Origin of the sequence: Chitinophaga hostae, from assembly GCF_018224885.1 — a bacterium.
Taxonomy (GTDB): Bacteria; Bacteroidota; Bacteroidia; order Chitinophagales; family Chitinophagaceae; genus Chitinophaga; species Chitinophaga hostae.
Genome location: NZ_JAGTXB010000004.1, coordinates 1 through 115,343, shown reverse-complemented (window position 1 = coordinate 115,343; position 115,343 = coordinate 1). Strand labels below are relative to the sequence as shown.

General features: G+C 44.8%; 87 protein-coding genes (1 of these 87 running past the window's edge). 29 read left to right on the top strand and 58 right to left on the bottom strand.

Going from position 1 to position 115,343, the window contains the following annotated elements; all coding sequences use genetic code 11:
* Both KE626_RS10145 and KE626_RS10140 read left to right on the top strand, forming a co-directional pair.
* Positions 1-1,852, top strand: the 3' portion of a protein-coding gene (locus KE626_RS10145; protein ID WP_211972773.1) for a DUF262 domain-containing protein. It extends 47 nt beyond the left edge of the window; 1,852 of the gene's 1,899 nt are visible here — the last part of the coding sequence; its start codon lies beyond the left edge, outside the window; it ends in the stop codon at positions 1,850-1,852.
* Positions 1,818-4,118 (top strand): DUF262 domain-containing protein, encoded by a 2,301-nt coding sequence (locus tag KE626_RS10140; protein ID WP_211972772.1) that lies wholly within the window; start codon positions 1,818-1,820, stop codon positions 4,116-4,118. Before KE626_RS10145 ends, KE626_RS10140 begins: the two co-directional genes overlap by 35 nt.
* 1,137 nt (positions 4,119-5,255) lie before the next feature.
* On the opposite strand, the gene KE626_RS10135 is transcribed toward KE626_RS10140, so the two are convergent.
* The 4 genes from KE626_RS10135 to KE626_RS10120 all read right to left on the bottom strand — a co-directional run bounded on the left by KE626_RS10135 (position 5,256) and on the right by KE626_RS10120 (position 6,665).
* On the bottom strand, positions 5,256-5,417 hold the full coding sequence (locus KE626_RS10135) for a hypothetical protein (protein WP_211972771.1): 162 nt from the start codon (positions 5,415-5,417) through the stop codon (positions 5,256-5,258).
* A complete protein-coding gene (locus KE626_RS10130) occupies positions 5,404-5,874 on the bottom strand; it encodes a PIN domain-containing protein (RefSeq protein WP_211972770.1) in 471 nt (156 codons plus the stop codon). The genes KE626_RS10135 and KE626_RS10130 overlap by 14 nt, the downstream gene beginning before the upstream one ends.
* Before the next feature lie 52 nt (positions 5,875-5,926).
* Complete coding sequence (locus KE626_RS10125; protein WP_211972769.1) at positions 5,927-6,289, bottom strand: hypothetical protein; 363 nt, start codon at positions 6,287-6,289, stop codon at positions 5,927-5,929.
* Between the two features lie 109 nt (positions 6,290-6,398).
* On the bottom strand, positions 6,399-6,665 hold the full coding sequence (locus KE626_RS10120; RefSeq protein WP_211972768.1) for a SymE family type I addiction module toxin: 267 nt from the start codon (positions 6,663-6,665) through the stop codon (positions 6,399-6,401).
* 247 nt (positions 6,666-6,912) lie between these two features.
* Between KE626_RS10120 and KE626_RS10115 the strand changes: the two genes are divergently transcribed.
* The gene (locus KE626_RS10115) at positions 6,913-7,251 is read left to right on the top strand and encodes a helix-turn-helix domain-containing protein (RefSeq protein WP_211972767.1); all 339 of its coding nucleotides are present in this window, start codon (positions 6,913-6,915) and stop codon (positions 7,249-7,251) included.
* Between the two features lie 88 nt (positions 7,252-7,339).
* On the opposite strand, the gene KE626_RS10110 is transcribed toward KE626_RS10115, so the two are convergent.
* The 6 genes from KE626_RS10110 to KE626_RS10090 all read right to left on the bottom strand — a co-directional run bounded on the left by KE626_RS10110 (position 7,340) and on the right by KE626_RS10090 (position 12,907).
* On the bottom strand, positions 7,340-7,549 hold the full coding sequence (locus KE626_RS10110) for a hypothetical protein (RefSeq protein ID WP_211972766.1): 210 nt from the start codon (positions 7,547-7,549) through the stop codon (positions 7,340-7,342).
* 49 nt (positions 7,550-7,598) lie between these two features.
* Positions 7,599-8,375: a hypothetical protein gene (locus tag KE626_RS10105; protein ID WP_211972765.1), complete on the bottom strand. Its 777-nt coding sequence runs from the start codon at positions 8,373-8,375 to the stop codon at positions 7,599-7,601.
* 433 nt (positions 8,376-8,808) lie between these two features.
* Entirely contained in the window at positions 8,809-9,003 is a 195-nt protein-coding gene (locus tag KE626_RS35030) for a YegP family protein (RefSeq protein ID WP_346344375.1), read from the bottom strand.
* Positions 8,978-9,037, bottom strand: coding sequence for a DUF1508 domain-containing protein (locus KE626_RS34655; protein WP_249207417.1), 60 nt, complete (start codon positions 9,035-9,037; stop codon positions 8,978-8,980). Before KE626_RS34655 ends, KE626_RS35030 begins: the two co-directional genes overlap by 26 nt.
* Before the next feature lie 217 nt (positions 9,038-9,254).
* Complete coding sequence (locus tag KE626_RS10095; RefSeq protein WP_211972764.1) at positions 9,255-10,469, bottom strand: DUF3825 domain-containing protein; 1,215 nt, start codon at positions 10,467-10,469, stop codon at positions 9,255-9,257.
* A gap of 971 nt (positions 10,470-11,440) precedes the next feature.
* A complete protein-coding gene (locus KE626_RS10090) occupies positions 11,441-12,907 on the bottom strand; it encodes a recombinase family protein (protein ID WP_211972763.1) in 1,467 nt (488 codons plus the stop codon).
* Between the two features lie 423 nt (positions 12,908-13,330).
* Here KE626_RS10090 and KE626_RS10085 point away from each other — a divergent pair, with 423 nt between their 5' ends.
* The 7 genes from KE626_RS10085 (at position 13,331) to KE626_RS10055 (ending at position 23,450) form a co-directional block, all read left to right on the top strand.
* Positions 13,331-13,948 (top strand): TetR/AcrR family transcriptional regulator, encoded by a 618-nt coding sequence (locus KE626_RS10085; RefSeq protein ID WP_211972762.1) that lies wholly within the window; start codon positions 13,331-13,333, stop codon positions 13,946-13,948.
* A 63-nt stretch (positions 13,949-14,011) separates the two neighbouring features.
* Positions 14,012-15,349 (top strand): TolC family protein, encoded by a 1,338-nt coding sequence (locus tag KE626_RS10080; RefSeq protein WP_211972761.1) that lies wholly within the window; start codon positions 14,012-14,014, stop codon positions 15,347-15,349.
* Positions 15,350-15,366: 17 nt separating this feature from the next.
* Positions 15,367-16,416, top strand: a complete 1,050-nt coding sequence (locus KE626_RS10075; protein WP_211972760.1) for an efflux RND transporter periplasmic adaptor subunit — start codon at positions 15,367-15,369, stop codon at positions 16,414-16,416.
* A gap of 11 nt (positions 16,417-16,427) precedes the next feature.
* Positions 16,428-19,478 (top strand): efflux RND transporter permease subunit, encoded by a 3,051-nt coding sequence (locus KE626_RS10070; RefSeq protein ID WP_211972759.1) that lies wholly within the window; start codon positions 16,428-16,430, stop codon positions 19,476-19,478.
* Positions 19,479-19,496: 18 nt separating this feature from the next.
* The gene (locus KE626_RS10065) at positions 19,497-20,300 is read left to right on the top strand and encodes an SDR family oxidoreductase (RefSeq protein WP_211972758.1); all 804 of its coding nucleotides are present in this window, start codon (positions 19,497-19,499) and stop codon (positions 20,298-20,300) included.
* A gap of 63 nt (positions 20,301-20,363) precedes the next feature.
* Positions 20,364-21,380 (top strand): NAD(P)/FAD-dependent oxidoreductase, encoded by a 1,017-nt coding sequence (locus KE626_RS10060; protein WP_346344374.1) that lies wholly within the window; start codon positions 20,364-20,366, stop codon positions 21,378-21,380.
* Positions 21,381-22,490: 1,110 nt separating this feature from the next.
* On the top strand, positions 22,491-23,450 hold the full coding sequence (locus tag KE626_RS10055; protein WP_211972757.1) for an alpha/beta hydrolase: 960 nt from the start codon (positions 22,491-22,493) through the stop codon (positions 23,448-23,450).
* An 8-nt stretch (positions 23,451-23,458) separates the two neighbouring features.
* Here the strand turns inward: KE626_RS10055 and KE626_RS10050 are convergent, their stop codons facing one another.
* The 4 genes from KE626_RS10050 to KE626_RS10035 all read right to left on the bottom strand — a co-directional run bounded on the left by KE626_RS10050 (position 23,459) and on the right by KE626_RS10035 (position 27,999).
* The gene (locus KE626_RS10050; protein WP_211972756.1) at positions 23,459-24,436 is read right to left on the bottom strand and encodes a phytanoyl-CoA dioxygenase family protein; all 978 of its coding nucleotides are present in this window, start codon (positions 24,434-24,436) and stop codon (positions 23,459-23,461) included.
* 337 nt (positions 24,437-24,773) lie between these two features.
* Positions 24,774-25,946, bottom strand: a complete 1,173-nt coding sequence (locus KE626_RS10045) for a XylR family transcriptional regulator (RefSeq protein WP_211972755.1) — start codon at positions 25,944-25,946, stop codon at positions 24,774-24,776.
* A 98-nt stretch (positions 25,947-26,044) separates the two neighbouring features.
* A complete protein-coding gene (locus tag KE626_RS10040) occupies positions 26,045-27,244 on the bottom strand; it encodes a glycoside hydrolase family 27 protein (protein WP_211972754.1) in 1,200 nt (399 codons plus the stop codon).
* A 26-nt stretch (positions 27,245-27,270) separates the two neighbouring features.
* Positions 27,271-27,999 carry an SH3 domain-containing protein gene (locus KE626_RS10035; RefSeq protein WP_211972753.1) on the bottom strand — a complete coding sequence of 243 codons (729 nt, stop codon included), beginning with the start codon at positions 27,997-27,999 and terminating at the stop codon, positions 27,271-27,273.
* A 600-nt stretch (positions 28,000-28,599) separates the two neighbouring features.
* On the opposite strand from KE626_RS10035, the gene KE626_RS10030 reads away from it, so the two are divergent.
* Positions 28,600-29,892 carry an EndoS/ChiA family endoglycosidase gene (locus KE626_RS10030; RefSeq protein WP_211972752.1) on the top strand — a complete coding sequence of 431 codons (1,293 nt, stop codon included), beginning with the start codon at positions 28,600-28,602 and terminating at the stop codon, positions 29,890-29,892.
* Positions 29,893-29,899: 7 nt separating this feature from the next.
* Here KE626_RS10030 and KE626_RS10025 read toward each other — a convergent pair whose 3' ends face one another.
* Together KE626_RS10025 and KE626_RS10020 are read right to left on the bottom strand one after the other, a co-directional pair.
* Positions 29,900-30,133 (bottom strand): hypothetical protein, encoded by a 234-nt coding sequence (locus KE626_RS10025; RefSeq protein ID WP_211972751.1) that lies wholly within the window; start codon positions 30,131-30,133, stop codon positions 29,900-29,902.
* 8 nt (positions 30,134-30,141) lie between these two features.
* Positions 30,142-31,167: a DUF6268 family outer membrane beta-barrel protein gene (locus KE626_RS10020; RefSeq protein ID WP_211972750.1), complete on the bottom strand. Its 1,026-nt coding sequence runs from the start codon at positions 31,165-31,167 to the stop codon at positions 30,142-30,144.
* 253 nt (positions 31,168-31,420) lie between these two features.
* On the opposite strand from KE626_RS10020, the gene KE626_RS10015 reads away from it, so the two are divergent.
* Both KE626_RS10015 and KE626_RS10010 read left to right on the top strand, forming a co-directional pair.
* Positions 31,421-32,500: a sensor histidine kinase gene (locus KE626_RS10015; RefSeq protein WP_211972749.1), complete on the top strand. Its 1,080-nt coding sequence runs from the start codon at positions 31,421-31,423 to the stop codon at positions 32,498-32,500.
* Positions 32,497-33,222 (top strand): LytR/AlgR family response regulator transcription factor, encoded by a 726-nt coding sequence (locus KE626_RS10010; RefSeq protein WP_211972748.1) that lies wholly within the window; start codon positions 32,497-32,499, stop codon positions 33,220-33,222. The genes KE626_RS10015 and KE626_RS10010 overlap by 4 nt, the downstream gene beginning before the upstream one ends.
* A 65-nt stretch (positions 33,223-33,287) precedes the next feature.
* Here KE626_RS10010 and KE626_RS10005 read toward each other — a convergent pair whose 3' ends face one another.
* From KE626_RS10005 to KE626_RS09990, 4 genes are all read right to left on the bottom strand, one after another.
* Complete coding sequence (locus KE626_RS10005; RefSeq protein ID WP_211972747.1) at positions 33,288-33,836, bottom strand: cysteine hydrolase family protein; 549 nt, start codon at positions 33,834-33,836, stop codon at positions 33,288-33,290.
* Between the two features lie 103 nt (positions 33,837-33,939).
* The gene (locus KE626_RS10000) at positions 33,940-34,521 is read right to left on the bottom strand and encodes a Crp/Fnr family transcriptional regulator (protein ID WP_211972746.1); all 582 of its coding nucleotides are present in this window, start codon (positions 34,519-34,521) and stop codon (positions 33,940-33,942) included.
* 108 nt (positions 34,522-34,629) lie between these two features.
* Positions 34,630-36,279, bottom strand: coding sequence for a RagB/SusD family nutrient uptake outer membrane protein (locus KE626_RS09995; protein ID WP_211972745.1), 1,650 nt, complete (start codon positions 36,277-36,279; stop codon positions 34,630-34,632).
* A 27-nt stretch (positions 36,280-36,306) separates the two neighbouring features.
* Positions 36,307-39,276 carry a SusC/RagA family TonB-linked outer membrane protein gene (locus KE626_RS09990; protein ID WP_211972744.1) on the bottom strand — a complete coding sequence of 990 codons (2,970 nt, stop codon included), beginning with the start codon at positions 39,274-39,276 and terminating at the stop codon, positions 36,307-36,309.
* A gap of 484 nt (positions 39,277-39,760) precedes the next feature.
* On the opposite strand from KE626_RS09990, the gene KE626_RS09985 reads away from it, so the two are divergent.
* The gene (locus KE626_RS09985; RefSeq protein ID WP_211972743.1) at positions 39,761-40,225 is read left to right on the top strand and encodes a pyrophosphohydrolase domain-containing protein; all 465 of its coding nucleotides are present in this window, start codon (positions 39,761-39,763) and stop codon (positions 40,223-40,225) included.
* Positions 40,226-40,326: 101 nt separating this feature from the next.
* Here KE626_RS09985 and KE626_RS09980 read toward each other — a convergent pair whose 3' ends face one another.
* The 13 genes from KE626_RS09980 to KE626_RS09920 all read right to left on the bottom strand — a co-directional run bounded on the left by KE626_RS09980 (position 40,327) and on the right by KE626_RS09920 (position 60,837).
* A complete protein-coding gene (locus KE626_RS09980; protein WP_211972742.1) occupies positions 40,327-41,643 on the bottom strand; it encodes a MutS-related protein in 1,317 nt (438 codons plus the stop codon).
* On the bottom strand, positions 41,640-42,989 hold the full coding sequence (locus tag KE626_RS09975; protein ID WP_211972741.1) for a MutS-related protein: 1,350 nt from the start codon (positions 42,987-42,989) through the stop codon (positions 41,640-41,642). Before KE626_RS09975 ends, KE626_RS09980 begins: the two co-directional genes overlap by 4 nt.
* 10 nt (positions 42,990-42,999) lie before the next feature.
* On the bottom strand, positions 43,000-45,333 hold the full coding sequence (locus KE626_RS09970) for an ABC transporter permease subunit (RefSeq protein ID WP_211972740.1): 2,334 nt from the start codon (positions 45,331-45,333) through the stop codon (positions 43,000-43,002).
* A 9-nt stretch (positions 45,334-45,342) separates the two neighbouring features.
* The gene (locus tag KE626_RS09965) at positions 45,343-46,269 is read right to left on the bottom strand and encodes an ABC transporter ATP-binding protein (protein ID WP_211972739.1); all 927 of its coding nucleotides are present in this window, start codon (positions 46,267-46,269) and stop codon (positions 45,343-45,345) included.
* A 37-nt stretch (positions 46,270-46,306) separates the two neighbouring features.
* Entirely contained in the window at positions 46,307-47,293 is a 987-nt protein-coding gene (locus KE626_RS09960; protein ID WP_211972738.1) for a TlpA disulfide reductase family protein, read from the bottom strand.
* Positions 47,294-47,373: 80 nt separating this feature from the next.
* Positions 47,374-48,555: a TlpA disulfide reductase family protein gene (locus KE626_RS09955; RefSeq protein ID WP_211972737.1), complete on the bottom strand. Its 1,182-nt coding sequence runs from the start codon at positions 48,553-48,555 to the stop codon at positions 47,374-47,376.
* A gap of 65 nt (positions 48,556-48,620) precedes the next feature.
* Positions 48,621-50,741 (bottom strand): carboxy terminal-processing peptidase, encoded by a 2,121-nt coding sequence (locus KE626_RS09950; RefSeq protein WP_211972736.1) that lies wholly within the window; start codon positions 50,739-50,741, stop codon positions 48,621-48,623.
* A 184-nt stretch (positions 50,742-50,925) separates the two neighbouring features.
* The gene (locus KE626_RS09945; RefSeq protein ID WP_211972735.1) at positions 50,926-52,890 is read right to left on the bottom strand and encodes a M1 family aminopeptidase; all 1,965 of its coding nucleotides are present in this window, start codon (positions 52,888-52,890) and stop codon (positions 50,926-50,928) included.
* Positions 52,891-52,931: 41 nt separating this feature from the next.
* A complete protein-coding gene (locus tag KE626_RS09940) occupies positions 52,932-53,813 on the bottom strand; it encodes a hypothetical protein (protein ID WP_211972734.1) in 882 nt (293 codons plus the stop codon).
* A 33-nt stretch (positions 53,814-53,846) separates the two neighbouring features.
* On the bottom strand, positions 53,847-55,340 hold the full coding sequence (locus KE626_RS09935) for a RagB/SusD family nutrient uptake outer membrane protein (protein ID WP_211972733.1): 1,494 nt from the start codon (positions 55,338-55,340) through the stop codon (positions 53,847-53,849).
* 24 nt (positions 55,341-55,364) lie between these two features.
* The gene (locus tag KE626_RS09930; RefSeq protein WP_211972732.1) at positions 55,365-58,976 is read right to left on the bottom strand and encodes a SusC/RagA family TonB-linked outer membrane protein; all 3,612 of its coding nucleotides are present in this window, start codon (positions 58,974-58,976) and stop codon (positions 55,365-55,367) included.
* 125 nt (positions 58,977-59,101) lie between these two features.
* A complete protein-coding gene (locus KE626_RS09925) occupies positions 59,102-60,229 on the bottom strand; it encodes a FecR family protein (protein ID WP_211972731.1) in 1,128 nt (375 codons plus the stop codon).
* A 53-nt stretch (positions 60,230-60,282) separates the two neighbouring features.
* Positions 60,283-60,837 (bottom strand): RNA polymerase sigma factor, encoded by a 555-nt coding sequence (locus KE626_RS09920; protein ID WP_211972730.1) that lies wholly within the window; start codon positions 60,835-60,837, stop codon positions 60,283-60,285.
* A gap of 245 nt (positions 60,838-61,082) precedes the next feature.
* On the opposite strand from KE626_RS09920, the gene KE626_RS09915 reads away from it, so the two are divergent.
* The 9 genes from KE626_RS09915 (at position 61,083) to KE626_RS09875 (ending at position 78,794) form a co-directional block, all read left to right on the top strand.
* Entirely contained in the window at positions 61,083-61,652 is a 570-nt protein-coding gene (locus KE626_RS09915; protein WP_211972729.1) for an RNA polymerase sigma factor, read from the top strand.
* A 75-nt stretch (positions 61,653-61,727) separates the two neighbouring features.
* Entirely contained in the window at positions 61,728-62,918 is a 1,191-nt protein-coding gene (locus tag KE626_RS09910) for a FecR family protein (protein WP_211972728.1), read from the top strand.
* A gap of 190 nt (positions 62,919-63,108) precedes the next feature.
* The gene (locus tag KE626_RS09905; protein WP_211972727.1) at positions 63,109-66,528 is read left to right on the top strand and encodes a SusC/RagA family TonB-linked outer membrane protein; all 3,420 of its coding nucleotides are present in this window, start codon (positions 63,109-63,111) and stop codon (positions 66,526-66,528) included.
* A 17-nt stretch (positions 66,529-66,545) separates the two neighbouring features.
* On the top strand, positions 66,546-68,423 hold the full coding sequence (locus tag KE626_RS09900) for a RagB/SusD family nutrient uptake outer membrane protein (protein ID WP_211972726.1): 1,878 nt from the start codon (positions 66,546-66,548) through the stop codon (positions 68,421-68,423).
* A gap of 228 nt (positions 68,424-68,651) precedes the next feature.
* Entirely contained in the window at positions 68,652-69,251 is a 600-nt protein-coding gene (locus KE626_RS09895; protein WP_211972725.1) for an RNA polymerase sigma factor, read from the top strand.
* 123 nt (positions 69,252-69,374) lie between these two features.
* Positions 69,375-70,580 (top strand): FecR family protein, encoded by a 1,206-nt coding sequence (locus tag KE626_RS09890; RefSeq protein ID WP_211972724.1) that lies wholly within the window; start codon positions 69,375-69,377, stop codon positions 70,578-70,580.
* Between the two features lie 272 nt (positions 70,581-70,852).
* Positions 70,853-74,182: a TonB-dependent receptor gene (locus tag KE626_RS09885; RefSeq protein WP_211972723.1), complete on the top strand. Its 3,330-nt coding sequence runs from the start codon at positions 70,853-70,855 to the stop codon at positions 74,180-74,182.
* 18 nt (positions 74,183-74,200) lie between these two features.
* Complete coding sequence (locus KE626_RS09880; protein WP_211972722.1) at positions 74,201-75,778, top strand: RagB/SusD family nutrient uptake outer membrane protein; 1,578 nt, start codon at positions 74,201-74,203, stop codon at positions 75,776-75,778.
* A gap of 85 nt (positions 75,779-75,863) precedes the next feature.
* Positions 75,864-78,794, top strand: coding sequence for a glycoside hydrolase family 2 TIM barrel-domain containing protein (locus KE626_RS09875; protein ID WP_211972721.1), 2,931 nt, complete (start codon positions 75,864-75,866; stop codon positions 78,792-78,794).
* A 116-nt stretch (positions 78,795-78,910) separates the two neighbouring features.
* Here KE626_RS09875 and KE626_RS09870 read toward each other — a convergent pair whose 3' ends face one another.
* From KE626_RS09870 to KE626_RS09840, 7 genes are all read right to left on the bottom strand, one after another.
* Positions 78,911-79,834: a hypothetical protein gene (locus KE626_RS09870; RefSeq protein WP_211972720.1), complete on the bottom strand. Its 924-nt coding sequence runs from the start codon at positions 79,832-79,834 to the stop codon at positions 78,911-78,913.
* A 149-nt stretch (positions 79,835-79,983) separates the two neighbouring features.
* Positions 79,984-80,430: a hypothetical protein gene (locus KE626_RS09865; protein ID WP_211972719.1), complete on the bottom strand. Its 447-nt coding sequence runs from the start codon at positions 80,428-80,430 to the stop codon at positions 79,984-79,986.
* Between the two features lie 62 nt (positions 80,431-80,492).
* Positions 80,493-81,152, bottom strand: a complete 660-nt coding sequence (locus KE626_RS09860) for a suppressor of fused domain protein (protein ID WP_249207388.1) — start codon at positions 81,150-81,152, stop codon at positions 80,493-80,495.
* Between the two features lie 14 nt (positions 81,153-81,166).
* Positions 81,167-83,182 (bottom strand): amidohydrolase family protein, encoded by a 2,016-nt coding sequence (locus tag KE626_RS09855; protein WP_211972718.1) that lies wholly within the window; start codon positions 83,180-83,182, stop codon positions 81,167-81,169.
* Positions 83,183-83,247: 65 nt separating this feature from the next.
* The gene (locus KE626_RS09850) at positions 83,248-83,973 is read right to left on the bottom strand and encodes a DUF6882 domain-containing protein (protein WP_211972717.1); all 726 of its coding nucleotides are present in this window, start codon (positions 83,971-83,973) and stop codon (positions 83,248-83,250) included.
* Positions 83,974-84,006: 33 nt separating this feature from the next.
* Positions 84,007-84,798, bottom strand: a complete 792-nt coding sequence (locus KE626_RS09845) for a carbon-nitrogen hydrolase family protein (RefSeq protein WP_211972716.1) — start codon at positions 84,796-84,798, stop codon at positions 84,007-84,009.
* Between the two features lie 62 nt (positions 84,799-84,860).
* Complete coding sequence (locus tag KE626_RS09840; protein ID WP_211972715.1) at positions 84,861-85,451, bottom strand: TetR/AcrR family transcriptional regulator; 591 nt, start codon at positions 85,449-85,451, stop codon at positions 84,861-84,863.
* A gap of 90 nt (positions 85,452-85,541) precedes the next feature.
* On the opposite strand from KE626_RS09840, the gene KE626_RS09835 reads away from it, so the two are divergent.
* Both KE626_RS09835 and KE626_RS09830 read left to right on the top strand, forming a co-directional pair.
* Positions 85,542-85,736 carry a hypothetical protein gene (locus KE626_RS09835; protein WP_211972714.1) on the top strand — a complete coding sequence of 65 codons (195 nt, stop codon included), beginning with the start codon at positions 85,542-85,544 and terminating at the stop codon, positions 85,734-85,736.
* Positions 85,733-86,137 (top strand): hypothetical protein, encoded by a 405-nt coding sequence (locus KE626_RS09830; protein WP_211972713.1) that lies wholly within the window; start codon positions 85,733-85,735, stop codon positions 86,135-86,137. Before KE626_RS09835 ends, KE626_RS09830 begins: the two co-directional genes overlap by 4 nt.
* Before the next feature lie 113 nt (positions 86,138-86,250).
* Here KE626_RS09830 and KE626_RS09825 read toward each other — a convergent pair whose 3' ends face one another.
* The 4 genes from KE626_RS09825 to KE626_RS09810 are packed head-to-tail and all read right to left on the bottom strand — an operon-like array spanning position 86,251 to position 93,988.
* Entirely contained in the window at positions 86,251-87,480 is a 1,230-nt protein-coding gene (locus tag KE626_RS09825) for a DUF4998 domain-containing protein (RefSeq protein WP_211972712.1), read from the bottom strand.
* Positions 87,481-87,530: 50 nt separating this feature from the next.
* The gene (locus tag KE626_RS09820) at positions 87,531-88,784 is read right to left on the bottom strand and encodes a DUF4959 domain-containing protein (protein ID WP_211972711.1); all 1,254 of its coding nucleotides are present in this window, start codon (positions 88,782-88,784) and stop codon (positions 87,531-87,533) included.
* 49 nt (positions 88,785-88,833) lie between these two features.
* Positions 88,834-90,744, bottom strand: coding sequence for a RagB/SusD family nutrient uptake outer membrane protein (locus tag KE626_RS09815; RefSeq protein ID WP_211972710.1), 1,911 nt, complete (start codon positions 90,742-90,744; stop codon positions 88,834-88,836).
* Positions 90,745-90,763: 19 nt separating this feature from the next.
* On the bottom strand, positions 90,764-93,988 hold the full coding sequence (locus KE626_RS09810; protein WP_249207386.1) for a SusC/RagA family TonB-linked outer membrane protein: 3,225 nt from the start codon (positions 93,986-93,988) through the stop codon (positions 90,764-90,766).
* 593 nt (positions 93,989-94,581) lie between these two features.
* Between KE626_RS09810 and KE626_RS09805 the strand changes: the two genes are divergently transcribed.
* Both KE626_RS09805 and KE626_RS09800 read left to right on the top strand, forming a co-directional pair.
* Entirely contained in the window at positions 94,582-96,747 is a 2,166-nt protein-coding gene (locus KE626_RS09805) for a GH92 family glycosyl hydrolase (RefSeq protein ID WP_249207383.1), read from the top strand.
* 273 nt (positions 96,748-97,020) lie between these two features.
* Positions 97,021-97,575, top strand: a complete 555-nt coding sequence (locus KE626_RS09800) for a carboxymuconolactone decarboxylase family protein (RefSeq protein ID WP_211972709.1) — start codon at positions 97,021-97,023, stop codon at positions 97,573-97,575.
* Between the two features lie 221 nt (positions 97,576-97,796).
* Here the strand turns inward: KE626_RS09800 and KE626_RS09795 are convergent, their stop codons facing one another.
* The 11 genes from KE626_RS09795 to KE626_RS09745 all read right to left on the bottom strand — a co-directional run bounded on the left by KE626_RS09795 (position 97,797) and on the right by KE626_RS09745 (position 109,345).
* Positions 97,797-99,080 (bottom strand): HAD-IB family phosphatase, encoded by a 1,284-nt coding sequence (locus KE626_RS09795; protein WP_346344373.1) that lies wholly within the window; start codon positions 99,078-99,080, stop codon positions 97,797-97,799.
* A gap of 136 nt (positions 99,081-99,216) precedes the next feature.
* The gene (locus tag KE626_RS09790; protein ID WP_211972707.1) at positions 99,217-99,777 is read right to left on the bottom strand and encodes a hypothetical protein; all 561 of its coding nucleotides are present in this window, start codon (positions 99,775-99,777) and stop codon (positions 99,217-99,219) included.
* Between the two features lie 171 nt (positions 99,778-99,948).
* A complete protein-coding gene (locus KE626_RS09785) occupies positions 99,949-100,365 on the bottom strand; it encodes a c-type cytochrome (protein WP_211972706.1) in 417 nt (138 codons plus the stop codon).
* Between the two features lie 9 nt (positions 100,366-100,374).
* Positions 100,375-101,643 (bottom strand): PQQ-dependent sugar dehydrogenase, encoded by a 1,269-nt coding sequence (locus KE626_RS09780; RefSeq protein WP_211972705.1) that lies wholly within the window; start codon positions 101,641-101,643, stop codon positions 100,375-100,377.
* Between the two features lie 97 nt (positions 101,644-101,740).
* Positions 101,741-104,893 carry a lantibiotic dehydratase gene (locus KE626_RS09775; RefSeq protein WP_211972704.1) on the bottom strand — a complete coding sequence of 1,051 codons (3,153 nt, stop codon included), beginning with the start codon at positions 104,891-104,893 and terminating at the stop codon, positions 101,741-101,743.
* An 82-nt stretch (positions 104,894-104,975) separates the two neighbouring features.
* Positions 104,976-105,350: a response regulator gene (locus KE626_RS09770; RefSeq protein ID WP_211972703.1), complete on the bottom strand. Its 375-nt coding sequence runs from the start codon at positions 105,348-105,350 to the stop codon at positions 104,976-104,978.
* 46 nt (positions 105,351-105,396) lie between these two features.
* Positions 105,397-105,579: a hypothetical protein gene (locus tag KE626_RS09765; protein ID WP_211972702.1), complete on the bottom strand. Its 183-nt coding sequence runs from the start codon at positions 105,577-105,579 to the stop codon at positions 105,397-105,399.
* 129 nt (positions 105,580-105,708) lie between these two features.
* Entirely contained in the window at positions 105,709-106,461 is a 753-nt protein-coding gene (locus KE626_RS09760) for a LytR/AlgR family response regulator transcription factor (protein WP_211972701.1), read from the bottom strand.
* 5 nt (positions 106,462-106,466) lie between these two features.
* Entirely contained in the window at positions 106,467-107,630 is a 1,164-nt protein-coding gene (locus tag KE626_RS09755) for a sensor histidine kinase (RefSeq protein WP_211972700.1), read from the bottom strand.
* A gap of 565 nt (positions 107,631-108,195) precedes the next feature.
* Positions 108,196-108,579: a hypothetical protein gene (locus KE626_RS09750; RefSeq protein WP_211972699.1), complete on the bottom strand. Its 384-nt coding sequence runs from the start codon at positions 108,577-108,579 to the stop codon at positions 108,196-108,198.
* A 16-nt stretch (positions 108,580-108,595) separates the two neighbouring features.
* The gene (locus KE626_RS09745) at positions 108,596-109,345 is read right to left on the bottom strand and encodes a glycine-rich domain-containing protein (protein WP_211972698.1); all 750 of its coding nucleotides are present in this window, start codon (positions 109,343-109,345) and stop codon (positions 108,596-108,598) included.
* Positions 109,346-109,450: 105 nt separating this feature from the next.
* Between KE626_RS09745 and KE626_RS09740 the strand changes: the two genes are divergently transcribed.
* Positions 109,451-110,347, top strand: coding sequence for a hypothetical protein (locus tag KE626_RS09740; RefSeq protein ID WP_211972697.1), 897 nt, complete (start codon positions 109,451-109,453; stop codon positions 110,345-110,347).
* Here KE626_RS09740 and KE626_RS09735 read toward each other — a convergent pair.
* Positions 110,334-111,263, bottom strand: a complete 930-nt coding sequence (locus KE626_RS09735; RefSeq protein WP_211972696.1) for a DUF1266 domain-containing protein — start codon at positions 111,261-111,263, stop codon at positions 110,334-110,336. The two genes, KE626_RS09740 and KE626_RS09735, sit on opposite strands and share 14 nt — an antisense overlap.
* A 278-nt stretch (positions 111,264-111,541) precedes the next feature.
* Here KE626_RS09735 and KE626_RS09730 point away from each other — a divergent pair, with 278 nt between their 5' ends.
* A complete protein-coding gene (locus KE626_RS09730) occupies positions 111,542-112,876 on the top strand; it encodes a DUF2252 domain-containing protein (protein ID WP_211972695.1) in 1,335 nt (444 codons plus the stop codon).
* A gap of 225 nt (positions 112,877-113,101) precedes the next feature.
* Here the strand turns inward: KE626_RS09730 and KE626_RS09725 are convergent, their stop codons facing one another.
* Both KE626_RS09725 and KE626_RS09720 read right to left on the bottom strand, forming a co-directional pair.
* A complete protein-coding gene (locus KE626_RS09725) occupies positions 113,102-114,346 on the bottom strand; it encodes a DEAD/DEAH box helicase (RefSeq protein WP_211972694.1) in 1,245 nt (414 codons plus the stop codon).
* 308 nt (positions 114,347-114,654) lie between these two features.
* On the bottom strand, positions 114,655-115,068 hold the full coding sequence (locus KE626_RS09720; RefSeq protein ID WP_249207381.1) for a c-type cytochrome: 414 nt from the start codon (positions 115,066-115,068) through the stop codon (positions 114,655-114,657).
* Between the last annotated feature and the right edge of the window lie 275 nt (positions 115,069-115,343).

The window sequence follows — 115,343 nt, the reverse complement described above, 5'->3', positions numbered from 1 at the left end:
GGATAACGGCGAGGCCGTGTATCGTTTTTTTATACCCAATTATCAGCGCGGATACCGATGGGATAAAGATCAGGTAGAAGATCTATTGGATGATTTTTTTGAGTTTATTAACAAACAAAACAATAACAGGGAAAAGTATTGTTTACAGCCTATTGTGGTGAAACAATTACCGGATGGCAGGTATGAAGTGTTAGACGGACAACAGCGACTAACGACCATCTTCACATTATTATCGCGGTTAAAGGAATCCAATAGCGAAATAGACATGTTTTCATTGACCTATGAAACCCGGCCCGATAGCGAAGAATTCCTCCGGAACCTTAGTCCTATTATAAATGATAAAAACCCTGATTATTATTATATCAGTCATGCTTACGTCACTATCAGCGACTGGCTGAAAAAGAAAAAAAACGAGATGCCACATATTGGTGGCAGTTTGTTTAATACCATCGCCGGATCGGTTGAATTTATCTGGTACGAGATCAAGAAAGATATTGATGCTATTGATGTGTTTACACGCATTAATATTGGAAAAATACCGTTAACCAATGCGGAGTTGGTAAAGGCTGTATGCCTGAGTAAACATAATTTGATACCCAGGAATACTGATGGAGACAAACCGCAGCAGGATTTAAGTAAAATTATTTTATTAAGACAAAATATTATTGCTCTGGAATGGGATAGAATGGAAAAGATCCTGCAAGACCCGAAGGTATGGGGCTTTGTTTACGGAGGAGACGCCGAATATGAAACCCGGATTGATTATTTATTAGACCTGTGTGCAGAAAAAAAAGCATCAGACAGGAATAAATATCATTCCTTTAAATATTTTTACGAACAGGTTAAAAATTGCCGTACAAGCCAGACAACAAACTATTCAGGTCAGAGTCAATATCCTATGGAGCAGGAATGGAATCGCCTGAGGGATATTTTTGATATTTTGTTAGAATGGTATCAGGAAAAGAAATTCAATCACCTAGTTGGTTTCCTGATTAAACGTAAGTATCCTGTTTTATTGCTGATAAAATTTTTTAAAGAAAATAACAGAAAGGAATTCAGGGAATATCTCAAAGGTGCCATAAAAAAGACGATTAATTGTGACGATATTTCTTCGCTACGGTACGGGAACCACAGCGAAAAAATCATGAGTATCCTCTTGTTGCACAATGTCACTAACAGCTTGCTCGTGAGTGACAACAATATCAATTTCCCTTTTGAAAAACTGGACGGAAAGATATGGTCGCTGGAGCACATTTTTGCACAAAATTCTGATGAGTTAAAGGAAAAAGACTATGAGAGCTGGTTATATGACCATTTGCAATTTTTCGAAAATGATGCCGGGGAAGAAGCGGCATCCATAGTCGACCAAATAAAAACCTTGCTGGATGCCAGTGATAAGAAAATAGACAGAAGCAAGTTCGAAGGTTGCTTCAAGAATATTTCCGACTACATTCAGCGTATTATCCAGGATATTAACAGGCATTCGCTTAGTGTCAACACTGTTAACGAAACGCTGGAAATGAATGGGCAAGCTGTTCCAGATATTAATTGGATCAATGACGATGATTCTATTGCCAACCTGGCATTATTGGATCTTAACATGAATTCATCCTTAAAAAATGCGCTGTTTGATATTAAGCGGCGACTGATATTACAAAAGGATAAAGATGGTTTATTTGTCCCGGGAGAGACCAAAAAGGTATTTTTGAAATATTACACAGCTCATCCCAATCATCTCGCCTATTGGACATTTGAAGATAGAAAAGCATATGTTGATAGCATCAGACAATCCTTAAACTACTATAATTTAGATAGCAATGAACAACATAACTCTTTGGGATATACTAAGTAATAATGTAGAGGATCTAAACATACCAGGTGGTATTCATATCCCAATGATACAGCGGGACTACGCACAGGGTAGAAATAACCGTAAGGCAACGGAGATCCGTAAGTCATTTTTAAACAAGATATTGTCAGGAATCAGATCGGTGCTGGACAATAAACATTCACCGTTGGAACTGGACTTTATATATGGGTATGTGGAAGCGGGGATGTTTATCCCTTTGGACGGGCAACAACGCTTAACTACTTTATACCTGCTGCATTGGTACTTAGCCTTCAGAGATCATCAGCTATCCAGATATCAGGAACAGTTCTCGAAATTTACCTATCAAACGAGGCAGTCCTCTGATTCTTTTATCAGAAATTTAGTATCAGGTTTTTCTGCTGATGATCATAGTCAGGTGTTCGATCATCACAAGTCCTTTGAGGCTATAATTACCGATAAGAATTGGTATTACATGACATGGGGACATGATTTAACGATCCGGTCAGCTATCACTATGCTTGATGAAATTGATATGGCGTTCCGTGATGCAAGTAGTTTATTCACCGATTTAATACAGCCCGGACGACCGCTGGTAGTATTCCATTTTTTGAATATCGACAACTTCGGACTTTCTGATGATCTATACGTTAAGATGAACTCAAGAGGAAAACCGCTGACAAATTTTGAGAATTTAAAAGCGGAATTGGGCAGATTTATTGAAACATCCGATTTCAATAAAAAGCATCAATATAAGTTGTCTCATAGCGGAGGAGATAAATCAGTAGATCTGGAGACTTATTTTATGACCAGAATTGATACGGTCTGGTCAGATTATTTTTGGAATCTGAAAAACCCGGAAACAAAAGAATTCGATGATAAATTACTGAACCTATTAGCCTTTGTAGCGCTCAATGAAACGGCCCAGCATGATTTACTAAAGTACGATGATAGCCTGGAGCAGTTTAATGATAAAACAGATTTAACGTATTATAAGTTTAATAATTTAGCATTGCTGGGAGAAAATGTTATCATTTCATATATCGATTGTCTTGATTTATTGGTGTCGTTGAATGGTGATATTCAGGCTTATTTTAATGAGAATATTTATCTTAATAAAAAAGGTATTATAAAATCTTCCTTTGAAGGCGATTTTGGCGCACGATATATAGAAAGAATCTTGCATTACGCCGTATTTAAGTTTTTAAATGCTAATAAAAACAATCTGGATAGCTTCGAACTTAAAAAATGGGATCGGCTTATGCGAAATCTGGTGCTGCACACAACTTATAATTCTTCAAGGGATTATCATGATACTATTACTTCAATCGATAGAATTGTGATAGCTTATACTGGTGATATTTATAAAGACTTTTTAGATTTGAATATACGTGGATTCGATGTTCAGCAAATAAAAGAAGAACGGCTGAAGATTGAATTAATGAATAGATCGGCCGATTGGGCGAATCTTATAAATGAAGCAGAATCACACCTGTATTTAGAAGGGCAGATCATTTTTCTATTGGCGTTTTCGGGTATCTACAAACGATATTTGGCAGAAGATTTTGATTGGATAAAGATATCAGTTAACGACTATCTCGATGATGCGGTATTATACTTTGAAAAATTCAAGCAACTGTTTACAGACTTAGGACTGAAAAAATTTGAAGATGAGATTTTTAGAAGAGCCTTGTTAACCAAAGGAGATTACCTGTTGTATTCTACTAACTACTCGCTGCTGATAGATAACCATAGGGATATTAGTTGGAGTAGATTGCTCAGGGAAACAGGGAATACCTCTAATAAAGGATTTATTGAACGATCTGCATGCTTGAAGCATTTATTTGATGATATTCAGGTCGATGATGTTGAAGGATCTCTGAAACGTATTATCCGCGAGCATATCTGTATTGATTGGCGTAAGGACTTCATTGATCATCCTATATTAATGAATACCTCGCAGGAGAAATATATTAAGTTTTTTGATGAAAACTACATCTACATACTTAAAAAGTCAAAATACAATAAAAATGTTGATCCCGAGGTTAAATCTATTTTGCTAAAAGAATTACTATTGGGACAAGGTATACAAGACCATGAAGTAGAAATGGGCTATGTAGAGGCGCTTGAACAATATGGGATAACGAAACTGAAAGATCAGAAGCTAGATATTGTCTATAATCATGATGGCAATAAAAAATACTTTATTAAACCACAAGATATGGAGGGTATTCAATATGATACTGCCACGGATGTATTAACGCATGTATTGCATCATATTTTGAAATAATTATGCGATGAAGATCTATACTGGTCGACAGGTTGCGCAGACGTTGAGTCGGGATATTACATTTCTGTGGCAGGTAGCCACAGAAATGTCCGGAGCTGTTTAAAGAAATTATTATAATCATTTTCCCTTATAGATCTGAGCGAATTTTCCTACCCCTGATAATTTTGGCCCCAGCGACAGAACTTCTATTAAACAGCCTTGCGTCGCACTCTTCAACTGTATTATTACTGTCAGCCAAAAAATGCCTGTACCAAAGCGGTTTTGAGATTAGCTGATCGAAGCAAAGATCCAAGCGGGTTTAAAGGTCTCACTCCGTCGTCAGTCGGCAAAAAGGGCGCCAGGCCCTCGCTTGCCCCTTCCGCTGCGCTTCAGGGGCTGCACTCGGCCCTGTCACCCTTTTTGCGCTCCTTCCGCCTCCGTTCGGGCAGCTCCCGGTCTAGCTAAGGGCTGTTTTTACAATTGGTCGCTTTTATGCCCGCTATCCCTCCGCTGCCCATTTTGTCCGCCGCCCGCCACCCCCGGGCCTTCCATTTTTGATTTGCCGTCCGCTGGCGCTCCCGGCGAGACAGAGGTCGAAGGCGCGGCCTGCTGCGGCTCGCCCTCGCTTGGCCCTTCCGCTGCGCTCCAGGGCCTGCGCTCTGGCTGCCGCCGCAGCGGCCGGGGGTGGAAGGGCGGTGGGGGCGGCAGAACTCCGATTAAGCGGGAGATTATAGCACTGATCGACAGTACCCTGATTAAGCGACCAACGGGAGAATCAGGCGCGCGAACACCAGCATTTGTACTCTGATCGACATTGTACTATCGCGCGTCGTCCGTGAGAACAGATGATGGGGTCAGCTGTATAACATAGTTTCAACGATATCACTTTGACCAACGGAAGAACACGGGCCCGGCAGCAGTACCCCATCATCTGTTCTCCCGGACGTTAGCACGTTTGATCCAACGATAATTTTTACTTGTTCTGACCGATAGCCCTATAACTGGCCGCCTCCTGGTAGCTGGTTGCCTCCCGGCGACAGTCCCACCAAATAATAGTCAATGCGTTATCCGCCTGGATAAAACAGGCAGATAACGCCGACAACAATGTTATAAAAATGATTAGCTAATTATTAGGCTGTAGTATGCCTATAAAGGATTTTATCCGTGAGCAGCACGGGCTTGTGCCTCACTGTGGTAGCTGTCACTTGCAGCCTTCAGGTCACGAAATAGTAGTTCAGGGTGTTTCCAATATTTAACGCTCAACTTTTCCCGAATCTTACGGACCTCAGCAACCGCATCATATTTTTTAGCTTTTTTCATGGTCGTTAGGCTTTAAAATTTCTCTTGGTGTTCTGATTTCAATAATTGGATAACCCATTTGTAAGTTAATGGAATTATACAATTTTATACGATTTAAGTTAACAATATGCTTAAAATTCCAACTGGCCAAAACTTCCGCTTTGCTTAGTGTGGCAATGGCAATATGTAGGGCATCATTGAAACTTTTATTACTTAGGGCCCCACCCGAAATATATGCCTCTGCCAATTCTACGGCTTCTGGCGTGTTTTTGTGTTCTGCTTTAAATCTGTCTGGTACTTCATCCAGTTTCAAGGTCACTTCCTCGCGGGCCTGTTTCAGTTCCAGTATTACCAGATCTGATATAACCAGATGCTTTATTCCACTTTTAAACTCTTCAAATAATGCGTTGCTGAATTCTTTGAATTCAATATCGAAACAGCCTCCAATCACGGAGGTGTCAGTATAAACATTCAACATGAATAACAATTAAAAAATGAAAGGAAGGGGTTAACAACTAAGCAGGAGGTACTTAGTGATTGAATGCCTGTACTTCAGTGCTACTGTCATTATTCAGTGCATGTACAAGGCTAGGGGAAATGTCCAGGTATCGCAGCAGGTAGGACAACTGCGTCTTTATAATTATACGGGCCTTCTGCATTTCTTCTTCAGTTGGCGCCATATTCCTGCCGCCGAGGTTAGGCAGTACTAGTTGTGAAAATTGGGATTCTGTCCAGCCCAGTTCCCGGCGTAGATGTTCTTTAATGTATAATGGAAAATTGCATAGCCTGGTATAGGTATCATGCAGTTCATTATCTGATAAAGGTGCCGGAGGAAATAATTTTGCAAGGTTTTTAGCGAACATCTTTTGTTCGTTGGTGCGGAATTTTCTCATTAAAACATGGTTTGGTTAACAACCCGATCCCCGCGGGCGGAAAGATCACAGATGCGGCCCGCCCGCAGGCGTCCGGTTGTCAGGGTTAACAATAAAAGAGGGAGACTAATTACTCGCTGTATTGCCGTGCTATTTCTCGCATTGCAGCTTTTCCTTTTCGTGCTTCTGGTTGATGCACAGGATTTTCTTGTTTTAGCTTGCTTATTACTATGCGGTTACTCTCTACCTGCACAGTCACTTTGTCGCCAACGATAAAGCCAGCATTTTCCAGCCAAACGCCAGCCAGAGAAATACAAGAAATCAGTTTCGAATCATAAGTTCGTTCCTGATGAATGTAGTTTACTGTTAAGTGTCTTGTTTTGTGTTGGTTTTCCATATGATTTGTAATTATTAATACATAAATGTACTGATAATTACAACACAAAACAAGTATTAAAGATACTTTTTTGTACATTTAAGTCTAAATACTGTCATTTGTTTGCACGATTTTTTACCTATCAGTACAATATTGGTATTATTATTAGTTATAATGTAATTGTAATATTCCGGCTTCTTCATAGATTTAGGTTAGTTTAAGATTTTACTTCAATTGATTTGAATTAACCCAATAAAAAAAAGAAAATATGACATTCGGACAGCGCGTAACAATAATGCGTAAACAGAAAAGTATTAATCAGTCAGAACTGGGGGCTTTAATCGGTACCAGTGGAAATATTGTAAGCAAGTATGAGAGAGATTTTATAACGCCATCAATCGACGTGGCGGCCAAAATAGCGAAAGCGTTGAACGTATCCATTGACTACCTGGTTAATGGAATTGCTACAGAGAAGGGGCCAATAACTGACGAGGAAGCAAGTCAATTGCAGCATTTTGACCAGTTATTACCGGAAGACAAAGTACACGTGTTGGCAGTTGTTGAAGCCTTTCTAACAAAATCAAAATTGCAATCCCTGATTGGATAAAAAAAGGCTCCCGCGAGTAGCGAGAGCCTTTACACCAAACAATCCGTAAGGTAACCACACCTTTGGCCGGAAACTATTTAACAGCAGACTAACTGCCTTCTTTTTGAACTGCTGCCTGACTCACTCCACTCATAACGGTGCCGGCGACAGCCAGGTAACCGGCTACTTTGATAATGATGACAGGAATAGCCGGAATCCCCATTAGAGCGCCACTTATCGCGGTCAGGATCAAACCTATGTTGCGCACCTTACTAAAAAAAGGTGGTGTTGACGCAGAGAGACGTTGTATAAGTTTCATATACGCTTTTTAGAAGTTAAGAGATCAGGCCATGACGGGCCAAGTACCATTACACGCCGCCAGGTGTCGCCGGCATTCCGGAAATATTCACCAACGCCAAGGCATTATAAGCCCCATTTTTAAGGCTATACAGCGCCCCATTGACCTGCTGATAAAATTCTACACCCAGAGCAAGAAACAGCGGTTTTGTGCTATTTGCTGTTACATTGACAGCCAGATTCATCACAGCGGTTGCCGTGGCATCGATGGCCAGTTCTGCACTTGCAGTGTTACCATTAACGAAGGTTTCAGCCTCAAAATCAATTTCAGCCCCAGCTGCCTGAATTTTAAAATGCGTAGCACCAGCAGGGCTGGCCAGCATATTAATCGGGAGGAAAGCCGGAATATCGACTTTAAGCGCACCTGCAGCGCGATCAATGGCAGTTGTAAACGGAGCGTACAACGTGCCGCCTAAGCGCCCATTGATATTGAATTCGAAGCCTTTCAGCAGCTCCGCTTCGCCATCAATGGCGTTACGCTTTCCTCTAACATTGGTGGCATCCGCCTGAATTACCTTTACCATTTCACGGGTCAGGCGGGAAGTCATGTAGCTGTCGCCAATGTTTAGTAACATGGCGCGAAATGCTGTGCGTAGGAGTTTACCGGCTTTACCAGCCCGGCCAAACTCCGCTCCATTCTCACGGGTGCGGACAAACGCCGGATCTGTAGCGATACGGTTAGCATCAATACCGCCCTTCTCGCGCGCCAAGTGTCCGGCCTTTGTTTTGTAAAAGGTGATGTTGCCTATGGTACCTTTCAGGGGGAGGATTCCGCTTTGTCTTGCCATAAAAAAACAATTTAGGATAACAAAAAAGGGCTTTCACATAGCCAAGCCCGTATAGCTCACATCTGCGCAGGATGCAGTAAATTGCATATAACCACACCAAACCTAAGCCGGCATTTTAACCCAAAAAAATTTCCATTCCGAATATGCCGAATTCGGACAGATTAATACCTCATCGCATAGTGATTTATGCAAAGGACATCAGAAATATTACAGGAAGAAGTGAACGTACAGCCAGAAAAATGCTGCAGCAAATCCGAATTGCAACCGGGAAGAAAAAGGGAGATTTTATAACGGTGGCAGAATTTTGCGGATATACTGGGCTACAAGAGGAGACCATTTCTAAATTCTTAGCTTATTGAAAGCTATAAAGTAAAATCGGTTAACCTTCTCTATTTAGAGAACGCTAACCGTTTTAAACATAAAATTAAGTTGCTCAGTCCTCTACAGTAGCTTTGGGAGCATTTGTTTTAACAGAAGCAATACCATTGTCACAACCGAACGTACTTTCGTACATCTCACAGGTGTCAATGATTTGTCCATTGGTTGCTTTCAAATTAAAAAAATGCTTCCCATTCGTTGAGGTTTTCTTCTCAAAACGTTCATCATGACCTGGAGGTGTAACCTTCACTTACTAAGATAACTTCTCCATTACCAGCTTTCAATTTAAAACGGTGTTCCCCGTTAGTACTCTTGGTGATAACAAATTTTCCCTTAGGAATTGTTTTAGTATACCGGAAGTTACCAAAATCTTCAATTTTAGCCAACGAGGTCTGTTAACTCTCGAAAATTATTGCCCTGATTTAATACCTAAAAACTACTACACACGAATGTCCGCTCTATTAGAGAGCAATGACGCAATACAATCCTCAAAACAGACACTCATGGATTTAACCATTCTCTGTCTGGTTTAGCTAATAGCCTTGCATTGTTATATGCCCAATCCAAGGGGAGAACAGTATTTGCCCTATAAACCTCGCCCTCTTTTGCAACTACTAATGCCACATCTGCCATTTCAGCCGTAGTGATACAAAGAGGAAGCAATAGCTGAATAGAGTCACCATAAAATTGCGGAATTGCAGTTTTATAATTTCTCTTGATTCTGGTTAATGCCGATTCAATCGCGCTTTTAACTCTTTCAACTTGCTGCGGCTTACTTAATTCTCTAAACTCTTTGGAGAATCGCTTCTCTCTATCATCCAAAATGTGCTCATAATCAGGAATCAATCTCTTAGATGATTCATAGATTAGCTCCGCAGCATTTTGAAAGTAATTAGTTAGCTCTGGTTTTTCAGCAAAGTGATTCATTATCCTATTACTTTCGCGATCAAATGCTTTAAAAATCCAAACAGGCTGTTTCAGATAACCTTCATTCTGTCTATAATTTGGTGAATTATCTTTATGCTCAAAATATGCGAATACATCCTCTTGCTTAGATGTTGCCAATCCGGTATTAAAGCAGGCAAATTTAAGTTCTTTACCATTCTCTATCCTTGACGCATATTTTATTTTGTTCTCCTTTTGCAATCTTAAAAAAGTATAAGTTATATAGCTTTCAAGAACTGGATATTTGCCGGTCTTCTTATTTATATAATCCCAGCTCCCATCTTCTCTCTGCGCGTGCACTGTTGCCAAGTCAGAAATTGCCGTATCCCAATCTGAAAAAGTAGCAAATTTTTCCAAAGAAGATCTTGTATCACGAAGGACAATGTTTTTTGCCTGTAATCCCTTCTCAGAAATACTCGGTGTAAACTCAACCTCGTAACCAATTTCAATTTTCTTAAACCCTGTTCCGATCACCTCTGAATGGTGAATAAAATATTTCTCGTCATTAATATTGGTTCGAATAAATCCGTATCCCATGTCAAATTGATCGATGACACCTACATATCTGTCTGACAATCTCTTCAAGTTCTTTGCTGAAAGCCCCTTGGTAGTACTTTCAAGATCAAATTCAACTTCCTCGTTTTCAATCAAAATCTTAGCCTCATCTTGAATTTGCGAAAAATGTACAAAGACCTCTTGCTTGGGATTTTCAGTTGTGGTGATTTTTCCGAATCCTTTTGAGGTTGAGAAGAAAATAACTGTTCCTTTCATCTTTAATGATTATTTATTGGTTGATTAACAATAGGTTAATGAGGTATTTCCATTCACACATGACGCTTAAAGAAACAATTTAACAAAACTTCAATAAGTTACAAAATATGAATAAGCATTAGAATAGATTTTTGTATTTAAGACCTTGGCATACGAAAACCAGTATGCAGGGATATCAGTGTCTCATCACTTCACTTTCTCAAAGGATTAAAAAAAGCCAATTATTTTCTAAACGTTGATGAACGTAAAATGCAGCTATTTTTGAATTCGACACCTATTCAATCATCTTATTATTGCAAGTCAAATCCTTGTATACGGCATGTATATAGTATAACAACACTATGCTATGGCATCATAAAATATAGCTCGAATTACATCATTACAAGCTTTATTTTTCGTATAATTGTGACGGTTAAAAGCTCTTTCAAACACAGTCAATATAAGTTATACTGCGAGGTAACAAATTCGGATACACTAACCGAAAACCTGCTGTAAAACTGCGATTTATAAGGCATTATTGCAGTCCCGTCCGGTCCGCTAAAGGAAACAACAAATTTCAGTTGTTTCCTTTTTTTATGCTTATAAGGGCCTGATTCACAAATTATTAATTTTCAAATCTCTAAGATGGAAAAGTGTTCGAGATTTTTACATCTGATTTTGTCTTTCAATTTTTCTACTAAAAAAGTCGCCTAAAAACCTTCTGAGCGTGGCTCTTGATGTTCGATATCTTCTTTAGGCTCGAGCTTTGCGCATTCTTCATTGTTTTCAGGATTTCTGTAGGTCCTTGCGACGAGATAAAGAAATTCTAAAATAATTTCGGCGTTCTCGCTGTTTACGCTTATACCGTTACGCCTCAATATTGTTATGGCTTGCTCCGTGGAAACTTTTCTGGTTGAAAAGGCTTTTCCGTTCCTGTAAAATGATTGTAGCATATTCTTTAAGTTAGTTTTAAGATGGTTGACAATAGTGTCCTATTCACAATATTCTGTGATCAGGGACAGCACTTTGTCCACATGTATTACATCGAAGTCTTTTGTAAATGGGTTTATTGATGCTGGAGTAAACAAGCTTATAATATCACGCTTGCCTCTTAAGTCTTGCTCTTTATACGATCGAAGAATATTAAGATCGGCATAGGGCCATACGTTATTATTCTGTTTGCAGTCCTCCAGCTTAGTGGTCACATTGCACAACTGGATATTCAACTGGATCAATATCTCGTTGGATTCCTGTTTCAGCTTAACAAAGTCGTCATAGTCGATTTTTCCATTCAAAAAGAATTTTCTTGCCTTTGAAATTTCCAGTTCCTGTGTCGAGATTTGTGATAAAATCTCCTTACGATGGTCCGAGTATTCTCTTTGTCGAGTAAAGATGTTCTCATCTTCTAGTATAAGGTTGAACAATTCATGTGCTGCTGGCCGCAAACGTATATGCTTTAGCTTTTCTTCATAGTTATTATTTAATACTTCCGCGCGGAATCTACCCTTGCATCTATTTCCTAAGCAGTGATAGTAAGCATATTTTGAGTGTTTCCCCTGTGATATGCTTCCCGTAAGTTTACCACCGCACCACGGACAGGATAAAAGTCCCCTTAAAGGAAATACTGATTTTAAAGCTTCTTTACTTTCTAGTTTGTTGTTCTTTTTATTTGTGAGACTTTGAACCTGAAAAAATAGGGCTTCTGAAATGAGCGGCTCATGAATCCCTTTGACATATTGTTCTTCCTCATTACGACCGGCAGGAATCTTAATAATCCCACAGTAGATAGGGTTGCGTACAATTCTCCAAAAATGGCTGCGTCCACATTGAAGGCCTTTAATGTGGGCAATTTTCATTACTTGACTTATAGTACAGGTACCAGTTGCCAGCTGTTCAAACGACCATTTTATATATTCTGCCTCGGGATGCTTGGGCATAATAAACTTTTTACCATCGGGTGCCGTTCGATTCGTATATCCGACAGGTGCCTTAGTCGGCCATTTACCCATTTTCTTTGCTCTTCTGATGCCATCTGATGTAGTTAACCCTCGCCTGCAGTTTTCTGCTTCTGGTATGGATAAATAGACAGCGAGCATTACAATACTTTCTGGTATATCAAAATCAATGGGTTGATCAATTGCCATAGCCTGAACATTTAAATCTCTTAATGTCCTGATCATTTGGTAGGCATATTCGATGCTTCTACTAAATCGATCCCACTTTATAAAGAGTATGTTTTCAGATGGCCGATGCTTGTTTTTTCGAATAATTTTAATGAGTTTCTTCCATTCGGGACGATTGAAATCCTTGGCAGAGAAATCTTCCCGGAATATTCCTTTGATTTTAATATCGTTAAACTCGCAGTGCTTTAAAAGGCGGTCTTCCTGTTCTACAAGAGAATAACCTTTTTTCTTTTGTTCGTCCGTACTTACCCGAACGTATAAATAGGCTGATTTCATAATAGTAGATTTGCTTTACCAATATTAAACCAACACCGTTGTATATAAGTCTAGCAGCCAATGCAATTGCATGCTGAAAGTCAATGAAGTCGCAAGCGCGAAGGGATATTTTTTCTATCAAATCAGAAATAAGGAAATCTAGGTCAAATTATGTATCAATCTGACATCATTGATTTGCCATTCAGGATTTATCAAGGATAGTTTGTGTATTACGCTTAAAGTAACCCCCATTATTTCGGTTCAAATATGCCGCTTATACGGTTGCCGAATGTTGCGAAAAAATTAACTGAACTAATACAAATTTAACAAATGAGCTAGTCGTCACTCGACATGTCGTTAAAAACAGATATAATTTTGAAAATAATGTTCAGTTTATTTGGAAAAATGAACAATGTTCATTTATTTTGTATCGAAATTGATTTTATGAGCACCAAAGAAAGAAAAACAAGAGAGAAGGAAGAACTAAAGGCACTTATTTTAAAAGCTGCCCGTAAGTTGTTTGTGGAAAAGGGCATCGGGCAAACCACTATCAGAAATATTGCTGATTCCATAGACTACAGCATTGGTACTGTATATGTTTATTTCAGGGATAAGAATGAAATACTCCATGCGTTGCACACACAAGGTTTTGTTGACCTTGGCGGCCAGTTGAAAATATTATTTAATGTAACAGACCCGATGGAGCGGCTAAAGGCAATGGGCAAAGTGTATATCAATTATGGCCTGGATTACCCGGAGATGTACGATCTGATGTTTACGCTTAAAGCACCTATAGAGTTCCTGGAAACAGTCCAAAAAGATGAGTGGGATGAAGGAAAAGCAAGCTTTGATTTGTTAAGAACTACGGCAAAACAGTGCATGGATGCCGGGCATTTTAAAGGCCATAACCTGGACCCGCTGTGTTTTCTGATATGGAGCTGTCTGCATGGCATGTGTAGCCTGGAAATTGGTTCCCGAACAAAAAACGCGAATATTAAAAACGCGGAAAACATTGTAGCAGATGCATATGATGAGTTTTTGAAAATACTAAATAATTTATAATTTTTTTTACCTTTTATTTGAACATAGTTCATTAAAAATATAACGTTCATTTAATTAAATCAGATGAAAAAGATATTCTCATTTCTTTTATTGCTAAGTGCAGGAAGCGCGTATGCTCAAACACACTTAGAGCAGTATATAAACTCGGCTTTGAGCAGTAATGAAACAATCCGTCAGCAACAATTTCTCCTTGATAAAAGCCTTTGGGCCCTGAAAGAGGCTAAGTCTTTATTCCTGCCTAATGTTGCCTTTAATGGAACTTATACCCTTGCAGGCCGCGGACGCACCGTAGACATTCCGGTAGGAGATTTAATGAATCCCGTTTACAAATCGCTTAACCAACTGACAGGCACTAATAATTTTCCACAAATACAAAACCAAAGTGTGCTGCTGAACCCAAATAATTTTTATGATGTAAAACTGCATGCCACTTACCCTATCATTAATGCGGAACTGGTTTACAATAAGAAAATAAGAAGCCAGCAGTATGACATGCAAAAGGTAGAAATAGATATCTACAAACGGGAGCTAGTCAAAGAAATCAAGATTGCTTATTACAATTATTTACAGGCTACAGCAGCCATCAGGATTTATGAAAATGTCCTTGCGCTCGTAAAGGAAAATGAAAGGATAAACACTTCGCTCTTTAATAATCAAAAAGTAAACCGCACGGCAGTAGTAAGGAGCAATAATGAAGTAACAAAGATCACTGCACAACTGAACACTTCCATGTTACACCAGGATAATGCCCGGTCCTATTTTAATTTTTTGATCAACCAACCACTGACATCTCCTTTGCTTATTGATTCAATAGAGGGTGTTCCTGACCCACATATTGTAAATGATACTGCTATAAATAAAAGGGAAGAATTAGTAAAATTACATACTGCATCCGCCATTAATAAGAATCTTATTGGCCTTGCCAATTCCTACAAAATACCAAAACTTAATTCCTTTCTTGATGTAGGGTCACAGGCTTTTGACTTCAAAGTAAATGATAAATCCCCTTATTATTTTTTCGGGGTCTCACTTGGCTTCGATATTTTTTCAGGAGGCAAAAATAGATACAAGGTAAAGCAGGCGAAGGCAGATGGTAAAGTGATTGAATCGCAAATAAGCAATACTGAGCAGCAACTGAAATTACAGGTTAGCATTGCTGCCAATTCATTTAACGCCGCTCTTGTCAATTATAATGCAGCTGTTTCACAAGTGGCTTCTTCTGAAAAAAGTTATAAAGACCAATTGCGGATGTACAAAGAAGGCATTGCTCTTTACATAGAACTGTTGGATGCACAAAACCAACTGGTATCTGCACAACTACAGGAGAATATTTCACTTTACGACACATTGATAAAGCAGGCCGAAATAGAAAGGGCCAATGCAAGTTTCATCATTCAATAAACAAACAAAAAAATATTATGAAAAAAATACAATTGTTCAGCGTTATTGCGGTATTATCCGTTTTGTATTCTTGTACGACAGAAGACAAGAAAAAAAATCCTTTGGGCGGGACAGATGTTATCCCTGTAAAGATTTCTTCTGTATCTGCATTGGGATTATCCCAAACAATAAGTGCTACGGGCCTGGTAAGCACAGAAAACGAAGCCAAATATTCTTTTAAAATAGGTGGCGTCATTAGCCGCGTTTTTGTAGAGGAAGGTCAGTTCTTTCGAAAAGGCCAGTTGCTCGCTACACTCAATTCAACGGAAATTGATGCAGGCTTAATGCAATCCAACTTAGGTATTGAAAAGGCACAACGTGATTATCAACGGGCCGTCAATCTTTACAAAGACAGTGTGTATACCTTAGAGCAGCTGCAAAACACAAAGACCGCCCTTGATATTGCTCACAAAGGAAAAGACGCTGTTGCGTTTAACGCACATTATTCAAAAATATATGCTGCCTCTGATGGCTTTGTAGCAAAGAAAATTGCCAGTGAAGGAGAAGTAATCGGGCCTGGTATGCCAGTACTTCTCATTAACGAAACAAAGCAAAACAATAACTACTTACTTAAAGTTGGCGTAACTGACCGCGAATGGGCAGTGACCAATCCTGGGCAAACGGCAACAGTAACACTGGACGGATATGCGGATAAAAAATTTGATGCTTTGGTATTTCGTAAGTCACAAGCGGCAGATCCTACGCTTGGTTCCTTTCAGGTAGAATTGAAATTGAAGTTAAACGACATCAAACCGGCTGTTGGAATGTTTGGCAAGGCGGAGATATCTACAAGCCAGGATGAAAATGTAAATGTCATTCCGTATGCTTCTTTGGTAGAGGCGGACGGTGATAAGGCATTCGTATTCACACCCGACGGGGCCAATAAGGTTAGAAAAATTCCTGTAACGATTTCAAGGTTCGACAATCAACAGGTTTATCTAAAAGATGGGCTTGATGGAGTGAAAGAAATCGTGATATCGAATAGCGCCTATCTCAACGAAAAATCTACAATAAAAATCATCAGGTAATAATAACAGATATGAAAATTACAAACTTCGCCGTTAAGAACTACCAGTTCACACTTATCATATTCCTGCTGTTTGCAGTAGTTGGTGTACTCGCCTTATTTACAATGCCCCGTTCGGAAGACCCAACGATACATCCACCCGAATATCTTATAACTGTGATATATCCGGGCACAAGTCCTAAAGACATGGAGGAGCAGGTGGTAAAACCAATTGAGAATAAAATTTATGGTCTGGAAAACATTGACAAAATCCTTACTACAATTGAGGATGGTGTAGCGGCAATCCAGGTGAAATTCAAATATGGAGTTGATATAGACAATAAATACCAGGAGATATCAACAGAAATAAATGCTTTAAAAAACAGTGAACTTCCTAAGGATATCTATCAAATCAAAACAGAAAAGATTTCTTCTTCGGATGTGAAAATTTTACAGGTGGCATTGGTTTCAGATAACGCCTCTGATAAATTATTGAGAGATGAAGCGGATAAACTAAAAACCCGTCTGGAGAAAATAACAAACCTCAAAGAGGTAAAGTATTCCGGCATGCCGGAACAGGAAATCCGTGTTGATGTGCAACTGGATAAACTTGCGCAACTGAAAATTCCGCTTAACATAGTTGCAGGCAGTTTGCAAAGTGAAGCGGCAGATATTCCCGGAGGAAGCGTCAATCTTGACAGCAAGGTTTTTAATGTAAAGACCAGCGGCAAGCTTAAGAACGTTGAGGATGTTGCCAATACCGTTATCTACAACGCCAATGGAAAGATTGTTTACTTGAAGGATGTGGCTGATGTAAGTTATAAAAGCGAAATGGTCAACCATATTACACGGGTGAATAGACATCGCTCTGTACTGGTTACAGCAGCAATGAAAGACAATGTTAACATAACGAAAGTGCAGGAAGAGTTTCTTCCGATACTGGAAGAGTTTCCTAAAAGTTTGCCTTCTAATATTCAGCTTGTCAAAACCTTTGATCAAGCTACCATGGTTTCTCAACGTTTGGGACATCTTGGATTTGATTTTGCCTTAGCCATTGTTTTAGTAGTCATTACCTTATTGCCTTTAGGATTTAGAGCATCACTAATCGTAATGGTTTCTATTCCGCTTTCTTTAGCGTTAGGGCTTATTGCATTGAATTTATTGGGCTTTTCATTAAACCAGCTCAGTATTGTTGGACTCGTAGTGGCTTTGGGATTGTTGGTGGATGACAGTATAGTAGTTGTAGAGAATATAGAGCGATGGCTTCGGGAAGGGCACTCACGAATGGATGCCATTCTGAAAGGCACAAAACAAATAGGGATAGCAGTTGTAGGATGTACAGCCACTTTAGTCATTGCGTTTTTGCCTCTTGCCTTCCTGCCAGATGCAGCCGGTGAATTTATGCGCAGCCTGCCTATGGCTGTTATCACCAGTGTGCTGGCATCAATGATCGTGGCTTTAACGCTGGTTCCTTTCCTGGGAAGCCGGATATTGAAAACGCATACGCATGGAGAAGGCAATTTTTTCCTGAAGCAACTGCAAAAATTTCTCACCTACAGTTATCGCGGTATTATGCCACGAGCTTTAAAATATCCAAAAACAACCATTGGAATGTCATTAATACTCAGCGCACTGGCTTTTTTCTTATTTACAAAAACAGGATTTAAACTTTTTCCGACTTCCGAAAAGCCAATGTTCCTGATCAATATCAAAATGCCCCTGCAGGCTGATATACCTGAAAGTGATCGTGTAACTAAACTTGTGGAAAATGAATTGAAGCAACATAAAGAGATTGTATATTATACAAGTAATGTAGGTAAAGGAAATCCGCAGATATATTATAACATACATCAACAGGATATTAAGCCTGACTTTGCACAGGTTTTTGTACAGATGGATGATGAGGCTAATCCTGACGCTAAAGTAACATTGATTAAGCAGCTAAGAGAAAAGTTTAAAGATTTTCCTTATGCCAAAATTGAAGTGAAGGATTTTGAACAGGGACCGCCGATAGAAGCCAACATAGTTGTAAGGGTTTTTGGTGAAGACCCAGACACGCTGCGTAAGCTTTCCTTTAAAGTGGAGGATATTTTACGCAACACCCCAGGTACTGTTTACATCAATAACGAATTAAACACCTACAAGTCTGACGTTAAAATAGCAATAAATAAAGAAAAAGCCCGCACATTAGGTGTGCTTACAAGCGATGTTGATAAGGTAATTCGAATGGCAATAGCAGGATTAACCGTTGGTGATTATATTGATGACAGAGGCGATGCCCGCAATGTTGTCCTGACACTTCCCAAAGATAAATTCTCAAATTTAGACGCATTCAAAAATCTCTATGTAAACAATATACAAGGTATTCCTGTGTTGGTTAGCCAAATTGCAACCATTACATTCGAAACCTCACCTACGGCCATCAATCATTTTAATAAATCCCGTTTCGCAAAAATTACCTCCTTAACCAAAGAAGGTGTATATGCTAATGATTTATTAAAGGACATTGTTCCGCAGCTGAACCAACTTAAAATGCCGCCGGGTTACTATTACAAGTTATCCGGGGAAGCTGAATCGGAAGGCGATACCCTCGGTGGAAATTTTCTCTCTGTTATCCTGTTAAGTACATTCCTTTTCATTGGTGTTCTGTTGCTGCAATTCAAAACGTTTAAAGGTATCATCATTGTGCTCTCTATTATTCCATTAGGGATTCTGGGTGGCGTGATCATGCTATTGATCACCGGCCATCCCATGTCAATGGTTTCTATTATTGGCTTCATAGGTTTGTCGGGCATACAAGTCAAAAATTCACTGTTACTTGTTGATTTTACAAATCAGTTGCGGGCTGAAGGATACAGCATAGACGATGCAATTAATAAAGCAGGAGAAACCCGCTTTTTACCCGTTGTGCTTACATCCATAACTGCTATCTGCGGATTAATTCCTCTTGCCTGGAACCCCAATCCGCTTGTTGCTCCATTAGCAATTGTATTGATTGGCGGACTAATCAGTTCAACTATTCTTTCCAGAGTTGTAACGCCGGTAATGTATAAGTTAATTCCTCCTAGTATACAAAACGATTAATCTTTAAAATTAAGTAAGATGAAAAAAACAATTTTAATAACAGGTGCATCTTCAGGCTTTGGCTTGATGCTAGCGAAGAATTTACATCAACAAGGTTATAATGTAATTGGTACAAGCCGTAATCCGGAAAAACTGCAAGCTACTGTTCCCTTTAAAGTATTGGCTTTGGATATTACTAATGAGAATTCAATAACAGAATTTACAAAGCAGCTTTTTGAAACCGTAAATCAATTAGATGTTTTGGTTAATAATGCGGGTTATATGCTCACTGGATTAGCCGAGGAAACTTCAACAGAAGCAGGGAAACTTCAATTTGAAACTAACTTTTGGGGAACAGTAAATGTAACAAAAGCAATATTGCCTTATTTCAGAAAACAAAAGTTTGGGCAAATTATTACAGTTAGCTCAATGATGGGGCTTATATCTTTACCTATGCACCCAATGTATGCTGCATCCAAACATGCCTTAGAAGGCTTCTTTAAATCGTTACGTTTTGAGGTAAGTCAATTTAATATAAAGGTTAGTATGGTACAGCCTATGTGGGCAAAAACAAATATTGGCACAAACATGATTTCTGCTGATGGAAAAATAGCAGAATACAAGAACTATAAAGAGCAAGTGAATAAGTATATCAAAAATGGTTTGGCAGAGGGAGATGAGCCCTCTGTAATAGTGAACCAAATTATTAAGGTAATAAATGCCAAGAATCCAAAATTCCGAAACATTGTAGGAAAAATGGCAGGAATGGTGTTATTCCTTAATAATTACGCCTATCCACAGTTTGAAGGTGCAGTACATAAAAGTGTAAAATCAGCAAAATGAAATAACTAAATTTAATCTGCTCATCAAATTTATTTGCGCTCCTCTAAAAAACAAATAATTGAAATGAAAAAAATATCAAGACGAGATCTGATTAAACAAGGGGGGCTTGCTTTATCGGTTTTAGCTTTACCTTTTCCATTAACAACATTTTCAAATTTTAACGACATGACAGATAACAAAAATTTTGACGTAATCATAGTTGGCGGCAGCTATGCAGGACTTTCGGCAGCAATGTCTTTGGGACGAGCATTAAGAAGTGTTTTAATCATTGACAGCGGTTTACCTTGTAACCGACAAACACCTCATTCCCATAACTTCATTACGCAAGACGGAGAAAAACCAATCGTTATTGCGGAAAAAGCAAAAAAACAAGTGTTGAAATACGACACAGTAAAATTCTTAACTGACCTTGCCGTTAATGGAACGAAAACCGATAAAGGCTTCGAGATCACAACTCAATCAGGAAAAATATTTTCGGCTAAAAAACTCATTTTTGCAACAGGATTAAAAGATAAAATGCTAAACATTAAGGGGTTTTCTGAATGTTGGGGAATTACAGTACTTCATTGTCCCTATTGCCACGGATATGAAGTAAGAAATCAAAAAACAGGGATTTTTGCAAATGGATATGGGGCATTTCATTTGGCTCGACTCATTCGTAACTGGACAAAGGATTTGACTATATTTACCAATGGAAAATCGGAATTGACAAAGGAGCAAACCGATGAAATCAAAAGGCATAATATTTCAATTGTTGAAAAGGAAGTTACCTCATTGAAACACAAAGACGGAGTAGTTGAAGAAATAATTTTTGCAGACAATTCAACTTTTAAATTAGAAGTTATCTATTCAAGGCCACCTTTTGAACAACACTGTAAAATCCCCGAATTATTGGGCTGTGAATTGACAGAACAAGGACTTATCAAAGTAGATGCGTTACAGAAAACAACGGTGGATAATATATTCGCTTGCGGAGACAATACCAATCCCTTACGTTCTGTACCATATGCTGTATCAGCAGGGAGTATTGCAGGAGTAGCAATAAATAACGCAATGACAGAAGAAGAATTTTTAAAATAACATAAAAGCCGCACGTAACATGCGGTTTGGGCCCTATGGCTATGTTGTGAAGGATGCATCCAACAAGCTAACGCTTCAAGCGGGCGATATCTTTATTAGCTGTAGCCTGCAAAGCCTTCTAGGCCATAGCTCTGACTACCAGCACATCTTTTACTTTGTTTGTATCTCGCTTTTTTTACGAGGTTTATCCAGAGCATACTTGCAAAAACTATTACCTACTAGGAGATATATACATTTCCATCATCAAGGCATTGACCTTTGGCGGTAATGTAGAGGAATGGAAAATGCCCTTCTTAAAAAGGATCAATCTCTGTCTTGAAATCACTAGCCAACGGTCAGTAACTAGAAAAGTATAAGTAGTGAAAACAGCTATCAAAAATAGGTGGGCATTATAGATGACGGCCTTTTACTCTCTTTTTTTCTGGTTTTTCAATAATTGTCTTATTATTTGTCCTATGGTTTTCAATCGATTTGTCGAGTTCAATACTACCAATAAAGGTCAAAAGCGGCACAAGGGGTTCGATTGCAGCCCCGCCCAGCCCGCGGAAATCTCGAAAAAGCCTGCGCAATGCGCGGGCTTTTCTTTTTAGCTTATTTTTTCAGTCTATGGCATTGTTGAATTAACATCGCTTTGCTTCCCCTAAGAAAGGGCGGCTGATATATCGCCTTTCTCTAAGCTCGCCGGGATGCTTATTATTATTTTTACCCCTGGTTTGACCAGCATTCGAACCGAATCCAATTTCAATTTATGAGAAGACCTGAACTATGAAATAACTATTTATCTAATTTTTCCTGTAAACTTTGCGCTAAGTTATCCTCTCCGCTAAATTGCTGAGCGCGGGCATCTTGAAGCAGTTCAGAACTTTCAAGCCTGTCTTAACGCGATATCTGGCGTGTTTAATAGTATCAGACACCGTTGCAAAAAATATTCTATAAGACTAAAAAATCCAATTTTATAATTGTAATTTATACAATTAATTCACGAAATTTAATACTATCAAATCCTTTATGATGAAATTTCTGATCTGCTATATCATTGCAATTTCCTGCATAATACCTGCTTTACCGTCAAAAATTTTTGCACAGCAAAACCATATTACAAAAGGAACTGTGCAGCGAATAAAAGTGCACAGCAAATTACTGGAAGGCAATCTCAGTGGAGATAGCGTGGATCGTTATGTATCCGTCTACTTGCCGGCCAGTTATAAATCCGGTAATAAAAAAAAGTATCCCGTTGTTTATTTCCTTCATGGCTATACAGACAACGATGCCAAATTCTATGGTTTCGAAAAACACTGGATGACGTTGCCTCCTATACTGGATACCCTGTTTTCAAAGAATCCTGCTCATGAAATGATCATTGTTACACCGGATGCATACACTCTTTTCCAGGGCAGCATGTATTCTAATTCAATTACAACGGGTAATTGGGAAGACTTTGTGGCAAAGGAACTGGTTAATTATATTGATGGCCACTATCGTACGCTTGCGCAAAAAGATAGCCGGGGTTTATGTGGCCATTCTATGGGAGGTTACGGAGCGCTGCGGATTGGAGAAAAAAATCCTGATGTATTTTCAAGCGTTTACCTGTTAAGCCCATGTTGCCTGAACTCAACACCCATGGCAACAGAAAGCATACCACCACAGTTTCAGCGGGCAGAGAATATTAAAACAATTGAAGAACTGCAGCAATCTGACTTCTTTACCAAAGCACTTTTTGCCTCGGCTGCAGCCTGGTCACCTAACCCGGGAAACCCGCCCTTTTACCTGGACCTTCCGGTAAAAAACGGGATCATACAGCCCGAGGTAATGCTTAAATGGGACGCCAATCGCCCACTGAATAACTTAGACCAATATATCTTTAATATTAAAAAGCTGAAAGCCCTTGGCTTTGACGCAGGAGATAAAGATGCAGGAATTGCGGAAAGCATCAGGACTTTGGATAAGGAGTTAAACAAGTATAGTATTCCGCATGAATTTGAAATCTATACAGGGGATCATATTAATCGTGTCAGCCAGAGAATTGAAGACAAGATGCTGCAGTTTTTCTCGAAAAATCTGGCATTCTGAAATGGCTTTTACACATTTGCCTCATATAAATCCCTACTATTGACTTTTGGCACTTTTGATACCAATGATTCCAGCTCCCTGTCGCCCTCGAACAATAGCGGAAAAAACTTGCTGTCGAGCACCTGGTCCTGTTCCATTTTGGGAAAACTATGAAGGGCAGCTATACGCTCGTAGTTCGCCGTATTGCCAAGTGTTTGATCTGCCATTGCATTCAACACAACAGCTCTCCGTGGCCTGTCGGAATAGTTAGCATAGGAACCATGCATCATCAGCGGATGATGAAAGCTCGCATAGCCTTTCGGCAGTTCATTTGCCACTTTACCATCGAAAACAGCCATCTGCTCTTCGGTCAATACGTGTCTTACGGCCTCCATATCTCCGGCAAGACCAGTGATGGGAAGCAGCCCCCATTTATGGCTGCCAGGCACATAGTACAAACATCCGTTTTCAGCCGTGGCGTCATCCAGCCCTATCCAGCAGGTGAGATGATGCATTGGCTTTGTAAAAGTCCAGTAAGAAAAATCCTGGTGCCATGCCACCACACCTCCATGTTTGGATGGTTTACAAAACAGTTGGTCATGGAAAAGCCGAAATGATGTTCCCAACAGCTGGTAGGTAGCCATCCGGTAAGCGGGCGACCATACCAGGTCATGAAATCCCGGCGTAACCCGCCAGGCGCCGATAGCATGAAAGAGCACTTTATCCCGGTCTTCAGATTCATTACTTTCATAATGGTAAAAGAGTTGCTTTTCTTCTGCTGTGACCGACTGCAATTTCAACAACTCTTCGTTTAGCCGGTCTACGTGATGCTCATTCAATATCTTAATACCGGAAATGTATCCGTTTTCATGGAAAAACCGCACCTGTGCTTCGGTAAGCATGTACTGTTCCCATTCAGCAGCATTGGCCGGTTGATCAAACATACCGGCGATGGGACTATTGAAGTTTGCCAGATCAAAAATTGTTTCGGGTTCATTTTTTTTCATGTTACTCCTTTTTGGTTTTAATTCATTGGGACCGCTTCATAACCGGCACGATCCTCAAAACACATTTTCCGTGCTGCGCTGATGTAAGTTAATTCAATGCTATCGCCACGGCTGTCCAGTTTGCGAATAAAAACTGTCTATTTGCGAATTTTTTCCGGCTGTTTCATTAATGACTGTTCGTGGCCCATTGCCAACAACAAAGCAGTCTACCTTCTTTAAAAATTTTAAAATCGGTTTATGGACGTCAGGGAAAACGTGTTCCAGGCTTTATAATAGCGGAAGGGAGAATACGTGCAGACTTAAAACCGGCAATGAGGAGGAAATGCTGCTATTAACTTTAGTGCTGGCCAGCGCCAGCAGCGTTTTTGCTCCGGTATTCCAATGGGGTAAGACCCGTGTATTGCTTAAAATACCGGGTGATGTTATCAAAATTTCTGAAGTTCAGCTCACAGGCTATTTGTTGTACAGTAAGGTCCGATTGTTCCAGGAGCAGTTTAATCCGGTTAATTCTTACCTTTTTTATTTCTTCCATAATAGAGCTCCTGATTGCCTGTTGGAAGCGTTTTTCCAGGATGCGGCGGGATATCGTGGTAGACCTGACCACATCATCCACCGAAATATCTTCCGAGACTGCAGTACCGGCGATATAATATAAGGCGTTGCGCACTTGTTCATCTTCGATGGCCAGTGCATTGGTGGAGTTTCTCGTAATTATTCCTGCTGTATTCACCACTATATTAGCCAACGGCTTCTCTCCGTCCCGGATCCATTTGCTGAGTGCCAACGCGGCATCATACCCGGCGCGTGCCGCATTGTGTTCAACACTCGATAAGGTAGGACTGGCCATCTCGCATATCATCACATCATTATCAACGCCCATGATGGAGAAATCATCAGGTACCTTTGATGTCGTTTGCCTGATTGTTTCCAGTAAAACAAGACTTAATTCGTCGGTAGCTGAAAACACCGCGCAAGGCTTTTGGAGTGTGGGCAGCCATTCCAGCAGTTTCGACGGAAGATGCTCCAGCAACAATCCGGTATTATCAAAAATAAAAGCCTTCACTTCAAAACCAGCTTCACCGATCCGGTCAACGTAACCTTTCTGTCTTTCCAAAGACCACTGGAAATGCTTAAATCCTAAAAATGCGAAATGGCTATACCCTTTTGAAATAAAATGCCCGGCCACCATCTCGCCAACACGATAATCATCTCCCCAAATATTTATTTTATCCGGGTACAAATGCGTATGAGGTGCTACAATGATCGGGATATTCAAAGCAAACAAACCTTGTAAATTGATCACCTCTCTCGCCAGAATACCATCCGGCTGCCATTCTGATATTCGCTGAACCAGTTGTTCTTCGCTATCGGTGTGTATATATTTAGGAGAATAGAAAAAGAAAACAAAATTGTCGTGCAGACGGTTATAGTTGGTGATACCCATCAACAATCCCCTGTCATAGGCTCTCGAAACGTCAAGCAATATGGCAATCTTCAATTTCTTTTTCATTCAGCGGAACATTTATGGATAAACAGCAAGCTTCCCCGGAAATGATCAAGCCGTTCTGAATCACCTTCTTTATTTGTGCGGTTCTTCCTACCAGGCATCTATACTTTTTTCAGCCTGAAAAGCCGGGTTTCATGTGATAATATTTTCCCCTTCCATTTGTTGCCGGACGTTACTACCTGGTGCTGCCACAAATCCCTGATTTCATACTTTCCGGATAGTCCTATTTCCTGCAACAACAGGGAATAGATGGCCGCTTCGGTACCACGGTTCAAAACAGCTACGGCGTAATCGCCATTAGCCAGCGGTTTTACCAGCACATTCCATTGATCGCCCTTGATTTTCCTGATGGCCTGTTTACCCAATGGGTCCTGGTTAACGGCAATCACTTCTTCATTCAGGAGGATACGCTTTGTGATGTCGTTCATATGTCTCACGTCGCAGGTCACCACCAGGGGTGCGTTCATCATGCACCATAAACTCATGTTGGAAGCGTATTCTATGTCATTACAGCCAATCCCTCCGAGGTCGCCGGAGGGTCCCTTTTTGCCATATAAGCCAACGATCAGCATATCAGGATCGTTCCATCTGCCAGGTCCTGCATAGTCACTCAGCTCCGCGTTTACGTCGAGTATTTCCATCAAACCTTCCCCACTTTTCTCTCCCGGCGCCCGCTGCCATTTATCCCGTACATCGCCGGTAGTACGCCATAGTTGTCCGCCGGCATTAGCGGCCCACAACCATGGTTTACGATCGCCCCATTCGCAGATGCTGAAAACGATGTATCTTCCGCTCTTCCTCAGTGCGTTGGCCATTGCTTTGTATCGCAGCTTCGCCGTATTGGAATCTGTAGGAGCATTACAATAATCATACTTCAGATAATCAACACCCCAGGAAGCAAAAGTGGCGGCATCCTGCTCTTCAAAATGAAGACTGGCGGTATAGCCGGCGCAGGTAAGTGGCGCAGCATCAGAGTAAATGCCCAGCTTAATACCTTTCTGATGCAGGTAATCGGCCAGGGCTTTAATACCGGAAGGAAATTTAGCCGGGTCCGGAATAATAGCATTCCTGTTATCCCGACCACCCTGCCAGCCATCATCAATCATCAGGAAACGATAACCAGCTTTCACCATTCCGGATTGCTCCATTGCATCTGCCATCTCCCGCAGATCTTTTTCATTAATTTTATCAGCAAAATAGTTCCAGCTCATCCAACCCATAGGAGGTACCGGCGCCAGTTGCTGCGCATGAACATAGCAGGAGGACACAAAGAAAACAAGAGAAAACAGCCATTTTTTCATATCGGAATTTATTAGAAAATTTATTGTCAGCAACCTCGTATATAACTCCAAAGGTTAGGCTCTCCGTTATCATCAATCACTTTTAACCAACCTTCGGTTTTGTACGCTATGTTCTCCTTCTCACTTAATGATGTATTACAGGGATGCTCTTTATACTTTGTGATTTTTACTTTACCCCATTGTCCTTCGATCTCACCGGTAAGCTTAATTTCAAATAAATCGCCCCGGACTGACCCAATCACTTCGCTATTTAAGTCAGGCGCTTTTCGTAATCTTAACCCAGGTTCATTAGCATAATACCCCAGCTCATTCCCGCTTTGCTTCATCAGATGATCAAGCCAGCAAACTGTCTTAAAACCTTGTCTTTTAATTTCAGCAACACTCAGCCAATAGCTTTTCAGCGTGTCGAGTACTTTTACAAATCCTCCAACTGAGTCAGTATAATTTATTGCGTATAGCTCGTAGCCAATTTCCCTGTAGTTGTCCACTTTCTCTTTTCTATCTCCCGACACCAAATAAATTTTGTATGGAACCTGGTCGTCTTTTTTGGGATTGCCTGATCTTTTAAGCGTTCCAATAACTTTTCCTGCGGGTTTGTCATAAACAGAAAAGCCCTGTTCAGGTGAAAGGATGCAACAATATTTTGCGGAGTTTTGCAGGCTATCAATCGCCGGGATAATAATTCCCCGTTTGAATGCTTGCCCAAAAACAGCTATCGGGATTAAGAAAAGAAGTATTGCAATTGCTTTTTTCATAGTTTACTGTTTCAAGGAGGCCCTGCACAAGGACGCCTTTGTTTGCCGCTGCCGGCGCTTGTCCTGTAGTTACAGGCAACTCATAAATATACACAACATTTAATAGTTCCCATATTTTCTTATAAAACATATCCAAATGCAGCGCATCACCTCGTAGTGAATACCACCGCTACAAAAACAAATAATAATTCCGCCGGCAGTGCTTGCGGAATTATTATTTGTTTTGCAGGAAAAAGAAATCTCCCCAAAAACAACATCAACAATTTCCAATTTTAATGTATCTTAATAGTATCTGTCGATTCCATTGATCCATCTTAAAGAGAGCTGTTAAATTTAATTTCATGAATAATGAAGAATAAGTGAACCCGAGGCATTATCATGCTTTAACTATGTTAGCCCATTAGTAAAGTACAATAATGCACCCAAGTAATTGATAGCTGCGCGTTTAACAACGCCGGCAAAGGCGTTGCTGACCACATGTTACATGTGCCGGCCGGCCTGCCCCTTGCTGTTCCGGATTATTATATCATCCGGTTAAACCCGTCCTTATGCCCTGATCTACTGCAGGCATTGTTATTATTCACCATAAAATCCATCCAAATGAAACACAATTTTTTATCACTCAGATTGTTAACCGCTTTGATCATGCTGATAACAGGCGTCAGCTGCACCAAAGAATTTCGTTCCCCGGAAACCTTGACAGGTAATGCCACCCTGGCTACAGGCGCTAATTCAACGGCGCTTAACGCGTCACTGGATAGCCTGATCGCCTATAAGAGTCGCCCTCATGAAATCTATGCGGCGTTTTATCGCCTGGAAGGACCCTGTTACGGTCCGGCTCCATTTAACACTAATTTCTCCCAGGTACCAGATAGCCTGGATATATTGATACTCTTCTGTTTTTCACCCAGCTCGCCGGTAGCAAGCCAGGTGCCGGGCTGGATCAGTTCATTACATACCAAAGGCACCAAAGTAATTCTCACAGGAGGACTGGACCTCGTTGCAGGCGCCACACATGACTCCGTGGGTTATGCGTTGACAGCCAAACATATCATGGACAGTGTGGTAAATAAATATGGCTTTGATGGTTATGATATTGATATAGAAAGCACGCCCAGCGGTCAAACGCTCACAGATATGGCGGGGGTATACAAAGCACTTTCCAGGTACCTGGGGCCTAAATCCGGCACAGGGAAACTGCTTACTTTCGATACCAATCAAAGTGGCAGCAACAGTCTTTTCCAGAAAGTATATACCATGGTCGACTATGTATGGCTGCAGGCCTATGGACGCGGCGCCAGTACATTACAATCCACCTGGAATACCTTTTCTCCTTATATCCGGTCATCACAATTTATTCCCGGCTTTTCCTTCTATGAAGAAAGAGGATATCCCTCAAATGTATGGTACGATGTAACCTATCCTGTAAACGGCACCGGCCGGGCCTATGACTATGCCCGTTGGGAACCCTCCACAGGTAAGAAAGGCGGCGTATTCAGCTATGCAATAGACCGCGATGCGCCGTTGACTTCTTCTACTGACAATACCGCCTATGCGCCTACTTACATCGTCAGCAGGCAACTGATACAGATCATGAATCCTGGCGGCGGCAGCGGCGGATCAACCGGTGTGGTGTTTTACCAGGACTCCAACTATGGAGGCGCAGCCTCCCAGCTGCTCGCAAAAGGCAATTATACCTTATCGCAGCTGCAGGCAAAAGGTGTTGTGAATGACTGGGCATCTTCCGTAAAAATTCCTTCCGGCTGGACAGTGATCATGTATGCAGATGATAACTTTTCGGGCACATCCTGGACGCTTACCGCCGACAACAGCTGGTTTGGAGGTCTCTCTCCTACCGCGAATGACAAAATAAGCTCGGTAAAAATCCAGTAATAGCGGGTTACAAAACGCCAAAATCCATTGGCAGAAAAACACCACAATATCCATTTTCTTTAAGACAGCTGATCACGTCAGCTGTCTTAAAGAAAATCCCTTCCACCCGCATGATATTATCTTCATCTTCCAAATCAAAAGTTATTTCCAGGAACGGATATATCTGCAGAAGATCATGGATGACCTCTTTGGCTCCTTCTTCCGATCGTACATCTGTTTTGAAAACACTTATCATATTCATAAGACAGATTATTTTTTCTTTCCTATAAGAGAAAAAGGATTAAATGATATCCCTGCATTGACATAAAAAGCCGGGTCAGGAGTAGTCTGAAATACCGGTGATCCGAATGAATCTTCCTTCCGAAATACTCTGCCTGAAGGCGTTATCCTCATCCCCGTTTTTGCAGTCAGCACAAAATATTTTGCGATGAGATGCTCATAAGTCAACCCGGAACTAATGTCTACCTGCCTGTATTCATACCTTTGAGGAGTACCATCTATATCATACAAATAAAATGAGGTTCTGTCCAGCTCCGCCCCCAGCGATACCCTGCCGTTGGTCAACACATTTTTTCTGAGATAGATACTTTTGGGGAGATTAATATCCGCCATCCATCCATTGCTAAATTTATGCTCATAGGAGAAAGTCGGCATGAAAGGGCTTTGTACACTCGGGTCAATATTGAAAAGTAGCCCGGCAGTCATTTTCGTACGTTGATTGGCTTTTAATATCAGGGTTCCGGTCACCATACCTTTCACCCTTTCTACATGTTTATCACTTCCATCCAACAGGATACTGGAAGAATAAATCACCCGTTTATTAAACAACGTGGAGAAATAAGAGAAATTCACCGATGAAAAAAAATAATGAAAATCTCCATCCAGCACCTTAACACCTCCGGAAACGGGTATGGTGATATCCGCTTCCGTATTGGTATACCTGTAACCGGCTGTAGCCCCCAAAAGCCAGTTTTTCTTTTTTATAAAATTGATATTGGCACTCACTTTTACCTGCGAGAAACTGTTGACCTTACTTTCCGGCAGCAATTTCCCTCCTTTTTCCGAGGAAAAATTATACGGTGCTACATGGGTAAATTCAATATTGAAAGGGCGTGCTATGGCAAATTTGTCGGCCGCATAAACCACTACCCGCTTAGGAATATTTATACTATCCTTTGCACTCCGGTGTATACTATCGCTGCGTTGTGAAAAACAGGTCAATGACAAGATCAATAAACCTGCTGCTAATGATGCTACTTTTTTTATGATATCCATATATAATTTTAATTATAGTCCCGGGCAGCCCCGACCGCTCTTTAACAAATCCTTAGGCATTTATTAATGTACCTCGCAAAGGAAAAGATAATACCATGGCCAATTTTCCTTTTTATACAAACCCGGCTACATTTTATACCAAAGTTTCTGAGCCGGTATTTGGTATAACAAAAGCGGGTGTTTGTATAATTTCCGGCAGCCATCGGAGATATCGTTTTATCTTTGTCCGGGACTCAAGCATTGTTGGAATATCATGAAACACGATTATCCTGAGTTAAAGGAAACGAAGATGATAAGGCTGATCGTTGACGATCGTTACAAACTATGGCGTCATATCATATTAATATTCGGAACCCTTATCGTTATTTCCTTTTCCAGTGAGATATTGCAATACACAGGAGCCTACAGGTATTACAGGCTGATATGCGTGTATGTTTCTTTAATAGCCATGTGTTATATCAACATCAATGTGCTGGTGCCCCGGTTTTTCTTCAAGGGACATTACGTACGTTACCTGCTGCTCCTGTTTTTATGGGTAGCAATATTTATAGTACTCATGTCTATTTTACTAAATGGACTCTTTACACACGGACAGATAATTTTGCGCCAGCATAGAACCGGGAATGATATGGGCATTTACGAGGGAATGATCATGTTAACCCCCATCATCCTGGTTACCACCATGATAAAGCTGTTCCAGCGATGGATGCGGGACAATGAAAGAATGGCGGAGCTGCGCAACATCACGCTGACCATGGAACTGAATGAACTAAAGAACCAGATCAACCCTCATTTTCTCTTTAACATGCTCAATGGCATCAAGGCATTGGTACACAGCGATCCGGGGAAAGCAGATATGGTCATCATGAAACTATCTGAATTCCTCCGCTACCAGCTTTATGAAAACAACGAGGCAAAAACACCATTGCGATCCGAAATAAATTTCCTATCGAATTTTCTTGACCTGGAAAAGCTCAGAAGAGACAACCTCACGGTAAGCATCGAAAGTGACACCGACGCATCCCTCCTCAACCGGATTTTTTTGCCGCCCAACCTTTTCACTACCTTTGTTGAAAATGCCGTTAAACACAGTGTGAATATAAGCGGGGAAGCAGCATATATCAGGATCAGCATCACCATTACCGATAACAGGCTTTACTTCGTTTGCATTAATTCAACAGACCCCGCATATACACCTTCTAATGGAAAAAACAGTGGCCTGGGATTAGCAAACATAAAAAGACGGCTTGAGCTGCTGTATCGCGACAACTACGTTCTTTCAATTAACTCCGGAGAAAATGAATATAATGTGACCTTAACAATTCCCTTATGAACTGTATTATTGTAGATGATGAGCCATTGGCCAGAGAACAAATGCACACACTGATCAAAGAAGTATCCCGGTTGGAGATATTGGGAAAATTCTCCAATGCCCCCACCGCCCTTGAGTTTTTAAAGGAGAATGAGGTAGACCTTATTTTCCTCGATATTGAAATGCCAATGGTAACAGGCTTGCAGTTTGCCGCGCAACTGCCCAGGCAAACCCTTACCATTTTCACCACCGCCTACCCGCAGTACGCGTTAAAGAGCTATGAGCTCGACGCTATCGACTACCTGCTTAAGCCCATAGAAAAAACACGGCTGGAAAAAGCGATCAATAAAGCAGAAGTATACCGGAAGCTGTTGTCTGATGATACGGAAAAAAGCATCGTTGAATCCAATACAGTCGACTTTCTCCTGGTTAAATCCGAGCGGAAATTTCACCGGATCAACTTCGCCGACATCAGGTTTATAGAAGGGTTAAAAGACTATGTGGTGATGTATGTGGGTAACCAGAAACTCATCACCGCTATGAATTTAAAAACCGTTCACCAGAAGCTTCCGCAGCATCTTTTTCTCCGGGTCAGCAAATCTTATGTGGTGAATACGAAGTATATCGATTCATTTGACCACCGCACCATCTTTCTTGGCGATTTTGAAATCCCATTGGGGGAAGTGTATAAAAAAGATTTCTTCTCGATCTTTTCAGGTGGTTCACTTAACCCGGAAGAATAAGCAGTATGCATATGATGATTGAGTGATGCTGGTTAGCCGGCATCACTCAACAAATAAACATTTTTTCAATTTCCCAGAAAACGCTCCGCCGTTTGAACATCCGCATAATAAAACGCCAGCGATCCCATGAATGCCTGCTGCACCTGTGAAGCTTCCACTGTTTCTCCATCTGCCTCCAGCGCCCTGGTGGCACAGGCATCGGAAATCACGGTACAACTATATCCCAGGTCCTTTGCAGCCCTGGTAGTGGCATCCACGCATACATGCGTCATCATGCCGGTGATCACCAGGTGGGTGATGCCTTTCTCTTGCAGGTATGCGTGCAGTGCTGTTTCCCGGAAGCTATTGGGATATTGTTTTACAATCACCTGTTCCCCTGCAATGGGAGCCACTGCGGCGTTAATCTCTATGCCCGGCGTGTTAACCACCAGGAACCCGGCACCCGGATCCATAGCAATATGTTGTATGTAAATCACGGGGATTCCTTCCCGCCTGCTCTGTTCCAATACCTTGCTGATATTCGCTGCCGCCGCTTCCGGGTTCACCAGCTCCATCCTGCCGCCTTTGAAATAATCATGCTGCACATCGATAATAACTAACGCCTGTTTTTTCATGAGCTTTTGTTTAACTAAAAAATTGATTTACACAAAGGTTGTCAGAATACCAGGTATTCCGATTGACCTAGGTCAATCGGAATGTTAAATAAGATCATCCGGGTTATTTGCGTTTTGCTTTCAGCATCCGGCTGAAAAAGGCAGGCGTAACACCTATGAAAGAGGCGATCTGCTGATGGGTGAGCGATGCTGCGATATGCGCGTAGCGTTGCTGAAACTTTTCAAACCTTTCGGCTGCACTAAGACTTAAAATATCTGTGACACGTTGTTGGCTTACCGCAAAAGCCCTTTCCGTAAGGATCCTGAAGTACTGCTCAAACAGGGGAATTTTTCTGAACAGCTCCGTTCGTTTTTCTTTGGTGAGTATCAGCGTGCTGGTATTTTCAATCGCCTCAATAAAAAGACTTCCCGGCGTTTCAAAAACAAAGCTCATATAGTCCACCACCCACCAATCTGCCGGGGCTATCGTCAATATATGCTCGTCTCCTTTCTGATCCAGCAGGTAACTTTTTACACATCCCTGCGTGATGAAGGTAAAACTGTTGCAGTGGTTGCCCTCCCGCTGCAGGAATTCTTTGCGGTGATAATCCCTCGGTTGCAGCAGCGAAAGAAAGCCGGCCTTTTCTTCATCAGAAATGGAAATATACTTACTAACGTTTTGAAGAATTAATGCCTGCCCATTCATTGCTTTAATTTGAATCCGTGCTGAAAGGTACACAATCGCCACAAAAAAAGCCGCATTGACCCTGCGATCAATGCGGCTTGTAGATTGTTTATTTTTACAGGCGGTCCCTTAGTATCCCGGGTTAGGCACCAGGTTCGGGTTCAGCGCCAGCTCTATTGCAGGAATAGGGAACACACGACGGAAAACATCATTATCTGCCGGTTTGAAACCCCATTTACCTTCAAATTTACCAAAGCGGATCAGGTCATTTCTTCTCCAGGCCTCCCAGGCAAATTCGCGGGCGCGCTCTTCCAGGATCATTGGCAGCGTAATACCTGCCACCGGCGTAGTACCTGCACGACTGCGGATCTTGTTTACCAGCACATCAGCAGTTTGCAGTTCTCCTTTTACCACCGTAGGAGTAGCGCCACGGAGAATGGCTTCTGCCTTCATCATGATCACATCTGCCAAACGGAATACCGGAAGATCGGTATTCTGGAAACGGGTGGCGGTGTTAACATTTTTGTCAGGATAGAATTTGATGGAACGTACACCTTTCAGTTGTCCTTTCAGGTCGTTTCCTACATCCAGTTTGGCCTCACCACCGGCTTTCAGCGTTAACTCAGGAAAAATTTCCACCCACCAGTCGATCGGTGTATCTGCACCGGTTGAAGAAGCATCCAGCGTTTTGGTAGTGGTGTGAACGATATTCTTGCTGTTATCCTTATTATACTGCTTACCGGATAACCAGGTATTGTTACGAACGTCGTTCGGCTGGTTAAAATAAGCGTAGAAGTCAGGAATAGTGCTCAGCGCCACGCTGGGACCAAATGCAGCAGGCAGGTCAAAGCGCTCCTTCAGAAAAGGGTGCAAACAGAAACGGGTAAAGTGACAACCGGGGATCAGGTTGGCATCATAAGGAATGGCAAAGATGGTTTCCTTGATCTGCGGACCGTTATCCGGCTTGAAGATCGAGGTATAATCAGCATCCAGTGAATAAGGCGCATTCGTGAGAATACTATCTGCCATCGCTACGGCATCAGTATAACGCGGCGTGCCGGTATAATACTCCGCATTGAGATACATTTTTTCCAGCAACGCAAAGGCCAGCCATTTGGTAGCACGTCCATAGGTACTACCATCCACTTTGGTGGTTAAATTAGGCAATGCCGATTTCAATGTGCTTTCGATAAAGGCAAATACTTCCTTACGCTGCTTCGTAGCCGGTGGAGTGTTTACCGGGAAGGTATCCAGCACAGGAATGTTGCCATACAGGTCCATCATAAAAAAACTGAACAACGAACGCATGGTTTTCAGCTCCGCAAGAGAAGTGGTTTTATAGTCTCCGGCAGGTAATCCGTTTACCAGGTTAATGGCATTGTTGGCAATATTGATGCCCCCAAATCCCCATTGCCAGGCGCTGATCACGTACGGGTGACTGCTGCCCCAGGTATGCAGGTGCATAAAACGGTATTTACCGCCATCATCGTAGTTACCATCGCGAGCCGGGATAATCGCCTCATCGGTAGAAAACTCCTGTAACATCCAATAGTCCACTCCATAGCTAAAACCGGTACCATTCATCCAATAGGTAGCATCACCTGATTTGGTATTGGCCAGCTGTGAATATACCGCGCCAATAGCAGCAGCATAAGAAGCACTGTTGGAAGGAAAGTTGGAAGGCGTATATTTTGACTCCACATCTACATCCAGCTTGCTACAGGCGGTAAACCCCGTTACGGCAAGCAGGAAAATGCCAAGGACTTTTTTATAGCTCATATCTTTATTTTTAAACAATCAGGTTGATTAGAAAATAGCATTCAGACCAAAGATGAATGACCGGGTTTTAGGATAATAGTTCCTGGCATCGATACCCGGCGTAAGGCCACCAAGATCAATTTCAGGGTCTATACCTGTATAGTTGGTGATGATAAACACGTTGTTAACGTTACCATATACACGCAGTTTGCTGATATACGTATTTTTGATGTTGAAAGTGTACCCCAACGTCAGGTTATCCAAACGCAGGTAAGAACCATTTTCCAGGAACCGGTCGGAGATCAGGAAAGAGTTCTTATCGTTATAGGATTCGCCCGTCGTAAATTTCAGGATGTTGGTCATTTTAGCATCTGTTGGCGTATTCAGCGCAGCAGTAGTGGCGTTGAGTATCTTGTTGCCGGATACCCCGCGGATAAAGATATTCAGGTCAAAACCCTTATAGGTGAAGGTATTACTCCATCCATAGGTAATACTGGGCTGCGCGTTACCTGCCTGCATCAGGTCACCGATGCTGGGAGAAGTGGTAACAGTGCCGTCTGCTTTCTGATAGGTAGACACGCCGTCTTTATCTTTCCCCAGGTAATGGAACAGGGTAAATGTACCAATGGGTTGTCCTTCCAGGATTTTCTGACTCCAGTTACCGGACTGCCCTTTACCACCCAGGATAGCAGTAGGAATGTCCTTCAGCGTAAACCGTCCGCTGGACAGCGCGCTGATGCTGTTGGTATTGTGTGATACGTTGGCAGAAGTTTTCCAGTTAAAGTTTTTGGTACTTACCGGTTCAGCATTCAACACTACTTCCACCCCTTTGTTACTTACTTTACCCACATTCGCCAACAGGGTGGTGGTAATGTATTGGGTGGTAGATACCGGGTAGTTCCAGATAAGATCTGATGTTTGTTTATCGTAGTAGTCTATGGCGCCGCTCAGCCTTCCTTTAAAGATAGCAAAGTCGATACCTGCATTGAACATGCCGGTGCGTTCCCACTTCAGGTCCGGGTTAGGGTTCTGCACCGGGGCAATGGCATTGATCAGGTTACCGTTGTCATAATAACGGCCTGTGTTGCTGTATTGCAGCTGCGCCGCCAGCGGATCAAAGCCCAGCGAGTTACCGGAAACACCATAACTTACCCTCAGTTTCAGATCATCAAAGAAGTCGGTCGTTTTCATGAATGATTCCTGGCTGATACGCCATCCCACTGATACTGCCGGGAAATAACCCCAACGGTTGTTTTTACCAAAAGCAGAAGAACCATCATTACGCAACGATGCCTGTAAATAGTATTTATCGGCATACTGGTAATTGATCCTGCCATAGTAAGAGATCAAACGCAGGGTGGTGAGCGTACTGGTAGCGGAGTTATCGAATACCACGGTGCCGGGAGGCGGGTTGCTCAGGCTGAGATTATTCCAGGAAAGGGCGTCGCTGCCAAAGCCCTGTGTGGTTACGCCAAAGCCGTCGCCGTTGTGGTCTTCCTGCCAGGAGTAACCGGCCAATACTTTAAAATTGTGTTTGCCAACGGTTTTATCATAGTTAAAATAAGACTCAATGATATTGCGCGCGTTAGTCCAGGCCAGGCGGTTAGCCTTACCATTAAGCCCTTTCGCAAGTACGGACAAGCTGTTGTTATACACATTTCTTGTTACCTGCTCACGCTGGGTGGAAAGACTCAGCGTATAGGTAAGACCAGGGAGTATTTTTACTTCTGCAAGACCATTACCCAGGAACTTATTGATCTTGGTTTCATCGCTGTTGTTGTCGATGAGTGATACGGGGTTGTTACTGCCACGGACATTACCGGCATAGTCTTCCGTATAACTGCCGTCGGCGCGCTTCACCAATACGGTAGGCAGGTAGTTGAGCATATTTCCAAATACTGCATCGGGCACATTGTTTTGTGTGGTAGACGAGTTGAAAATATTCACTCCCAGCCGCAGACGGTCGTCAAACGCGCGCTGATCAATGTTAGCACGGATCCCCATTCTCTTCAGCGATGAACCCACGATGATACCGGGGTTGTTGAGGTAGTTGACACTGAAGCCATAGGTGGTATTTTTTGATCCGCCCATGAGTGACAGGTTATGATTATGGGAAACGGCATCACGTTGTACTTCCTTTTGCCAATCGGTATTTACCGGCGTGGTAGTGCCGGGATATACATCGTTATTAGCTGCTGCCAGTACCTGACCGTTATCTGCGAGGTATTTACGCAACTCATCACCGGTAAGCACTTCGAGCCGTTTGGATACTTTTTCGATACCGAAATAAGCGTTATAAGCTATGCGCAACTGGTCTACTTTGGGCCGGCGGGTAGTCACCATGATTACACCATTGGCAGCCCTGGCGCCATAGATAGCGGTAGAAGCGCCATCTTTGAGAACGTCGATGCTCGCGATATCATCGGGTGCTACCATATCGATAGGTGCGCCCGGCACACCGTCGATCACGTAAAATGGTTCCTGGGCGCCACTGCGTAAAGTAGAGGGTCCTCTCAGTATTACGCTGGGATTCTGGTTAGGGTTTCCGCTTTTGGTGATCGTTAAACCAGGCACCTTACCCTGCAGCAACATGGAAGGAGAGGCAATTACCCCCTGCGTAAACTCCCCTGAAGCCACAGAACTGATGGCGCCGATCACATTCTTTTTACTGGTTTTACCATAACCGGTAATCACCACATCATTGAGTTGTTTGAGCTGCGCCGCCAACGATACATTGAGGCTATGCGCGCCGTTTACAACAACATCCTTGCTCTCGTATCCTACAAAGGCAATATGCAGGGTACCGTTACCATTGCTGATCTCTAAACGATAGTTTCCTTCCACGTCCGACACTACGCCATTACGTGTGCCTGCCTCAGAAATACTTACACCCGGGAGGGGTTGATTTTTGTCGTCTGTAATCCTGCCCTGAACCCTGAACTTGTCCTGTGCCAGCGCCGGTAAACAGGCAAAGCACAGGCATACTATCCAGCATGGGATAGCTGTCAGTAGTTTCACAGGAAATTGTAATGAAAACCTACAGTAATAGATTTTTTTCATAAAGCAATCTTTAAGTGACTTGTTTGTTTAAATAGTGATAATTGGTCGTTGCTGTTGATTAAAAGATGGGCTAGCCTAGAGCCAACGGCATAAGCATTCGTTAAAGTGGTGTTTTAAAATAAGTTCATGGCAGATCCTAAAAGCAAATCAGGCCGTAAAACTAAAACTGTTGTTATTGAATTAATAGCAGATCATGTTATCAGATTGTTACATTCGATTTTGGTTGCTTACTACTTCATTTAGTAGTGGTTTTCAGATAATCGTGGATCGAGTCTTCAGGAGTTCCGGGCAAAAGTTGCTGAACCAGCCGCAATTAATATACATTAAATATATAAAAAAAAGGATACAAAGTTATCTTTCGAGGGTTAACCGGGTCCACTGCCCCCTGTCCAAAATAATGCTTACTTTCGGGCATTCGTGTATAATTAAATCTTACTTGATCATGGAAGACGTAAAGGCGCTGAACAGCGTTGCTGAATTTCATAGTACATTCAAACATCCAATTGAACCATCACCTACCATTCCCAGCCAGCAAAGATGTGACTTGAGAGTATCCCTGATCCAGGAAGAACTGAATGAACTGAAAGAAGCTATCGCCGGGAACAACCTGGTGGAAGTAGCAGACGCTCTTTGCGACCTGCAATATGTATTGTCCGGCGCCATACTGGAATTCGGACTGGGCGAAAAATTCAGTACCCTCTTCAACGAGGTACACAGGTCTAATATGAGTAAGGCTTGTAAATCGCTCGAAGAAGCAGAAAAAACAATCGAGCATTATAGCAAAAACGAAAACACTGAGTGCTACTATACTAAGGTGGAGGATCTGTACCTGGTGTACCGGAAGTCAGACAATAAAACACTGAAGTCAGTGAACTACTCGGCAGCGGGGTTAAATCAGTTGTTGTAAGAAGATGGTAGCAGCAGCCACGCTAAAATAAAAATGCCATTCAGCATTTATCCTTCCGGTAAAGGAATAAATACTGAATGGCGACCGGAGCTAAGTGTTGGTTAGTCCCCGATCATTTCCAGGATGCCTTCATTCCGGATGATCATCATGCCCTGCCGGTCTTCTGTGATTCCTTCCGCTAACTTGTAAGTATATCGCGGACGGGATCCCTCCATCACCGTAGGCAAAAAGGCAAACTGAATATTGTCGTATTTCCGCAGCGCCTCACCCACTTCAATGATATGGGTGGAAACAATAAACAGGCAATCAGTATATGCTGCAAACGCCGCGGTTACCGCCAGCGTGCCATCATAGGCGTCTTTTACGTTGGTTCCTTTAAACAGTTCATCAAACATGAGCAGCAGGCGTTTTCCGGTAGCTGCAGCCAGGGCTGCCTGCTTCACGCGGACTACCTCTCCGTAAAAATGGCTGTAACCAAGATGAATATTGTCCGACACGTTGATGGAAGAATAAAGTCCTTCACGCACGGAAAACTGCATCCGCTCTGCGGCAACAGGGAAGCCCATATGCGCCAGGTACATCCCGATACCGATGGATTTCATCAGCGTGGATTTACCCGCCATATTTGCCCCTGTGAGAAAAAGTACGTTATTATGCCCGTGCAGGGATACATCGTTACCCACCGCCTTTTCAATACAGGGGTGACCGAGGCCTGCTACGGCAAATGTATTTTTTTCCGGCGCCAGCGCCTGGGCATAGGTAAAGCCCCTGGAACGGGCCACATTACTCACGGCAATATTTACATCCAGCTCATAAATAAATGTGAGGATATCCTCCATCTCTTTACTAAAACGGCCTTTCAACAGGTGGTCATACTGCGCCAGCATTTTAACCGGTAAGGCCTGATAAATATCCGTGTTCAGCAGGCGCTCCAATCCCTTATCGGATAATACCTGCCGCAATGCTGCTACCCGGCCGGCAAAAGGCCCGGGATCTGCCGCCATTCCTTCCAGCACAGCATAACATTTTTTCAGGATAACAATGGCTGCCTGTAAACCCTGTACAATTTTACGATAACGTTCATCACGGGTTAAGCCGGAAAGCAGCTTCTTCACAAAAATATCTCCCAGCATCACCGCCGCACTTTTTCCGGTACTGGTATCCAGGTACTCTCTTACCATCGTCACCTGGGCTACGTCAAAAGGAAAACTCATTCCCAGCTCCTGGAAGTAGCGGAAGGTGCTGCTTCTTTCATTGATGGCAGCAGCCTTCTCCAGCGGATGCAGGAACATCTCGTCTAATAACCGCTCGCCACCACGTGTTTTTACCTGGTTGAACAAATGATATACAGAACCGTTGCGGTACTTGCCCAACAGGTTCAGTTCATCCATTGTTTGCCTGTCTATACTAAAGCTCATGGTTGTTGTATCTGTTTTTTAGCAATGTTGTTTTTTACTTCTGCCACGTTACCAGGCTTACGGCCGTTTTTCAATATGTCCAGTATACCTTCGTTACGAATAATCAGCATACCATGGCGGTCGTCTGTAATTCCTTCTTCCAGTGTATAAGTATATTCCGGTACATGTCCTTTCATGCGGGTGGGCAGGTACAGGAAACCTATCCCAGGTTCCTGCTGCAGGTCCTCTCCCGCTTCTACGATGTGCGACGAGATCACAAACATGCTGTTTTTCTTCCTGGCAAAAGCTGCGGTAACGGCTACTGTTGCTTCGTGCGCATCCTTTACGTTGGTACCGCGGAAAAGCTCATCGAATATTACCAGCAGGGATTTACCACTCTTCAGTTCTGCAGCCATTTTTTTCACACGCAATACTTCTGCATAAAAATGGCTGGCGCCGATACCCAGGTTATCAGGAAGATTAATAGTAGTATAGATGCCATCCAATACGGTAAATTCCATAGCCTTTGCCGCCACCGGGAATCCCATATGCGCAATATATAACGCGGTACTCATAGCGCGCAGGAAAGTAGATTTCCCCGCCATATTGGCGCCGGTGAGGAAAATCACGTTGCGGCTAACCGTCATGGTCACGTTATTACCCACAGGATTGGCCAACGCCGGATGATATACGCCTTCCAGTTTCAGCTGGCAGGGGCCTTTGTCCAATGCGTTTGGAAATATCAAATGCTTGTCTGTTGCTACTTTTGCTACCGATAAATATACATCGAGATAATAAAGGTATCCCAGCAGCTGCGTGATTTTATGACGCTCCCGGATCCTGAAAAGCTGGTCGTAGGCAGTAATGGCGCCATAAGACAACTTGTTCTTTTGTTTTTCATTCAACGCAGGCTCCAGCGCGGAAGCGGCCAGCAACAATTCAATGGCCGCCCGCTCCGGTGCATAGGCAGCAATGGCGGTAATAGCGCTGCCCTGAATAAGTTGCCGGGTTTGTTGTAACAATGTTATCACCGCACTTACCCCGTTGCTGATATCTTTTTCACTGAGCACATACTGTGCACCGGGGTGTTGCGTATGTGCGTCACCGTGCGACAAATACTTTTCGGCCATATCAAATAATGGCGCTTCAAAAGGAAATGGGGTATTTAAACGGGCAAAATGCCCGATGATACTGCTCCGCTGGTTGATCTGGTCTTTATCGGAAAGCGGATGACGAAACATTTCCTCCAGTATCTTTTCTCCCCCCCGGGTATGGGTATGATTATAGATATCATAGATACCTGCGACATCCCGCTTACCAAATATCCGGAGATCATCAATTGTTTGCTCGTCTGTATGCAAGATCATATTTTCCTTTTTATTGTCTTTTACGACGGATCAGTAATATGGTTCCTACTAAGGCAATCAGGGCCGGCAGCACCCATACAAACAGTATATAAGTGGTATTGGCGCCCGCATAGGAGGTGCGGAGCAAGCCATCTTCCGGCATAGCCAATGGTCCATAGATTGGAAAGGCTTCGTAATTGAGCCAGCAGAACATTTCCCGGCAAACAAAAGTAAGGCTGGTTTTCTGACGGATTGTACTCATAAAGTCGGCGTCCCCGCAAACAATAATACGTTGCTCTTTGTTGCCCACCTTACGTGAAAGCGCCATCGCTGTAGCGTAAGACGGCCTCCTCGTATCACCCTCCAGCGCATTGAACACCGGGGCCGCAGAATCAGCTACCAGGGCGCCTTTCTTTAACCAATCCTTTCCGGGCCTGGTGGCCAGCAATACCTTGGATGTAAACCCACTGGTATCGGCAGCTGCAACAGACGCTGTTCCGGACATGTCTACCGTCAGCAACGTATCGCCATCCGCCATTTTACTGTAAAACGCTTTGGACACGCCATCCCTGGCCATTTCAGCCATACCAGGCGTCAACATAGGTTTTATCATATCGGGCATTTCATACCCGGTTACTTCCACCAGTTTACCATCTTCCAGCTGTGTTCCCATCGGTTGCAAAACCGGGTTCAGTACCTGTTGTTTACCAGGTTCACCCAATATCATCATATTGCCTCCCTTATTGACATACTCACTGATCCTGTCCCGGCTGGACTGATCCAGCGCCGTTTTCGGATCGGCCAGTACCAGCATGGAGATATCTGTAGGTATTTCCCTCCCGGCAGAAAGCGTGTCTGAATCAAATCCCAGGTTCATCAACGACTGACGGTAATCTTTTGCATACACCAGTAACTGGTAATCCCGTTCTCCCTTTTTATAAATATCCCGTTCAAGGTGCCCCGTCAGGAAAGTGATTCTTGGTAATTTAGCCTGCATCACTCTTTTTAATGCAGCGGCTATATGCTCGTCTTCCGGCCAAAAAGTAGCGTCATCGAAAGTACGGAGGAACGTCCGCTGCCCGTTATACTTCAACTCCATTACCACCCGGTAATTTTCCGGCTGCAGGTCAATCATTTTCCGTATTTCAGCCGGTGGCTTAAATAAAGATAAAGGCTGATCAAAGCCATTTGCTACCTGTTGCGCGATTTCCGGCAAGCTTTTTCCCGGCATGGTTTTGTATACCATACTGTCTTTATCATCTGTATCGTAGTAGTATACATACTTAAATTCAATATCCGGTTTGAAACGTTGATAACGCTCCCACACACTCGTCAAATAGTCGTTCCTGCCCTGAGGAAACCCTTTAGGAGCACCGCCGCCAAGCAAATTGGTGTACAGCGTCACTTCCAGCTTTCCGGGTCCCATCTCTTTTATCACCTTCTGCACATTCGGATGCAGGGTATTATAATCACCCGCCGTGGTGTCCCAATACGCGATATATGCCGGGCGGGAACTGAAATAACCAACGCTTAGCACAAGAACTACTACACCTGCATACTTCGATGCACTCACCAACCATGATTTTGATTCACGACCCGATTTCAGCTTAATCAGCGTAAAAGAAATAAACATGAAAATGACCAGCAGGAAATAAATAACATCTTTAGAAGTAATCAGCCCCTTCAACATTTTCACGGTACGGCCGGAGATGGAAAGAAAATAGGTAAGGTCTCTCACAACATCATACTTCTGCCATAAGCCACCGATACGGCTCAATATCAGGATCACTATAAAGCTGCCAATAGCCGCTACTATCTGGTAGTTGGTCAGGCTGCTCATAAACAATCCAATCGCAGTATAGGTACATACCAGCAGGTAAAAGCCCAGCAAGGCAGATAATAACAGGCCATAGTCGGCGTGCTGGATCTGGAAAATGCCCAGTAGCATAAAAATGCCAATCACCGATACCAGCAACATGTTGTACAACATGATAGCGAGGTATTTTCCCAATACTATTTCCCTGGTTTTTACCGGGGAAGAATACAATAACTTAATAGTACCATTGTTCACCTCGCGGCTGATCAGTCCCATGGTCAGCAGCGGGATAAACAGGTACAGGTTCTCCAATGCATTCTTGAAAATACTATCCCCTGCCAAAAATAACTGAACAGTTAATGATGAACCCCAGTCCTTAAATTTAGGCATACTCTTCATGGTTATATCCTGCCACCTGGCAGAAGTAACCAAGGGTGCGCAATAATAAACCCCGCACTGCACCATAAATGCGACTGTTAAAAACCAGGCCACCGGCGAATAAAACAGGTTCCTCAGTTCCGTTTTCGCAATTTTAAATATCATCTTCATGTATATAAGTTATTGGTGCGATTGATTTGAAAGTTGCTTGAAAATATCGTCGAGCAGGCTTTTGTCGAGTGCGATTTCCTGCAAACGCCATCCATTTTGTACACTGCTGGCAATGATACGCTCCGTGATGTCGCGGCTGCCATCAAAATAGATGCGGATCTGACGGTCGCTCAGCAGCTCCACCCGGGTAACCCCTGCAATGGCCTTCAGTTCGGCCTCCGGTGGCGGGTTCTCCATCCGGAGCAGCACACTGTGCGGCTGTACATAATTATTGAAAGCGTCCATAGAGTCGGAGAAAATCATACGCCCTCCTTCTATCATCACCACTTCGCGGCATAAGAGATGTACTTCCGACAGCACGTGCGAAGACAGGAGTACCGTATGTTCTTTCGCAATTTCCCGGATCAGTTTTCTCACTTCGATCAACTGGTTAGGATCAAGTCCATTGGTAGGCTCGTCCATCACTACCAGTTTGGGCTTATGAATGATCGCCTGGGCAATACCCACACGCTGCCGGTAGCCACCGGAAAGATTACCAATCAAACGGGAACTAAAGTGCGAAATACCACAACGCTCTTTTGCTTCCGCTACGGCCTTCTGCCTGACCGATTTTTCAATCAGCCGGAGCTCCGCGGTGTACGTGAGGTATTCATCTACCGTAAGATCTGTGTATACCGGGGGATTCTGTGGCAGAAACCCGATGTTCTTTTTAGCCTGTTCCGGATGTTCACGCACATCCACGCCATCAATATATACATGCCCTTCTGTTTGATTTAATACCCCGCACATGATATTCATAGTGGTTGATTTACCAGCGCCATTAGAGCCAAGCAATCCCACTACTCCTGTCTGGTTTATTTCCATATTGATATCACGTATGGCCCAGGAAGCGCCATACCTGTGAGAAAGGCGGTCAATTTTTAGTATACTGCTCATAATACATTTTCAAAAATAAACAGGCGCCATAAAGGCGTTATTTCAACAGTTCATCCAGTTTTTTATCCAGTTGATCTTTCGTGGAATAGTCCAGCGAAGCAGCAATCTTTCCATCTTTCCCTACTATAATAACATGAGGTATGTAGTAGATATGCAATAGCTCCTTTACTCCTTTACCATCTTCAAAAGCACCATCAGCCAATGTTTGCGTCCACTCCATTTTAAGTTCATCCATGGCGTCTTTCCATTTCTGTTTATTTTCATCTACCGACACACTCATGAACTGCACCCCTTTTGGCTGATACTTGTTATAATGCTCCCGCATGGTGGGAATATAGGCGCGACATGGGCTGCACCAGGATGCCCAGAAATCGAGCACCACTATTTTGCCCTTCAGCTGTTTAATTGAAATCGCTTTTTCGTTGGCATCTGTAAGTTTCAGGTTAGGGAAGACAGCCCCCGCTGCGCCTCTTTTAAACGCCGCTATGGTGGCCGTTAATTCTTTTCCTGCCCAAGTGTTCCGCGCAGCAGGTCCCAGTAAATCGTAGGCGGCCAATGCCTTTTCATAGGTGCCGGTAGATTGCTTCAGCGCCAGGTAAGCAGATACCCCGCTATTGGGATTTTCTTTGATATACGCTATTTCGGACTTACCACTGGCCAGGAAACGCTGGAATTCGTCGTTTAATGGTCCTCCCTGGAAAGAGGCGGCTGATAATGAGTCCAGCCGGCCGGTAACCGTGTAGGAGGTATTCTCCAGGTAAACAAAAAATTCACGGGTACTTACTTTCAGTCTTACCATCACAGGATGCTCCAGCTTACCTGCATAGGTGAACTCGCCATTCTCAATACGTACTCTTGGCGGCGCGGCCTCTTCTTTACCTGTTTCCCGCAGGTGTATATATTCCGTTATGGATACGTAACCGCTCACAATACCACGCACATTTCCTTTGATCACAAATCCTTCGCCTGCCCTGCAAATAACCGGCAGGGCCAGGAGCATCGCTATTTTTAACAGATGTTTCATAACAGTTGATAACAGGCGAAGCCGTGCAGCAATTTTGAACCGCTGCACGGCCAGCTATTTACAAGATTAACAGAAGATGTTTATGGCAGGAGTTCAGCAAGCTTCTTATCCAGCGCTTCGCCACCCAGGTTCAGGGCTACTACCTTTCCATCAGGTCCGATCAGCAGACTGGCAGGGATAGCAGAAATACCATATGCTTTGGCAGCTTCATTTCCCCATCCTTTCAGGTCAGACACATGACGCCAGTTCAACTGATGTTTCTCAATACCTTTCACCCAGCCTTCCTTCTTTGAATCGAGGGATACACCCAGGATCACAAAATTTTTATCCTTGAATTTTTCGTGCGTTGCCTTCAGCGCCGGCATAGCATCTATACAAGGTGAACACCAGCTTGCCCAGAAATCCACCAATACATACTTACCTTTAAAGTCTTCCAGGCTCACCATTTTGCCGTCTACATCCGGCAGGTTAATGGCAGGTGCTGCTACTCCTGTTTTAGGAGCGCCGGCCAAGGCTCCGCGCGCATCCTGGCTATCATCGGTATGGAGGGCCAATGGTGAGGGATCTACTTTACCCGGATTTTTCCAGCGCATCAGTATACGCGATTGTTTGGCATGCTCTCCAAGGGAAGCATAGAGTTCTTCTTTTTCACTTTCCTTCTGGAAAAATACCGTGAGCAAATAACCGGTTACACCTGAATTCGGGTGTTTCTTTATCCATTCCCGGTACATTGCCTTTTGACCTTCCTGCACAGTGCCTGCTTCTTTTTCATATTTCTCCGTTGCATCTTCATCTCCTATCAGTTTTGCATCCCAGTATTTCTTCTCCAGTGCCGCAAATTTTTTGTTGTCAGGATTTTCCGGAGAAGTCATCGTCATCACCTCCTGCCATTCGTTTACCCAGGAAGAACCTGAGTAGGTAATATTCCTCAGATCAGCGCCTTTACCGGTAATATGCATTTTGCCTTCTTCCAGGTATACGATAGCTGCGTTATTTTCATCCATCGCGGAACCGAATTTTATGATATACACACTTCCGCCTTTTGGCATCGCGTGTTTAATCTGGAAACTGTGATTTTTAACGATCGCCGAATCCCACTCACCGGTATATGGTTCCACTATTATCATCATGGAATCGTTCGGCAGGTTATCGATCTTACCGGTAATCACTACCTCTTTGGTTTCATTAGAAGTAGCCGGTTGTTGCGCCAGCGCTCCCAGGCTGCTGGTAGTCAGAAAAAACAGCAAAAATTTTCTTATCATAATCAGATGCTTTTAGCGTTAAGTTTAAACGGTTTGTTTTTTCAAAATATCAGGAATACGATATCTTATTTCGTGTTGGCCAGTATATCTTCCAGTACAGCAACTGTTTCTTTTAAATAAATATCCTTACCCATTTTCTGTACCCATTCCTGGTTATGCGCCGCTTCTACAGGATCTGTTTTTAAAGCGGCAGGATTTGCGCTTCTTACTTCTGCCGGCTGCATATGCAGGTACTGTCCTTCTTTCAGCTCCCTGGATTGCTGCAGTTTTTTTTCCAGCTGCGCGGTTGCCAGGTACGACTCACGGAACACCGCTATGTTCAGCTGCACCGGTGCTTCGCGCAGTTGTTTCAGCCGGCGCATATCGGCAACGATATCTTTCAATGCGGGATTGTTGCGTATCCGATCGTTGGCATGCTTCACCACCACATCAAAGTTGAATGCAAACGGGGTCCGGTTATAAGTAGTTGGCGCAATGGAATCATACGCCAGCGCGGAAGGATAGTCTTTTTCCATGATCGATTCCAGCGACATCCTGTCCTGCAGGATAATATCCGGTGTTACGCCCCTCAGCTGCGTGGAAACACCTGTGATCCGGTAAAATTTTTCTTTGGTAAGCCGAATGCTGCCATAGCTCGTATCCGGAATTCCTTTCTCGGGGTTACCCATCTTACCCATACTGGTAACTGTTTGGGCAGTTCCCTTGCCGAATGTAGAACTGGTTCCTATTACAATACCGCGGCCACGATCCTGTACAGCGGCAGTAAAAATTTCAGAAGCCGAAGCGCTGCCTTCATCCACCAACACAGCCAGTGGTCCTTCGAAAGTAGGCGGTATGGCAGGAGATACATAACTCTTAATACTATCTTTCGATTTGAGCATAGTTACCGGACCTGATGGCATAAAACATCCGCTCATTCTTACCACTTCATCAAGCGCCCCACCGCCATTGCCGCGAAGGTCCATGATGATACCATCTACCTCGTATTCCTTCAGTTTCGCCACTTCCCGGAATACATCCATTGCTGCGCCGCTAAGCATCTGTCCGTTCGGGTCCACATAAAAGAGCGGCAGATAAATGTAGCCGAATGTTTTTCCGTCTTTTTCGATCAAAGCACTCTTTGCCCTGTTCTCCATATCCACCAGCTCATCTCTTTTCAGGGTCACCGTTCTCGCGGCTTCTCCGGGTTGTTGTAACTTCATCGTTACAGATGAACCCTTATCACCGCGGATCATCGAGCTCACCTGGTTCGACTCCCAGCCGCTTACCGGCTTCATAGCGCCTTTGGCATCTGCTATGGCCACAATAATATCATTCTCTTTTACCAGGCCGCTTTTATAAGCAGCGCCACCCCGCATCATCCGCTTGATATAAAAATCAGATTCTTTTGTAGCCAACTCCACGCCAATACCACAATATTTTTTAGTGAGCATGTCGTTGAAGGTTTTGTCTTCAGGAGCGGTATAGGCGGTATGCGGATCTATTTCCGCTACTGCCACTTCCATATACTGCGCAAACTTTTCATTGGCTGCATTCTTCCCTGTGGCTTTGCGGAAATACTCTGCATACCAGTTGCGTACTTTTTCACGGGCTTTTGCTTCCAGGGCTGCATCCACACCTTTTTTAGTTTTGGCAGTATTGCCGGCCGCCTTCTCCATCTCCATGTAATGGCGCAGGGTATAGTATTTGAGGAGCTTGCGCCAGAGGTCTTCCCTGGCTGCTTCACTAACAGGAAAAGGTTGATCTTTTCTCCAGGCCATCACCGTCTCTTTTTTCTCCATGTCAAACGGCTGTTGCAGTATTTTCATACAAAGCGTTTCTGCTTCGCTTACGCGCTTACTATATACAGCATAGGTTGCTTCAAAAAAAGCGGTAGAACCGGCATTCACTTCATCATCAACCTGGTTCTTATAAACGGCCAGCTTGTTCACATCACCCTGTAAAAACAGGTTACTGTTAGGATCAAGCGTTTGAAAAAGCTGCTTCCATACAGCGGCAGCATAAGCATCGTTAACGGGTTTGGGGCCGAAATGCTCTTTGTTGATTTTTCTGAAGGTGGCTTTTGCAACCGCACTTCTATAAGCCAATTGGTCGTTTGTCACAACCTGCTGGGCCATTAACTGGAAGCCGGTTACTGTGGTTACGATAAAAGAAAGAAAATACTTCCTTCCCGTGCACATAGTCATGTTGCTGTTAAATTAGTGTGAACAAATGATGTTGGATATCTCTTTTTTATAGGCAACCAGGAAGGAAAAAAGGGTGAATGGCAGCCGAAAAAATAATCAGCGCTGCTAACAAAAAAAGATACCTCCCGAAAGGGAGGTATCACTACAGGGATTCAATAAATACCGGGATTTCCGGTGTGTATTTTTATCGGATAGAAAAAGTTGACAAAGTCTTCCACACATTGTTGCTCCTATTGGTATCCGGCAGTTCTTTTCCCGGATCCAGTATTACGTTTTCCAGTGCGGCAGAGGAGGCGTAATGAAAAGTATGTACAGAGTCTGTTTGCCATACCTGAGCCGGGAAGTGGAGCAGGGTTGTTTTGCCATTGACTTCCCGGATCTCCACATCCGCAGGCATCACCTGTTCTCCACGGTTGACCATTGTAATATTTACGCCCTGTGCCGGGTCATTATTTACATACGCTACCTCTTTGATGGCCTGGTCCAGTTTCCAGTCGTTCAGGAACCAGCCGCGCCAGAACCACCCCAGGTCTTCTCCGGTTCCATTTTCCATGGTGCGGAAGAAGTCGCCGGGAGTGGGGTGCTTAAAAGCCCAGTCCATCATAAACCCTTTGAACACGGGATCAAATTTTTCTTTGCCAATTATTTTATTTCTCAGCAAATACAACGCCACCGCAGGTTTAATATACATCACCATCGCCATAATGCCAGGCCGCACAGAAGATGCCGGCGTATTCAGCGAAGGGATGCTCATATTAACCGACAGACGGTTAATCGCATCGCTGATGGTGAATGGTCTTTCTCCACCCAGTGTATCACAATTAACCTGGTTGATAAAGGTATTGAGTCCTTCTGCCATCCAACCGTTTTTACTGTCGGCCGCAATCATCATGTTAAACCAGGAATGTCCCAGCTCATGATTGGTTTTCGTCCAGAGTGTGTTACCATAGCTGCTTTTTTGGTAGTCAATCACGGAAACCGCCGGAGCTGCCACGCCGGTGATAGAACCGGCGATATTCACGGAGGTGGTATAAGGATAGGGCGTCCATAAACCGGAATAGGTTTCCAGTATCGTTTTCATTTGCCCGGTTATTTTTCTCCATTCGGGATTGCTTTCGGGTGGATACAATGCCATGGCAAGCGCCGTGCGGCGGGAAGGCAGGTTTACTTTTACGGCATCCCAGATAAAAGAAGCAGAGATGCCCCACATTCCGTCGCCCGCATTATCGGCTGTGAAATGCCAGGTACGGCTGCGACCGGATGATCCCGCCGGATTCGTTACCTCGTTGGCCGACCGGATGTTCACCACGGTATCACTTTTCCAGGCATGCCGGTAGCGCGCTAAGAGTGCCGGCGACAATACGGCTTCCGGGTTTTTTAATTCGCCGGTGCCCTGTACTATTAATCCGGAAGGGACCGTAATACGCATGTCCAGCGATCCCGGCTCTACAAAATAGCCACTGGCCAATGCATTCCATCCCTGTATATCATCGTATACGGCTACACGGGGAAACACTGAACCCAGTTGATAAACAGCGCCATGTGCAGTGTTCAGAATCCCCATATAGTCTGAACCGTTATAGGGCAACTGAAAGTGATAGGCCACCCGGATAGCGGCTTTCTTACCAGGCAGCAGAGGACTTGACAACATTACTTTAACATAAGTATCTGTTACCTGGTATATAGCCATTTGCATTGACCGCCTGTTAGCACCTGTTTCCATGGAGGTGATCTCGCACCCCGCGGTATACTCCTGTACGCCAAACCGGGCGCCCCTGGCAGGTGTGAGCTGTGCCACCCGCGAGTCCTTACGGAAACGGTTCTGACCGGCCATCAGCCATATATAGGGTAATGCCTGGCTGCTGTTATTGGTGTAGGTAATTTCCGCAACACCGTTTACTGTGCGGGTCAATGTATCGAACGATATAGCAATTCCATAGTCCGCCTTGTTTTGCCGGTAGCCTGCGCCAGGCCTGCCATCCGGTGTACGGGAAGCTACGCCGGATGAGTTTTCCGACAATGCAAAAGCGGTGGTTGCATTGTAAACCACCGCTTCATTGGATTGTGTCTTTCCGGTTAAAATATAAAAAGTAAGGCATCCTGACAATAATAATTTCTTTGAAAGAACGCCATTCATAAAATGTTTCATAGTTTAAACAACGCCGTATGGCTGGTTAGAAAAACAACGATTTACCGGTGATCTCCTACCGCTTGTAAATCCACCCCATACTGGGTTTTAAAATACCTGACCAGGGCGTCATATTTCTCCTGTATTTTCCCGTTCCTGTCAACGGAAGGGCTCAGGATGGTGGCATCCAGTTCTGCTTTTGTATGACCGGTGATAGCATTGATATAACAAAGAAAATCCCAGGTAGCAGAAGCATTACGACCGGCATCTTCGGAACTGGGCGCTTCCAGCATTCCTTTTTCGGGCTGGAAGCCAGTTACATACTGGTAACCACCGGCAGGACCGAGCCGCATAAATACATCAGGTATGATCAATGCCCCGCTTAGCAGTGCCTGTTGAAAATAACACCTGTTCAAATATGCCTTAACCTGTCTGAGCTCCTGCGGAGAATGTTGTTGCAGGGTACTGTCGGCCCATCCGATAGCGATCATATTGTGACTGGCAGTAAACCCGGTCAGCGATCGGCTGGTATCTACCGGCTTGCCGAGTGACGAGATAATGGTGTCCAGGTAAGCTGCCAGCACAATCCGGAATGGCATTGTTTTCCGCAAAAATGTTTCCGGGTAAAGATCCAGGCATTGTGTTCTGAAAAAAGTCAGTGTTTGTTGTACATAAGCCTGGTTGGCATTAGCGGCTATCATGGGAACATAACTGGTAAGGTCATAAGCAAAGTCCTGTTGTGTGAACTTATACAATATATAGCTGCCGTACTTTTTATTAAAAGCAACGATCGAATCATCGTAAGGATGATTCCCCTGGGGCAGGTTATAGAAAACAGGCGGGTCATTCGGACTCAGCGTCTTTTCCTTGCTACAGGAAAGCAGCCCCCATGTTATGAACAGTAAACAACTACCGGTGATGGCGCGTAACAGGAAATGGCGCATAAAACATAAATTATAGATCAGAAGATAAGGTAACTATTGTGGCTGCCGGAGACCCGCTATTTGCTGGTTTTGCGGCAACTGTGTATTTCTCAGCAGCACTTCGTTCGGAATAGGAATAACATACTGCGGATCTCTTGCATCCAGTTTATAGGAAACGGTTGTACTCATATCCGGCGTAAAAACATGCCTGATCGCAGGCATACCGTATCTCTTGAGGTCAAACCAGCGATGCGCGCATTCCCGGAAAAGTTCCCGGCGGCGTTCCATGCGGCACATTTGCAGCAGGGTATCGGCCGGCTTCATTTCCCAGTTGGTAAAACTGCTTCTGTCGATACGTTTTGCACGGAGCGTATTCAAACTCTTCAGTGCTTCCGCAGCAGCGCCGGCATCTCCTTTGGTTTTATACAGCTGTATATATGCTTCTGCGCGGTTCAGGTATGCTTCAGAACTTCTCCAGGCAGATCCCATGTTGCCAAAATTGTCTGAACCACCGGCCGACTTCTGACAGGTATAATCAGGAGTTACCCATTGCTTGAGCCAGTCTGGTGTGGCGTTAAAATAAACCTGGCTGCGCAAATCGCTGGCATCAAAACAAGCGGCCAGGTTGGCAGAAATTTCGTAGGCCTGTCCTATCCCTTTCGGGAATTGCTCGAGCATACTTCCGTAATACCAGATGGTTTCAACATTACCACCGCCAAGTATCGGCTTGCTAATTGGCTCCGGATCCCCCCAGCCATTCAGCTCCATCAACTGCGGATGATAAGACAATACATAGTCTGCATTTTCTATCACCTTATTCCATTGTTCCATGTACAGGTATACCCGGCTTGCCAGCAGGTGCACTGCTACATGGGAAATACGGAATAATTTCTGATCGGACTTCACCTGGCCCAGGAGATTAGCGGCGCTATCCAGGTCGCTTACAACCTGGTTATATACTTCCTTCACCGTACTCCTGGCAGGCAGTGCTTCCGACAGGTTAGCAGAAAGCATCAGCGGCACACCATCCAGTTTATCCGGTGTGGTGGTAGCATCATTATAGGGCTTTGCATATAAGTTCACCAGCATAAAATGATAGAATGCCCTTAACGCATACGCTTCTCCCTTATACATCATTTTTTCTGTGGCGCTGCCTTCCGATTTATCCAGGTATTGCAAGGCTACATTGGCGCCCAGTATCAGCTTGTAATAAGTACGCCAGGAGTTGAACGCGTCTTTATCCATACTACCCGCCTCCTGACAACGGTCAATAAAATCCCGTTGCCATTGAAAGGCCGCTGCGTTGGTGGTAATATAATCCTGCAATCCATCCAATGCCGGGCCATTATAGCATTGCACATCATCGTCCATCAGGGTTAAATGCGGTTGCAATAATGTACCCGAAGTAGGATAACCATTTGTATATAGTATTTCACCAAAATCCTTCGTCGTTTTAGGTATTACGTCTGTCTGCGACTTTTCCTCCAGGAATTTTTTACAGGAAACCATACCTAACGCCAGTAACGCGATAACAAAAATTCTTTTCATACACTATATTTTTAAGGTACCGGTTTAAAAATTTACGTTCATACTAAATCCATACTGCCTGGTAATCGGAAGGGCATCGGTGCCTACTCCTTCTATTTCCGGATCCTGGCCCTGGAGCTTTTTGCTGGCAACGGTAAATACGTTCCTCACAAACAGGCCCATCGCCATGCCTTTCACACCAGACCGGCCCAATACCTTAGCGGGAACTGAGTAGTTAAACGATAAATTCCTGCAACGGAGAAAACTGCTGTTGACTATTCTCAGGTCAGACTTATCATAGGCTTCATATGCATACAGTGTGGGTGAAGTAGATACGGAGGTTCCTGCAACAATGATCGGCAGCTGTACCTGGCTGCCGCCACCATACTGATCCACGATCCTGGGAATATCTGTCGTCGCTTCATCGCCGGGTTTGCGCCAGCGGTCTGTAAATGCCCTGTTGGCATTGTCGAACGGATTCGGAACGCCTATTCCTTTTGAGTTTTGGTTAAACAAAGGATTCAGCCGTTTATGTGCCCCAAATGCGTAATAAAAATCTCCGCTCACTGAAAAATTCTTATACCTGAAATTGGAAGAAAAGCTGCCGCTTATCGTCGGGTATATGTGACCGGAATAAACCAGGAAGTTGGCCGGGTCATTTGTCATTTCTTTCGCATTCAGGTAATTGAATGTTGGCATTCCATTTTGCGGATCAAGCCCCTTGTAGGAGAAAGAATAAAAAGCCGATCTCGGTTTACCCGGGATGAGGGCTGTTCCATCAAGATAGGTCACATAGCTGTTCCTGGTATCTGTTTCTGCTACCTCATTCTGGTTCCAGCTGTTGATAAAGCGAAGCGAGAAGTTGGTATTCTTCCTGCGGATAATTTCCACATTCATCACCAGCTCCAGTCCGCGGTTCAGTGCAATTCCGGCGTTCTCATACATCTGGTCCATTCCGTATTCGTAAGCAATCTGACGGGGACTGATAAGGTTTACGCTTTTCTTCAGATAATAGTCCAGGTTGAAGTTTAGTCTTCTATCGAAAACCGACAGGTCTGCACCAAAATTCCACTGGTATGTTTTTTCCCATCTCAGATCAGGATATGGTAAAGATTTGATACCCAGGTAAGGTACACCGGTAATAGGATTAATGCTCCCGGACCTCTCGTAAGAGGCGATCAGTTCCGGTCCAACGGCTCCTACAACGGCCCCCTGGGTACCGAAAGAAGCTCTCAATACCACACCGCTGAACAGCCGGTTGTTTTTCAGGAAGTTTTCATTGTCCAGGTTCCACCTGGCAGACAAACCATAGTTGGGTAAAAATTTCGCATTGGAATATTGTCCAAACCGGTTTGAACCATCTGTACGAATGGTTCCTGTTACCACATACTTGTTATTCAGGCTGTAAATAGCATTTCCATACATCGATACTACATTGCTCACCGTGTTGGTGATAGTATGGCGGCTGTAGTATTGGCGGCTGTACTCACTGGCAAAAAATTGCTGCCCTCTGTCGGGAAAGTAACCCGGCTCCGTAGAACCAGCTCCCTTCATCTGTATAGATGTAATCTGGTTACCGGCGGTTAATATCAGCTGATCCCTGCCGCTGAACAAATCCATCGTATACATCAGATCATTACGGGTATCAACTTTCAGCGAATTCATGTTGGAAATGGTAGCCAATCCCCCGTAAGGTATCTGGGACTTCGCCGCCTGGATATCTGTAGGTGTAAAATCGATATTCCATCCCCGCCGGGAAGAGATATAATTACTTTTGTCGTAAGCTGCCGACATCTGTTCTGCGGCATCTGTTACGATGTTAGAGGCATTCGTGAACTGCAGTCCCTTTAAAATTCTGTAACTGAGTGTAATGGCTGCCGTCATAGACCTGGTACTGGCATGATTTTCCGATGAAGCTATTTCGTTCAGCATATTATAGGTGATTGACGGCGGCACCGGGTACTGGTTAAAATCAGTAGAACCCGATACGGGGTAAACCGCATCTTGTGAAATAGCCCGATTGGTTTTCAGGGCATATGTCAACGGGTTTACGCCTGGATAATATCCCTGGGATTTTCCATAGCTTCCTGTCAATCTGAGGTCTACCGATAATTTTGAATTAGCTTCCGAATGCACAGACAAATCTGCGGTATATCTTTTATTTCCATCCTGTTGAGCTGCCCCATTGTTATCTGAGTAACTCACCGAGCCATAGTAGGTAGTTTTGCCCACTCCTCCGCTCATACTAACAGAATGGGTCATGCCAAAGGAATTTCTGAATAACGTTTTGAACCAATCTGTATTATTGGTTTCCAGCTTTGCAACAGCTGTTTTGAACTGATCTTCTGTTATTCTCCTGGCGTATAATGCCTGTAACAATCCTTCATAGGAAATACTTTCCTTGAAAGCATTATAGGATCCGCTATAACTCGTTTTATCGGCCACCATCTCCCGGGAGAATGCTACCCTTTCCTTGGAATTCATCAATGCAAGATTACTGTAGGAAGGACGTTGCTGGAAAGAAAAATTCGTGTTATAGTTTATCTGCATGGGGCCGGCCTTTCCCTTTTTCGTGGTAACTACTATTACCCCGTTAGCGGCACGTACACCATAAATGGCCGTAGCGGCAGCATCTTTGAGAAAAGTAATACTTTCTATGTCGTATGGATTAAGTCCGCTCACAGCTCCGCCTATCAGGGAATAATCACCACTCTGCCCATCGGTAATGGCGGTATTAAGTTGAGTGGAGGATATATCCACCGGATCAGGGCGTACCACATTGTCTATCACCCACAGCGGGCTGCCGTTTCCAACAAACGTGGACGTACCTCTCATGCGGATCGTTGGCCTGGCGTTTACGCTGCCGGAGCTGTTAATCACCATTAAACCCGGCACCTTTCCCTGTAACATCTGATCAACCGAAGTAACGCCCGGTTCTATCACCTCTTTGGCGTCGAGCTTAAATATAGCGGCAGTGGCCATTTTCGCATCTATCTTCTGATATCCGTTTACCACCACTTCCTGGATAGCCTGACTAACGGTATCCAGTCTTATGATCACGAGGTCGCCTCCACTGGTGGTTACCTTATGAAAAACTGTTTTCATCCCTACCATGGAAATACGCAGCTGATCATTTTCATTAGCCGCTAATGAAAACAAACCATCTTTTGTTGTAACCGTACCTTCTTTCGAATTGATAGCCTGCACAGTAACTCCTGCCAGCGGACCACTGGAGGTAGTCACCTGTCCCCTTACGATCATCATCACTTTTTGGTCGGGAGCAATGCTCCTGTTCTGCGGGTAAATAGCAATACCGCCCAGATCCACGTCGAATGCCAGGGAGGTGTTAGCCAATATCAGCCTCAATAATTCTCCCAGCGTGGTTGATTTAGCATTCACCGTAACAGCGGGCTGCTGACGGATTATGTCGAGATTATAGGTAAACCTCACATCGGTAAGCGTGCGGATTTCTTTCAGCACTTTTAACAAGGGTCGCCCCTCTGCATGATAGGACACCTGCTTATTCAGCAAATCCCGGTCCGGGTCCTGTGCAGCAGCAGCAGCCACTATTAACAACAGCAGAAACAATCCCGATAAGCGCATGGCGAAGCCCTGCAACACCCTCCTGGCGGAAGGGAAGCCCAACATTTTTTTCATTTTGGTCCGATATTAAAGTTAAAGCAGTAACTCCCGGCTGCATATCACCATGGAAGCTCCAGGCAGCACTGTTGGCTGCAGCGTTTCTACATACATTATTTATTTCTCATGTCCCTGGTTATGAGCTAGCGGCTTATATATACCATTCTACCTTGCACCCGGAACTTGACATCTCCGATGGTGAGGTGGATCCTGTTTAATACATCCTGTAAATTGGTTGGTCGTTGCATATCCAGTGTAAAGCTTAATGCTGCAAGCGAAGCATCCTCGAATTTAAAATCATAGTCAAAACTGCGCCCAAGACTGGTTGTAATATCTGATAATGACGCATCTTCAAAATAAATATTGTTATCCTTCCAGGCAGTAAAAATCCTGATATCTACCGCCTTCTTTCTTAAGGCGCCGGTTTCTTCATTATAGCAAGATTGTTCTCCCGGTGTTAGTATAATCCCGCTGCTTTCCTGACCTACCCGAACTTTTCCCGATGTAAGGGTAGTTTGTACGGATGTTGTTTCGTAGGTATTTACATTAAAACCCGTTCCTAATACCTGTATATCTATTTTAGCGGTATGCACTACGAATGGCTGTTGTGAATTGGCCGCCACTTCAAAAAAAGCTTCTCCTTCCATCGATACTTCCCTGGTCTTCCCGTTAAAAGCGGTTGGACACACGAGCCGGCTATCGGCATTCATCCATACAACTGTGCCATCTGCCAGCGTTACCCTGATCTTATTACCCCGTGGTACCAGCAGGGTGTCCATGGTGATGGTCTCCTCTTTTCCGTTCTTCGCCTCGTAAACAATGCTGGCGCTGTTAGCCTGCACCTGCACCCCATTCTTATATTGTAAAGTCTGTGATACGCTGTCGAGCACAATCCTTTTACCGTTTCCCAGCAGTTGTACCCGCGTGGAGGGCTGCAGATCTGCCTGGGATGCGGCCAGCGGATGATGCGTGGACTCTTTCTTCCAGAAACGCAGCCCGGCAGTGATGACAACGGCCAGTACCGCGGCGGCGGCAGCTATTTCCCAGGCCGGCTTCCACCATTTTATCCTGGGGCGGTGGATATCACGGGCAGCAGTAAACCGCTGCCAGCCTTCATTCACAGGAAATTTATCGTGCACGGCAAGCCGCTCCTTTATTTCCTTGGATTCTTTCAGCATGGCTTCCTCCTGCGCATTCAATAGCTCCGTATTGGTGCCCTCTAATGCCGCCAGCAGTTTATCCCAATTTATATCCTTATCTGATGTGTCCATAACTTGTCCGTATTAAAGGCAACCAGGTTTTAAAAACGGGTGAAGGCGAATGATTAATTTTTTAAAAAAAACAAGATGGAGGCAAGTTTTATCATCCATTCACACTCCTTCCTCAGGTATTGATAGGCCAGTTTGATCTGTGTTTTCACAGTATTTATGGAGATATTTAACTGGTCAGCTATATCCTTATATTTAAATCCATCCCGGTTACTTAATAAAAAAATCTGTCGCCGCTGGGCAGGCAGGCGTTCTATTGCCGCCCACAGCGAAGCATCCCTGCCGGCAAGCAGCTCTGCATCTTCCTCTTCCTCTTCCGGCTGTTTGGCCACATGCTCCAGCACCTCCGGTTCATCGAAGGAAATTTTGCCGGCCCTTTTTATATAATTTATACAGGCATTCCGGACAGCCCGGATGGCATAACTCTTAAAATTCTGTGTAATCCGGATCACCGCCCGCTTATCCCAGCAGTAAAGAAAAAAATCCTGTACCACGTCCTTGGCAGCGTCCTCGTCTTCCAGCATATGGTAGGCGGTGGCACATAAAAAGGTGTAGTGGAGCTGAAAAAGCTCTTCAAATGAAGCCGGATCAATTGACTTTGGTTGATTCATATGCACGCTGGCGCCTCTGTGTAATTATTCCGCACAAAATAAACAAAAATTCGTACTAATAATTTATGGATCAATATTATCGCCCGGAAGTACCGTGGCCTTCCGGCATTTCACCAGCAAAAAAAGCATCATCAGTGGCAAAAAAAGCATCGTTATTTACCAGGCCGGCAGCCGCCTTTATGACAACAAGTGTAGTATATTTATCAGGCAGGAAATATCTATGATGTCAATTTCAGAAGGGTCGTATGGAATCCGTTAACGACTATAGTGAACAAGCGCTGCTGGCAATGGTTGCCTCGGGCAATGAACTGGCCTTCCTGAAACTGTTTAATCTCCACAAGAGTAAAGTTTACTCCGTTTTACTAACCATTACCCGTTCACCCGAATGCGCAGAAGAGTTACTGCAGGATGTCTTTATTATTATTTGGAAAAGACGGGAGTACTTGCTGCAGATAGATTGCTTTGAATCTTACCTGTTTATTATTGCACGTAACAAATCATACAAGGCGCTTAAGAAAGCCGCCATGGAAAGAAAGAAAGCTGCACTCCTTCGCCCGGAGGAACTGCATCATAATGATACGATGGAATCCATTTTTGCGTCAGAATACCAGCAACTGCTTCACCAGGCGGTGAACGGCTTATCTCCCCAACAAAAGCAGGTATACCAGCTGGTGAAGATAGAAGGCCTGTCGAGGGAGGAGTCTGCCCGCGTTATGCATATCCATCCCGAAACCGTGAAAGCACATTTGGCAAAAGCAGTAAAGGCTATCAGGGCCTATTGCAAAGCCAGCTTTAAAATGTTTTTCATCTTCTGAATATTTTTTTTCTTCCCGCTAACCCATTCCCCTTCCCCAGGTACTCTTTATTAACAGACAATTGGTTTAAAGGAAATGACACCCGAAAGACTACAATACCTGTTTGACCGCTATATAAGTCAGGAAGCTGATGAGGAAGAAGAACGGGAATTGATGGACGTGGTGCTGCAAAAGCAATACCAACCGGCGCTGCTGGCGATTTTACAGGATCATGTAAAAAACACGCCGCCTTCAGCCGAGCCTTCCAACGCCGCCGAAAAGGCGATGGTAGCGTTTCTGCGGGCAGATCGCCGGCAAAAAAAAGCCGCTACGGGCAGGCGCCGCCGGCTGTGGTCAGCTGCTGCAGCTTGTATAGTACTTGTATTGGCCACCGCTGCTTTTTTTAAACAGCAGCGCATGCACATCCCTGCAAAAGAATTACTGGTGGCCGATGTGCCGGCGGGTCATTCCGGGGCGGTGCTTACCCTGGGCAACGGAAAACAAATTGTTTTGGATGCCGCAGGAAACGGGGAGCTGGCCGAACAAGGCAACACGCTGATCCGTAAATCCGGAGATGTGGTTAGTTATGTTTCTTCCACAGGGGAAAATCGTCCCGTGGAATATAATACCATGACCACACCAAAGGGGCGGCAGATGTCGCTGGTGCTGGCAGACGGCTCGAAGGTATGGTTGAATGCAGCCAGCAGCATCCGCTTCCCTTCTGCATTTACCGGTGATGTACGTAAAGTGGAAGTAACGGGAGAAGTTTACTTTGAGGTAGCACATGCCAATGATCCGCAACGGAAACGGCGTATTCCGTTTATAGTTGCGGCCAACGGCACCACCGTGGTGGTGCTGGGAACACATTTTAATATAAACGCCTATACCGATGAACCAAATATTACCACCACGTTATTGGAAGGCGCTGTGAATGTAAGAAAAGGCAGCCGGCAGGTACACTTGTCGCCGGGACAGCAATCTGTGCTCACACCCGATGGCCAGCTGACTGTAAATCCCCATCCCAACACCGAAGAGATCATGGCCTGGAAAGAAGGATATTTTCATTTTGAAAGTACCCCGCTCGTAACAGTGCTTCGCCAGTTTTCAAGGTGGTATGACATAGACATTGTATTTCAGGGAAAGGTACCGGAAGAAAAGTTTTTTGCGATCGTGAAATGCAGCAACAGTTTATCCACCGTTTTGAAAGTATTACAAACAACCAATGTAAAGTTCACTATTGAGGAAGGAGCCAACAACACCACAGGAAGAAAACTGATTATAAAATAATCTTACCAGCAAACTATTGCCCAAAAAGAAGCCAGGAGTGTTAAGGCCACCCCTGGCGGGATCTGGGCTATTAAATACCGTTGAGAAACAGATTCACAAACCCAAACATTGCAAAACTATGCAATTAAACGCTAATTCCATTTTATCAAACCAGGAGAGCAGGAAGCTCACTCAAAAAGTTTTGAGGATCATGAAAGTGACTGCGTTTTTAGTACTCTTTGCCTGCACGCAAGCCGTGGCCCGGACCAGCAACGGACAGAGTATTACCTTATCCGTAAAGGATGCTCCGGCCAAAGAGGTATTCCGGGAAATACAAAAGCAATCAGGAAAGAGCCTGATGGTCAGCGAAGCCGTACTTTCCAGGATAGGGAAGCTTACGCTTCATATCAAAGACCAGGCGCTCGAAAAAGTATTGGAGCGCTGCCTTCAGAAAGACCGTTTTACCTATACCAATGTAGACGGTGTGATTGTGATCACCGAAAAGCCGGAAATGGTACCACCAACAGACCTTGCCCCTGCGGTGGACACCTCCGGGTTTGTGGTAACCGGTAAGATCGTGGATGCCGCTGGTAATCCCCTTCCGGGGGCCTCCGTATCAAGAGCCGGCACCAGGGATGGCGCCGCCGCCGATGCCGGTGGCAACTTCCGGTTGAAAGTCCCCTCCGGCACGGCCACCCTGGTGATATCCTATATCGGGTATCAGCCGCTGCATTTGGAGGTTTCGCACGCAGGTTTCCATACAATCGTTCTAAAACCGGCGGATGCCAAGGTAGATGAAGTAGTGGTGGTAGGTTATGGCACCCAGAAAAAAGCCAGCCTTACTTCTGCCATCAGCAGCATCGATACCAAGGATATGATGAGCATTCCCGCAGCCAATCTGTCCAATGTGCTGGCAGGAAGAGCTTCCGGAACATTTGTACAATCAGGCAGCGGTGTACCGGGGAAATCATCCATTGTCCGTATCCGCTCTTCCTCTTCCTGGAACAGCTCAGGACCACTGATTGTAATTGATGGCGTTGCCCGTGATCAGGCCACCTTTGATGCACTCGACCCTAACCAGGTACAGAGCATTACCATTCTGAAAGATGCCGCATCTGCCGCTATTTACGGCTCCCGCTCGTCAGATGGCGTACTGCTGGTAACCACCAAAACCGGTAAGGCCGGCAAAGCAATGGTGCAGTTCAGCTCCCTGTTCGGCGTTTACAGCAAACCGGAAATTGATGTGAAATACCTCAGTATGGACGAGAGTATGGATCTATACAATTCCACCCACACAGGCACTGCAGACTTTCGCTTCAATCAATATGACCGCGACTGGATACATAAAAACAACCCGGAAGGCAACCTCCATTACGATGAAGCATACCAGCATCCTTTTACCCAGCGGCATTCACTGAATGTGTCCGGAGGCACCGACCGTGTTGCCTATTTTATTGGCGGTACTTTTTATGATGAAAAAGGATTTCTGCCCCAACTGGGTTATCAGAAATATAACCTGCGCAGTAATGTACAGGTAGCCATTACAAAAGACCTGTCACTGGGACTGAACCTCAGCTACAACAAAGGAGGCCGTAGCAGGTTTTATACCATTGAAGGAAAAGATGATGACCTGTCGGGCTTTTACGAAAAGCTGAAATACATTATGCCTCCCACCACCTTTGCCTATATCGATGGCAAACCCATGTCTCCGACCTGGGTAAGCAATCCCATCGAACTGATGAAGAACGGCGGCTACCTGCATGTCAACAAACAATATATAGATGGTATCATCAACCTGGAATACAAGGTGCCGTTTATTAAAGGGCTCACGCTGAAAGGCGTAGCTGACCTTTATAACGGCAACGATTTCTCCAAAGCTTACGCCATCCAGCCTTTGCTGTACCAGTTCAAACTCGATCCGAAAAGTGGTATTCAACAATTATATACCAATGAAATCATTGGAACCAAGGTAGCTACCGCACCTGCGCAACCTTTTATCGGGAATGAAAATGGCCGCACCAGTTCCTACCAGATAAATGCCATTGCCAGCTACGATAAACATTTTGGAAATCATAACCTGAACATTGTAGGCGTATACGAACAGTCCGATGGTTACTATAATTATTCCAGCATCTATAAATACAACTTCCCGGTTAATACTACCGACCAGTTTCCCTTTGCCAGCCAGGCTTCCGGCGACACCAAAGCCAATGGTTTTGAAACCTACCTGGATGCACGCGTTTCCTACGTTGGCAGGGTGAACTACGACTATCAGCATAAATACCTGGTGTCAGCATCATTGCGTGCCGATGGATCATCCAAGTTTTCGAAAGACAACCGGTGGGGATATTTTCCTGCGGCTTCACTCGGATGGGTGATGTCGGAAGAACCATTCCTGGCCAACCTGAAGAAAAAAGGGCTGGATATGCTGAAAATCCGCGCATCGTACGGTTCCACCGGTAACGACAACATCCCTGCATGGCTTTTCAAGGAGATCTATAACGCTTCTTCCACACCGTTTTACCTGGGCGATCCAGGATCATCAAAATCAATACTGGCGTATAACGGTATCGCACAAACGAACTATACCTGGGAAGGCGCAAAATCGTATAACGCAGGTGTGGACCTGAATTTCAAACAACACTGGAGCGTGGTAGCCGATGTATGGACCAAAAATACCTTCAATATCCTCGGACAGCGCATATTGGCAATACCGGTAGAATTCGGCGCCAGCTACCCGATTGAGAACTACGGAAGGATGAACGCAAAAGGAATGGACCTTGAACTGGGATACCTGGACGGCAAAATAGGAAAGGATTTTTTATTTGATGTGAAAGCCAACTTTGGACTGGCTACTACCAACGTGCTGAAAAAAGATAAAGCGCTGGGCGCCACACCGGCAGATGATCCCGTAGGCAAACCACTCAACTACCAGGCAGGCTACGACGCTATCGGCATCCTGCGTACCGACGCCGATGTAAACGCATTACCCGCAGGATATACCATCTTTGGAGCGGCGCCTGCAAAAGGCATGATGAACTTTACTGATGTAGGCGGCCCCGATGGTAAACCTGATGGCCGGATCGACAGCTACGACAAAGTAGTAGTAGCAAAATATTCCAACGCCGTAGTTCCCGGCAGCAGCAACCAGTCGAACAACGCGCCTATTGCATATGGACTGAGCATTAGCATGGGATACAAAAATTTCAGACTGAGTATGTTGCTGGCGGGTCTTGCAGGATACAAAGTGATTTACAACGATCCGTGGGGACGCAATGGTGGCAATATTCCTTATCCTGCCTATTATGGCGACTCCTGGTCAGAGACCAACCCCAACGGAAAATTCCCGAAACTGTATAACGCCAGCGGCAACCAGCGGCAGGACTACTCTGTAGTGTCTGCACTGAATACTTTCAGCGGTGATTTTCTGCGCCTGAAAAACCTAAACCTTTCTTACGATTTATCACCAGCACTGTTAAAAAGGGCCGGACTAAGCTCGGCACAGGTATTTGCCGGCGCTACCAACCTTTTCTGCCTGAGAAAATTCAAACTCTATGATCCTGAAGTGTACTCCTTTGGCAGCTACCCTATCATGACCAATGTTTCTTTAGGCTTTAATGTACAGTTCTAATTTTAAAAAGTGATTCCATGAAAAATAGTACGCTAAAATATATACTGCCGGCGGTGTTCCTGCTTATTTCCTTTTTCAGCTGCCGCAAAATACTTGACCGGGAGCCATTAAGCGCCCTTACCGACAAACAGATATGGGAGTCGGAGCGCGCTGCTACCGCCTACCTCGATACCGTATACTATGACCAGATGCCTTGTTGGCCTTATGGAATGGCCAACCCCGGCGGATGTTCCCGGGTGTACAACAACTGGTTCTGGGATGGTTGGGTAAAGAACTGGCAATTCGTAAATTTTGGTAACGGCAACGGTACCGATGAAGCCATTTCCCCACATCGTTATTCCGACAAGGTATTGCTCGGCACCGCCACCTACGACTGGCTGGAGAACTACGACAATGCCGCCGCCGGCGTGAAGTTAAACTGGGCGGTAAACACTTATGGAGATATCCGCACCTGTAATAACATACTGGATCATATCGACCAGGCTACATTCGGACAAACAGCCAAAAACTATATCAAGGCACAGGCAATGTTCTGGCGCGCCTGGGCTTATTACAAACTGGTAAAAGATGTAGGTGGCGTGCCGCTTATTCTGAAAGCCCAGGAGGCCATAGCTGACTTGACGCAGGTACAACAGCCCCGCAATAAAACATCCGAATGTGTAACGCAGATACTGAAAGATCTGGACGATGCAATAGCGCTGTTACCCGATTTCTGGAAGGGCGCCGATCTGGGCCGTGTTGATAAAGGCGCTGCCATGGCTTTCAAAGGCAGAGTACTGCTTTTCTTTGCCAGTCCGCTGTTTCATGGACTGAACGGAATTGCTTCCTGGCAAAAGGCATACGATGCCAACCTCGCCGCTAAAAACTTCCTGGCCGGCATGGGAAAAGGATTGTACCCTGTTTATGGAGACATCTGGAATGTAGAACTGAACAAAGAACAGGTGATGTTCCGGCGCTTTACTTACCCCGATGCATATTATGCCGCGCCAGGAAACGCGCCACTGCGCTATTCTGCAGACGACTGGGATAATGATATGCCTTCTCTCGAATTAGTGAATGCATTCCCCATGAAAGATGGCAGTCGCTTTATACCATCAGCGGCTACTTATCCTACCTTGTTTCAAAACAGGGACGACCGGTTCTATGCTTCCATTTATTATAACGGCGCACCGGTTCAGTTCACACCAAAAATGGCAGCAAAGAATGAATACTACTGGACCTACCTTACCGAGCCATCGTTTACACCGGAGGGTGGCGTCACCGGGACTTTAAACCGGGTGGTAACCGATGGAAACTGGATCGGACAAGGCATGGGAGAGCTGAATGGCTTCTTCCTGAAATTAAAAGGTGTTGACAGGGATGCAGCCATGGTGGAACAATCCGATGTTGACTGGCCGGAGATCCGCTATGCGGAAGTGTTGATGAACTATGGTGAAGCCGCCAACGAACTGGGTAAAACCGGTGAGGCATTGCAGGTACTGTATGACATCCGCCAACGGGCCGGGATATCAGCCGGCACCGGCAACTATGGCATCACCGCCGCGGGTATCGACGACATCAGGAAGGCTTACCAGGATGAACGCTTTGTAGAGTTTGCCTTCGAAGGTAAACGCTGGGATGACCTGCGACGCTGGAAAAAATTTGACCTGCTGAGAGGCACGCAGCGGCATAGTCTTGCTATCACTTTAAAAGCCGGGCAAACAGATCCTGCGCCAATGGATGACATCAATAAAGTATATAATAAATTTAATTATACCGTTATCACCACAGATAAGACAAACCTTTCTATTCCGGATAAAATGTATATATACGGACTGCCTTTCAGTTTTCTGTCGAGGAATCCGAAACTGCAGCAAAATATGCTGTGGGGTGGAACTTTTGACCCCTTTATGTAATTGTACAAGGTGATAAGCAAATATGTCAGTGGCCTCCCGCTCCCGGGGGGCCTTTATTTTGCCCCCCAAAAAGACATTTTTACCCCCTTTTAAATTTAACTACCCAATGTAGTATATATAATAAGAAAGTTTGTTTTCGTAAATTGCAGGTTAATCTTTATCTAACAAACAGATCGTTCGGCTAATCTATTTTTAGATTGGGTAAATTAAGCGACTACGATTAACAGGATGAATAATGACTCAGTACATGAAACTGCACTTTTCCACCAGATTGCCATGGGGGACGAAGCTGCATTTGAAGCATTGTTTCACCTGTATGTACCCAGGATCAAACCCGTTATTGCACATGTTATACAGGTAGAAGGCCCTGAAAAAGATATTATCCAGGAAATATTCCTGAGCATATGGCTGAACCGGGAAAAATTGTCTGCTATAGACAACCCGCGCAACTGGATTTTTAAGATCGTGTATTTCCGTTGCTACAGCTGGCTGCAGAAGCAAGGCGTCAGGAACAAGGCCCAACAGGCCATTATACGGGAAAGCAGCGACCAGTCAAATCTCACAGAAGAAAATATTGCTTTTTCCGAAACAGCGTTGCTGGTAAAACAAGCCATTCTCTCATTACCCCCACAGGCACAAAAGATCTACCTGCTCAGCCGGGAGAAGGGGCTCAAAATAGCAGCAATTGCGAACCTGCTGGAATTATCACCGCAAACAATCAAAAACTCGCTCGTCCGCTCACTCAAATCTATCCGGGAATACCTCATCAGCCAGGGTATTATTCTTCCGCTCATCCTGCTGGGATGCGGTGTTTTATATTTTTATTAACTTTTTTTCCGGCAGATAGGTACTCTTTGATTGCTCACGGTACGTATAGTCAGGGGAAGCTTTATGGATACCATAATTTCCCCCGGTATCAACTGAATTCTGAAAAGTTTAAAATTTCACCCGTTGTCCACATCAGAAAGACTTAAATATTTATCAGAGCAGGTACGGCTGCTGCGCGCCACGCAGGAGGAGTACAAAGAACTGCTGCAACTGATCAGCCAGGATGAGTCGGGAGAAGTTGTGCGGGAACTGGATGCGCTTCATGCCACCGAAACGGTAGCAGGCGCTGCGAGCGGGGATTACGACCATGCCTACTGGCAACTGGCTGTAAAAGAAGTACTGGATGCTGATAAACCGGTACATCAGGAACCGTTCAGTCAACCTGGAAAAAAACGTATACATCTCCTCCAACGTTACTGGTGGGCTGCCGCAGCTGTCGTGTTCATTGCAACAGGCATATATTACTTTGCGAAGCCATCACCACCACCGGTTATAGTGGCCGCGTCGCCTGCAATAAAAGATATTGCACCGGGTGGCAACAGGGCCGTACTCACGCTCTCCGACGGCTCCCAGATACCGCTCGACAGCGCCAACAACGGCGTGTTGGCGAAACAGGGCAACACCAGCATCACCAAGCTGAGTAATGGTCAGCTGGCCTACAACGAGTCGGGAAGTACGGGAGATAAAGTATTGTATAATACCATGAGTACACCGTCAGGTGGCCAATACCAGCTTATTTTGCCCGATGGCACCGGCGTATGGCTAAACGCAGCTTCTTCCATCTATTACCCCACCGCCTTTACCGGCAACGAAAGAACGGTAACGATCACCGGCGAGGTATATTTTGAAGTAGCCCAAAATGAAAAAATGCCTTTCCGGGTAAAGGCGGGCAATACAACGGTAGAGGTGCTGGGCACACATTTTAATATTAATGCGTATAAAGATGAACCCAGTGTCAATACCACCTTATTACAGGGTACCGTACAAATCAACGCAAACCAGCAGAAGCAGGTAATTAAGCCCGGTCAGCAGGCCAGGGTAATTGCCAGCAATCATGGCATCCAGGTGTTGGATAATGTGGACCTGTCGCAGGTAATGGCCTGGAAAAAAGGCTTTTTTTCCTTCAACGATGCAGATCTTCCTACAGTGATGAGACAGCTGTCGCGCTGGTATAATGTGGAAGTTAAATATGAAGGGGAAATTCCTCAGCGCCTGTTCACCGGGGAAATAGGCCGCGACCTTACGCTGTCGCAGGTATTGAAAGGACTTTCTAAAACAAGGATCAGGTATAAAATTGAAAATGGCAACAGGATTATCATCCAGCCATAACCATAAACAACGTTATGAACAATGAAATAACAGGAACAATGATCAACTGAAGCCTGCACGTTGGCTTCCTATGCATTATTGAACAAAAAACCGGGGATTAAGATTGGCGTCCTACCCCGGTTGTAGTTCAATTTCATCAACAAACAAGTCAGTAAACTTTATTTATTAATTCAACCAAACATTGCAAAAGTATGCAACTTAAGGCTATTTGTAATTCCGGTACCCGCAAATATTGGAAATTTGCGGAGCTCTCAACCAAAATTTTGTTAGCGATGAGACTAACTTCCATCATGCTGCTCGTGGCTGCATTGCAGGTAAGTGCGAAAGGCAGCGCACAAACGGTTACTTACTCCGCCAAGGCGGTAAGTCTCCAGAAGGTGTTGAACGCGATTAAGGAGCAAACAGGCTACGTTTTCTTCTACGATAAAGAAGACCTGAAAAACACCCGGCCTGTTTCGGTAGACCTGAAAAAAGCATCGCCGCAGGCCGCCATGGAGATGGCACTGCAGGAGCAACCGCTGAGTTTTGAGATACAGGGTAATACCATTTTTATTACAAAAAATGAAAAACCGGCTGCTGCGCCTGTGGTATCACCGCCACCTCCGGTTATTATTACAGGAAAAATAACTGATGATAGCGGAGCACCCATTCCGGGCGCATCTGTGGTGGTAAAAGGTACACAGAAAGGTGCGATTTCCGGACCCGACGGTACTTTCCAGCTGAAAGATGTAGGAGAAAACGCCGTATTGGTTATCACCAGCCTGGGATATATCAGCCAGGAAATTGCGGTAAGAGGAAAAACACAATTGAATATTAAGCTGGCCGCCGATGTAAGCGCATTGCAACAATTTGTAGTGGTGGGTTACGGTGTACAAAAGAAAGCAAATCTGACCGGCGCTGTTACCTCCATCACCACCGAGCAATTGACTAACAGGCCTGTTACCAGCGTGAGTAACGCTTTACAGGGAACCATGCCAGGCGTAACTGTTACGGCGGCTGTAAGCGGACAACCAGGCAGCGATGCGGCAAGGATCCGCATCAGGGGCATCGGTACCATGAATAACTCTGATCCGATTATTGTAATAGATGGGGTTATCACCACCTTAAACAACCTGAATAATATCAACCCTGATGATATCGCTACTTTATCCGTGCTGAAAGATGCTGCTTCCTCTGCTATCTATGGCTCCCGTGCGGCTAATGGCGTGGTGCTCATCACTACCAAACAAGGTAAGAAAGGGAAACCGCAGGTGAATTATAACGCGTATGTTGGTAAACAAAACGCAACCGGCTTACCAGACTTTTTACCTTCCTGGCAGGCAGCTACACTGTATAACAAAGCCCTCGTAAACGAAGGAAAACCTGTACGCTGGACAGATGCAGAAATCCAGAAATTCAAAGATGGCTCCGACCCTTACAAATATCCCAATACCGACTGGCTCGGCTTATTTTATAAAGGCAGTGGTCTACAACAAAACCATTACCTGGGTGTATCCGGCGGCAGCGAAAAAACACAATACGCTTTCTCTCTCGGTTTGTTTGATGAGAATGGTATTATTAAAGAAACAAATGCAAAGCGTTATACCAGCAGACTTAATATCACTTCTGAAGTGAGTGACAGGATAAAGGTAAATGCTAATATTGCCTTCACTACCACCAACAAAAGAGAGCCGAGCAACCCTTATACCGGTGATTTTACACAGCTGGTAAGACAGATCAACCGCATTTCCCCCACTATCCCTTATAAGTTCCAAAACGGCCATTACGGATACATTGCTGATGGTAGCCCTATGGCATGGCTGGAAGGAAACAGCGAAAACAAATTCAACAATTACGACCTGATAGGTAATGTGGGCGCAGACTGGGAAATTATAAACGGTCTTCATTTCAAGCCGTCCATTGCCTATGTCATGAAAATAAATCACAATAAGAAATTTATTGCCGATCAACAGTACTATGATGCCAGCGGAAACGCTACAGCGTACCAGGGTCCCAGCTCAGTAACAGATGAAAACGCCTTTGGCAACACCGTTACTCAGCAGGCATTACTTGATTATACCAAAACTTTTAATAAGCACAATTTCAAAATACTAGGCGGTTACTCCCAGGAGCTGACCAAGTATTCTTTTGATAATGGTTCCCGCAAAGGCTTCCTGAATAACCTGCTAACTGATGTAAACCTGGCCTCTACGGATGGACAAAAGACCAGCGGATATTCTTATGAATTAGCACTGCGGTCTTATTTTGGCAGGTTAAATTATGATTACGACGGTAAATACTTATTTGAAGCCAACCTTCGTTACGATGGTTCTTCCCGCTTCGCCGCCGACCACAGATGGGGAGCATTTCCTTCCTTTTCTGCCGGCTGGAATATAGACCGGGAAAACTTCTTCGAGTCTTTAAAGAAGTACCTGTCCTACCTCAAACTAAGAGCATCATGGGGCCAATTGGGTAACCAGAACATGGTAGGTATAGATGATACCAATTATCCAAGCTATCCTTATTATCCTTATATATTGCAGGTGAACGGCAGCCAGAACTACACATTTGGCGGCACCGGTGCTACTATCGCCAGCGGTATATCGCCTATTAATGGCGCTAACGAGAAACTCATATGGGAATCTACCACCGAAAGCGGCATAGGTATTGACGCGGGTCTTTTAGATGGGAAGTTAAATGTTACCGCCGACTATTTCCGCAAGGTGACTAATGATATCCTTTTGCCGGTAGAAGTAGGTGCACCATATGGACTGAAGGCGCCCGTTCAGAACGCTGGAGCCATGCTGAACAAAGGCTGGGAATTCTCCGTCGGTTATAACGATACTAAAGGAGACTTTAAATACAATGCCTCCATTAACGCCGCTTTTATCAAGAATGAAATAACCGACCGTAATGGCGCCGGCGCCAAAATTGATGGCTATACTTTCCAACAGGTAGGCTATCCTAATTATTCCTTATACGGATATGAAGCAGATGGTATTTTCCAGTCGGCAGATGAAGTAACAAAGTCTCCTTTCCAGACCAACAAAACCTCTGCGGGTGATATCCGCTATAAGGATCAGGACGGCAATGACACCATTAACACAGCAGATAAGGTATATCTCGGTAATTATTTTCCAAAAGTTACTTTCGGTATTAACCTGGGCGGGGCCTGGAAAAATTTTGATGTTGCCATTTTCCTGCAGGGAGCTACCGGCGTAAAAAACTATATCGATGGGGGTAAACTGGGTAGTGTAAACTCCTCCGCAGGTAAGCCTACATCTGCATTGCTGGATACCTGGGCGCCAGATAATACCGGCGCATCCCTGCCACGTATCTGGTACAATAATAAAGAAAATGACCCTGGTAGTACACCTTCCTCGTTCTGGGTGAAAGACGGCTCTTATCTGCGCCTCAAAAACCTGCAGATAGGCTATACCCTACCAGGTAACATTTTAAAGAAAGCAGGAATCAGTAAAGTACGCTTTTACTATAGCGGACAAAACATTCTCACGTTTGACCACCTGTATAAATGGGTAGATCCGGAAGCTTCTATTTCAAGTAGTATTTATTACTACCCACAGGTAAAAGTGCACACGTTTGGTGTAAATGTTAGTTTTTAACAAAAAGTACGTAACATCATGAAAAGAAACATTCTCTATATAATACTTGCTACAGGATTGATGCAATCCGCCTGCCAAAAGGATTTCCTGGATAGAAAACCACTAGATGCCTACAGTAACTCCTCCTTATGGACCTCCCAGGCAGATGCACTGGCTGCACTCAATGGCTGCTTTAAGGATTGGGAAGGCGACTACGCGTTGCTCTACATGGACGCTGTAAGTGATAATATGTATAGCCAATACCCATGGGAAGGTTATACGGATTATGGCAGTGGCGCCATTACCCCAGCCAATACCAATGCTTCCAGTCGCTGGAGTTATACTGTTGTCCAGAAATGCAACTGGTTCCTGGAAAATATCGAGAATACACCCATGGACGGTACCTTAAAAGAAAGGTATAAAAGTGAGGCCCGTTTCCTGCGGGCTTATCAATACTTCATCATGAGCCAACTTTATGGTGATGTTCCTTTGGTTAAAAATACTATTACCACGGAAGTGGCAAATACCATTGCCAGAACTCCCGTTGCCGAAGTACGTAAGTTTATCAAAGATGAATTGGCGGCTATCGCGACCATATTGCCCGTAAGTTACACCGGCAGCGACGTAGGACATATCACACAAGGCGCCGCACTATCGTTGAGAGCCAGGGTGGAATTATTCGATAAAAACTATGCAGACTGTATAGCAGATTGTAAAAAAGTAATGGGACTGGGATATGAACTATTCCCCAACTACCAGAACCTTTTCCGCATTCAGAATGAAAATAATAAAGAAGTTATTCTCGATGTACAATACAAAGAAAATGACTACGCCAACAGTGATATCGGCATAATGCCGTCTTCCAGCTTTGGCGGCTGGGGCTCACTCGATCCCACCCAGGCGCTGGTAGACGCTTACGAAACCAAAACTGGTAAAACTATCGACGATCCGACTTCCGGTTACGATGATAAAGACCCGTACAACAACAGGGATCCCCGCTTAACAGCCACTATCGTTTGTCCTGGCCAGATGTATGAAGGCGCCTTCTACAATTCCATAGAAAGCAGCTCAGGCGATTACTACAACGGTGATAACAATTCCAAAACCGGCTACATTCCGAAAAAATTCACGTCTAACCTATCCGACTTCGCAGATATGTGGAACACAGGACTGAATATGATTGTGATACGTTATGCAGAAGTATTGCTCACCTACGCGGAAGCACAAATCGAATCAGGCGTAATTGACAACTCCGTATACGATGCGATCGATGCCATCAGAACCCGCGCAGGTATGCCGGTGGTAAACAGAACCGTATACAACACCGTCGATAAAATGCGGACCCTGGTTAGACGCGAACGCAGAGTGGAGCTGGCACTGGAAGGCCTCCGCTGGTACGATGTACAGCGCTGGAAGATCGGCAGCGCCGTTAGATCAGGTACGGTATACGGCACCAAATTAGGCACCGTAGATGCCGCCAACGGTAAGCTCACCCTCGCAGGAAATCATGTTGTAGTAGAGCAACGTACCTTCCAGGATAACAGGGATTACCTCTGGCCGGTACCTCAAAAAGAAAGAGACATCAATAAGAACCTGACACAGAATGCAGGCTACTAATTATTAACACAACTATAAACATCAAAAAAAATCCCGCGAGTTGAAAGATGAGCGGGATTTTTTTATCTTGAAAAAATTTTTCAGCATGCCCCTTTTACAATGCCGCCGGTATATTTTCCGTCTCCTGACCTGCTGTATGTTCCCGCTTAGCCTGTATGCCCAGCATACCCGAACCATCCTGAACTTCAATACCAACTGGGTCTTTCAAAGAGGCGAAGTAAACGGAGGAGAAAAAATAATTTACAACGATAAAGATTGGGCAGGCATCAGTATCCCACACGTGATGCGAATCGAAAAAAAGCATAATGGCGGCAACACCGTGTACCAGGGCGTTGGCTGGTACCGAAGATATTTCAGGCTCCCCTCTTCCTTTCGTGAGAAAAGAATAACCCTTTGCTTTGATGGCGTACAAACAACTGCCGAAGTATACCTGAATGGTCAGAAAATAACTACGCATACCGGCGGATACATGGGCTTTGTTGTTGACATCAGCGGGCTGGTAAATTTTGAAAAAGACAATCTGCTGGCCGTGAGGGTAACCAATACAGATAACCCCCAAATACCACCGGGAAAGCCACAGTCCAAACTTGACTTCAACTACTTTGGCGGCATCTACAGAAATGTATCCCTTGTTGCTACCGGAAAACTGTTTATCTCACATCCGCTGGAAGCTAATAAGGTAGCCGGTGGAGGCATATTTATCACCTATCCTGCGGTTAGTAAAAATACTGCTGCTCTTAACATTCAAACCAATATAGTAAACATCGCCTCCGGCTCCGCCAATACAAGGCTGGAAACAACCCTGGTGGATACCAGCGGGGTCGCCGTTGCCAGCACCAGCAGCAATTGGCATATCGCCGGGCAGGCAGATACCACCGTTCAGCAATCGCTCACCGTAAACGCTCCCCGCTTATGGCATCCGGATCATCCTTATTTATATCACCTGGTATCTGTTGTTTACAGAGATAATAAACCTGTTGACAGTCTCACCACCTATACGGGTATACGACGCATTTCCTTTGCCCCGGATGGTTGCTATATTAACGGGGAAAAACTATACCTCCGTGGCGCCAACAGGCACCAGGCCTATGAATACATCGGCGATGCCGCCGCCGACAACATGCAGTACCTCGACGCCCTGCAAATAAAAAAGGGTGGCTTTAACGCGGTACGCGCTGCACATTATCCGCAATCACCCGCCTTCCTGGATGCCTGTGATAAAGCAGGATTGCTGGTGATTGAATGCGAACCCGGATGGCAATACTTTTCAAATGATTCCGTTTTCCAGGCCAATACCTGCCGCGATATCAGGGAAATGATCCGCCGCGATCGAAACCGCCCTTCCGTTTTCCTCTGGGAAACTTCCCTTAACGAATCCCCTACTTCTGAAGCATGGATGCAGAAAGCCGTGCAAACAGCACATGCTGAAATGCCCGGTGACCAGCTGTTCCTGGCAGACGACTACAACACACACAGCAAAAATCATTACAACGTTTCCTATAAAGTAGTGAATGAAGACGGTACCGATCCCATGCCCACCCGCCCATTTCTCACACGCGAATGGGGCGATAGCTGGATGGCCAATGCTGAAAAAGAAAACGGCTTACGCGCCAGCAGGAAGTACACCGAAAAGGGATTGATCAATCAATGTGTACTAAGACAAAACGCACTCAACGGAGAAACATCAGAAGAATTGGGCGGCTACTGGGATCACGGCGGACTGGACGCCAACCCCAGGATAGGCGGCTACTTCGTATGGAGCTATAACGACTATATAGCAGGCGTTACTCCTGTTACTGCTTTCAGCGGCGTTACAGACATTGATCGTTATGAAAAGTTTAGTTACTACCAGTTAAAAGCCATGCAGGATGCCCGTAACCCGGCCTACGGTCCTATGGTATACATTGGCAGCTACAATAATCAACCCGCCCTGGACAGCGCCATCATGATCTTTTCCAACTGTGATGCCGTACAACTTTACAGGAACAACAAACTCTGCGGTGAAATAACAAGGGCCCAAAATGCCGCCACCGCACCATCTGTAGCCGCCAGGGGTGGCAGTCCGTACTTTATTTTCCACACCGGCAAATATGAACCGGGAACATTGAAAGCCATAGGAATAATGAACGGGAAACCAGCGTGCACGCATATCGTAAAAACACCCGGTAAACCGCATCACCTGGAAATTGAAATACCGGGAAGCCATACCTCTTTCACCGCCGATGGCTTTTCTATGACGCCATTTTATGTAAAAGTATGTGACCGCAACAGTACCCTTATTTCCAACATAACAGCCGGGCAATCTTATCCCGTGCAGATCAGCGTATCCGGAGCAGGCTTGCTGTTGGGTGGAAATATTCCCGACGCCGGCATCGGGTTACAACAAACAGAAGGCGGTATTGCCTATGGTATTATTCGCCATACCATTACGCCGGGAAATATAAAGATCAGTGTAAACAGCCCTGGATTAGCTCCCGCTGCCAAAATCATTAAAACAGTTTCATCTCCCAATACATACGTGCCTGACGGCAACCATCCTGCATGGATAAACGAAAATAAAAAAACCGGTACTTTTCAATATACAACCGCCGCCAGCACCACACAACAGCTGCAGGAAATTAAACTCGCCAACAGTACTGTTATGGTTTCACCTGGCAACCAGCAGGACAATGTTCAAAAAATCATAGATGGCAATACTTCCACAGGATGGATTTCCGGTTCCGGCAGTTTACCGGTGAGTATCACCCTCGATCTCCAGAAGGAGTATCACCTCACCAACAGCCGTATTATATGGGGAAAAGATAGTGACTGGTATACTTACCGCATTGAAGTATCCGCAAATGGTACCGACTGGAATGCTGTTAAAGGCCCTGAAAGGGTATCCGGGCAGGATTACAAAGCAGTACCCTTGCAGGCAACAGCGGTGAGATACGTGCGCTATCATATTACCGGTATTCAGCCGGAAAGCAGTAAGGTAGCGGTGAAAGAAATCCAGTTATATGGAACGGCGAAGTAACATGAAGGCATCCGTTAGCTGTTGGTCCTAACTACTATTACTACACCGATATAAAAAAGAGCTTGTATCTCAATAGATACAAGCTCTTTTTCTATTAGCAATATTATTTATCAACATTAAAAAGTTGAAGCAGGCCCTTCTCCCCAGGTCTGATCTACAGCAACTTCAAATCCCGTCTTCACAGAACCATTGGCACTGTTCAGGTATCCGGTTAACGTTGTTTGCTTATTAGGATAAACTCTTACATTCCGGATAACTTTCGTCTCTACTACCTGGTCGAACACGGTATCATGACGGGTGATAGTAACAGTGAATGTTTGTGTGGTATTCATGACTGTGCTTCCAAATAAACCATTTGGTGCACCAGTATCAATTTGAGTTAACCACATTCCCAAGCCGGATGTCAAATCCTGGACTGGAGTCATTGTATTAAAATTATAACCGACACTTTCACCCTCTATTTTAACCTTGATGTATCCAGGCACGGCAAAAACGTCCAGAACATCTATCTTAAGCTTACCCATTAAGCGCTCCAGCACAACATTTCCGTTAACACTCATTCCGTTTCCGCTAACGTCAAAAGATACTTTCTTGCAAAAAGTATTGGGATAAGGCAATAAGAATGTAGATGATAAATAACTCGCCGTTAAAGACGCTTCGCTGATATTTGTTCCGGCGGTAAATATAAGTGGTGCATCAGCTGCCAGGATTATAGCCGTATAGGACCCAATAGGCAGTGAATCGGCAATAGTACCAAAATTGGCGTCAGAAGAGCTTTGGTTTAAGCTACTCATTTTTGATCCGCTTGCACTGTAAACTGCATAATAGATGTTGCTAATGCCATTGAGGCTTCCACTGCGGGCAGTAGCTTTTGCCTTTTTTCCGTTATCGACATCCGAAACTTTCTGGATAAAGTCATTCAGGCTAAAACTTACAGGTATCTTTTTCTCTGATACAACAGGTTTTTCTGAAACAACATCTTTTTTACAGGAAAAGAAAAATAAGGACAGGATTACTACTGTCAGGTTAACATACTTCATTGATTTGTGTATTTGATAATTATTAAATAAATATAGGTCGAATTAACAATCTGGTATAAGGAAAATTTCTTTCGCCAAATTAATAATTTTTTTTAATCAAACAAATAAATAGTGTCTTCAATAGAATGCTCCCAGCCTGGAAAAACCAACTACAAGCCCCTCCTTTTCAACTCCCTGGTGCTCATTCTTGCAAGGAAGAAAAAGAAGAGCATCAGGCCGGTGAATATAACAGGAACGGCCATCGGCAAATCGGGTACATTGTTTAAAACAGCCACCCACATGCCAATAACAAAAGGCACCATCAGGCCGCCAACGACATAACCAAGTGTGCGCGCCACCTTATGTTCCCCGTTCTTTGCATTACGCCACCCGGAGGACCTTTCCTGGCTGGGCTCAGTGATATTTGTATAATTAGCTGTAAAGGTATTAATAGTAGTATGTACCACTGGTTCCGGTTGGTAGTTTGGATTGCGGACCCTGAATTGTGAGCCGCAATATTTACAGTCCACCGTTGATGCTGGTTGGTTACTGCCGGATACCGGTTGCGAAAAAACAGTGCCTCCGCAGTTGGGACATTTGGTATGCTCGATATTCAAACTAGTACTATTTAGTGCAACTAAAATATACTTTTTTGCAGGATTCAGAAATACAGGATCAACTATTTCCTGGTCAGGTCGGTGATGAGTAACGGGTTATCCTTGCGCAGCTCGCTGATCAGCTCCGCTACTGCCGTGGTGGTAGGATGTTGCATCAACTTTTCCAGTTCCTTATTGGTAATACCCACCAGCTGCAGGAAAGATACTTCCCCGTGCGGCGTTTCTATCCTGCCTAATTCCGGATCGAGCGCCATTACAAAGCCGGTAATCTCCGTTTCTGTATCGAGTCTTATAGGTCCCCGGGCCGGTATAAAATGGTTTTCCTCAAACCATTTCCCACTATTGAATACATACCGCGCCAGGTTATTCATCACATGAACCGCCCATAACGGGTCCTTTACATCACCTGCAAATGGCTTTAGTCTGAAAGTAAATTCAAAACCCCATTTACTATAGTCCGCACCCGCTTTTTCTTCATTGTAATACAATTCCGACATACCATAACTGATGATATGGTGGTGCGCTTCCTGCTTGTCAGAATCATAAATGCTGGCGCCATCGATAGGGTCTGTTCCCCCCACCATAAAATGTATACCGCAAAGAGGTCCATAGTGACGGGGTACTTTTCTGCCATACACATTTTCTAACGCACTGTCAATACAAAGCCAGCCAACGGCTTCATCTTCCCTATACAGGTGTTTATATGCTTCCGGTGTCATCATAAAAACAAATTCAATTAGTTTTCATAAAATGGTTCAATGGCAACAGCCTTGTATAATTTTGAAGGATCATAAATGACTCCATCTTTAATCACCAGCCGCGTATGTCTTATATCACTGATATTTTTCACAGGATCGCCGGCTACCATGATCATATCGGCAATTTTACCAGCACTGATACTGCCCAGCATTTTGCTCTTCCCCGTGTATACAGCAGTACCAAAAGTTGCCAGTTGCAATACTTTCTCCGCAGGAATACCGGCTTTTACATATAACTCCAGTTCCCGGTGCATATCAAAACCAGGCGTACCATCTGTTCCGGCTACTATACGGATACCGCTGTCATACAATAGCTTTGTTAAGTTCAAAAAAGCATCAAATGATGCACGATAAGTAGCATCCATACCCGGGGGAACGGGTAATCCGCTGCCGCCCGCACGCATATCGCGCTGCAGCTGTGCAGGGAAATGGGTAACAATAAATTTGTTCTTCTCTTCCAGTACACCATCACGGGCAGTAAGCAAAGGTTCCAATGCCACCAGCGTAGGATCTGCAACTGTATGATGCGCCTGCATCAACGCAATAAATTGCTTCACCTCAGGGCTGTTAAGATCCAGTTTCGCTGCCCGCTCCGCTGGAATAATAAAGCGCTGCGGTGTACGGGTGTCAATAGTATCTCCAAAAAAATTCAATAACAACATATTCATGTGCGTTATCTCATCATACCCCGCTTCAATTGCCTCAGCGGCTGTCATAAAAGCCGGGATATGACCACATACCCGCAGATGATATTTCTTTGCTTCGCTCACCAACGGCTTTACCCACTCCGGCTTAAGTGAACTGTATAATTTAATTTGCTGATAACCTTTTGCAGCATATTTTCTCACGGCCGTTTTTCCTTCTTCCACGTTATTGATCAGCGCTCCCGTTGGTGCACCAAAGGGACCGGCCCCATCAATCAACCCACTGATAATTTCCACGCGCGGGCCTATCAGCGCATGATTATTAATTGCCCGGATAGTCGTTAATAATGAACTGTCATTTCCCATATCACGCACATGCGTAACGCCGGCCGCCAGATGCAGTATGCCGTCTGCGCCTTCACTAAAATGTACATGCATATCCCATAGCCCGGGCAACAATGTGTGACCGGTACCGTCAATCACCCTTGCCGCAGTTACAGCAATAGATTTTCCAACAGATACCCTGCTTATTTTTCCATCTCTGATCAGCACATCCGAATGCGGCAATAACTTTGCCTTCTCCGCATCGAACAAGGTGACATTCCTGATCAGGATATTACCCTTTACTTTTTCCGGCAGCTCTTTTGCAAATTGATAACTGCGTGTGCGTTCAGCTTTCTTTTGGATCGCCGCCAGCTCCGGCAGGTACGATTCATACCCTGCCATTATCTGCGAAAACCAGTCACTCGTTTTTGCAAAAAGCTCATCCTGTTCATCCGTCCAAAAATACTCCGGTGCAAAATAAAACCCTGAAACACTGCATAACCATAGCTTCCTGGCGGTTGCACCACTCCCCACAGTATGCTGGTTCAAAATTTTTAACGAAGCATCACCAAATGGTAAAAGTTTAATCTGGTCGTGGTGCGCTTTGAGCGCTTTAATAATATTACCTGCGCTTCCCTGCAGACTCACATAAAACGCCTTCCTCCTCACGGGAATCGTATCGCGCTCCGCATTATTTTTCCACTGCGCTTTTCCATAGGCAATGGAAAAATCTTCCGTTACCCATTTCTTAAAATAGTCTTTTCCTTCTGTGTGTATATAAGCGGGAAATCCTTCTTCATCCTGTTGCCAGGTAGTGTGCAAACTGTCACCACGCCCCCTGTCGTTATACTGATACCAACTTTCATACGCTCCCGGCGCCTTTTGCACAATTTTTAACGCACCCTTCTTAGTACCGGATAACATAATGGTATAAGTAACCGTATCGTTCTTTTGTGAAAAAACATATCCCGGCAACAGGAGAGAAAGTGCCATAGTTGCAATAAAACGCGCGTTTCCGGGTAACATACAGGATTGTTTAGGTTACTAAATATACCAACTATTCATCCAAATACAGGATACCTGCAAACAGATTAGCCATTTAACCTGGTCAACCTCGACAAATCGTCAAACGCCGCAATAATACGGCTGCCTTCTTTTGTGGCAATCAACTGTTGCCCATCTTCATTAACAGCATATCCTTTTAAGGCGGCGTAATGACCAAAAGCATTTTTGTGGTTCATCTCAAAAAGAGAAATAAATTCCGGGAAAACAGTTGAAACCCTTACATGATCAATACTGTCAACACGATCGATCACCTCACTTTTTACAGTGGCCACCATAATACCCTGTCCGTAATCAGCGAGGTAATAAGCGCTGGCGCCAAACATCCCCGAAGCAATCATTCCGATAAGATGCAGGTCGTTGATCTCCGCGTCGAAATCGCTGTTCTTTAACAGATCGATGTCATTGTCTTCACCATACTTTTTCAGTTGGAGCGCCTGCTGTAATAAACCAGGGGGAATATTGGATCTCTCGTTATCCCAGCCCCAGAGCCATGTTTCAGAAGAATGGGAAAAAGTGCCCAGCACCTGTACAGGAAAAACAAGATCAGGGCCAAAACTGATTTCCCCCGCATCCATATCTATATTCCATGAGTTATCACCAATCACGTCATGAAGGTTACGTTGTTTATCCAGACTGATACCTCCATACTGTTCCAGCAGTCCCTGAACCGTTTGGGCGCCCGTTGGAGATATGGGTTTTTCCTGCTGATCCGGTTCTTGATTTTTTCCGAAAATTTTCTTGAAGAAACTCATATGTATTCGTGTTTAGTTAACAAAAAAGCGGGGTTAGCGGTAGAGCTCCGGTTTAAATCGCTTTGCCAGCAAGCCTGTAGCCAGCGCCGGATCAATAGCGGCCACAGTTACTCCCGGAACGCCGTACGCGCCATGTACGAGACAGGTGCCATCGGGGGCAATAACTGCACTGGCCGAATCGGGGTAAAGGGAAGCGTAGTTGGAGGCCGCAAAGTAGATCGTGTTTTCCATGGCCCGCAGCATCATCGCTTTTTCATAATAGGGGTTATCCTTACTGCCCCATTCTACCGGCAATACGCCGCTCGTATTACTTCCGCCAAAATGCGGATGAAAAACAATTTTTGCACCCTCACGGGCCGACCACCTCACCGATTCCGGGTAACGGAATCCTTCGTGACAAATGGTAATGCCGAACTTCAACCCATCTACCTCAAAAATGCTGCGCTGTGTTCCTGCCTTCCAGATATTATCCTCCGTTGGATCGAGCTGATTTTTGGTCTGGTATCCCAATACCTCTCCCGTACGGGATATCACATAGGCTACATTCAGTAATCCTTCTTCATGAGGCCAGTCCATAGGCAGCACAATAGCAATGGAATGATCAGCGGCCAGTTTACAGGCTTCGTCCAGTGCCGATTGTAATTTCTCCGGGGTACGTTCTTCCGGTCCGGCGCCCATTCCGGGATAACCGGGAATATAGGATTCAGGGAAACAAATAATTACCGCCTGTTCTTTCACTGCATCTTTTATCAATTTTTCCATCCAGGATAAACCCTCCCGGATAGATGTTGGAAATGGAGGAGAGGCCACAGCTATTCTTACCATAAAATCAGGTTTTCGTCAGTGATAAAAGGAGCTGCTAAATTACGGAATTAATGAACATCTGCTCATGGTACTACTGCCAGGTAGGGATAAAATATCCCCGAAAAAACCCGGCTGTAATGCTTTACTGCATTCCCTCCTTTTAACCGGATAGTTAACTCGTTATTCGACAACCAGAAGTCCGCAACAATGAAGATCTGTTGTACCAATGTTTCCCAGGCATTTTCCGGCAAATCGTTCCGGAAAATGCCCTTAGCCTTCAGCTGTTCGAATACGGCAAGAAACTGGGTGGTTCTTCGTTGGGTTAACGCGTAATAGTCCTTCCTGATGGAAGGGATACGCAGGCTGATTTCTACAAAATGTAAAAAGATAAAACGATACTTATAGATCAGTTCGAACGACTGCACCGACCCTTCCCGGAATATCTCCATACTCATTTCCTCTATTGATTCCAGCCCGGCCATAATAAGATCGAACTCTGCCGCCAATTGTTCATACAGCTTCCTGATAATTTCGTCCGTTTTCCTGAAATGATAATGGAGATTCCCGGCGCTGATGCCCATTTTGGCCGCAATATGCCTGCTCGTAACAGCATTTACACCCTGACTATTATACAGCTCCAATGCCGTTTTCAGAATCATTGTCTTCGTATCCATTATTCAAATTTAGAACAATTGTCCTAAAAAAATTCCTCTTTAGAACAAATGTTCTAAATTAATTAGTACATTTGCTCTAAATAAAAAGGTATGAATAACGACACATACGATACCGAGCAGGAATCGTTGCCGATCATGCAACGGCTCAGAAACAGTATTTTCCCGGTTAAACCAACTGATACCGTACCGGTTAAGTTGCTAAAAAACAGCGGTTTTATCCTGTTCTCCGTGATGGTAGCATTGGTAACCCTGCTCCTGGGTGGCGCCATCATGTTTGTATTATGAAACGATTAGCAGATCCTATGTTCATAACATACGCCGGGTTATGGATATTGGTACACCTCTGCCGGCGGCTACACCAACCGCTGCCGCTGCTCAACGGCCACCTCACCGATTTTATTGCGGCGCCGGTCATAGCGCATATAACGCTCACGATTACACGCACTTTCATCGTCAAAAATCAGCAATACAGCTACCCGCTCAGTTATCTCCTGTTTATCGCCTGCTACCTCTCTGTGGTATTTGAATGGATAGCACCGCAACTATCTCCCGTTTATACCCGCGATGCCTGGGATATAGCCGCCTATTTCGCAGGAAGCTTATTTTATTACTACTTTCATCCGAAGAACTACCCGCAAAAAAACCACACAGCGCACACCACACACCACCCACTACACACCAAATAAAAATGCAACGAAGATGAATGTAATACCTCAAAAAGGCACCCACCCATCTCCGCCGCATTTACTAAAAGCTAACAGCTGGCTCGCTGCATCTACTAAAAGCTAATAGCTAACAGCTACTCTTTGCTGTACATCGTGATCTCGCTCATGTTAACAGAATTCGAATTATTCACCGTGCGTAATACCCGGATGCGGATGTAACGCGCTGGTGGCGCCTGCGGAATCAGGTTAAACTTCATCGGCGCATTACCATCATCTCCCCTGATAGCTGTGGTTAGCAGCGTCCATCCCTTACTGCTCATTTCTGCTGCCCATCCGGGATCTGTGCCTGGCAGCGAAGTGGCGGCATTGCTGATATCTGCTATACCCCATACTTCAAACTCTGCGGGGTTATTGCAACAGTTCCTGCCGGTTTCTTCGATCTGACCGAGGTTATATATTTTACCCATGTCAAATGTGAGCGTACGTGGCAGCGGCGCGTCGGAGCCTCGGTCGTCGCTGTGGAAAATGTCAGGATAGCCCTGCGGTCCCACACTGCCATCCCACAGCTTACTCACACGGGTATCGGATTGATAAATACCCATATCGTTGGGCAGGTCATGCTCCTGGAATAAACTTTTATCACAGGCTACCAGCTTGAAAATGTCGGGGAAGGTATCGTAGTTGTTGGTGTAAAAAGTATCCAGTGCCCCACGCGATGGAATGTAGGACGACTGATAAACCACCGGCTGTCCTGCTTTGTAGCTGGGTAAGGTAACCGAGTCCTGCACGCCTGTAATACTTGCTACTGCGGCTATGCCGGCAGCATTGGTATATTTGATGTTAGTAGCAATGTTGATGGTATCAGGTAAACTGAAATACAATCTTACCGATCCATCATCCAGTATTTTATAGGGTGTACCTGCGTCTGGCAAACGGTTATGAAGCGTACTCCGATAAATATTCCCATAGGCATGTGCATTATCTATTTCTGTTACAATGGACCTGTTGCCTGCGGCATCATACGAATACAGGAAAAACGTATAGGCGTACTCGCTTAAACCGGGAATCAGGCAACGCACCGTATCCGTTGGTTTATGTGAAGTGGCGTTGATCACCACAGAATCCTGCCGGTTGTTCCAGTACAGCACATACTTGCTGATACTGGGGTCCGGACTGGGTTTCCAGCCAATAGCCAAACGGCCGTTACCGGGATAAACGGTAATACCGGATACCGTACCGGGATACTGCACTTCCGTATTTCCAAGAAAATCCCTGAAGTCAGTAGCTTTCCTGGAACACGCCACCAGGATCAGCAAACCGCAAAGCGGCAGGAAAAATTTTGCGGGTATATGATACTTTCTCATCTCATAATATTTTTAATAAAATAACTTTTAACAATACCGGTAAAGTGGTGTTACCTGTTATCGCCCCATATACTGAGCTCCATCACGTGAAAAAATTCGTTACTGTGCGCTGCATTGGTAATACATTCAAACCGGATGTACCGCACCTTCGGCACGTTCAGGGAAAAGTTAAATCCAAAACCTGCATTCCAGAAAGCCAGGTCCGCATTGTTATACGCGGGAGGCACCAGCCCGGATGGTTGTGCGGGCAAATGATAAACACCCATGTTAATCCAGCCGCCCGGAGTGGCTTGCCCTACTGCAGGCAAATTGGTGGTGTCAGGTAATATCTCGTCTACGGGCTGATCTTCCCGGCCCCACATCACCCATGTTTCGGGGTTACCATATCCCCACAGATAAATGCCATCATCCAGTCCCCTGCCCCACATGGTAAAGCGGCTTAGTTTCGCAGCCTGTCCCATATCAAAAGTCACCCATTTAGGTAATGGGGCGGTGGTAGGATAGGTAGAGTGATAACCGGGTCTGCCCAGGTTACCATCCCACATATATTTCAGCTCCCAGCCAAAACTTGATCCGTCATCAGAGTTGAGTTTATAAACGCCGAATTTCGACTTATCCATTATCGTTTCATAGATAGGTTTAATGGTGGCATACACCGTATCTGAGATGTTGCCGAATTCATCGGCCAGGTATACGCCAAACTTTCTCGGAATGGTATCATAGCCCCTGATACTATAGGAAATATTTTCCTGGTTGGTGTAGTTCTGGTTTTTGATTTCCATTTTATGGGTGGTGGCATCTTCGGTGATGGTGATCACGCCGATGTTATCTTTCGGGATATTGGTAACACTGATATTCAGTCCGCCAAAATCCGGCCGCAGCACCACAGTAGGCAAGGCTTGCAGGTAGGTAGGCGTACCCGGGTGTACGGTTACTTTTACCGGGTCGGATTTTACATCTGCGCGGGTAACGGTGTATAATGTTACCGTATAATCCTGGCTTTTTGCAAAACCGCCTACCGCAATGGTATCGGAATAAAAAGAGGCTTTTGTTTGCCGGCTCCTGGTGTCGTTGATCATATATTCCGCCTGTACATACAGTACATTTTTGGAATCGGGCAAGGTATAGGTAATATAGGCGCCGCCGTTTTTATTGATCACTTTAATATTTGAAACCGGCTGTGGCTTTGCCTTATCACTGGAAATTACATCATTGTATCCATCGCTTTTTTTACAGCCCCACTGGATCATCAGCAATGTAACGACCGGTATCAGCACGCGGATTATTCTATATATAGCATCCATACAAAAAATTAAAACTGGTTTGAAATGATTTTGTCCTTCGCTGTTATGATCACCAGTAAGGTGTTTGCACCAGGTTTGGGTTAGTCAGCAAATCGTAATCCTGTATCGGGAACAGGTAATCCCTCAACCCGAATACCGGCTGGTAAACATTGGTCAGCTGATAAAATCCCTGCGTGGTACGCTGCCGCGCATTCCATCCCTGGAACGGGCCATTCAGCACGGCCTGCAATTCCTTCCATCTCCTCAGGTCCCAGCCTGCCTGTCCTTCAAATGCCAGTTCTATTCTCCTCTCCTGGTGAATGATGGCGCGTAGTCCTTCTTTAGAGCCGTATTTAGAGGGATTACGGGAGAAGTTGGACCATGCCTGCACCACTCCGGGTAAACCGGCCCTTTCCCGCACCTTATCGATATAAGTATATACTTCTGCACCAGGACCGTTGGCTTCGTTCAAACACTCTGCATATAACAGCCATAAAGCAGGTAAGCGCATAAATGGCCAGGAGTAATTTGTTTGTACGGAAGTTTGTCCGAATGCCGTTTGCCAGGGTACCAGCTTTTTGGGCCAATAGCCGGTAACGTTATAACGGGTAGGGGTATACGCTGCAAAACCGTTCACCGCGTTCACATAGTTGGCGTTGTTATCATCGGTATTGGCAGATCCGAACCAGATGGCGCCGTCAAAAGCCACATCTGCATAATACCTGGACTCCCGGTAAAAATTACCGCGGGCAGTAGTATAACCTTTACGGATATAGTATTTATGGGCATCATCGCCTGTCTGGACCTTGTAGCGGTTAGCATAATCCCAGGTTCTGTCTTCGTTGATCGGTACGCCATTTTTGGTATAGAATAATTCTGACTCCGCCATAGGCACAGAAAAATTGGAGTACACGGCAAAGCCATTGGAAGCCGCATCTGCAGTCACTCTCGGCGAAGCCATATATTGCCATCCAAACTGTGGGTTGAGGGTCCATACCTGCTCCGTATTCCAGGGATCGGTGAGCGCGCCCTGCAATGTTACCAGCTGTTTGGTTTCGTCCGACATATGTACGATTCCCCCGCTGGCCCTGAACTGGTACAATGCACCTCCTGCGGCAACAGCGGCATCGATGGCAGCTTTACTGGCCTCGGCAGCACGTTGCCATTTACCGGCATCATAGGCTACAGGGAATAAATTCTTTCCCTCCTTTCCTTTGATCGCCCCATAATCAGGATTGCCGTTAAACAACGGGCTCGCCTGGGTAGCCAGCGCTTCTGCCTTCACGGCTTTGGCAATCACGGAAGTAATACGGCCCGCTTCCGCACCTGCATTTTGTATTACATCCGGCAAATCGGGAATAGCCTGGTCCAACAATCCAACTACATAACCAAAACAGGAATCTACAGATTGCTGATTCAGTCTCGCTTCTGCCGAAGGCGCATTAATAGGCAACGCTACATCCGCAATGGGAATAGGACCATACATCCTGAGCAGCCAGTAATGATAATAAGCTTTCAGAAACTTGGCTTCCGCCACCCATCTCTTGCGTTGAAATTCGGTGAGGTCCAGTGGCTGATGCACATTATCGAGGAAAGTATTACACATACGGATCGATTGCCACAGGTTCAAACCCATGTTGTAACCATCCCAATAATTTAACAAAGGATTGGGGCTGTTCTGCATACCACGCATCACATTAAAGCCGTTATCACCACCTTCTCCTCCTAATGTTTTTTTATCCAGCAGGTCTATCGGAAAAATAATCTCGCCGGAACTGGTAAACCCAGCATTACGCCGCACATCCGACAAATTCTGCAGATTGGAATAACAGCCAAAAAGATAAGCCTGTGTTTCATTTGCATTGGAAAATGAACTGTTCAGCGTAGCCACATTGTCCGGTGTAATATCTAAGTATTTTTTACAGGATATTAATAAGATGACCGGCAACACTACCAACAATGTTCTTTTAAAAAATCTCATTGTTTTATATTTTATATACTTAGAAATTAAGGTTTACACCCAGGTTAAATACCCTCTGGATGGGGTAGGCAAAACCATTACCCGCCTGCTCCGGATCCCACAGTTTAAATTTGCTGAAGGTGAGCAGGTTTAAGCCGCTGAAATACACGCGGAAATTCGTAAGACGCACCGGTGCAATCCATCTCTTCGGCATCGAATAACCAATTTCCACCGACTTCAATCTCATGAAACTTCCGTCACGCATCCACCAGGTACTGGTTTGTTCATTATTGGCAATATGCGTGGTAGAAAGCCGGGGCCACAGGGCATACAGGTTCTGGTTTTCGGCCGACCAGTGATTATCGGCATACACCTGCAACAGTTGTGCATTGTCCGCGAAGGGCGCCGTTGCTTTCGGATCAATAAAAAACGACTCTCTTGCCAGTCCCTGGAAAAACGCACTCACATCCAGGCTTTTATAACCGAATGAAAAACCAAAGCCGTAAATGATCTGCGGCGTGGTAGGTAAACCAATAGGAACCTGGTCGTCCTGGTTAATCACGCCATCACCATTGATATCCCTGTACTTGATATCACCACCTTTTGGAAACTCATTACCAAAACTTTGCACAGGTGAGTTAGCGGCTTCTTTATCATCTACAAAAAGGCGCTCCGCCACATATCCGAACTGCTGGTTAACAGGGTTCCCGGTAGAAAAGCGGTAAGCATATTTATACTCCGGTTCCTCGTAATAACGGATCTTGTTGTCCGTCACAGTCAGGTTACCCATAATAGTCAACCACATATTTTTTGAAAACACCTGTTTATAATCCATGTGTACTTCAAATCCTTTGGAATCCACTTTACCAAGATTTGCCTGGAGATTGTTGGAGGCAGAACCTTCAATACCGGCCGTTACCGGGATATAGCCACGTCTGATCAGGATGTTGTAACGGTTTTCATTATACACTTCTGCGGTTACATTCAGCTTGTCGGCAATCGTCATTTCTACTGCAAGGTTTCCTTTCTTCGAAGTTTCCCAGGTTACATCCGGATTGGGATATGCCTGGATCGTGGTGCCTTTGAGTCCAAAGCTGTTGTTGGTGCCAAAGTATGCTCCAGGACCATCTTTATCGTCCGGCTTTACGCTGGACAAGTAAAAGAACCGTTGGTTACCAATATTGTCATTACCCACCAGGCCATAACTACCCCTGATCTTCAAACGGGAAATAGCTTTTGCAATACCACCCTCCCAGAATGATTCGTTGGATACTACCCAGGCAGCGCCGATGGTCGGAAAAAAGCCCCAGCGATGCTGCGGTGCAAACCTTTCTGAACCGTTGTAGCCAAAGTTGAATTCCAGGAAATACTTCCGGTCAAAGGAATAGGTGGCCCTGCCCGAAAATCCAAGATTGCGGTAAGGCAGCGATCCCAGCAAACTTCCGGCATTGCCATACAATGTTTGCTGACGCGTACCGATCATGGTAGCGCTCACATTATTTTTTCCGAAATCGCGATCGTAGTTTAAGGCGCCCTGCAAATAAATGTAGCTGTATATATTTTTTGCGCCTTCACTGTAATCGAGAAATTCCTGCGCCTGCCCGGGCGAGCTGTTCAACCAGTTCAGCACATAGCTGTTGGCATCCTGGTCGTAGCTGCCCAAACCATAGTAAAAGGGTTTGTAGGAGCGGCTTACATCAAAATAGGAATAACGGTTGGTGCTGAAAATACCTCTGAACGTAAGTCCTTCTGTAATAAAATTTAAATCCTGGTTCAGCTCAAACTGTGCCGACATACGGGATTCAGAGAAATTCTTATACCCATACATCAGGCTTGCATAGGGATTGTTTAACAATGAACCATCTGTGCCAAAGGCGCTGCCAAACAAAATATGTTTCGTATTTGCGTTAGCGGCATCCGGTTCATAAAAAGCAGGGAAAGCTACCGGGCTGGTATGAAGCGCCCTGGAATACAGGTCAGTAGCTATGCCGGAGGCATCGCCGGTGATAGGTCCCGTATAGTCGTTGAAGTTACCCCATAAACGTACAACCGCTTCCGTTGTTTTAGTAATTTTTACGTTAATGTTGGAACGCAGCTGGTAGTTTTCAAACTTCATCCCCGAGTTAAAATTATTTACCGGGTTCACCTGCAAAATGCCATTATCTCTCGAATAAGATCCGGCGATATAATATTTGGTAACATCCGAACCGCCATTTACGCTGAAGTTGGCGCGCTTGGTGGTGGTTTGATCCTTGAACAACATTTTCATCCAGTCTACCGCCGGGTAAACATAGGGATTACTTCCGGGAGCTTTATCTATAGTAGCTTGTGTGGCCAGTATGGTATTAGGTGTGTACAGCGGCGTTGCCAGCGGGTTACGGGTAGTTACTGCTTCATTATACTGCTTCATGAAGGTAATCGGATCAGCCAGTTTTAATTTCTGCGTGGGGGTGGAAATAGCGTCTTCCAATCGCACCGCTACTTTTGCCTTACCCGGCCGGCCCTCTTTGGTGGTAACGAGGATCACGCCGTTGGCGCCCCGGGCGCCATATAAGGCTGCGGCGCTCGCATCTTTCAGGATAGAAAAACTGGCGATATCATCTACCTGCAAACGGGCAAGATCGTTGGCGCTCAACTCTACGTTGTCCACCAGGATAAGCGGGCTGGCACTATACCCCAGCGTAGTTACACCGCGGATAAAGAACTGTGAGTTATCGGCCCCGGGTTGTCCGCCACGCTGAAAAGCAATAACACCCGCCATCTGACCGGCCAGCGCGTTGGTCAGGTTGCTGGTGGGAATTTTAAGGTCTTCCGGGTTAACGCTGGTAACCGAACCTACTACTGCCTCCCTTCTTTGTTTGCGGCCAAATGCGGTTACCACTACTTCATCTACCGCGGCTACCACACTCTTTAAACGGATATTGTACTCCTTCTGGCTGGCGTTCACCACAAACCGGTGTTCCACAAATCCCACAAATGTAACCTGGATAGTGGATCCCGCCGGTACATCGAGGATAAATCTGCCATTACGGTCGGTAGCTGTACCACTGGAAGTTTTGCCGTTCACCGTAATGGTGGCGCCTTCCAGGGATTTTCCGGTGGTATCGGTCACCGATCCGGTAATCGTTACCCTGGCCGGTGTTTGCGCATAAACGCTGCCTGCCAGCATCAACAGCAGCAGTATCAAAAGGTAGCGGGGAGCAGATAATACCGCCGGTAGCCCGGCAGCAAACCGCTTCTTGTTGCAAGTAAATCTCCTGAACATATTAAGAGCAATTATTGGAAGAATAAAAAAATAACGTGTTACTCCATAGCAATGCTTACCGGATATCCCGCAGGATAAACGGCCATCATAAGTATTCGTGGCATACTTAAAAAGAGAGAAATAGTTTTATTTCATAACGTTTACATCAGCGGTTCCAACTGTTTTACGAAACCGGCTATGCTATTGTAATTGATTGATTTTTTAAACAGGAACGGACTATGCTAAGGTGACTGACTAACTATTTTTCTATACCCTGAAATCGACTATCCTATTTTTTCTATCACATGGAATATTATTGGCGATGATCACGTGGTTGATATTGGTATTGTATGAAGCTTGAGCACTATCCTATACTATACTATCCTACAGCAAATATATATTTTTTTCATACCCGCCAAAAGAAATGAGCAATTATTTTTTGCAATGGCACAAAAAAAGCTCCCGCAGGTGAAATCGCAATCAGGTTAGGCGAATACAGCATCAGAAAAGCCATATTTACCGCTCGTCCCATTTCCCCTCTTTCCTCCTGTGAAAAATCGATTTTCTTTTGCATCTTGTCGCCATAACCAGGTATAAAATTCCGCGAACAAAACATGCAACAACCGATGAACAACCAGATTAAAAGCCTTTCCGTTTTGGTATTAACGCTGCTGACAGCAGTTTCTGGCTTCAGCCAGTCGCCGGCTGCCTATACCAGGTATGTCAACACATTTATAGGCACTGCACCGTTAACCGATCCTAAAATTCTCGGTTACGAACTGCCAAAAGGCTGGAGATCCTGGGCCGGACTTACCTTTCCCGGCAGTTCCCTGCCCAATGCAATGGTACAACTAAGCCCCATCACCGAATATGGATCCGGCGCAGGATATGAATACGAAGACTCTGTCATTTACGGATTTACCCACACCAACAAAGGACACTGGAACCTTTGTAATATTCCGCTGTTGCCGCTTTCCAACCCAGGCGAACATTTTGGTTCAAGGTTCTCGCATAAAAACGAAAGTTCCTCCCCGGGATTCTACCAGGTGTACTTAAACGACTACCAGGTAAATGTTAGTCTCACCTCCACACTGAGATGCGGTTATCACCGGTATGAGTATAAAAACAACAACGACCGGCAAATACTTTTTGACCTGGCCAAAGCCAATAACCATGTATCCAACTGGCATATTGAGCAGGTGGGCAACGATGCGCTGCAGGGCTATCAGCAAACAGGGGAAAGAATTTACTTCTATGCCAAACTCAATACCCCTGTTGAGAAACTAGCTATCACGGCCGAAGGCCAACCCTCCGGCTTCGCCATTGTGCATATTGCCAACAGTGGCAACATACCTGTTGAAGTTAAAATAGGACTGTCCTTTGTAAGTACTGCAAACGCCCAACAAAACCTGGAACAGGAAATCGGCGATCAATCATTTGCCCATATCCGCAACGAAGCCAACAACAAATGGGAAACACTGCTCTCGTCCATACAGGTAAAAGGCGGAACCGAAAAACAAAAACAAATGTTCTATTCCTGCCTGTACCGGTCCTTTCTCTGGCCCGCATTACGCAGCGACGTAAATGGCGCATTCACGGATGCCAAAAAACAGGCAGTCAAAGCAGATTTTAACTATTATACCGAACCCTCGCTCTGGGATACTTATCGTAACAAAGATGTATTACTGGGGTTAATTTCACCACAGATAACACTGGATGTTATTAAATCGATGAAAGATGTAGGAGATAAAACAGGATTCATTCCCACCTTTTTCCATGGCGATCACGGTGCATCCTCCATTGCAGGCGCTTTCCTGAGAGGGATTGACAACTTTGATATCAAAGGCACTTACCAGCTGTTACTGAGAAATGCCAATGTGGAAAAAGGCGCCCGCCCTTATATCAAAGAGTACATAGAGAAAGGGTATATATCCGATCCCGATGTACCCAACCCGCATGTAGAAACCAAGGCAAAAGCCGGCGTATCCAAAACACTGGAATATTCCTACGATGATTATTCCCTTGCGCAGATAGCGAAAAAGCTGGGAGATACCACCAACTACAGGATACTGATGGCCCGTTCAAAAAACTACAAAAACATGTTTGATCCCGCCACCAGGTTTATGAGAGGCCGCCTGGAAAATGGCGGTTGGATCACTCCTTTTAATCCGCAATACCCTTACTATGAATACATGTACCGCGAGGCAAATGCCTGGCAGGTATCTTTCTTTGCACCACACGATATGAAAGGTCTGGTAGCGCTGTACGGCGGAAAAAAAGCGTTTGAGTCAAAACTCGACTCTCTCTTCACCCTACCCTGGAACCCCTCCTATATCGCCAGGAATGTGGAAACGATGATTGGTCAGTACTGCCATGGCAACCAGCCGGATCACGAAGCTCCGTTTGCCTATTATTTTGCAGACAAACCGGAGAAATCACAAAAGATAATCGATTATATCTTAAATAATCTCTACGGTATCGGCGATAACGGCATTGCCCTCTGCGGAATGGACGATGCGGGTGAAATGTCCGCCTGGTATGTATTCAGCGCAGCAGGCCTGTATACATTTTCTGCCACAGATCCGGAATACCTGGTAACTGTTCCCCTTTTTGATGAGGTAAAATGGAAGACGGCCAACGGTAAATGGCTTACCATCACCAAACAGGGAAACAGCAGGAGCCTGACGGCCATAAACGTAAATGGCAGCAAAAACCAGGGCTACTTTGTGCCACATGAACTGTTTAAAAATGGGGGCAATATTGAGATAGTTACAAAATAATAATCAGCGGACACCGGTTGCCGGATATGGCCCCCGGACCTGTTTTACTTACGCCACCCTGATGGGTGCCGACGGAACCGCCACACAAACAGAGGAACAAATCATTCAATACCGAAAATCCTGAATGAAACCCCATCCCGGAAAACCGCTCTGGCAGCGGTTTTTCCCTTTATAGCCCACGCCGCACATGGCAATTTTAAAATAATTTTCCCTTCTTGTCCAATTTCTTTCTGCTCAGTCCTTATTCAGGTATAAAACAAAAAACAATATCACATGGATACCTTCTTATCTCCCATTGAAAAGCCCAAAGGGCTGATGATGAAACTGGCCTATTTCTTTACCCGTAAACAATTCGGGAAAGTGCTGATGCCACTCAAAGTACATTCCGTACGCCTCCCTGCTGCCTTCGGCATGTTCTATGGCAAGGTTTCAGGGCTGGATAAAAAACTGGTATTGCCGCGGGAAATGGTGATGCTCATCAGGGAACAGGTGGCCCGCATCAATATCTGCCTTTTTTGTATGGATGCCGCACGCTGGAGCGTTATTAAAGAATCTATGAATGAGGCTAAATTCGATGCCCTCGAACATTATAACACCAACCCGCTGTTTTCCGAAGCGGAGCGGGCAGCACTGGACTATGTCACTGATCTTACAAAAGAGAAAAAAGTAGACCCCGATACCTTCGCCCGGTTGCTGGCACATTTTTCCGAACGGGAAATCTGTGAAATCGTATGGCTGGTGGGCAGCGAGCACCTTTACAACTTAACCAATATCGGGCTCAATATCCATTCAGACAGGCTGTGCAAGGTTCAAGCGGTTAGCCTTTAGCCAAAAATGCAGCGGGTATTGTCTTGCCCAGGATTAGACTGATTTTGATGATTTTAGGATTTTTTCTTTGATGATTAAAAAGATTAGCGAAGATTAAAGCAAGCATCCGCTTCTATCTTCGCCAATCTTTTTAATCCTGTAAAAATATAATCATACAAATCATCAAAATCAGTCTAATCCTGGGCAAGACAATACCCGCTGCATTTTTGCTAAAAGCTTTCTCAGTAAACTACTCGGAAGCTAATCGTATCCTTAATCTGCTTCAATTCCTTCAATATCTTTTTATCATACGCAGCGCTGATATCTGTAATCACATAGCCAATGCGCTCATTCGTCATCAGGAACTGTGATACAATGTTAAGCTGCGTGTCGGCCAGCACCTGGTTCACGCTGGCCATAATGCCCGGTACATTGCGGTGAATGTGAATCAGGCGATGACCATTCTTTACTTTGGGTAACGGTATATTGGGAAAATTGCTGCTTTTGAAAGCATCCCCGGTATTAATAAATTTCGCGATTCTTTTGGCTACAGACTCTGGCTTTTTGATATTGTCAAAAATTACAATCCCACGATCCGTACAGGTATCCTGCGGAATATGTTTTTTACCATTGCCAAAATAACCGATCACTTTCAGCTTTACAGCCCTGTTCAGCTTTTCCACCGAAAGAGACTCCTTATTCCCCAGTAAAATAATCCCTGCATCTTTCAGCTGTTTGTCTTCCAGGGCGGTAACGTGTTTCACCGAAAAACCGTCTTTCTTCAGGTACTTTACTGCTGCTTCCGGTACATCACCCACTACCAGGCATTGAATACGATTCTTTGGATAGGAAATGGCAGAAGGCAGGTTGTTCACATATAAAAATTCGTCCAGGCTGGGCGTGATGTGATCCGCCTTTTCAGTCACCGACTTACGTTCTATATTTTCTGTAAACGCGTAAAACTTCTTGATCATCCCGGATTCCTTGAGCTGGAAATCGGAATACCCATCACCGATGCCATGTATTTCGCCCTGCAACTGCAGCTCCTTCAATAATTTTACTTTGCCGCCTTCATTGGAAAGCGGGTTATTTTCATCATAACCAACTATTTTCCGTTCATCGTTAAACACAAAGGTATTGGCGTAAATGTTTTCCTTTTTAATATGAAAAGGCAATACCACCGGGGTTATAAATTCTTTAAATCCGCCGGATACTATCAATACGTCATCTGCATGATGTTTAAAAAAATCCCGGTTCCTGGAAAAAGAGGTAGATACCTGCTTTTTTAAGTGTTTTACCAGCTGCTTCAGATGGTCCTTGTTGGCTTCCAGTAGTTTTACCCTGGCGGCCAGGCTTTCCCGGAACGACAATTTCCCATCCATTGCCAGGTTCGTTAAATCTTCTATTTTTTTGTAGATCAGTTCCCTGTCCGGATGGCCCTGCAGGGAAATACGTGCCAGTTCATCCAATGCTTCCACCTGTGTAAAGGTGCTGTCGAAATCAATTATATAATACTTTTTACTCACGGATTCTTTTTTAAAAAAGCCTGCTGTTGCGCTAATTGGAGCACAAAAATAGAAGTTAAAATGGCATTTTTCAGACAAAAAAGGCTTCCGGGAATCCGGAAGCCTTTTTTTTACGATCTGCAGAAACAGCAATTACCTAAAAAACATTGTTGGCCGTAAGCTGATAAGTATCCTGTGCACCGGTAATACCACCGCCAACAGCTACCTTCTTTTTCAGCGTTACTGCGTTTGATACCGTGATATGAAACTTACCTTTATCGTCTTTGGTAACATTAGCGGTTACCCCTGTATTACCTGCCGCTGTATAAAGCAACGATCCTGTATTGACCGCAGTGCCAATGGTACAGTCTATGTTAATAAAACGGGTGCCCGGATTAGCCACCACCACTTCAGTAGGCGCAATGGTATATTGGCCTTCTCCCAGGTTACTGTAGAAAGTCATCGTCAGCGCACTGCCGGAATAAGCGCCGTAACCACCGCCATCGCCTGTTGTACTCACAACAACGGATGTAATGGTTTTACCATCACTGTTTTGGGAATCCTGTGCAGACGTTCCTTTTGAATAAGTATAAGCGCCAAACTTCCAGGTGGCATCGCCATTATTATTGCCAGGCGCCCCGCCATCATCTTTTTTACTGCAGGAAAACAACAGGGTGGCGATCATCAAAAATGATACGAAATGTAAAGCCTTCTTCATTTTACGGTTAGATTTTTTATTTTATTATTGGGTTACAACGCGGGAAATAACAAAAACGAGGCCAATTGCGAACCAGCTTTTAGCTGTTAGCTTTTAGCTTTTAGGCAAATGCAGCGGAAATATTGTTCCCATTCGCTGCATTTGCCTAAAAGCTAACAGCTAAAAGCCAGATCAGTTTTTCGCTCTTACCGCCTTTACTTCTGATGCAGTTACTGCAGCGGCCTTATTACCAAAATGGTTTCGCACATACGTTAGTACATCCGCTATTTCCTGGTCTTTCAGAAAATTATGAGGTGGCATATTGTTGGAGTAATATTCATCGTCTATGGGTTCGGACGATTGCATGCCTTTTAAAATAACCTGTACCAGTTTGGTTTTATCTCCCAGTACAAAAGTAGTTTTAATAAGTGGTGGATTCAGGTGTGGTACGCCGCTCCCATCTACCTGGTGACAGGTCAGACAATATTGTTCATACACTTTCTTACCGCGACTGGCCGATTGGTTACCACCGGTTTTCTTCGGTGTTTGTGCAGCTAAAAAAGAAAGTGTTGCACTGAGTGCAACACCGGTCATTATTAATTTCTTCATATTCGTTTGTTATTTACCGGTATAGGTGATTTTATATACCGTTCCTTTTACATCGTCGGTTACATACAAAGCGCCATCGGGGCCTTGCGCCAGTCCGCATGGACGGTGCTGTGCCTGGCCGGGTGATTGTATATTCCCAACGCCTGCAAAATTATCTGCAAATATTTCCCAATTGCCATCAGGCTTCCCATCTTTAAACGGAACAAATGCAACGAAATAACCTTTCTGTCCTTTCTGCCTGTTCCATGAACCATGGAACGCTATAAATGCGCCATTTTTATACTTTGCCGGGAACTGGTTGCCGGTATAGAACAACAAACCATTGGGCGCCATGTGAGCAGGGAAGGCTACTACTGGGTTTATGGCGTTGTCGCCACCCGTTTTCTTCCCATCACCGCCATATTCAGGCGACAGCATTTTCTTATGCTGAATACCGTCATAGTAAATGTAAGGCCATCCTGCATCGTCTCCCTTCTTCAGGGCATACATACACTCGGCTGGTAATTCATTTCCGTCTTTCAGGGTGTAATATTCGGGGAACATATCATACAAACCGTCGCGGCCATGCTGCATCACAAATAATTGCTGCAGGGAATTATTCCAGTCAAGCCCTACTACATTGCGCAAACCGCTGGCATAGCGAACGCCGTTGCCATAACTCTGGTTCAGTTTATCTGCCTTGAATTGCCAGATACCGGCGGCGGAATCACGTATAGGACAGCCTTGTATGCCTTTGGAACCTTTTGCCCTGTCCTGCGTTTGGCAGGAATTGGAATAGGCGCCTATGTTTACATAAATGTTGCCGGCGTTATCCAGCGCTAACGACTTCGATTCATGCTGATGCCGGTTAATTAAACCGGTAACTATTTTTTCCGGTTGCTCCGGATTGATGATTTCATATTTATCATTCAGCTTATAGCGATATACTTCTTCGTCAGAAGAAGCATAGAGGTAGTTCCCCTTTATGACGATACCGGTGCCACGATAAGTGCCAAAAGTTTTTACATTGCCCCCATGTATTACGGCAATGGCTTTACCAGGTTTGGGTGACTGGATTTTTACATAAATATCACCCAGTGGTGTAACTGCAATATGACGGGCAGCACCCAGATTTTCTGCCACTGTTTGCACTTTAAAGCCGGCAGGCAACTTCAGGCCAGCATCAGCCGGAACAATCGGTACAGGGCGGTGCAGTGCAGTGCTGTCTCCATTTTTGGCGAAACTGCCTGCACACACCAGTGTCATCAGGCATCCCAGTAAAACTACCTTTGTTTTCATGCTTATATATTTTCAATGGTTTAGAGGCTATTTCCGAACCTTTCATGTAAAAATAATAAGGTTTTTATTTAATCCGTAAATAATCCGATGAATGGTATCAGTTGGGCCGGCCGGCTGTCCTCGCCACCTGTGAGGCATAATATTTCATCAGGTAATGATAAACCACCAGTTCCTGCAGGCGGGCATTGGCCGTAAACATCCTGTTCAGGAACATATGCAGGTAATGCGGCAGCAGTTCCGCTGCTGCGGAAGGGCGCACCATTGCCAGCTGCGCAAAAAGGCGCCGGTTGGCGGCCCCCTTCACTGCAAACACTTCCTTTACCGCGGTCGGAAACGTGTATTCATCCAGGTTATCGCGCATGGTAGCGGCAATCAAAGCGGTATGCTTCCGGTATTTGTTATTTAACTGGAACAGCAGCGCGGCATCTCCCCCGTGCTCTGAAAAAAACTGCTGTTGCAATTGCTGCAGCAATTGCAATTTCATCTCCGGGGTACACCCGAAGTCCTCCAGTAACCCGTCCGCACCCTTCATAGCCAGCAACCAGCGCTCCGTTGTTTCTGCGCCGGATATGGCGCCCAGCAGCCCAATCACCGCTACACTGTCGTGGAAAAAAAAGGATTCGCTTAGTTCCATGGTAGCGGCGCCATACCGCTCCAACTCCCTTACATAGGTATCTAATTGTATTTTCTGTACGATATCATTTTCCAGGTAAGGCGCAATGGCCTTGTTGATCAACCGGATCACAGCGCCGGTATCGTTCTGGTAACGGGGCAGGTGAAGGCGGATGCGGAGATGATGATCCGGATCATGAAAGCGGATAAAAAACCAACGGTCCACCAGCTGCTGGTCCTGCAGGTAATGCACCAGGGGTTGTATTTCCTTTAGCAACAGTTTGTCGATCCATTTTGGTCCGCAGTAAATTTTCACATACAACCACTCACTGCCGGGCGGGAAACTCCGCCGCAGCGGGGTACCGGTGATTGCGGCCAGCCCGTTGCCCTCTCCGGTCAATCCGGATTTTTGACCTGTTGTTTCCGCTCTCTTACGATATGAGGTATTGCAAACCGGTATCACTACTTCATTGCAAAAAAAGCCGGTTTCATTGGCCAGCAAACGGGTATGTTCATTAAACAGCTGTTCATACAATACCACATCTCCTTTTTTCAGTTTATCCGCCAGTAACGTGCAGGCATATACGCTGGTAAAATCTATCAGCAGTTCATTGTCTCCTTCAGATAATAATACCCGGGCAGGAATACGATATTTCTCTTTCAGCAGTAGTACTACCGCCTCCGGCGCATGATTCACCAGCATGCTTTCATAGACCTGCCGTGTAATAAACCACCGAGCCCTTTGCAGGATGATTTCCCGGTATACCACCCGAGGCAGAAAGGGTTCTGCAGTGAGATGCCCCCAGTTCCAGTGAACAGATAAAGACTGTTGTTGTTGGAGATCACATAAAAATTTATAAGCCGACAGGCCCCTGTTGAAGTTATGTGCGCTGCTGAGCCGGGGAACTACTTCTTTATTCAGCTTTGCGGAGCGCAATACAATCCTGTCGTTGCGGACAGAAACGTACAGATCGCTGACAAGTATTTGAAAATCACCGGGAACACTGCTCTTACCCAGAAAGGGGATTTCATAATCGTATAGCTGTGGCCGTAGTAGTACGTTACCGGTGCGTCCTTCCGGGAGATGCACTACTTCTGCGATAATGCTGTCTTTTTCCATTGACTGCTCCATCCGGGCAAACTCCCTCAGCTGCTGTTCAAGCGCCTCGTTTCCGGCTGCAAACCTTCCCAACAGGGCCAGTACATTGGGGCCATTAAAGGCTTTCAGGAGGAAACGGAAGTCACCGTTGTCGAGTGCAGCGGTATCTTTAGCGAGGAAGGAGCCCAACAGCGAAAGAAAGGGTGGCAGCACCGGCGCGTCCGTTTCTGCTGTCAGCCCATCCAGCTGATCGTCTGTAATTTCAATAAGGACAGCCCCGCTTTGCTGTGCCAGCAGGAATTGTTGCCATACAAATTTCGTTTGAGCGTTCCAGTTAATCGTTTCCTTTTTTCTGCCAACAGGCATTACCAGGTCGTCGATCAGGGGCGTATAACTTGAATGGTCGCCGGATACGATGCCATAGCCGATGCCGGATTCACTGTCCAGGGCCATCATCAGGGGTATTTCCCGCTGATCGTATTGCTGCAGGAACTGCTGTTTAAAAGCTTTCAGATCGGCTGGTTCGCCCTGTGTACCCAGTATAGCCAGGCGCTGCAGTCGTTCTAACAATCCGCTGATCACCTGCTGCGACAGGTTCGCTGTAGCGGGTTGGAAAAAAAGATCCACCTGTACAGGGTCTTTGGTCGCGATACCCGGGAAATGTTCGGTCAGCAATGCTTTGATATCCAGGTAGCGTTGTACCCCATCCGTTTGCAGCTGCAGCAGTTGCCGGATTTGTTGTAAAACCTGCAGGCAGGCAGGCGCCGGCTGACATGCTTCCAGCTCCCTGATCAGGGCCGACAGGCTATCCTGGCTGCTGATTTCCGGAGCCATCCCTGGCACCAGGATCTGGTTGGCAATGAGTGTTTCTATAAAGGCCTGTGCCTCATTGGCGGCAACATCCAGCTTGCCCAGCTCGGTCACTAGTTGGGCAATATCTGCGCCCGGAGTGGCAGCGGTTAATAATGCCCTGATATAATCATTTTGCGTAAAGCTGCTCAGAAAGTAATGTCTCTTCTTGTCGCGCAGCTGGTATTCAAAATAGCGGTATGACAAGCCGCTGTTGTACAGGCTACTGTTGGGGTAAAAGCGCAGCTGCCCGCGGAGTTCCGGCCGTTGCACCAGTTCGCTTATCAGCTCCGACAGGTAAGCCATATCCAGCCGGACTGCTTTATGGCGGCTGTGGGGCGGCGGCGCCTCCAGTTGGGAGCCGCCGGGCTGAATAAGACCGGTAATACAACCCGCAAACAACCCGTAGGGCGTGCAGCGGGTGCTCATTCTCAACAGGTAACGGTACAGGGCAAGCGGCAATTTAAGCCCCGTGCCGGGTTGATCCAGCCATTTTATCATTTCAATGTAAAGCGCCGGGCTGGCAAGGAAAACGGCCTCCTGTAGCAGCGGACGGGCATAAGCCTCCCGGATCGCAGGTATAAAATGCGATGGATCATGGTATATGGTACGATGGAGCTGTAAGACTTCTTCACATGACAATAGCGGCATTCTAAGCAGGTAGAAGCCGCAGCTTTTTAACTCGGACATATCACATAAACACACTTAATTTGGCGGGTGATCGGTTGCTCCCGTCCAGTATGCTTAAATAAAGATAAAATGTTTTGTGATGTCAGGTTATAGCTATTTTAGCACCGGGGATAACTCTTTCCATTTCGTCTACAAACTTCTTGTAGCTCGCGGGTTTTCCAAGATATCCCTGCTTTTCTTTCCAGCAAAGGTTTTCCACCTCGCGGCTGGAATAAGCAGTAACAAGAATAAAAACGCAGTCCTTCTGCAGGAACTGCGCTATAATATCTCTTGTATTGCCTCTTAAATTCACATCAAGGAAAACAACGTCTACTTTTCTTTCAGCGATCAGGTTTTCTATGGTTTTCAGCTCTGACGCCTTTTTTACGAGTTTCAGATAGGAAGTTCGTTGGATATAGCTTTCCAGGATGTCTAATGCCAGAGGCTCGTCATCTACTATGGCACATCTGTATTGCATTTTCACCAAGGGGTTAAACAATGAGGAATAGTAAGCTGCCTTCATTTTAAGCTTCTGCAATTGCTACGTTAGCCCATGTTGTGGGAATTGTAGGCACACTGGAATCCAGCATACCCTTACCTGCATGCGCCCCACTCATATTTTCGATCGTGTTGATATCTGCTTTTGAAATAATTTCTTTCTCTAAGGCTAAAACTGGGCGACGGTTCAAAGATTTGTTCTCCAACATAACGAAATATTTAGGTAGTTGACAATTGTATCAATTATCTAAGCTCGCCCATTACTACTAAACAGCATAGTTTATTAGACGTAAATGCACTTTTTTTCGACCAATAGCCACTATTCTAAAGTGAGCTGCTTACTCATCGTCGTCATTATAGTTAGCAATGCCAAGTAACCGCTTGAGGTCCTGCCGGGAGGCTTTGGAGATAATCACGGTTTGCCCGTTGATCACTTCTACGGTATTTCCCATGATAGATTTTATTGCCTGCAGCCGGATAATATAGGATTTGTGAATCCGCATAAACTGATCGGGCGGCAACACATCTTCCATCACTTTCATACGCATGTAGGTAATGATATTTTTCTCCTTACATACAATTTTGATGTAATCCTTCATTCCTTCCACGTAGTAGATATCATCAAAAAGAATCTTGGTTAACTTATTATTATCTTTTACAAAAAGATGATTGGCAGGATTGGCTTTGGGTTTCACCGTTTCTGCGGGAGGCGCCTGCTGCCACCGCTGACCGATATGGTTCCTGGCTTTATTAACCGCTTTCAGAAACCGTTCAAACGAAATGGGTTTTACCAGATAATCTACCGCATCCAGCTCAAAACCCGCAATGGCATGCTCTTTTGAAGCAGTCGTAAAAATAACAAAAGGTGGATTGCTCAATGAGCGTATCATTTCTATCCCATTGATGTTGGGCATCTGGATATCAGAAAACAGCAGGTCAACGGGCTGTCGTTGCAGTTCATTAATTGCATCAAAGGCATTTTCGCAAAAAGCTACAGGTTGCAGATAAGGCACCCGTCCAATGTAATTTTCCATCAAATCTCTCGCAAATGGCTCATCATCCACTACAAGGCAGGTAATTACTTGATCCATATTTTTTAGTTCAACGTTAGTGTCAAGACAACTTTGTAATATTCGGGATTATTTTCAATAAACAGGGTATGTTGCTCAGGATATAACAGAATAAGTCGTTTACGCGTATTGCTAAGCCCGATCCCTCCCTGCACTTTTTTCCCCTCCGGCAGTACCCCTTTACTATTGGAAATTTCAAACCTGAGTTGCTGATCCGCTACTTCCATCGAGGCATGTATCCAACAGTGGTCTGACGTAGTACTATGTGAATATTTAAAAGCATTTTCCACAAAAGGAAACATCAGCAGCGGCGCTATCTGCAATGCCCCCATCTGGTCGGTATCACATTCAAAGCTGATACTCGCATTTTTCCCATACCGCACACTTTCCAGTTCCACGTAGTTCTTCAAAAATTCTGCCTCCATGTCCAGCGGCACCTTGTCCGTATTAGAATCATAAAGCGTATACCGCATCATCTCCGACAAATGCATGATCAGATCGGAGGCCAGCGCATCGTTCCTGATCGAGAGGGAATAAATGTTATTGAGGGTATTGAACAGAAAATGCGGATTCAACTGCGAGCGGAGGAAGCTTACTTCCAGGTTCAGATTATCCCGCTCCAGCCGCAATGTACGGGTCGAAGCCCGGATGATATCCAATATCAGTTTCAAAGACACAGGCGGCGCTATGATCATTACCACCGGCAAAAAGATCTTCAGCATGTGGTTAAGGGCAAAAGTATCCTGCCAACCGGCATCTACCACACGTTTCAGGAACTCCCGCAAACCGGTGTCCTTCACTTCCAGGAACAACACTGCATACAGCGAACACAGGTAATTAATAACAGACCAGAATATAAAAGGTACGCAAAAACATAATAATGCAAGAAAAAAATACCCCTTCAACAGCACTTTCGGAATAATAAAGTAAAAAGCCGTATAAAAGAAAAACATAGCCCCCAGGATATTCCTGATCATAAACAGGATACTCACACTGGCAGATACCGTAAAATTGGAGCTCATCATAAGACCATACAGGATCGACAGCAAAAACCACATGAGCACGTGGGCCCATATACGTACTCTGGTTCCGTAATACTTATCAGACAAAAAGAATGAAAACCATTCCATCAATTTCCTGCTGATATCCAGTGGCTTTCCATTGCCCTTACTACTAAAAAAAGCTAGCATCTTATCCGTGGTATATAAAATTTACACTAAGCAGGAAGCAAGTAAAATAAAAATACTTTATCAATCTGATTTTTCTTTATCATATAAAATATTTATATTATACAAATATCTCTTTTAGTCTATAACTTACACATTATGAATCCATTCCGAAACGCCTTATTGTATACAATGTTGGATACAACCGCATTTTCATCGCGTTTATGAGTCACTTCATCTAATAAGTTTAACAAGATGCTTTATAATGCTGACTTTTGACATGTAAGCCTGATTGAAACGGTGACTAAAAGATCTTTGCACAAAATATTAAAAAACAAGGATGAAGTTGCGCAACAACTTGCAGATATTCTACTTTCATCCATTGTTGTTACCATTGTCACTTTACAGGTTGATATAAACTAATTCTATAATATTACACCAATCTGGTCAGAAAACCTAGCAGATTTCATCCTACGTTCACTCCAAAAAGCATACTCCTGAAGGTAAACAACTTTACCTGCTCATGTTATTCTATTCTATGTAAACACTATGAGAATCCCCCCAAGCTCCTAAAGAGATAGACATCCGTCTATCTCTTTTTAATATATAATACCCGCCCAAGCGGCCATAGTAATACCTGGACTATCATCAAAAGCAACAGGTAACTTACAGGTTTGGCATGGTAAACTCCCTGGCACAGCCGGGCCACTCCCAGCAATAAGGTTAACAGCACCACCCTTTGGAAGACACCGTAAAAACCGGCAGAACGGTTAAACAACAGCCATACCAGTATCACAACAACGCTGCCTCCGCAGCAGATACTGTAAAAATGCAGGAACCGCGGCCCATTCACCGCAAAAGGATTCCACTGTCCTGTAGTTATATACAGGTACAAAAAAGGTAAGATAAAAACCAGGATGATGAATAAATATCCCCTACCATCGGTGATGGGGACCAGCTGCTTATTTTTCATAGTATTCGTTTAATATTCAGGAACCGCCACATCCGCCGCATCCGCCACCACACCCGCTACCACAGCTGCTGCCGCAACTACTGCCGCAACTGCTGCCACTGCTGCAGTCACCACCGGAAGCGTTGCTGTCTGTTTTTTTGCGTTTGTCGTTACCGCCTGCTGCCGAGCCCAGGGTCCAGATTAACAGGAAGATGCCTGCCACCAACACAGGTGCCGCCTCACCGCTGCAACCAGGAAATAAAAAGAAAGAAAGGAAGAAGAGAAGAATGGTTAACCAACGTTTGCGAAACCAGGATAGTCGCTTTTGCAGAGAAGAAAGAAATGAAGTGGAATGATCTGACCAGATGACTGCCGGTGGATCTTCACCGAAATACTGCCGGTATTGCTGCCGCGTTGCCTCCTGCCATGCTTTGTATTTCCGCTTTTCTGAAAGTCCGCCCGCCGAAGGATGATGGTGGATCTTTTGCCCGAGTGTGTTTTCACAAAATGCTTCCCAGTAATTCTGTGTGTAAAGAAGATGCTGGTGCCATACCCGGTCTACAATGTCTGAAGGAGAAGCCCCGCCGGGTGAAATACAACACAGGTAAATAAAACGCTTGTACTCATGTATGGCCCTCCGGGTGAAAGCCGCATCCCATTTGTTTTCCCGGGCCAGTTTCTTTGAAAAAGGAATCGCCGCATCGGGGTCATCCAGCCGGAAATCATCGATGCGCTGCCACAGCAGCGTGCCCGGCGATAATGCAATAAATTGATTGTTCTTGATCATATAGGTTGTTTTTTATTTGTTGATACGAATATGCAAAAAGTCCGCAATACTGGAATCTTGTATGTATCTTACAACGGCTTATATCCGTATTATAATCGTATTATTATGAGTAGGGAAGAATTGCTTAACCTGGAGCGCCTGATGAATTACATCGCGCATCAATACCTTAAAAAGATAAGCTGGGAAGATGTTTCAAAAACAGAATGGAGCTTCATTGTGCATGAATTTAATATCGCCATCGAAAAACAACAACGGCATAAAAAACTAAAAACACCGGCGCCGCTGTTTGGGGATAATTATTTTTATGAACACCTCGTCATCAAAAAACTGAAAGCCGATAAAAATAATAACGGCTCAGCTGCCCTCAGCAGTCCCAATTTCGCCAAACTTAATATCATGGCGGTTACGCTGGGTTTCAGCAGCTACATTGATTTCATCAACAACTCCACTGAAATTTTTCCATTTCATGAACTGAAAATCAATATCCCGCTGGCAGCTACCAACCAACCCTTACTCGATCATCTCGTAGGATATTGGTACTGCTACAACCGTAACCTGCCGTATAAGTCAGGGAAAAAAGTGACAGAACGGATCTGGCGCTCAGCACTGGAAATTTATAAATCAGGAGATGAATACCTCGTGGAACGTACCGGGAAAGACAATCACATGTATTATGGCAAAATAACTTCTTATGCCAGCTACATATTTATTATTATGAACAGTACTACGTTTATCCGTCAACGTCATTTCATTGGCCGGCTGAAAGATGTGGAAGATAAAATGAAACGACCCGGTTACGTGATCAATGAACTGAACTTTGTCAGCACCTGTGTGAGCTTTAACGAAGAACCTATTGCACTCTATGAAATATTTCACCGCGTGGCGAAAGCGAAAGACTTTGAGAAAACGTCTGTAGACCTGGCTTTCGACAGCCCGTTGCTGCCCGAACATATTTTATTGCACCTGAAAGACAGTGAGCTGAACAGGATCACAGCGCATTAGGAAACTGCTGCGTATTGCTGAAGGCCAGTACTTTCCAGGGGCTGTCTGGCGCCACCAGCAAATGTTCCATATTGTTATACAGCGTTTCGAAACTACCCATTTCTATGCCGTTCCACACGCAACGGGCAAACTGGTAGGAAAGGGAAAGATGCCGCCAGGAAGTATAGGTTCTTTTTATTTGCGGTACTCCCCACATGATATACTCCAACGCCTGTTCATAGGTAATATATCCTGCATCATAACCGGCACGGCTCAGGTTAATGATACGGCCAAAATCCCAGATCAGCATATCCGGCTGCAGCTCTTTATCAATAAGTTTCTTTTCCCGGAAAAGCTCCAGCGCATCACGCGTATTCCGCAAACGCTCCATTACCACGGCTTCTTCCAGTTCATTGGTAGCAATATACTCTCTCAAAAAAGCCTTGCTTTCCTTCATCGACACGGTATTAATCGCCTGCCAGATAATATCATACTCTATGCGATGACCACTGTCCTGTAACCAGGCAATCATTTCCTGCAATTCTTCTGTGCTGTCTATATCCCACCATTCCGATAACTGCTCGCGGCAATCATACCTGTCTGAACCGGTGGTAATATCATTGAGAAACTGACGATTCACAAAAGCAATATCCGCACCACAGGCAACCGCCCATTGCTGCGCAGCATCCAGCTGTGTATGCGGGTTTAAAATAACACGAAGCGGCTCTTCGGTGTCGCTCACATCCGCATCGTCCCCGGAAAACATCTGGTTAAACTGTTTGATATTTTCAGCAAACATATTCATCTGGGCACTCCAGTCATTGTTATGGGCAATGGCCTGCTCCATCTGCTGCCTGTATTGCGCAATGGCTTCTTCAGTGAATCCCATATCGCGCATCTGCTGCCAGTACTGTTCCATATATTGCTGCTGGTTCATAAGGATCAGGTAAGGTTTAGGGTAATGGCTAAATTGATTGACTCTCTGTTATATACGCATAAAGTTACAGAAAAGTTTTCTTACAGCCACTTCTGCATGTCAAATATAATTAATATATAATAAGATACAGGTATTATTATTTGTATTTTACACTGCGGCAGTGCTTCACCCAAACAGGAAAGGCGGGATCTTACCGCCCGCGCCGAAAAACGTATCTTTCAGGTAACATTAAAAAACAAGTGATACACTTCTGATGTTTGAATAGTAACAACATTATTATGACGACCGCCTCCGACAACCCGGGCAAAAAGATCAGGGATAAAGTGCCCCGTACCTCACAGGGAAACTTTAAATTATCATCGAAACGCCCCACTATCCTGCAAACTATCAGCGCCGCCAACCACGACCGGGTAAAAGACCTGATCCCCATCCGCATGAGCCGCATGAGCGTATCTCCGTTTGCCTTTTACCGCGGCACGGCAGATATCATGGCGCATGACCTTTCGTTTTTACCACATACACAACTGCAGGTGCAGGCTATGGGCGATTGCCACCTGATGAACTTTGGCGGCTTTGCTACGCCCGAACGCAACCTCATTTTCGATGCCAACGACTTTGATGAAACATTACCCGCGCCCTGGGAATGGGATATCAAGCGGCTGGCCACCAGCTTTGTACTCGCCGCCAGGAATAATCATATGCGGGAAACAGATGCCCAGCAAATGGCAGTGGATATGGCTGTTGCTTATAGAAACGGCATAGCCGAGTATTCACAGATGAATACCCTGGAACTCTGGTACATGAAATTTGAGATACAGGACCTCCTCAATAAAGCACACAACGAAAAAATAAAAACCATGCTGAAAGACGCCATGGACAAAGCGGAGAAAACCACACCCCAAAAAGAGCTTTATAAGATCACCCAGAGCGTGATAGGCAATTTTGAAATACAGGACCAGCACCCGCTGATCTATCACCCCATCGACCTGGTAAAACAGAAAGATATGGTGCAGTCGTTCCTCAACTTTTACAGTAACACCCTGCAGGACGACCGGCGCTTTCTCCTCAGCGGGTACCATGTAGCAGATGTGGCACTCAAAGTAGTAGGCGTAGGCAGCGTAGGCACCCGCTGCCTGGTGGCGCTGTTGATGAATAAAAAAGATGAACCCTTGTTCCTCCAGGTAAAGGAAGCCCGCACCAGCGTGTTGGAAGCCTATACCGGCAAAAGCAAGTACACACATAACGGCGAACGTATTGTACAGGGACAGCGGCTGGTGCAGGCAGCCAGCGACATTTTCCTGGGCTGGAGCACCGGACCTGAAAACAGGCAGTACTACCTGCGGCAACTGAGAGACCGGAAAATAGCACCCGATGTGGAACATTTTGATAAAGACGTACTGGCCGCTTACGCCGGGCTATGCGGAAGAGTACTGGCCCGGGCTCACGTCAAAACCGGCCCCGGCGATGTGATCAGCAGCTACCTGGGCAAAGCAGACATCATGGACGAAGCCATCGGCAAGTTCGCGGTGGCCTATGCCGATCAAACAGAAAAGGATTATGAAGGTTTTCTGAAAGCTATTAAAGCAGGCAAATTCCAGGTGGAGAACGGATAACGCTTTCTGATCAAGGATTTTTTTCTTGCCCGGGATTAGACTGATTTTGATGATTTGATGATTTTTATTTTTTTGATTTAAAAAGATTCGGGAAGACTTTAGCGAATACATACGCTGAAGTCTTCCCGAATCTTTTTAAATCAAAAAAATAAAAATAAAAGAAATCCTGAAAATCATCAAAATCAGTCTAATCCTGGGCAAGAAAAAAATCCCCTGCAAACAAGGTTAAAACGTTCTATCTCTCTTATCGATCCGCCCCCTTCTGTTCTTGGGCTTAGGTCTTCTCGGGTCTGCCTTTGGCATATCCGGGTTGGCGTTGTTAGCCTCTATCAGCGCTGCCTCTTCAAATGGATGCGGCACAGACGGAATGACCTGGCGGGTTAGTTTGTTAATACTGTGCAGGAATGGCCTTTCTTCCGTGTCGCAGAAGGAAAGCGCATAACCTGCGGCACCCGCTCTACCGGTTCTGCCTATACGGTGTACATAGGTTTCAGAAACGTTGGGCAGGTCATAGTTGATAACGTGTTCCAGCGAATCCACATCTATACCTCTCGCAGCAATATCTGTAGCTACCAGCACACGCAGGCGGCCATTTTTAAAGTTATTGAGGGTATTCTGACGGGAGGCCTGTGATTTATCACCGTGCAATGCATCGGCATTGATGTTGCGCTTCTTCAGATTTTTGGCAATCCTGTCGGCGCCGTGTTTAGTTTGTGTAAACACAATGGTACGTTCAATGCTCTTGTCTTTCAACAAATGATCCAACAACGACTGCTTATCTTTCTTCTTTACAAAATAAACTGACTGTTCCACCCTTTCAGCGGTAGTAGATACCGGTGTGATGGTAACTTTTTCAGGCTTGTAAAGTAAGGAATTGGCCAGCTGCGCAATACTTGGCGGCATGGTAGCGGAGAAGAACAGGGTTTGACGCTGTTGCGGCAGCTCCCTGATCACTTTCTTGATGTCATTGATAAAGCCCATGTCCAGCATGCGGTCCGCCTCATCCAGGACAAATATTTCCAGGTGGTTAAGGTAAATATAACCCTGGTTCATCAAATCCAGCAAACGCCCGGGAGTAGCGATCAGGATATCGGTACCGTTGCGCAGGGCAATGGTTTGCCTGTGCTGGGGTACCCCTCCAAAGATCACATCGTGTTTCAGACCGGTATGCTTGCCGTAAGCGGCAAAGCTTTCGTCGATCTGAACCGCCAGTTCCCTGGTTGGTGTCAGAATCAGTGTACGGATATGTTTAAAGCCGGGTTTAGCCGGCGCACTGTTATGTAATAACTGTAAAATGGGGATAGCAAACGCGGCCGTTTTACCGGTACCGGTCTGTGCGCATCCTAGCAGGTCTTTACCTTCCAATACAATGGGAATAGACTGTAACTGTATGGGTGTAGGCGTAGTGTAGCCTTCGGATTTAACTGCTTTTAAAATAGGCTCAATAAGCCCTAATTGCTCAAATAACATGTTGATATATCTGATGTAATGAATATAAAATAACGCTTCTTCATCTTTAGCGTTATCACAATTGAGGAGAGCAGTAAAGAAAAGATTTCCGGACTGGAGAGAATGAATACTTCTGTGCTTTATGCTTTTAACTCAACAGACGGGAGCAAAGATACTGAATTTTCTATCAGCAAGCTGATAAATTAAAAAAATAACATATGAGAGGGGCGAAAAGCTGAAAGCTAAAAGCAAAAAGCTATAGTAGCGGATCATCATTCAAAACAAAGATCCGCTACTATAGCTTTTTGCTTTCAGCTTTACGCCTTCAGCTATTTCGCTGCTTCCGGCGCCGGATCAGGTTTGGTTTTTGGCTCTTCGTTGCCATGGTGACAGGTATAGCAGCTTACTGCCATTACCTCGCTACCCTTGAAGAATTTCTTGTTGATACGTTTGGTCATTTTCATCATGTCCCTGGCTGTTCCCTTGTGCGGATTTGCATCGCTGGCAAAATCCATTTTCTTTGGATCATCTTTACGTGGCTCATGACAGAAATTACATTTTACGCCTAGTGCAGCATTGAATCCCCGCATAACGGTGATCAGCTCTTCGTGGCTGATGTCCTTAGGCAGTACTTTCAGATTCTTTGCCTTCTCCGGCTCCTGGGGTAATGCAAGTGAACATAGCGTGCCGGCTGTTAAGAGCGCCGCCACCACTACAAAACTTTTCCTGATTTTGATTTTCATGACCATGGGTTTAAATAAGTATTTAATGCTTCCTTCAGAAAGGGAATCTACAAAAAAGAATAATAGGTAGTAGCTCCCCGGCTGTATTTCCCGGCATCCGCCGGCATCATTTTACATAAACGGTCGTTAAAACGCAGAAAAAATGCTTTTTATAAACGAAGAATGGCAGACCAGGTGTCTGCCATTCTTCGTTTATCTATAAGGGTTAGTGATCAGTAAGTAAACCCGGGCATCTCAGCCCGAGATTCTGTTAGAACCGTGCGTAACAGTCTCCC

Excerpts from the sequence above, each read along its gene's own strand:
- KE626_RS10090 (WP_211972763.1), bottom strand. The coding sequence starts at position 12,907 with ATGAAATCAGCCTATTTATACGTTCGGGTAAGTACGGACGAACAAAAG.
- KE626_RS09900 (WP_211972726.1), top strand. The coding sequence starts at position 66,546 with ATGAAAAATAGTACGCTAAAATATATACTGCCGGCGGTGTTCCTGCTT.
- KE626_RS09925 (WP_211972731.1), bottom strand. The coding sequence starts at position 60,229 with ATGGACACATCAGATAAGGATATAAATTGGGATAAACTGCTGGCGGCA.
- KE626_RS09785 (WP_211972706.1), bottom strand. The coding sequence starts at position 100,365 with ATGAAGAAATTAATAATGACCGGTGTTGCACTCAGTGCAACACTTTCT.
- KE626_RS09835 (WP_211972714.1), top strand. The coding sequence starts at position 85,542 with ATGAATAACGACACATACGATACCGAGCAGGAATCGTTGCCGATCATG.
- KE626_RS09855 (WP_211972718.1), bottom strand. The coding sequence starts at position 83,182 with ATGTTACCCGGAAACGCGCGTTTTATTGCAACTATGGCACTTTCTCTC.
- KE626_RS09995 (WP_211972745.1), bottom strand. The coding sequence starts at position 36,279 with ATGAGCTATAAAAAAGTCCTTGGCATTTTCCTGCTTGCCGTAACGGGG.
- KE626_RS09820 (WP_211972711.1), bottom strand. The coding sequence starts at position 88,784 with ATGGATGCTATATATAGAATAATCCGCGTGCTGATACCGGTCGTTACA.
- KE626_RS09730 (WP_211972695.1), top strand. The coding sequence starts at position 111,542 with ATGACGACCGCCTCCGACAACCCGGGCAAAAAGATCAGGGATAAAGTG.
- KE626_RS09780 (WP_211972705.1), bottom strand. The coding sequence starts at position 101,643 with ATGAAAACAAAGGTAGTTTTACTGGGATGCCTGATGACACTGGTGTGT.
- KE626_RS09935 (WP_211972733.1), bottom strand. The coding sequence starts at position 55,340 with ATGAAAAGAATTTTTGTTATCGCGTTACTGGCGTTAGGTATGGTTTCC.
- KE626_RS09725 (WP_211972694.1), bottom strand. The coding sequence starts at position 114,346 with ATGTTATTTGAGCAATTAGGGCTTATTGAGCCTATTTTAAAAGCAGTT.
- KE626_RS10060 (WP_346344374.1), top strand. The coding sequence starts at position 20,364 with ATGAAAAAAATATCAAGACGAGATCTGATTAAACAAGGGGGGCTTGCT.
- KE626_RS10120 (WP_211972768.1), bottom strand. The coding sequence starts at position 6,665 with ATGGAAAACCAACACAAAACAAGACACTTAACAGTAAACTACATTCAT.
- KE626_RS10045 (WP_211972755.1), bottom strand. The coding sequence starts at position 25,946 with ATGAAAAAGAAATTGAAGATTGCCATATTGCTTGACGTTTCGAGAGCC.
- KE626_RS10075 (WP_211972760.1), top strand. The coding sequence starts at position 15,367 with ATGAAAAAAATACAATTGTTCAGCGTTATTGCGGTATTATCCGTTTTG.
- KE626_RS10000 (WP_211972746.1), bottom strand. The coding sequence starts at position 34,521 with ATGAATGGGCAGGCATTAATTCTTCAAAACGTTAGTAAGTATATTTCC.
- KE626_RS09985 (WP_211972743.1), top strand. The coding sequence starts at position 39,761 with ATGGAAGACGTAAAGGCGCTGAACAGCGTTGCTGAATTTCATAGTACA.
- KE626_RS09965 (WP_211972739.1), bottom strand. The coding sequence starts at position 46,269 with ATGAGCAGTATACTAAAAATTGACCGCCTTTCTCACAGGTATGGCGCT.
- KE626_RS10095 (WP_211972764.1), bottom strand. The coding sequence starts at position 10,469 with ATGAAAGGAACAGTTATTTTCTTCTCAACCTCAAAAGGATTCGGAAAA.
- KE626_RS10140 (WP_211972772.1), top strand. The coding sequence starts at position 1,818 with ATGAACAACATAACTCTTTGGGATATACTAAGTAATAATGTAGAGGAT.
- KE626_RS09910 (WP_211972728.1), top strand. The coding sequence starts at position 61,728 with ATGACACCCGAAAGACTACAATACCTGTTTGACCGCTATATAAGTCAG.
- KE626_RS10070 (WP_211972759.1), top strand. The coding sequence starts at position 16,428 with ATGAAAATTACAAACTTCGCCGTTAAGAACTACCAGTTCACACTTATC.
- KE626_RS09775 (WP_211972704.1), bottom strand. The coding sequence starts at position 104,893 with ATGTCCGAGTTAAAAAGCTGCGGCTTCTACCTGCTTAGAATGCCGCTA.
- KE626_RS10130 (WP_211972770.1), bottom strand. The coding sequence starts at position 5,874 with ATGTTGAATGTTTATACTGACACCTCCGTGATTGGAGGCTGTTTCGAT.
- KE626_RS09755 (WP_211972700.1), bottom strand. The coding sequence starts at position 107,630 with ATGCTAGCTTTTTTTAGTAGTAAGGGCAATGGAAAGCCACTGGATATC.
- KE626_RS09950 (WP_211972736.1), bottom strand. The coding sequence starts at position 50,741 with ATGACTATGTGCACGGGAAGGAAGTATTTTCTTTCTTTTATCGTAACC.
- KE626_RS10015 (WP_211972749.1), top strand. The coding sequence starts at position 31,421 with ATGAAACACGATTATCCTGAGTTAAAGGAAACGAAGATGATAAGGCTG.
- KE626_RS09960 (WP_211972738.1), bottom strand. The coding sequence starts at position 47,293 with ATGAAACATCTGTTAAAAATAGCGATGCTCCTGGCCCTGCCGGTTATT.
- KE626_RS09945 (WP_211972735.1), bottom strand. The coding sequence starts at position 52,890 with ATGAAACATTTTATGAATGGCGTTCTTTCAAAGAAATTATTATTGTCA.
- KE626_RS09875 (WP_211972721.1), top strand. The coding sequence starts at position 75,864 with ATGCCCCTTTTACAATGCCGCCGGTATATTTTCCGTCTCCTGACCTGC.
- KE626_RS10135 (WP_211972771.1), bottom strand. The coding sequence starts at position 5,417 with ATGAAAAAAGCTAAAAAATATGATGCGGTTGCTGAGGTCCGTAAGATT.
- KE626_RS09975 (WP_211972741.1), bottom strand. The coding sequence starts at position 42,989 with ATGATCTTGCATACAGACGAGCAAACAATTGATGATCTCCGGATATTT.
- KE626_RS09895 (WP_211972725.1), top strand. The coding sequence starts at position 68,652 with ATGAATAATGACTCAGTACATGAAACTGCACTTTTCCACCAGATTGCC.
- KE626_RS09815 (WP_211972710.1), bottom strand. The coding sequence starts at position 90,744 with ATGAGATTTTTTAAAAGAACATTGTTGGTAGTGTTGCCGGTCATCTTA.
- KE626_RS10010 (WP_211972748.1), top strand. The coding sequence starts at position 32,497 with ATGAACTGTATTATTGTAGATGATGAGCCATTGGCCAGAGAACAAATG.
- KE626_RS09845 (WP_211972716.1), bottom strand. The coding sequence starts at position 84,798 with ATGGTAAGAATAGCTGTGGCCTCTCCTCCATTTCCAACATCTATCCGG.
- KE626_RS09760 (WP_211972701.1), bottom strand. The coding sequence starts at position 106,461 with ATGGATCAAGTAATTACCTGCCTTGTAGTGGATGATGAGCCATTTGCG.
- KE626_RS10115 (WP_211972767.1), top strand. The coding sequence starts at position 6,913 with ATGACATTCGGACAGCGCGTAACAATAATGCGTAAACAGAAAAGTATT.
- KE626_RS09850 (WP_211972717.1), bottom strand. The coding sequence starts at position 83,973 with ATGAGTTTCTTCAAGAAAATTTTCGGAAAAAATCAAGAACCGGATCAG.
- KE626_RS09860 (WP_249207388.1), bottom strand. The coding sequence starts at position 81,152 with ATGATGACACCGGAAGCATATAAACACCTGTATAGGGAAGATGAAGCC.
- KE626_RS09830 (WP_211972713.1), top strand. The coding sequence starts at position 85,733 with ATGAAACGATTAGCAGATCCTATGTTCATAACATACGCCGGGTTATGG.
- KE626_RS10050 (WP_211972756.1), bottom strand. The coding sequence starts at position 24,436 with ATGAAAAAAAATGAACCCGAAACAATTTTTGATCTGGCAAACTTCAAT.
- KE626_RS10065 (WP_211972758.1), top strand. The coding sequence starts at position 19,497 with ATGAAAAAAACAATTTTAATAACAGGTGCATCTTCAGGCTTTGGCTTG.
- KE626_RS09740 (WP_211972697.1), top strand. The coding sequence starts at position 109,451 with ATGAGTAGGGAAGAATTGCTTAACCTGGAGCGCCTGATGAATTACATC.
- KE626_RS10110 (WP_211972766.1), bottom strand. The coding sequence starts at position 7,549 with ATGAAACTTATACAACGTCTCTCTGCGTCAACACCACCTTTTTTTAGT.
- KE626_RS09955 (WP_211972737.1), bottom strand. The coding sequence starts at position 48,555 with ATGATAAGAAAATTTTTGCTGTTTTTTCTGACTACCAGCAGCCTGGGA.
- KE626_RS09790 (WP_211972707.1), bottom strand. The coding sequence starts at position 99,777 with ATGAAGAAGGCTTTACATTTCGTATCATTTTTGATGATCGCCACCCTG.
- KE626_RS10080 (WP_211972761.1), top strand. The coding sequence starts at position 14,012 with ATGAAAAAGATATTCTCATTTCTTTTATTGCTAAGTGCAGGAAGCGCG.
- KE626_RS09915 (WP_211972729.1), top strand. The coding sequence starts at position 61,083 with ATGGAATCCGTTAACGACTATAGTGAACAAGCGCTGCTGGCAATGGTT.
- KE626_RS10040 (WP_211972754.1), bottom strand. The coding sequence starts at position 27,244 with ATGAAAAAATGGCTGTTTTCTCTTGTTTTCTTTGTGTCCTCCTGCTAT.
- KE626_RS10035 (WP_211972753.1), bottom strand. The coding sequence starts at position 27,999 with ATGAAAAAAGCAATTGCAATACTTCTTTTCTTAATCCCGATAGCTGTT.
- KE626_RS09940 (WP_211972734.1), bottom strand. The coding sequence starts at position 53,813 with ATGCGCCATTTCCTGTTACGCGCCATCACCGGTAGTTGTTTACTGTTC.
- KE626_RS09870 (WP_211972720.1), bottom strand. The coding sequence starts at position 79,834 with ATGAAGTATGTTAACCTGACAGTAGTAATCCTGTCCTTATTTTTCTTT.
- KE626_RS09840 (WP_211972715.1), bottom strand. The coding sequence starts at position 85,451 with ATGGATACGAAGACAATGATTCTGAAAACGGCATTGGAGCTGTATAAT.
- KE626_RS09825 (WP_211972712.1), bottom strand. The coding sequence starts at position 87,480 with ATGAGAAAGTATCATATACCCGCAAAATTTTTCCTGCCGCTTTGCGGT.
- KE626_RS10025 (WP_211972751.1), bottom strand. The coding sequence starts at position 30,133 with ATGAATATGATAAGTGTTTTCAAAACAGATGTACGATCGGAAGAAGGA.
- KE626_RS09810 (WP_249207386.1), bottom strand. The coding sequence starts at position 93,988 with ATGTTCAGGAGATTTACTTGCAACAAGAAGCGGTTTGCTGCCGGGCTA.
- KE626_RS10105 (WP_211972765.1), bottom strand. The coding sequence starts at position 8,375 with ATGGCAAGACAAAGCGGAATCCTCCCCCTGAAAGGTACCATAGGCAAC.
- KE626_RS09800 (WP_211972709.1), top strand. The coding sequence starts at position 97,021 with ATGGATACCTTCTTATCTCCCATTGAAAAGCCCAAAGGGCTGATGATG.
- KE626_RS09880 (WP_211972722.1), top strand. The coding sequence starts at position 74,201 with ATGAAAAGAAACATTCTCTATATAATACTTGCTACAGGATTGATGCAA.
- KE626_RS10020 (WP_211972750.1), bottom strand. The coding sequence starts at position 31,167 with ATGGATATCATAAAAAAAGTAGCATCATTAGCAGCAGGTTTATTGATC.
- KE626_RS10005 (WP_211972747.1), bottom strand. The coding sequence starts at position 33,836 with ATGAAAAAACAGGCGTTAGTTATTATCGATGTGCAGCATGATTATTTC.
- KE626_RS10085 (WP_211972762.1), top strand. The coding sequence starts at position 13,331 with ATGAGCACCAAAGAAAGAAAAACAAGAGAGAAGGAAGAACTAAAGGCA.
- KE626_RS10030 (WP_211972752.1), top strand. The coding sequence starts at position 28,600 with ATGAAACACAATTTTTTATCACTCAGATTGTTAACCGCTTTGATCATG.
- KE626_RS09920 (WP_211972730.1), bottom strand. The coding sequence starts at position 60,837 with ATGAATCAACCAAAGTCAATTGATCCGGCTTCATTTGAAGAGCTTTTT.
- KE626_RS09885 (WP_211972723.1), top strand. The coding sequence starts at position 70,853 with ATGAGACTAACTTCCATCATGCTGCTCGTGGCTGCATTGCAGGTAAGT.
- KE626_RS09905 (WP_211972727.1), top strand. The coding sequence starts at position 63,109 with ATGAAAGTGACTGCGTTTTTAGTACTCTTTGCCTGCACGCAAGCCGTG.
- KE626_RS09720 (WP_249207381.1), bottom strand. The coding sequence starts at position 115,068 with ATGAAAATCAAAATCAGGAAAAGTTTTGTAGTGGTGGCGGCGCTCTTA.
- KE626_RS09805 (WP_249207383.1), top strand. The coding sequence starts at position 94,582 with ATGCAACAACCGATGAACAACCAGATTAAAAGCCTTTCCGTTTTGGTA.
- KE626_RS09735 (WP_211972696.1), bottom strand. The coding sequence starts at position 111,263 with ATGAACCAGCAGCAATATATGGAACAGTACTGGCAGCAGATGCGCGAT.
- KE626_RS09930 (WP_211972732.1), bottom strand. The coding sequence starts at position 58,976 with ATGAAAAAAATGTTGGGCTTCCCTTCCGCCAGGAGGGTGTTGCAGGGC.
- KE626_RS09765 (WP_211972702.1), bottom strand. The coding sequence starts at position 105,579 with ATGTTGGAGAACAAATCTTTGAACCGTCGCCCAGTTTTAGCCTTAGAG.
- KE626_RS09970 (WP_211972740.1), bottom strand. The coding sequence starts at position 45,333 with ATGAAGATGATATTTAAAATTGCGAAAACGGAACTGAGGAACCTGTTT.
- KE626_RS09745 (WP_211972698.1), bottom strand. The coding sequence starts at position 109,345 with ATGATCAAGAACAATCAATTTATTGCATTATCGCCGGGCACGCTGCTG.
- KE626_RS10125 (WP_211972769.1), bottom strand. The coding sequence starts at position 6,289 with ATGAGAAAATTCCGCACCAACGAACAAAAGATGTTCGCTAAAAACCTT.
- KE626_RS09980 (WP_211972742.1), bottom strand. The coding sequence starts at position 41,643 with ATGAGCTTTAGTATAGACAGGCAAACAATGGATGAACTGAACCTGTTG.
- KE626_RS09770 (WP_211972703.1), bottom strand. The coding sequence starts at position 105,350 with ATGCAATACAGATGTGCCATAGTAGATGACGAGCCTCTGGCATTAGAC.
- KE626_RS09750 (WP_211972699.1), bottom strand. The coding sequence starts at position 108,579 with ATGAAAAATAAGCAGCTGGTCCCCATCACCGATGGTAGGGGATATTTA.